Genomic DNA, 85774 nt, shown 5'->3' with positions numbered 1-85774 from the left:
TATAGAGTTTTCCATTGCTATGCAAGTATTATTATAAAAAAATAAGAGGAGGAAAAATCCCCCTCTTATTCTTCAGAAGAAACCTCTTCATTAGATTCCTCTTCTTCATCTTTCTGTGCTTTTGCTACCGTCGCTACCTCTTGCTCATCCTCTAATCGAATTAGACGAACACCTTGTGTATTACGTCCCATTTGAGAGATTTGATCAACTGGCATACGAATAATAACACCTGCTGCCGTAATTAACATGATATCTTCTTCACCTGTTACAGATTTAACAGCTACTAATTTACCGTTTTTATCTGTAATATTACAAGTCTTCAGACCTTTACCACCACGGCTTTGTAGACGGTATTCATCAATAGGTGTACGTTTTCCATAACCATTTTTCGTTACGATTAGAACATTTACATCCTCTTCGACAATTTCCATACCTACAACTTGATCTTCATCACCTAATGTAATTGCTTTTACACCAGCCGCATTACGTCCCATAGAACGCACATCTTGCTCGTTAAAGCGAATTAACATACCATTGCTTGTTCCTACAATAATATCCTTATCACCAGATGTTAAACGTACAGATATTACTTCATCCTCTTCACGAAGAGAGATGGCGATTAAACCATTCGTACGTATATTTGCAAATGATGAAAGTGGCGTCCTCTTAGAAATACCTTGTTTTGTTGTGAAGAATAAGAATTCATCATCACCAAATTCACGAATTGGAATAATGGCGTTAATCCATTCACCCTTATCTACACCTAATAAGTTAATAATAGGTATACCTTTTGCTGTACGACTATACTCTGGGATTTCATATCCTTTCGTACGGTATACTTTCCCTTTATTAGTAAAGAATAAAATGTGATCATGCGTAGAAGTAGTTAATAAATGCTCTACGAAATCATCATCATTTGTTCCCATTCCTTGCACACCACGTCCACCACGGTTCTGTGTTTTGTACGTAGAAGCCGGTAACCTCTTAATATAACCATTATGAGTTAACGTAATAGCGATGTTTTGCTCTGGAATCAAATCTTCATCTTCAATAAATTCCATGCCACCAATTGTAATTTCCGTTCGTCTCTTATCATTGAAGCGTTCTTTTACTTCCGTTAATTCTTCACGAATAATCTCAAGAACTTTCTCTTCATCTGCTAAGATTGCTTTTAATTCAGCGATTAATTTCATTAAGTCTTGATATTCTTGCTCAATTTTTTCACGTTCTAATCCTGTTAAACGTTGCAGACGCATATCTAAAATTGCTTGTGCTTGTTTCTCACTTAAACCGAAACGTTCCATTAAGCCTTGTTTTGCAATATCTGCTGTTTTCGAACTACGAATTAATGTAATAACTTCATCTAGATGATCTAGAGCAATTCGTAATCCTTCTAAAATATGAGCACGTGCCTCTGCTTTTTCTAATTCATAAGCAGTACGTCGACGAATTACTACCTTCTGATGCTCCAAGTAATGATATAAATTTTGTTTTAAATTTAGTACTTGTGGCTCTCCATTTACAAGAGACAACATATTAATACCGAAACTTGTTTGAAGTGCTGTATGTTTATATAGATTATTTAATAGTACATTGGCATTGGCATCACGGCGTACTTCCATAACAATACGCATACCGTTTCGATCTGACTCATCACGTAAATCCGTAATACCTTCAATTTTCTTATCACGAACTAATTCTGCAATTTTTTCAATTAATCGCGCCTTATTAACTTGATAAGGTAGTTCAGTTACGAGAATAGATTGTTTACCATTTGACTTCTCTTCAATTTCAACTTTAGCTCGAAGCATAATAGAGCCTCTACCTGTTTCATACGCTCTTCGAATCCCACTTCGTCCCAAAATTAAACCTGCTGTTGGAAAATCTGGTCCTGGAATAAACTCCATTAATTCCGCAATCGTAATGTCGGGATTATGGCTTAGTGCCAATACACCATCAATTACTTCACCGAGTTGATGCGGTGGAATATTCGTTGCCATACCTACCGCAATACCCGTCGTACCATTCACTAATAAATTAGGGAAACGCGCTGGCAATACAATTGGCTCTCTTTCAGAACCATCATAGTTATCTTGATAATCAATCGTATTTTTTGAAATATCACGTATTAATTCCATAGAAATCTTAGACATTCTTGCTTCTGTATAACGCATCGCTGCTGCTGAATCACCATCAACAGAACCAAAGTTACCATGCCCATCAACAAGCATATAACGTTGACTAAAATCTTGCGCCATACGTACCATCGTCTCGTAAACAGCTGAATCACCGTGAGGGTGATACTTACCGATTACTTCACCGACAATACGCGCTGATTTTTTATACGCTTTATCAGCTGTAATTCCTAAATCATTCATCGCATATAAAACCCTACGATGCACAGGTTTTAATCCATCACGAACATCTGGTAATGCACGAGATACGATAACACTCATTGCGTAATCTAAAAACGAGGTACGCATTTCATGACTAATATTAATTTCTCGAATTCGTGCTTGTTGTTGATTGTCTGACATCAACCAGCACCTCCTCTTACATTTCCGTTACACATACATTGATTTATATGTAGAAGACAGGAATACTTAGATTCCTGTCATTACCCATTTAAATATCAAGGTTTTTCACGTATTTTGCATTTTCTTGGATAAAGTTACGACGTGGCTCTACTTTATCTCCCATCAAAATTTCAAATGTTTCATCCGCTTCAATTGCATCTTGAAGTGAAACTTGAAGTAATGAACGTACTTCTGGGTCCATTGTCGTCTCCCATAACTGAGTTGGATTCATTTCCCCTAGACCTTTATAACGCTGAATCCCCGGCTTAGGTTGGGCTGGTAATTCAGCTAAGATTTTTTCAAGTTCCTTATCATTGTAAGCATATTGAATTTTCTTACCTTGTTGTACTTTAAACAAAGGTGGCTGTGCAATATATATATAACCGCACTCAATTATTTGACGCATATAGCGATAGAAGAACGTTAATAATAGGGTACGAATATGCGCACCATCAACATCGGCATCCGTCATAATAATAACCTTATGATAGCGTGCTTTTTCAATAGCGAAGTCTCCGCCGATATTTGTACCAATCGCCGTAATAATTGTACGAACTTCATCATTTGATAAAATCTTATCTAAGCGTGCCTTTTCAACATTAATAATTTTACCCTTCAGCGGTAAAATTGCTTGGAAATGACGATCGCGCCCTTGTTTTGCAGACCCACCCGCAGAGTCACCCTCTACGATATAGATTTCACTAATTGCTGGATCTTTAGAAGAACAGTCTGCCAATTTCCCTGGTAAACTTGAAACTTCTAAAGCACTCTTTCGGCGAGTTAACTCACGAGCCTTTTTAGCTGCTACACGCGCACGCGCTGCCATCGTCCCTTTATCTATAATCTTACGTGCAACATTCGGATTTTCCAGTAAGAACTTTTCAAATGCCTCTGAGAATACTGACTCTGTAATTGTTCTTGCTTCACTATTTCCAAGTTTCGTCTTCGTTTGTCCTTCGAATTGTGGATTTGGATGTTTAATTGACACAATCGCTGTTAAACCTTCACGAACATCTTCACCAGTTAAATTACTATCCGCATCTTTTAAAATATTATTTTTACGACCATAATCGTTGATCACACGAGTTAAGGCTGTTTTAAATCCTACCTCATGTGTACCACCTTCATACGTATGAATATTATTTGTAAATGAGTAAATATGATTTGTGTATCCTTCGTTATATTGAAGCGCAACTTCAACCTGAATACCATCTTTTGAACCCTCTACATATACAGGTTCTTCATGAATTGGCTGTTTTGAACGATTTAAATGTTCAACATATGATTTAATTCCACCTTCATAATGGAATTCTTTCTTCTGTTTATGTTCACGTTTATCTTCAATTGTTAATTTAATATTACGATTTAAAAATGCTAATTCGCGCATACGAGTTGCTAACGTATCAAATTCGTATACTATTGTTTCCTGAAAAATTTCTGGATCTGGTTTAAATCGAGTTATCGTCCCTGTTTGATCTGTGTCACCAATGACTTTTAAATCCGCAACCGGGATACCTCTTTCGTATTTTTGATAATGGATTTTGCCTTCACGATGTACAAATACCTCTAGTTCTGTTGATAGAGCATTTACTACAGATGCCCCAACACCATGCAAACCACCGGAAACTTTATAACCGCCACCGCCAAACTTACCACCAGCATGAAGAACGGTCATTATAACTTCTACAGCAGGACGTCCCATTTTTTCTTGTATACCAACTGGAATACCACGTCCATTATCCGTTACAAGAATACTATTATCTTCTTCGATACTAACGTTAATTTCATCACAATACCCTGCAAGTGCTTCATCAATACTATTATCGACGATTTCCCACACAAGATGGTGAAGTCCTTTTCCACTTGTAGATCCAATATACATCCCAGGGCGTTTTCGAACCGCTTCTAATCCTTCAAGTACCTGTATCTGACTTTCATCATATGAGTTTTCTTCCATTTGCTTTTGTTCCATTGACACAAAGATCACCTACTTTTCCATTTAAATAGGGATTACGCCCTATCTATTTCACAATCTACCGTGCCGTTCGTTACATGAATTGTTTTCGCTTCTTTTAATGTTTCGTGTTCAATTCCGTCGACACTCGTCGTTGTCACAAATGTTTGCACTTTTCCTTGAATTGTATTTAACAGATGCGATTGACGATAATCATCTAATTCTGATAATACATCATCCAATAAAAGAATCGGATATTCCTTAACTTCTGAGTAAATCAATTCAATTTCAGCTAATTTTAGGGACAGTGCGGTCGTTCGTTGTTGTCCTTGCGAACCAAAGACTTGAACATTTTTACTATTAACGAAGAATTGTAAATCATCACGATGAGGACCAATTAAAGTCGTACCACGGAAAATCTCACGTTGTTTCACAGATTGAAAATTTTCATAGTATACTTCTTTTATTTTCGACAAATCCATTGATTCTGATACATCTACACTTGGTTTATAGACAATTTCTAATTCTTCTAATCCACGGCTTATACCGCGATGAATTGGAGCTGCCCATTCTTGTAGTAAATGCAAAAACTCAAACCGTTTTTGCAATATTTTTGCACCATGCTCAATAAGTTGAAGTGTAAATACATCCAACATCGTTTCCTCATTCTTACTATTCCCTTGCATCTTTTTCAGCAAGTGATTTCGTTGCGTGAGCACCTTTTGATATTGACTCAATTCATACAAATAGATTGGAGCTATTTGGCCTAATTCCATATCTAAAAAGCGTCTTCTTACTTGAGGGCTTCCTTTTACAAGATTTAAATCTTCTGGGGCAAACATGACAACATTCATCATACCAATATATTGACTCAATTTTTGTTGTTCAAGTTGATTTAATTTTGCCTTTTTACCTTTTTTCGAAATATTTAATTCCAAAGACAAAGAACTATTTCTCTTTTGTAATTTCCCTTTAATTTGACCGAAGTCTTCATCCCAACGGATAAGCTCGCGATCATTAGAGGTTCTATGAGATTTCGCCATCGCTAAAACATAAATAGCTTCCATCAAATTCGTTTTCCCTTGTGCGTTTTCACCGATAATCACATTCACTTTATCTTCAAAGGAAAGCTCTAACTTTTCATAATTGCGATAGTTTTTTAATTGTATTTCTGAAATAAACAAAGGGCTCCCCCTTTATGCCTGAACTTGGAAACTTCCGCTTCCTGGAATTTCAATAATATCGTTCGCATATAATTTGCGACCTCTTCTATTTTCAAGTTCTTGATTCACGTACACTTCATATTCTTGTAAAAACCATTTTACAGCGCCACCTGTATCAATTACATCGGCTAACTTCAAAAATTGTCCTAGTGTAATATACTCTGTTGAAATTTTAATACGTTTCATAAAATCGCTCACTTTCTGAAAGTGTTCATTCTTTCATTGTACTAAATAAACTAACATTAGGAAAGTAATACCCAAAAATCAAATAAGGGCTACTAGTATCTGAAAACTAGCAACCCTTACTTCTTACTTAGTAAGTACGAACCGGTAAAATTAATTGAATAATGGACTCATCATTTACTGTACGAATTAAGAATGGTCTCATCGCACCAGTAAAGCTAATTTTAATTTCAGTACTATCTAAAGCTTTTAGTGCATCCATCATATATTTTGCACTAAAAGATATTTTTAACTCTTCCCCATCCACTTTTTCACATTGAACTTCTTCTACTACTTTCCCAATTTCTGGTGAATTCGAAGAAATTTCTAGCATTTCCTGTTCTAAAGTTGATAATTTTACAACATTATTACGACCATCCCTTGCTAATAAAGATGCACGATCAATTGCTTGTAAAAATTCTTTTGTATTTACAAAAATATCTGTTTTACTTTCGGCTGGAATTAAACGAGTTGTATCCGGATAATTACCTTCTAACAATCTTGAGAAGAATAATAAATGCTTTGTACGGAATAATACTTGATACTCCGTAATAACGATATCTACCATTTCTTCAGACTCATCTAGAATTTTGCTTAATTCATTTAAGCTTTTACCTGGAATGACAACACTCGCTTGAAATTCATCTGCGATTCCTTCGATTTTTGCTTTTCGAAGAGCTAACCTGTGACTATCTGTAGCAATGCAAGTTAATTCGCTGTTATATACTTTCCAGTTTACACCTGTCAAGATCGGTCTTGTTTCAGAAGTGGAAACTGCAAATACAGTTTGTCTGATCATATGTTTCAGTAAATCTGTTGGAATCTTAAAAACATGGTGTTCTTCAATTTGTGGTAACAATGGATATTCAGCAGAATCTAAACCATTTAAATTAAACTCTGATTTTCCAGAAATTATTTTTGTCATAAAATGATTTTCCACAGAAATTTCGACAGTCTCTTTAGGTAATTTTTTTACAATCTCACTAAAATATTTTGCTTGTAAAATAATACTTCCTGATTGTGCTACTTCTACGATCTCTTTTCCATTGTCTTCAACTGGGATAAAAGATTCAATAGAAATATCAGCATCGCTTCCTGTTAACGTAACTCCTTCTTCCGTAGCGACAACTTTAATTCCTGTAAGGATCGGAATTGTTGTACGAGAAGAAACAGCCTTCATTACATCTTGTACACTTCTTACAAGATAGTCTTTTTGTATTGTAAAACGCATAAAGAAAAACCTCCGGTAAGTATAATATTTTATTTAATTAATAAAGATAAAAAATAGTAGTAATAGTAATAGGGGCTGTGGATATGTGGATAACCCTGTTAAATGATGTAAAAACAGTCTATCTACATGTGGATAGACTGTGCGTAAAACAAGGGAAGTTATTCACACTATTCAGCTACTACTTTAAAATATCGTTAATTTCTTCAACTTGTTTTTGTAATTGCGTATCCGTTTTAAGCAGCTTAGAAATTTTTTCATGAGCATGGATAACTGTTGTATGATCACGTCCACCAAATTCTTCACCGATTTTAGGTAAGGAGTAATCTGTAAGTTCGCGTGATAAATACATTGCAATTTGGCGAGGGAAGGCAACTGATTTTGTTCGCTTTTTCGCCTTGAAATCTTCCAGTTTTATTTGATAAACGTCCCCGACAGCCTTTTGAATATCATAAATGGAGATAATTTTTGGTTTAGAATTTGGAATAATATTTTTAAGTGCTTCAGCTGCTAAATCAGCATTAATATCTTTGTTAATTAAAGATGAATAAGCTACAACTCGGATAAGTGCACCTTCTAGTTCACGAATGTTTGAATCAATTTGATTTGCAATATAAAGCATAACCTCATTTGGTATATCGAGTCCTTCAGCCTTTGCTTTTTTACGTAAAATTGCAATTCGTGTTTCTAAATCTGGTGGCGTAATATCCGTAATGAGTCCCCATTCAAAGCGAGAACGAAGACGATCTTCTAAAGTTGGAATTTCTTTTGGTGGCCGATCACTTGAAATTACAATTTGTTTACTTTCTTCGTGTAATGCATTGAATGTATGGAAAAACTCTTCTTGAGTTTGTTCTTTTCCTGCTAGAAATTGAATATCATCTATCAATAAAACATCTACATTACGGTATTTATTACGAAAATCGACCGCTTTATTATCACGAATAGAATTAATGAATTCATTTGTAAATTTTTCTGATGATAAATATACAACCTTTGCGTTTGGGTTATGTTCAATTACATAATGACCAATTGCATGCATTAAATGGGTTTTTCCGAGTCCAACTCCCCCGTAAATAAAGAGTGGATTATATGCTTTAGCTGGCGCTTCGGCTACGGCCAATGAAGCAGCATGAGCAAAACGGTTACCAGAGCCAATAACAAATGTATCAAACGTATATTTTGGATTTAGCATACTCTGTGGTAAATGATTAGAATCATCTTGTGTTGAATTTGGTTTAGAAGGAGGAAGATCAATCTCCTCTTCAGCTTGACTTTGGGGAATAATAAAGCGAATAGCTAATTTTGCCCCCGTTAAATCATAAAGTGTTTCCGAAATTAGCTCTGAATAATGAGATTCTAACCAATCACGAGCGAATTCATTTGGAGCTGTAATTGTTAACACGTCTTTCTTTAAATTATGTGCGGTTGTTGATTTTAACCATGTTTCATAACTTGGTTTACTGACCTTTTTTTCTAGTTCTTTTAAGGCGCTGTTCCATAAATCAGAGATGTTTTCCAAAGGTGTCCCTCCTTTACTAAGATGGTAAAAGAATAAGGTTGCGCAACAAATGTACAACCTAAATAAATATAAAATGTATATTTATACGAAACGTATTTTAAAACCTAAAAACGTCGTTTGTATATGAGATAGGGTTTTCGACAAAAAAAGCAAATGTGGATAAGCATTTACCCACATGTGATTAAAACTGTCCACATGTTATACACAAATTGTGGATAAGATAAAGGTGTGGAAAACTTATTCAAAGTGAAAACACAACTATAATATCAAAAAAAAGTAGCTATAGCAATGAATTTAAGAAAGTTATCCACAAAATCAATACCTTGTGGAATAAACTTGTCCACAACACGATATACTGTGTAAAAGTACGAAAAGGGTTTGTGGATATAAAAACCAAGAAAAAACATTTATCCACAAGGAAATATAGGGTCTGTGAAAAAGTATGTGAATAGGTTCAAAATGAATATTTGATGAAAATTTCGAGAACCATTGACATTTTCCTAGTTGATTAACTATAATTTATAGGACTGTCTTTAACAGATATTCCTCAGGGAGGTGTCATATAATGAAAAGAACTTACCAACCAAATAAACGTAAGCGCAGCAAAGTACATGGTTTCCGCAGCCGTATGAGCACAGCGAACGGACGTAAAGTGCTAGCAGCTCGTCGTCGTAAAGGAAGAAAAGTATTATCTGCGTAGACCACTGATCGTTCAGTGGTCTTTTTTTCTAATAATAGTGAATTTCCACTGATGAACTACAGGAGTGTCAATTGATATGAAGAAAAAATATCGTATAAAAAAGAATGATGAATTCCAGACGGTTTTTCAAAAAGGAAAATCGAATGCTAACCGTCAGCTTGTTGTCTATCAACTAGATAAGGGAGAGCAGCCAAACTTTCGTATTGGCCTTTCTGTCAGCAAGAAAATAGGAAATGCAGTAGTGCGTAACCGAATTAAACGTATGATTCGCCAGTCGATCACAGAATTAAAAGATGAGATAGATTCTGGAAAAGATTTTGTTATAATAGCAAGGAAGCCTTGTGCAGAGATGACATATGAAGAATTAAAGAAAAGCTTAATTCATGTCTTTAAACGCTCTGGTATGAAAAGAATAAAAAAGTAGCGTAAGGAAATGAATTACACTATATACATACCGAAACAAGGAGGAGCAGGCTTTGAAAAAGAAAATAGGTTTACTAGCCATGGTTATTGCATTAATGGCAATTGCTACTGGCTGTAGTGAAGTGAATCAGCCGATTACACCGAAAAGTACTGGAATTTGGAATGAATATTTCGTATATCCGCTTTCTCAGTTAATTACGTATTTTGCCAACTTATTTGGTAGTAATTACGGTTTAGCAATCGTTGTTACAACTCTTATCATTCGTTTTGCATTATTACCATTAATGATTAAACAAACGAAGAGTACGAAAGCAATGCAGGCGTTACAACCAGAAATGGTTAAGTTAAAAGAGAAATATAGTTCTAAAGATCAAGCAACACAGCAAAAACTACAACAAGAAATGATGCAGTTATATCAAAAAAATGGTGTAAACCCATTAGCAGGATGTTTACCAATATTCATTCAGATGCCTATTTTATTCGCGTTTTACCATGCGATTATGAGAACAGCAGAAATTAGTAAGCATACATTTTTATGGTTCGATTTAGGGCAGGCAGATCCGTACTATATCTTACCGGTTGTTGCGGCAATTACGACATTTATTCAGCAAAAGCTTGCAATGGCAGGAACAGCTGGTCAAAATCCGCAAATGGCAATGATGATTTGGCTTATGCCAATTATGATTTTAGTCTTTGCAATTAACTTCCCAGCTGCATTATCACTTTACTGGGTTGTTGGTAATATCTTTGGTATCGCTCAAATGTACTTGATCAAGGGGCCAGAAATTAAGGCTAGTAAGGCAGAAGGATCAAGCAAGTGAGTGTAATTACTGCTAAAGGACAAACAGTCGAGCTGGCAGTACAAGATGCTTTAAGGCAACTAAATGTTCTAAAAGACCGAGTAGATATAAATATTATCGATGAGGGTAAAAGAGGGTTCCTAGGTTTATTTGGGAATCGACCTGCAGTAGTAGAAGTTGTATTGAAGAAAGATCCGATTCAAGAATGTGAAGAATATTTAAAAAATATTATTCATGATATGGGTGTGGAAGCTGAGATTAGTAAAATTGTAAAAGGACGCGAGGTTGAATTTACAATTTCTGGCGAAAACATAGGTGTTTTGATTGGTAAAAGAGGAAACACCTTGAATTCTTTGCAGTATTTAACAAAACTTGTGGCGAATCGTAGTACGAAGCAGTATATTGGCATCACACTAGATGCTGAAAATTATCGTAGTAAAAGAAAAGGTACATTAGAAGCACTTTCTTATCGATTAGCAAAACAAGTAGTAAGTACGAAAAAAAGAGTTGTGTTGGAGCCTATGCCATCTTTTGAACGAAAGATTATCCACCAAGCATTATCTAATCATCAAAATATCATTACAACTTCTGAAGGAAAAGAACCACATCGACATGTTGTAATATCTTCCAAGTGACCGGTTACTCAATTGAGTGCCGGTTTTTTTGAGGGGAAAATAGGTGTGGATAACTAAAAAAACACTAAACTTATCCACTGTGAATAAGTTTAGTGTTTTTCACATGAGGACATAATAAAATGAGTTATTATTCTTTTGTAGATAGGTTCGTTATGGTATTCTAATAATTTAGTGAAGAAAATAATCAAGTTGAAATAGAGATAAATAAGCAAGTGAGGTGAAAGGACATGGAATTTGATACAATTGCCGCGATTTCCACAGCGCTTGGAGAGGGTGCAATTGCCATTGTTCGAGTAAGTGGGGATGATGCGGTTGAAAAAGTTAATCGTATTTTTAAAGGGAAGGATTTAACAGAAGTTCCTTCTCACACAATTCATTATGGTCATATTGTCGATTTAGATACAAATCAGGTTATTGAAGAAGTGATGGTATCTATTCTGCGTGCACCAAGGACTTTTACACGTGAAAATATAGTGGAAATTAACTGTCACGGCGGACTTGTTTCGGTAAATAAAGTATTGCAGCTTATTTTAGCGCAAGGAGTAAGATTAGCAGAGCCTGGTGAATTTACAAAACGTGCTTTTTTAAATGGCCGTATTGATTTATCACAAGCAGAAGCTGTTATGGACTTAATCCGTGCAAAAACAGATCGTGCAATGAACGTAGCGATTAATCAAATGGAAGGACGATTATCTAAATTAATCGGCCGTCTGCGTCAGGACATATTAGAAACGTTGGCTCATGTTGAGGTAAACATAGATTACCCGGAATATGATGATGTGGAAGAAATGACACATAATATTTTAATTGAGAAAGCTACACATGTTCGTACTGAAATTGCAAAAATATTAGAAACATCGAAGCAAGGAAAGATTTTACGTGAAGGTATTGCTACTGCAATCATCGGTAGACCTAACGTTGGGAAGTCATCGCTATTAAATAGTCTTGTTCAGGAGAAAAAGGCAATTGTAACTGATATTGCAGGAACAACTCGTGATGTTATTGAAGAGTACGTTAATGTGCGTGGTGTACCACTTAAACTTATAGATACAGCCGGGATTCGTGAAACAGAAGATGTTGTTGAACGAATTGGTGTAGAGCGTTCAAAAGAAATGATGAGCCAAGCTGATTTAGTGTTAGTTGTCGTTAATTATAGCGAGGCTTTAACGCATGAGGATGAAGATCTATTCCGTGCCGTACAAGGAAAAGATTTCATTGTTATTGTAAATAAGACAGATTTATCGCAAGTAATCGATATGGAACGTGTTACAGAATTGGCAGCGGGAAATCGTATTATTACAACATCGTTAATTGAGGAACAAGGAATAGATGAGCTTGAAAAGGCAATAGCTGATTTATTCTTTGAAGGAACAATTGATTCTGCAGATGTGACATATGTTTCTAACGCGAGACATATTGGATTATTAACACAAGCAGGAAAAACAATTGGAGATGCAATTGAGGCAATAGAAAATGGTGTTCCAATTGATATGGTGCAAATTGATTTAACAAGAACGTGGGAAATACTTGGTGAAATTACTGGTGATACCGTCCATGAAAGCCTAATTGACCAGTTGTTCTCTCAATTTTGTTTAGGAAAATAATATAGCGATGTTTTAGAAAGATAGAGATTTTTAGGAGGAATAAACAATGGGATACAATGCCGGTTCATACGATGTCATAGTAATCGGTGCAGGTCATGCAGGATGTGAAGCTGGTCTTGCGGCAGCACGAATGGGCTCCAAAACATTAATGTTAACAATTAATTTAGATATGGTAGCGTTTATGCCATGTAACCCTTCTGTTGGTGGACCAGCAAAAGGGATTGTTGTTCGGGAAATTGATGCATTAGGCGGAGAAATGGGACGCAACATCGATAAAACATATATTCAAATGCGTATGTTAAATACAGGTAAGGGACCAGCTGTACGCGCGCTTCGCGCACAAGCAGATAAGTTCTCTTACCAGCATGAATTAAAGAAAACAATTGAGGAAACACCAAATTTAACGTTGTTCCAAGGAATGGTTGAGCGTTTAATCGTTGAAGATGGCGAATGTAAAGGCGTAGTTACGCAAGCTGGTGCTGAATATACAGCCAAAACAGTTGTAATTACGACTGGAACATTTTTACGCGGTGAGATTATTATGGGGGATTTAAAATATTCGAGCGGTCCGAATAATCAACAACCATCTATTACTTTATCCGAACATTTAGAGGAGCTTGGATTTGATCTTGTTAGATTTAAAACAGGTACACCTCCGCGTGTAAATAGTAATACGATTGATTACAGTAAAACAGAAATTCAGCCAGGTGATGATAAACCACGAGCTTTCTCTTTTGAAACGACAAAATTTATTATGGATCAAATTCCATGTTGGTTGACGTATACAAGTACGGAAACACATCGTTTAATAGATGAAAACCTACATCGCTCAGCTATGTATTCTGGTATGATTAAGGGAACAGGACCTAGATATTGTCCTTCAATTGAAGACAAAGTAGTAAGATTTAATGATAAACCACGTCATCAAATTTTCTTAGAGCCAGAAGGACGTAATACACAAGAAGTGTATGTACAAGGTTTATCCACAAGCTTACCAGAAGATGTACAACGTGATATGCTTAGAACAATACCTGGCCTAGAAAACGTTGAAATGATGCGTACAGGTTATGCAATTGAATATGATGCAATTGTGCCAACACAACTATGGCCAACACTTGAAACGAAAAAAATTAAGAATTTATATACAGCAGGACAAATTAACGGAACTTCTGGTTACGAAGAGGCGGCAGGACAAGGGCTTATGGCCGGGATTAATGCAGCATGTCGTTCTTTAGGTAAAAAAGAAGTTATTTTAGGTCGCGCGGATGCTTATATTGGTGTCTTAATTGATGATCTTGTAACGAAAGGTACAAATGAACCATATCGCTTATTAACATCTCGTGCAGAATATCGCCTATTATTACGCCACGATAATGCTGATCTTCGTTTAACTGAAGTTGGTCGTGAAATTGGATTAATTAAAGAAGAGCGCTATGAGCGATTTACAAATAAAAAATTAAAAATTGAACAGGAAAAGGAACGTTTAAGCAGCATTATTATTAAACCACGTCCTGAAGTTCAAGAATTAATTCGTAGTATTGGCGGAAGTGAATTGAAAGATGGAATACGTGCAAGTGACTTATTACGTCGTCCAGAGATGACATATGAACATATTCATCTTTTAGTACCAAGTGAAGTAGAATTAAGTGATGAAATTACAGAACAAGTTGAAATTCAGATTAAGTACGAAGGATATATCGAAAAATCCTTACAGCAAGTAGAGCGTATGAAGAAAATGGAAAATAAAAAAATCCCAGTGGATATTGATTATGATGCGATTTCTAGCCTTGCCTCAGAAGCGAGACAGAAATTGAAAGATGTTCGTCCACTTTCAATGGGGCAGGCTTCACGTATTTCTGGCGTGAATCCAGCGGATGTTTCTATTTTACTTGTGTATATTGAACAAGGAAAAATTGCGCGAGTATCGAACCAATAAATAGTAAGGAGATATTGTTAGATGAACATAGAACAATTTCAATCTATGCTAGAAGAGAAGGGTATCACCCTCTCTTCTAGACAGTTAGAGCAGTTCGAAATCTACTTTGAAACATTAGTAGAGTGGAATGAAAAAATGAACTTAACGGCTATTACGGAGAAAGAGGAAGTATATTTAAAACACTTTTTTGATTCCATTACAGCTGCTTTTTATTATGATTTTTCAGAACCATTCTCAATTTGTGATGTTGGCGCAGGGGCTGGATTCCCAAGTATTCCTTTGAAAATCTGTTTCCCGCACTTAAAAGTAACAATTGTAGACTCATTGCAAAAACGTATTAACTTCTTAAATCATTTAGCACAAAAGTTGGAATTAGGTGACGTTGCGTTTTGTCACGATCGTGCGGAAACATTTGGGAAAAAAGAAGGTGTACGTGAATCGTACGATATTGTAATGGCACGTGCAGTTGCGCGTCTTTCGGTATTGAGTGAGCTATGTTTACCACTTGTAAAAGTTGGGGGAACATTCATTGCAATGAAAGGTGCCGCAGCAAACGAAGAAATTGAAAATGGCAAGTATGCTTTAGAGGTGCTAGGCGGGAATTTAAAAGAAATGTCTACGTTCCAATTACCGTTTGAAGAAAGTGAACGTAATATTTTATTAATCGAGAAAAAGCGCAAGACACCAAAGAAATATCCACGCAAACCGGGAACACCCAATAAATTACCTATTGAAAAATAAATCTTATTAGACGTAAGATTAAATTATATAAATGAAAACGTAAATGTTTCATAGGAAACATTTTATGGAGAATAGTCAATAGGCCTAAAAGGTGGTGGAATATGTATGAAAAATACGTTTTCTCGTTTATTTGGCTTTGGAGATAAAGAGAGCGAATTCGAATTACAAGACGAAAGCCATGAAGAAATAGATAAAAAGGTATATGAAGAAATACAAGAAATTCCGATAGTAAATATTACCCCTAACCGTTATCAACCACGAACAGTTTTTGATGATGCACGAATTGAAGAGCTAGCACTAACGATTCGTACACATGGGCTGATTCAGCCGATTGTTGTGAGGCAATATGAGGATGACAAGTACGAGATTATCGCTGGAGAAAGGCGTTTCCGTGCGGCAACAAAGTTAGGGTGGGAAAAGGTTCCTGCAATTATAAAGAACTTAAATGATACAGAAACAGCTTCTGTAGCTTTAATTGAAAACTTGCAACGTGAGGAACTAACAGCAATCGAGGAAGCTGTGGCATATCAAAAGCTAATTGAGTTACATAATTTAACACAAGAAGCATTGGCACAACGACTTGGAAAAGGACAATCCACAATCGCAAATAAGTTGCGATTGTTAAAGTTGCCTGAAGAAATAAAACGTGCGTTATTAGAAAAAAGTATTACAGAACGTCATGCCCGCGCTCTCATTCCTTTAAAGAATGAGGAATTACAACTGAAGGTTTTACAGGAAATTGTGGAGAAACAACTGAATGTAAAGCAAACAGAGGAACGAATTGCGAAATTACTAGAGGAAGCCAAACCGAAGCGTAAGGCAAAGCAAAAAGCAGTAAGTCGAGATACGAGAATTGCCATGAATACAATTAGGCAGTCATTACAAATGGTTGCTGACAGTGGTTTAAATGTTAATTCTGCGGAAGAAGAATTTGATGAGTACTATCAAATTACAATTAAAATTCCGAAGAAAAAATAATAACGGCGTGTTAGAGACCTTATCCTATTGGATAGGTCTCTTTTACTATATTTTCTTGTTAGATGAAGAAGGAGTTTAGAAATAAATTTTGAAGTTTAATAAGGACGTAAAAGAAAAACTTTTATTTCATGTTACAATAAACGTAATTGTTACTAGAATAAGATAGAAAGGTTGAAAGTAGGTGACATCATGGGAAAAATCATTGCTATTGCCAATCAAAAAGGTGGCGTTGGAAAAACAACAACATCTGTTAATTTAGGGGCTGGATTGGCACAAGTAGGTAAAAAAGTCCTTCTTGTAGATATTGATGCTCAAGGAAATGCAACGACTGGTGTGGGAATTGAAAAATCCGAATTAGATCAATGTATTTACAATGTTCTTGTGGAAGATGCAGATGTTCAAGGGGTTATACGTAAAACCGCAACTGAAAACTTAGATGTTCTACCCGCTACAATTCAATTGGCAGGAGCTGAAATTGAATTGGTACCGACTATTTCCCGGGAAGTACGTTTACAAAGGGCATTACAGCCAGTTCGTGATGAATATGACTATATTATTATCGACTGTCCCCCGTCCTTAGGGTTATTAACGATTAATGCATTAACCGCAGCAGATTCTGTTATTATTCCTGTTCAATGCGAATATTACGCACTAGAAGGATTAAGTCAGCTATTAAATACAGTTCGACTTGTGCAAAAGCACTTAAATAAAAATCTAGCAATTCAAGGTGTATTGTTAACGATGTTGGATGCCCGTACGAATTTAGGGATTCAGGTTATAGATGAAGTGAAAAAATACTTTAGGGATAAAGTATACCGTTCGATTATTCCTCGTAATGTTCGTTTAAGTGAGGCACCAAGTCATGGGAAACCAATTATGCAGTATGACGCTAAATCAAGAGGGGCAGAAGTATATATAGATTTAGCAGAGGAAGTGATTGCAGGTGGCTAAAGGATTAGGAAGAGGAATTAATGTGTTTTTTCCTGATTTAGATGTGAAAGAAGAAGAGGCAATTCAGGAGATTGTGATAACTGAATTAAGACCGAATCCATATCAACCACGTAAACACTTTAATAAAGAGGCAATTCAAGAATTATCGGCCTCTATTAAAGAGCACGGCATATTGCAACCGTTAATTGCTAGGAAGAGTATTAAAGGATATGAAATTGTTGCAGGTGAAAGAAGATATCGTGCTGCCAAAGAGGCAGGGCTCGAAAAGGTACCTGCTGTTGTAAGACAATTAAATGAGCAGCAAATGATGGAGTTTGCATTGCTTGAAAACTTACAACGAGAAGATTTAAACCCAATGGAAGAAGCAATGGCATATCAAATGTTAATGAATGAGCTAAATGTAACGCAAGAACAATTAGCAAAACGTCTTGGTAAGAGCAGACCTTACATTGCAAATTATACGCGTTTATTAAGCCTCCCTTCTTTTGTGCAAGATATGATTGCAAATGGTCAACTTTCAATGGCTCATGGGAGAACTTTGCTTACTATAAAAGATGAAGAACAATTGAAATCGTTATTAAAACGAATCGAAAAAGAAGGATTAAACGTTCGTCAATTAGAGAAAATTGTTCAGGAGATTAATCAACGCGTTTCACGTGAAACAAAACAAGTGAAAAAAGAGAGAAACATATTTTTCGTAGAACGCGAAACGTTCTTAAGAGAAAAGTTTGGCACAGATGTGAAAATTAAAGAAACGAAAAAAGAAAAAGGTAAAATCGAAATTGAATTTTTTAATAAAGAAGATTTAAATCGTATTTTAGAATTATTAGCGCAGAAAAACTAAAAAGCAAACCATCTTATTATTTATAGATGGTTTGCTTTTTTTAATACAGATAATTTTTGGTCTGTTTCTTTTATACTTTGTGCAATTACATCAGCCATTTTCATGACTAAACTTAATCTTGTATTTTGCAGGACGAAAAACTCCATAAAACCATTTAGATTTACGATGCCATGAATATGTAAATCACCAACTGCAGGTAATTTTTTGTTCATCGCAGCTCCAGGTTTACTAGGCCCCATTCCGGTAGTGATGGAACCGATGCTTTGAGACTTTCCTAAACAGGCATCAACCGCAATTATAAATGAAGTAGGATTATCTTTCTGTATATTCTGAATTCTTTCTTCTAAATTTAGCGCATGCACTGGCTCATCTAGTGTGCCGAACACTTGGAAGTTTTTAATTCCTAATTGTTCTAGTTTCGTACCGACTAACGGACCGAGTGCATCGCCTGTAGAACGATCTGTTCCGATACAAACGAGAATAATCGGTATATTCGTTTTAATAGGGATATGGGAAAGTAAGAAGTTACTAATTGTCTCGGAGGCTTCTACGTCTTGGTGCATAACATTTTGAGTTTCTTTTTCGAAAAAGGGTAAGCGAAAACTTCCAATATTCATGAAGCATCCATCCTTTTAATAAATTTTCAAAATATGTTGTATGATGAGTAAAATGGAAAACAATAAGTGCGTACTTCTTGTAAAACTTGAGTGAAAACGGAAATAATAGTACTAGTATATATATATTCGTTCCATTTTATACCTGCATGGAAGTTAACAAATGCAATTAAAGTCATAAAAATTTTTCAGAAATCAGGGTGACTTCTGATACAATGAGAAGGATGATTAAAAAGAAATTTTAGCTGGAGAGGTAGAGGTACATGGATTTAGCGTTGAAATGGTTTGAGTCCATTGATTGGACGAATATAGGTGTGAAATCACTAAAAATAGTCGTTATTTTAATACTTGGTGCAATTATTGTGCGAGTTGCGCGTGCAATTGTACGAAATGCGTTTCGTATGGGAAGCCGTTCGCCAATTCAAATTTCAGAACGTCGTACAGTTACAGTAGCGAAGTTACTTGAAAATATTGTGGCATACGTTGTTATGTTCATTATGTTAATTGCGATTTTGGGTGTGTTTAATATTAATGCATCTGGTTTATTAGCGGGTGCCGGGGTAATTGGTTTAGCAGTCGGATTTGGTGCTCAAAGTTTAGTAAAAGATGTTATTACGGGGTTATTTATTTTGCTAGAAGATCAATTTTCAGTAGGTGACTATGTAAAAATTGGTCAGTTTGAAGGTGTCGTTCTAGAAATTGGACTTCGTACAACAAAAGTAAAGAGTTGGACAGGCGAAATTCATACTTTACCAAATGGAAGTATTATTCAAGTTACGAACTATTCAGTTAGTAATAGTGTAGCATTTGTTGATGTATCCATTTCGTATGAGGCTGACATAGCGAAAGCGGAGCAAGTCATTGAAGAGTTATTAGAAGAATTACCTGCACAGTATACGCAAATGGTGGCAAAGCCTCAGTTATTAGGTGTGCAAACATTGGCTGCATCAGAAGTTATATTACGTGTTATTGCGGAAGTAGAGCCGATGCAACATGCGGTTGTTGCGAGAGCCCTTCGTAAAGAAATTAAAAATCGTCTAGATTTACATGGGATTGAAATTCCATATCCACGTATGGTTTTATATAATCGTGAAGAATTGGTGAGTGGAAAAGCAATTTAGTATGGAGAGGGGTTTGGAGAATGGAGCAAAAGCAGTATAACTTGTACGATGTTGTGGAAATGAAGAAAGCCCACCCATGTGGTGAGAATCGCTGGAAGATTATTCGTATGGGAATGGATATCCGCATTAAGTGCGAGGGATGTGACCATTCAGTAATGATTCCTCGAAGAGAATTTGATCGTAAGGTGAAAAAAATACTTGTGAAGCACGAAGAATAGAGAGAAAGTAACAGTTGCAATGGGTAGCTGTTACTTTTTTTCGTTTGGAGGAAACTTGTCATTTTTTTCGTTACTATCTATAATGATGAAAGATTGAGACATAGGAGTGAAAAATATGGGATTAACGGCTGGGATTGTTGGATTACCTAACGTAGGGAAGTCAACTTTATTTAATGCAATTACACAAGCAGGAGCAGAATCTGCAAACTATCCATTCTGTACAATTGATCCAAACGTAGGGATTGTAGAAGTACCAGATGAGCGTTTAAATAAATTAACGGAATTAGTAGAACCGAAAAAAACTGTTCCGACTGTATTTGAGTTTACTGATATTGCAGGTATCGTAAAAGGTGCTAGTAAAGGTGAAGGTTTAGGAAATAAATTCTTATCTCACATTCGCCAAGTAGATGCAATTTGCCAAGTTGTTCGTTGTTTTGAAGACGAAAATATTACACACGTTTCAGGGAAAGTAGATCCAATCGATGATATTGAAACAATCAACTTAGAGCTAATCTTAGCGGATTTAGAATCTGTTGATAAACGTATCGAGCGTGTTGCGAAGTTAGCGAGACAAAAAGATAAAGAAGCAGTATATGAGCATGAAATTTTAGTTCGTTTAAAAGAAGCTTTTGAAGAGGGAAAACCAGCTCGTACTGTTGAATTTACAGAAGAACAAATGAAGATTGTTAAAGGCCTTCATTTACTTACAACGAAAGAAATGTTATACGTAGCAAACGTAAGTGAAGATGATATTATGGATCCTTCTGAAAATAAATATGTACAAATGGTAAAAGAATTTGCTGCAAATGAAAATTCTCAAGTAATCGTTGTATGTGCAAAAATCGAAGAAGAAATCGCTGAGCTAGACGAGGAAGAGAAAAAAGTATTCCTTGAAGAACTAGGCATTGAAGAATCTGGTTTAGATCAATTAATTCGTGCTGCATATGATTTATTAGGACTTGCTACTTACTTCACAGCTGGTGTGCAAGAAGTACGTGCATGGACGTTTAAACAAGGTATGAAAGCACCACAATGTGCTGGCGTAATTCATACAGACTTTGAGCGTGGATTTATTCGTGCGGAAACAGTTTCTTACGAAGACTTAATGACAAACGGTTCTATGACAGCTGCAAAAGAAGCTGGTAAAGTTCGTTTAGAAGGAAAAGAGTATATCGTAAAAGACGGAGACGTTATGCACTTCCGCTTCAACGTTTAATTTAATATTTCCTAGGAAAAATAAAGATATGAGCTTGGCAAATATATTATGTGTTTGCCAAGTTTTTTATGCATGGGTGAGTTGATTCATCTAACTTACTATGATATAATCTAAACTCGTGAGTAATTACTATAAATTAATTGCTCCTTGCCCATTATGGGCCGTTTAGACCAAAAGGAGGTGAAAGTGTAATGAGAAAGTACGAAATTATGTACATCATTCGTCCTGGCGTTGAAGAAGAAGCTCAAAAAGCTTTAGTTGAACGTTTCGCAGGTGTTTTAACAAACAATGGTGCAGAAATCATTAACACGAAAGAGTGGGGTAAGCGTCGTTTAGCTTACGAAATCAACGACTTACGTGAAGGTTTCTACATGATCTTAAACGTGAACTCTAACGCAGAAGCGATTAACGAATTCGACCGTTTAGCTAAGATCAACGAAGACATCCTTCGTCATATCGTTGTTAAAGAAGAAGAAAAATAATTGATATATAAGGGAGAGTGGTTCGATTGATGAATCGTGTTATCCTCGTTGGTCGTTTAACTAAGGACCCTGACTTACGTTACACGCCCAATGGTGTTGCAGTAGCTACTTTTACGTTAGCTGTGAATCGCGCATTTGCGAATCAACAAGGTGAGCGTGAAGCTGACTTTATTAATTGTGTAATATGGCGTAAACAAGCAGAAAACGTAGCGAATTATTTGAAAAAAGGTAGCTTAGCAGGCGTAGATGGACGTCTTCAAACTCGTAATTACGATGGACAAGATGGTAAACGTGTATATGTAACAGAAGTTCTTGCGGAAAGCGTACAATTTTTAGAGCCGCGTAATGGCGGTGGGGAGCAACGTGGTTCATTTAATCAGCAACCATCAGGAGCTGGTTTCGGTAACCAAAGCTCTAACCCATTTGGTCAATCTAGTAATTCAGGTAACCAAGGCAACCAAGGTAACCAAGGTAACCAAGGCAACTCTGGATTTACGAAGAATGACGATCCATTTTCAAATGTAGGTCAACCGATCGACATTTCCGACGACGATTTACCGTTCTAATACAGTAAATTAGTTAGTTTTAACAAAGAATGGAGGGAATAGACATGGCAGGACGCAAAGGTGGACGTGCGAAACGTCGTAAGGTGTGTTTCTTCACATCTAACGGCATCACTCGCATTGACTATAAAGATGTTGATTTATTAAAACGTTTCGTTTCTGAGCGTGGTAAAATTTTACCTCGTCGTGTAACAGGAACAAGCGCAAAATACCAACGCAAACTTACAGTTGCAATTAAACGTGCTCGTCAAATGGCACTTTTACCATATGTTGGTGAATAATAGCGTATGAAATGCACAGTAGAGTCGGACTCTACTGTGCATTTTGCTATGCTTTTCTTTTTTGAAAGAGAGGTTAGATAATGAAGAATACGAAATTTATTACTGAGGGTGCAGCGTTGCTAGCGATATATGCAATGTTATTGCTTATATCTATGTATGTTCCAATTTTAGGTAGAGTTGTAACGTTTGCGTTGCCATTGCCGTTTATATTGCTAACGATAAGATATAGATTATCTAACGCCTTTGTAATTTTTACGGCGGCATTTTTAATTGCTGTTATTTTAGGTCAACCGATAGGTCTAATAAAGACGGTCGTGTTTGGGGTTATGGGTATTGTTTTAGGATACATGTATAAACAGCAAAGAAAGCCGTTGGAAATTTTGATAACAGGTTCACTTGCATACTTAGTTGGTATTATGCTCATTTATGTTGCGAGTATAAAGTTTTTTAACATAGATTTCATAAAGCAAATGCAAAATATGTTTAATGAAAGTGTAGTGCAAAGTGAAAAGATAGCAAGTGCTGCCGGTATGCCGGTTAGTAAAGAACAAAAAGAGTTACTTGCACAAATGAATAATATATTACAAACGATATTCCCGAGTATATTTGTAATGGCTTCTGTATGTCTTTCTTGGATTACAGTTATGATATCAGGTAGTGTTTTGAGAAAACTAAAGCATGACGTTAAACCTTGGCCTAAATTTAAAGATATACAATTACCAAAGAGTATTGTTTGGTATTACGTTATATTTATTTTGCTATCAACGTTTATAAAAGTAGAACCGACATCATATTTACATATGTTATTTTCTAACCTATATGTCACATTTGCTTTACTACTAGTACTACAAGGTCTGACATTTATCGCTTTTCTAGCGCATAGCAAAGGTTTTACGAAAGGGATTCCTATTATTAGTTTTATTGTCTGCATGTTTATACCGATGTTGTTTCCTCTTGTGACAATCTTAGGTATAATTGATTTAGGGATTTCATTGCGTTCTAAAATAGGAGGATAAGGTAATATTCCTTATACTATTTTAATCTGTTTAACTAACTGGAAGGTGAGTTAGTTTTACTTTATAGGAGTTGTATACATGCCTGAATTTTATAAGAAACAGTGGTTTTTATATCCTGTTTATGTATTGGCATTTTTCGTGTTTGTGCTCATTGCCATCCTCTGTTATTTTCATTTAATTATGGGGATATCCACCTTTTTTATTTTTTGCATTGTACTTTTTGTTGTTATACGCTTTGAACTGACCTTTCAAAGGAATTTCGAAAAGTATACGACAGATATGATTACAAGAGTAAAGAAAGTGAGTAATGAAGCATTTAACCAAATGCCGATTGGTATTTTGTTATACAATAAGGATTATGGGATTGATTGGGCGAATCCTTATTTATCTTCATGTCTAGGACAGCATGCGTTAGCTGGATGGCACCTTTATGATGTATCAGAAACGTTGCTTCTTTTTATTAAGGGAGAAACTTCCGACGATATAGTCTCTTTAAATAACCGAAAGTTTCGCGTTTTTGTAAGGAAAGAAGAAAAGTTAATTTACTTCTTTGATGTAACGGAACAAACAGAGATTGAAAAGATGTACGAGGATCAACGGACTGTTTTGGCTGTCATTTATTTAGATAATTATGATGAAGTTACACAGGGGTTAGATGATCAATTACGTACGAATATCACAAGTCTTGTAACATCACGACTAAATGAATGGGCCGTTAAGTATGGAGCATATTTAAAACGTGCATCTTCAGAAAGATTCTTCGTTGTACTAAATGAGAGTATTTTAGCGCAGATGGAGAAAGGGAAATTTAGCATTTTAGATCAGGTGCGTGAAGAAACATCCAAAAGGAATATACCACTCACCTTAAGTGTAGGTGTTGGATCAGGTGATTTACCTTTATCAGAGCTTGGGGCAATGGCTCAGTCCGGTTTAGACCTTGCGCTTGGCCGTGGTGGAGATCAAGTAGCTATTAAACAAGCGACAGGTAAAGTTAAGTTTTATGGTGGTAAGACGAATCCAGTTGAAAAACGTACTCGTGTACGTGCCAGAGTTATTTCGCATGCATTAAAGGATTTAGTATTAGAAAGTAGTAATGTCATTATAATGGGGCATAGGGCTCCTGATATGGACGCAATTGGTGCTGCGATTGGTATTTTAAAGGTAGCGCAATTAAATGAGCGCAAGGGATATATTGTGTTAGATGAAAATGATTCTGATAAGGGAATTAAGCGTTTAATGGATAAAGTGAAACAAAACGAAGAGTTATGGTCTCACTTTATTACCCCAGGACAAGCGATAGAATTTGCAAATGATGATTCATTACTTGTTGTTGTTGATACACATAAACCTTCAATGGTGATGGAAGAAAAGCTGTTACATAAAATTGAAAATGTAGTTGTTATTGACCATCATCGCCGGGGAGAAGATTTTATTGAAGATCCATTGCTTGTTTACATGGAGCCATACGCTTCTTCCACGGCAGAACTTGTTACAGAATTACTTGAGTACCAACCGAAAAATTTAAAAATGACAATGTTAGAAGCAACGGCATTGTTAGCAGGTATTATTGTTGATACGAAAAGCTTTACATTCCGGACGGGTGCTCGTACGTTTGATGCCGCTTCTTATTTACGCTCACATGGTGCAGATACTGTACTTGTACAAGAACTTTTAAAAGAAGATATGGATCAGTATTTACGGGTTGCAAAAGCTATTAAAAATGCGTACATTTATACAAATGGAATTGCGATTGCAAAAGTTGATAGTGATGATTACTACGATCAAGTGCTTATTGCGCAATCAGCGGACACATTATTAACAATGACAGGAATTATTGCGTCATTTGTTATTGCAAAACGTGGTGAGAATTTCATTGGAATTAGCGGCAGGTCTTTAGGTGAAGTGAACGTGCAGCTAATTATGGAAAATTTAGGCGGTGGTGGGCATTTAACGAATGCAGCCACACAAATGAAAAATGTTACAGTAGATGAAGCTGAGGAGAAGCTTCAATTTGTTATTGATGACTATTTACAGGGAGGCACACAATCATGAAAGTAATTTTTCTAAAAGACGTAAAAGGTAAAGGGAAAAAAGGAGAAATAAAAAACGTACCAGATGGCTATGCAAATAACTTCTTACTAAAACAAGGATTAGCTGCTGAAGCGACAAATAGTAGTATGAAAACTTTAGAAGCTCAAAAGCGAAAAGAAGAAAAAGATGCAGCAGCAGAGGTTGAAAATGCAAAAGAGTTGAAAGAAACGTTAGAGAAACTAACTGTAGAAGTAAAGGCGAAATCTGGAGAAGGTGGCCGTCTATTCGGTTCAATCACAAGTAAACAAATCGTAGATGCGATGCAAAAATCACATAAAATTAAACTTGATAAACGTAAATTTGAAATGGATGATGCAATTCGTGCATTAGGCTATACAAACGTTACTGTGAAGTTGCATCCGCAAGTAACAGCAACAGTAAAAGTTCATGTTAGTGAACAATAAAAATAAGTTAAGCAAGGAGGATTGCGTATGAGTGATGTAATGGCTGATCGTACCCCTCCGCATAATATAGAGGCTGAGCAGGCGGTTTTAGGGGCCATATTAATTGATCAAGATGCGTTAACGTCAGCATCGGAATTGTTGGTACCTGACTCATTTTATCGAACGAAACATCAAAAGATTTTTGAAGTCATGCTTGGGTTATCTGATAAAGGAGAGCCGATTGACTTAGTAATAATGACGTCAGCAATGGCTGATCAAGGATTATTAGAAGAAGTTGGTGGGGTTTCTTACTTAGCAGAATTAGCAGAAGTTGTTCCAACCGCTGCTAACGTAGAATATTATGCACGAATCATCGCTGAAAAGGCGCTATTACGTCGTTTGATTCGAACAGCGACTCATATCGTGTCTGATGGGTATGAGAGAGAAGATGACGTGGATGGTCTTTTAAATGAGGCTGAGAAAAAAATATTAGAAGTATCTCACCAAACGAATGCAAAAGCATTCCAAAACATTAAAGATGTTCTTGTAGATGCTTACGATAAAATTGAACTTTTGCATAATCAAAAAGGTGAAGTTACTGGGATACCAACTGGATTTACAGAATTAGATAAGATGACCGCAGGTTTCCAGCGAAATGATTTAATCATCGTAGCGGCACGTCCATCAGTAGGGAAAACCGCATTTTCATTAAATATCGCACAAAACGTAGCGACGAAAACTGATGAAAACGTAGCGATTTTTAGTCTAGAGATGGGCTCTGATCAGCTTGTTATGCGTATGCTTTGTGCAGAAGGAAATATTGATGCGCAAAGACTGCGTACCGGTTCATTAACTTCTGATGATTGGGCAAAATTAACAATGGCGATGGGGAGCCTTTCTAATGCTGGTATCTATATTGATGATACACCAGGGATTAAAGTAAATGAGATTCGAGCGAAATGCCGTAGATTAAAGCAAGAACAAGGTCTAGGGATGGTTTTAATTGACTATTTACAGCTTATTCAAGGAAGCGGGAAATCAGGAGAAAACCGTCAGCAGGAAGTATCTGAGATTTCTCGTACATTAAAAGGGATTGCGCGTGAATTGCAAGTGCCTGTTATTGCCTTGTCGCAGTTATCTCGTGGTGTAGAATCTCGTCAAGATAAACGTCCGATGATGTCTGATATTCGTGAGTCGGGAAGTATCGAGCAGGATGCTGATATTGTAGCCTTCTTATATCGTGAAGATTACTATGACCGAGAAACGGAAAATAAAAATACGATTGAAATTATTATTGCAAAGCAGCGTAACGGTCCCGTAGGCTCAGTAGAGCTCGCATTCGTTAAAGAGTTCAATAAGTTCGTTAACTTAGAACGTCGCTTTGAGGATGGGCATGCTCCGCCTGCATAAAGATAGTATAAAAAAGAAATGCATTTCTTATAATAAGATGTGTTTCTTTTTTTTTATAGGAAAGATAAGGCTTTCATAGTGTGAAAATATAATTCTTACGAACGAAAATGTTTTTTAATAAAAAAATGTTCGCTTTTTGGTTGACTTCTTTTTCGGTTTTGGTACAATTATATTGTTTGAATAGATCGTTTGAAAATCGCGGAGGTGCTTTAATAATGTCTTCAGTAGTAGTTGTAGGAACACAATGGGGCGACGAAGGAAAAGGTAAAATCACTGATTTTCTTTCTGAGCATGCGGAAGTAGTTGCAAGATATCAAGGTGGAAATAACGCGGGACATACAATTGTTTTCGGCGGAGTTAAATATAAATTACACTTAATTCCATCTGGTATTTTCTATAAAGAGAAAATTTGTGTAATCGGAAATGGCTTAGTAGTAGATCCGAAAGCATTACTTGAAGAGTTAAAATACTTACACGATCGTGGTGTAAGTACTGATAATTTACGTGTAAGTAACCGTGCGCACGTTATTTTACCTTATCACTTAAAACAAGATGAATTAGAAGAAGCAAGTAAAGGTGATAACAAAATCGGTACAACGAAAAAAGGTATCGGTCCTGCATATATGGATAAAGCTGCTCGTATTGGTATTCGTATGGCTGATCTTTTAGACCGTGAAGCATTTAAAGAAAAGCTTGAGCGCAATTTAGTAGAAAAAAATCGTTTATTTGAAAAAATGTACGATACAGAAGGTTTCAGTGTAGAAGAAATCTTCGAAGAGTACTTCGAGTACGGACAACAAATCGCGCAATATGTATGTGATACGTCTGTTGTATTAAATGATGCACTAGATAACAATCACCGTGTATTATTTGAAGGTGCACAAGGTGTTATGCTTGATATCGACCACGGTACGTACCCGTTCGTTACATCTTCTAACCCGATTGCTGGTGGTGTAACAGTTGGAACTGGAGTTGGTCCTGCAAAAGTTACTCGCGTTGTAGGTGTGTGTAAAGCATATACAAGCCGCGTAGGTGATGGTCCTTTCCCTACTGAGCTTCATGATGAAATTGGTCATCAAATTCGTGAAGTTGGTCGTGAGTATGGAACGACAACTGGTCGTCCGCGCCGCGTAGGTTGGTTTGATAGCGTTGTTGTAAGACATGCACGTCGTGTTAGTGGTTTAACAGATTTATCATTAAATTCTATCGACGTTCTAACAGGTATTCCGACTCTTAAAATTTGCGTTGCTTACAAATACAATGGCGAAGTGATCGATGAAGTTCCAGCAAACTTAAACATTTTAGCGAAATGTGAGCCTGTATACGAAGAGCTTCCAGGTTGGACAGAAGATATTACTGGTGTAAAATCATTAGACGAGCTTCCTGAAAATGCACGAAAATACGTAGAACGTGTTTCTGAGTTAACAGGAATTCAATTATCTATGTTCTCAGTTGGACCAGATCGTAACCAAACAAATATCGTTCGTAACGTATACGAAGCTTAATTGATATTTTTGAGAAAAAACTCATGTCCGCATGAGTTTTTTCTTATCTTTTATAAAAAAAAAAAAAAAGGTATTGCACAAAACAAAGAAAACATGTTATGATACATCTTGTCGTCACGAAAATATGACGTTGGTGAGTATGAGCCATTAGCTCAGTTGGTAGAGCATCTGACTTTTAATCAGAGGGTCGAAGGTTCGAATCCTTCATGGCTCACCATTTTATTTTTCGTGGCCCGTTGGTCAAGTGGTTAAGACACCGCCCTTTCACGGCGGTAACACGGGTTCGAATCCCGTACGGGTCATGTTTTTTTTATGTTCATTTTTGGTCCCGTGGTGTAGTGGTTAACATGCCTGCCTGTCACGCAGGAGATCGCCGGTTCGACCCCGGTCGGGACCGCCACTTTTGTTTATACCACCATTAGTGGTTTTATATATAGTTTTGGCTCGGTAGCTCAGTCGGTAGAGCAGAGGACTGAAAATCCTCGTGTCGGCGGTTCGATTCCGTCCCGAGCCACTCTCAGGATATTAAGTGGGGCCCACTTAATATCCTTTTTATTTGTGTAATTTTACAAAAGTGAGTAGTTATTTTAAAATAGAATGAGAAGCCTCTAGCAGTTGAAGCTAGAGGTTTTTCTATAGATCGTATAGGATTCCGTGTAAAAGTGGATCATACATGAGTCTGTGAGAATAGAGGAGAAAGTACTTAAGCAAAAGATGCGGTCATATAGGGACATACTATGTAGACATCAATGTGTTTAGGGATATTGACCATATTTTTACCCGCTATTTGTCGGACGGTAAGACCCCACCCAAAAATTCAGCGAAGGTAAAGAAGTTAGGTGTGGGATTAACGGCCCGTAAATGCCCGATTGGTGAGGGCTAATAATCGATGTGGGATGAAGAAAATCCCACACCGATTAAAGTTTCACTTTATAAGGAGGAAATAGACGATGATGGGAAAGAAAATTTTAGTAGTTGATGATGAAAAGCCGATTGCGGATATTTTGAAGTTCAACCTAGAAAAAGAAGGTTTTGAAATTGTAATGGCGCATGATGGTGATGAAGCGATTGCAAAAGCGAATGAAGAGCAGCCAGATATGGTTTTATTAGATATTATGCTACCAGGTAAGGATGGCTTAGAGGTTTGCCGTGAAATACGTAAAAGCTCAGAAATGCCGATTATTATGCTTACAGCAAAGGACTCTGAAATTGATAAAGTATTAGGGCTTGAGCTTGGAGCAGATGATTATGTAACGAAGCCATTTAGTACGAGGGAATTACTTGCTCGTGTGAAGGCGAATTTACGTCGCCATCAACAAGGTGGTGCTGCAGAAAAAGAAGAAAATACGGAAATGGTTATTGGACCAATCGTTATCAATTCAAATGCGTATAGTGTAACGAAACGTGAGGAAAATATTGAACTTACACATCGTGAATTTGAGCTACTACATTATTTAGCCAAACATTTAGGACAAGTTATGACTCGTGAACATTTATTGCAAACAGTTTGGGGTTATGACTATTTTGGAGATGTACGTACAGTGGATGTAACAGTGCGTCGTTTACGTGAAAAAATTGAAGATAATCCAAGTCATCCTACTTTAATTGTAACTAGACGTGGAGTAGGGTATTACTTGCGTGACCCAGAGCAGGAATAGTATATGAAGAAAGTCGGTTTTTTTCAATCTATTCATTTAAAATTTGTACTCATATATATGCTATTAATATTAATAGCTATGCAGGTTATTGGGGTATATTTTGTAAGAGAGTTAGAAAAGAGTCTTGTACAAGGCTTTAGAGATTCTTTAACGCAGCAAACGAACTTATTATCATATAACCTGAAACAAGAGTTTAAAAAAAGTTATACAAAAGCAGAAACAGAATCAACAGATGAAACGATTAAAACTTCAATTCGAAAATTTGCCTCTGATCGAAAGAAAGATATCCAAGAGGTAAGTGTATTTGATTCGCATAGAAAGTTACTCGCTATTTCAGATGAGTCAAAGCAAAATAAGGTAAATAGAACATCAACTGATATAGCTGTTCAGCGGGTATTGGTACAAAAAAAGCCAGAAGTGAAAATTGAGAAAGATGGTCGTACAGGCCATCGTGTACAAGTTATGCTTACTCCTATTCTAGATGATAACGGCAAGGATGCACTTGGTGTTATTTACATTGTTGCATCTATGGAAGATGTTTATAAACAGATGAAGGATATTAATCAAATTTTTGCGACTGGAACCGTTATTGCATTACTCGTAACAGCTGTACTTGGAATTTTGTTAGCTCAAACGATTACGAGACCAATCTCAGATATGCGAAGACAAGCGATTGAAATGGCAAAAGGAAACTATTCAAGAAAAGTAAAAGTGCATAGCCATGATGAAATAGGACAATTAGCATTATCTTTCAATAATTTATCAAAAAAATTACAACAAGCTCGTTCTTCAACGGAAAGTGAAAGACGTAAATTATCATCTGTTTTATCACATATGACAGATGGAGTAATTGCTACTGATCGAAAAGGGGACATTATTTTATTAAATGATCCTGCGGAAAAGATGCTAAATGTTTCGCGTGAAACGGCGCTCGATCAATCTGTTTTAGAAGTATTAGGGATACAAGAAGAATTTACGCTCGATCATTTATACGAAGAGCCTGATTCCGTTTTATTAGATTTTAGTACGAGAAATGAGCCATATATTTTACGTGCTAGTTTCTCTGTTATTCAAAAAGAGACAGGGAAAGCAAATGGTTTAATTGCCGTATTATATGATGTAACTGAGCAGGAGCGTATAGAAAGGGAACGCCGTGAGTTTGTGGCAAACGTTTCCCATGAATTAAGAACGCCATTAACAACGATGCGCAGTTACTTAGAGGCGCTTACGGACGGCGCGTGGCAAGATCCGAATATTGCACCGCAATTTTTAACAGTTACACAAGAAGAAACAGAAAGAATGATTAGACTTGTAAATGCGTTATTGCAACTTTCTAAACTTGATAGTACAGAACATCGTTTAATGAAAGAATGGGTCGACTTTACTGACTTCTTTAATAACATTATTGATCGTTTTGAAATGTCTAAAGAGCAAAACGTAAGCTTCAAACGATCTTTCTCTAAGAAATCCCGATTTATTGATATGGATACGGATAAAATTACGCAAGTTTTGTATAACATTATTTCGAATGCATTAAAGTATTCACCAGAAGGTGGAACAGTAACATATCGCTTACGTGATCGCGGGGAATTATTAGAGATTAGTGTAAGTGACCAAGGAATGGGTATTCCAAAAGAAAACGTCGATAAAATCTTTGAACGTTTTTATCGCGTAGATAAAGCACGTTCAAGACAAATGGGTGGTACAGGACTTGGATTAGCAATTGCGAAAGAAATGATTGAGGCGCATGGTGGCTCGATTTGGGCGAAGAGTGAGGAAGGAAAAGGGACAACTATTTACTTCACATTGCCAATGGCAGCGGATGAAGAGGACGATTGGGAATGAGTATGGAAAATGTTAAAACGATAGTTTTAATTAATTTAGTTGTAATTAGCCTATTTCTTACTTTTAACTTATGGACGTATGTGCCAGATTCCACGTCTATGCAAAACGCAAAATTTGTGCAGGGGAATGAAGGAACTACTCAAACTAAAATTGCTGATGTTGTCCGTCCTACTTCTATCATCGTGCATAAAGATAAAAACCATTACGGGAGCAAAAGAGAAGGCGATATAGAATCAATCTATAAACCTTTGGAAGCAGGAGAATTACATGATTTCAAAGAGATATCGATTGCTAAGGCTGATTTCCTTTCTTATGTGCATGGTGAAGGGAAAATGGAACTTGTTTTTCCTACCAATATCCCATTTGATGCAGTTAAATCTATGTTTAATATGAAAGAAAAAAGTATAGATAAGCCTAAACATTTTAATCGAATTATTCTTGACCCTTCTAGAAGTAGGGATCAAGAAATTAAAATTAATTTTGTTTCTGATGGCGATAACTCTAGAATATATGAAGCAAAACTAAGTGGTGTGTATTTAAAAGATATTGTAAATGCACAAAATCAATTTATAGTATCGGCAAAACCTTATTTTGACTATCAAATTAATGATATGAAAAAGCTATTTTTACCAGATGGAACGACAGAATTAAGTAATATAACATATATTTCATCTAATTTAGCGGTCGACACATTTAAGAATGCTCTTTTTAGTGACCCACGTTATTTAAGCCCTATTACCGAGAAATCGAAAGAAACATTTACAGATGGTATTAGGTCCATGGAGATTGAAAATGATCGTCATATGCTAAAGTATAAAAATTCTTCTGTTTCAAGTGAGAAAACCACAGATAATTTAATGCTTTTACAAAAAAGCTTTGATTTTGTAAATGGTCACAGTGGGAGTTTGGATTCATATCGTTTGGACTATATGAATAAAGGACAGACGGTATTCCGTTTACATGAAGATGGATATTCCGTATTCAATACAGATGGATTAGCTGAATTGAGACAAGTATGGGGATCAGAAGAAGTAATGGAATATGAAAGACCGTTGTTGTCTTTAAATACGAAAGGTATAGAACAGAAGGTTACTCTTCCATCAGGTCACGTTGTAATAGCATCCTTAGAAAATAATGCCGCGGTAGATAAACGATTCATTAAAGACATTGGTATTGGATACAAATTATCACTAGATGGGCAAGTAGCTCGACTACAGCCAATTTGGTATGTAAAGTTTGTTGAAGATGAAGCGGGTAAACAAAAAATATATGAGTGGAGTGAGGGAGGACTAAATGGATTGGGATCGGATTAAAACCATATTTATTGTGACCTTTTTTGTTTTGGACCTCTTTCTCATTTTTCAATTCATTCAAAAGCAAGATAGTAATCAATTGGAGCTTATTGCAGAAACAAAGATAGATCAAGAATTAAAAGCAAACAAAATTACTATGGGTAATTTCCCTAAAGAACCGAAAAAAGAGTCATTTATTAGGGCGGAAAACAAGGCATTTAAAGAAGAAGATGTACAGTCTTTAAAGAGTCAAACGGTGCATATACAAAATATGTACAAGATAGAAAGTAAGCTAAAAGAGCCCTTTTTAAATACAAAATCATTATCCAAAGATAAGTATAGTGATTTTTTGAAGAACTATGTATTGGATGGACAAAAGTATGAGTTTGGGGCGATGAAAGAATCTAAAATTTACTTCTTCCAAAAATATAAAGATAAGCCTATTTTCTATAACGATCAGGCAATGATTGTTGTGGAATTAAATGAAAAAAATGAACTTGTGTCGTACACGCAGACGATGCTAACTGATTTAAAAGAAATGGGCGAAAGTGAAAAAACGAAACAGCAAGAAATTATTACTGCTCAAACAGCTTTAGAAAATCTGTATTTAAAAAATAAAGTTCATGGGAATACACATGTAAAAGAAGCACAAATTGGTTATGCCACCCTTACCGCATCTACTTCTAATAACCAAGTACTCGCTCCAACATGGAATTTAAAAACGGAGCAGAAGCAGGACTTCTTTGTAAATGCAATTGAAGGACAAGTTATGGAATTAGGGGAAAGGGAAAATCAAGTGGTTGATGAACATACTGGAGTGAGAAAGAATGGGGTTGCATTTTAGCGTACTTGCAAGTGGAAGTACAGGGAATATGCTATATGTAGGAACAGATGAAAAAAAATTACTCGTCGATGCAGGTTTAAGTGGTAAAGCAACAGAGGCTTTATTTAAACAGGCAGAACTAAATATAAATGATGTATCAGGTATTCTTGTAACACATGAACATAGTGACCATATTAAAGGGTTAGGTGTATTGGCACGTAAATATGATTTACCTGTTTATGCAAATGAGAAAACATGGAATGCAATGGAACATTTAATAGGAAATATCCCAACTGAGCAAAAGTTTATTTTCTCAGTTGGAGATGTGAAAACATTCGGTGATATCGAGGTCGAGTCATTTGGGGTTTCTCATGATGCGGCAGAGCCGATGTTCTACGCTTTTCATAACAATAATAGAAAGTTAGCCCTTATTACAGATACGGGATACGTGAGTGATCGTATGAAAGGTGTTATTAAGGGTGCTAATGCTTTCGTGTTTGAAAGTAATCATGACGTGGAAATGCTTCGTATGGGGCGTTATCCATGGAGTATTAAACGACGTATTTTAAGTGATGTGGGTCACGTTTGTAATGAGGACGCTGCATTAGCGATGGCGGATGTAATTACAGATGAGACAAAACATATTTATTTAGCCCATTTAAGTTTAGATAATAACATGAAAGAACTCGCACGTATGTCAGTATCACAAGTATTAGAGGAAAAAGGATTTGGAGTGGGAGAAGCCTTCGAAATTCATGATACAGATCCGAAAATGCCTACAAAAATTCAATACGTATAATTCTTCATTTTAGTAAACAATAAAGGTGAATATAGTTGTTTTCAGGAAGATGGGTGAACAAATATGTCCTTTATTGATGAAGAGAATTATCGTATGAAACGTGCAAGAAAAAAGAAGCATAAAGGTATTGTTATTTCTAGTATAGCAGGAACAATTGTAGGAGCTTCGTTATTTGCATTTGGAGCTCCTTTATTTGCAAATGATGCGGGGGCGCTTCCGCAAGCTGAAGCAAGCGGAAGTAATATGGCTGAAGCTCAAGGAATTAAACAGATTAGCTTCGTTGATGCTGTTGATCGTGCGTCTGAAGCTGTTGTTGGCGTTATTAATATTCAAAGAGATAATTTTTCAGAGGCAGATTCAGAAGCTGGTACAGGATCGGGTGTAATTTATAAAAAGACAGATGGCCAAGCTTATATTGTAACGAATAATCATGTTGTTGCTGGAGCAAATCGTATTGAAGTAAGTTTAAGTGACGGTAAGAAGGTTCCTGGGAAAGTATTAGGAACCGATGTAGTCACAGATTTAGCTGTACTAGAAATAGATGCAAAGCATGTGAAAAAAATAATGGAAATTGGCGATTCTAATACTGTTCGTAGAGGGGAGCCGGTCATTGCGATTGGAAACCCACTGGGGCTGCAATTTTCTGGAACTGTCACACAAGGCATTATTTCGGCTAATGAACGTATTGTCCCTGTAGATTTAGATCAAGATGGACATTATGATTGGCAAGTAGAAGTTTTGCAAACAGACGCAGCGATTAATCCAGGTAATAGTGGTGGTGCGCTTGTAAACGCGGCAGGTCAATTAATAGGCATTAACTCAATGAAAATTGCAGCAAAAGAAGTAGAAGGAATTGGACTAGCTATTCCAGTTACTAGAGCTGTTCCAATTATGAATGAATTAGAGAAGTACGGAAAAGTAAGGAGACCGTATGTTGGAATTGAACTTAGATCGTTAAATGAGATTCCAAATTACCATTGGTCAAAAACATTGCATTTACCAGGCAATGTAACAGAGGGAGTTTGCATTTTAGATGTGAAGAGTCCTTCGCCAGGTGTAGATGCTGGTTTACGAGAACACGATGTGATTGTAGCAGTAGATGGAAAACCGGTTCGCGATATTATCGGATTCCGTACGGCCTTATATGATAAAAAAATTAATGATAAAATGACTCTTACGTTTTATCGTGGTACAAAACGAGCAACAACAACGGTTAAACTAGGCATTCAAAAGTATTAAAAACAGGAGGGCCTACCTCCTGTTTTCTATTGTAGAAAAGTGAGGTGAAGAATATGAATTTACCTTGTTGTTTAGAACATGTTGAATTAGCTTTAGATATTATTGTGGATGAGTGTGAAGTTGCACCAGTTATCAACAATGTGGATAACTCAGAAAAAGAGAAAAAAACATGTGAATTTTGTCAAAACGAGGCGACATATGTTGTATCGAACACAGATTCTCACACAATATGTGGGTAACAATTGTGGATATGTGGATAAGTCATGTGGATAACATGTTTGTAAGGTGGGGAATGAGTGTGAATATCTCGATTATTTCAATTGGGAAATTAAAAGAAAAATATTTAAAACAAGGTATAGCAGAATACTTAAAACGATTATCTGCATACGCAAAAGTAGAAGTAATTGAATTGCCAGATGAAAAGGCGCCAGAAAATTTAAGTGAAGCAGAAATGTTAATTGTAAAAGAAAAAGAAGGTATACGTATACTGGATAAAATTTCTGACGATACGCATGTCATTGCGTTAGCGATAGAAGGAAAACAAAAGTCATCAGAAGAATTTGCAGTAAGCTTAGATCGTCTTGCTACATATGGAAAGAGTAAAGTTGCATTTGTAATAGGTGGATCACTTGGACTAAGTTCAGAAGTAATGAAGCGTTCAAACGAATCTCTTTCTTTTTCAAAGATGACATTACCACACCAATTAATGCGATTAGTATTGCTTGAGCAAGTGTATAGAGCGTTTCGTATTAATCGTGGGGAACCGTATCATAAGTAAAATTACTTTTTGTATATAAAAAGAGTAAAAAAGACCATTGGACAAAAAACACCGATGGTCTTTTAAACATTAATAGGTAGTACGAAGGTTTCCTAAAATAAGTATGTTTCTATTTATAAAAAAGTGTGTTGTAATATGAAGAGGAAAAAGTATAAGTAGTCATAGAAGTGAGGAATTAAAGGTGAAGAAGTTTAAAAAGTTTTACTTGGAGATTACGAGTGTATGTAATCTTGCGTGCAGCTTTTGTCCGCCGACGGAAAGGCAGAAGCAATTCATTTCTGTGGAGGATTTTGCTAAAAGATTAGACCAAATTAAACCTCACACAGACTACATTTATTTGCACGTGAAGGGTGAGCCATTGCTCCATCCAAAAATAGATCAACTGTTAGATTTGAGCCATGAAAAAGGGTTTAAAGTTAATATTACAACGAACGGAACGTTAATTAATAAGAGAAGGCATAGACTGTTAAATAAGCCTGCTTTAAGACAAATGAATTTTTCACTGCACAGTTTTGATGGGCATCCAGGTTCGCAAGATAAAGAAGGTTATGTAAGGAGTATACTTTCCTTCATTAGAGAGGCGACAAGTCAATGGGATTTAATTGTTTCACTACGTTTATGGAATTTAACTCAGGATAATAAAACAAATGCTGAAATCCAGAAAAATAGAGATTTATTATCCATCATTGAAAATGAGTTTGGCCTATCTTATCAAATCGAAGAGAAGCTTACACCAGGAAAAGGTATAAAAATTGCGGAACGTGTCTTTATTAATCAAGACTATGAATTTCAGTGGCCGGCATTACATGAAGAGGAGGATGACGGAAAAGGATTCTGTCATGGTCTTCGAAATCAAGCTGGTATTTTAGCGAACGGAACGGTTATTCCTTGTTGTTTAGATGGTGAAGGGATTATTAACCTTGGGAATATTAATAATGACTCATTTTCTAACATTATAGAAGGTGAAAGAGCAACAAACATTGTCGATGGATTTTCGAAAAGAGTTGCAGTAGAAGAGCTATGTAGGAAATGTGGATACCGTAAAAGATTTGGTAAATAAATATGAAACAAGCCCTCATAAAGCGAGGGCTTATTTTTTATTCTTGATAAGAGCGTTCTAATTCATCAATTAAGGAACCGACGTAAGAAACAGCCCTGCGGATTGCATCTGGTTTTGACATATCGACTCCGGCATGTTTCATTAATTCAAGTGGTTTCATCGTACCACCAGCGCGAAGTACATCTAACCAGCGATCAACGGCAGGTTGTCCTTCCTCTTTAATCATTTGAGCTACCGCAGTAGATGCAGTGAGGCCTGCGGAATAGGTGTAAGAATATAAGCCCATATAATAATGAGGTTGACGCATCCAAGTTAAGCCAGCACCTTCGTCAATTTCTACAGAATCTCCCCAGAATGTCGAAAGTACATTTGTTTTTATTTCAGTTAAAGTTGTAGCTGCAAGTGCTTCTCCTTCTTCTGCTAGCGTATATACTCTTCTTTGATATTCTCCCTCAAGTAAGTGAGTAACAAAGTTATGATAATATGTGCCGAGTAGTTGCAGAATCACCCATCTGCGCATTCGCTTGTCGTCAGTAGTTGCTAATAAATGCTGGGCTAATAGTAATTCATTCATTGTAGATGGTGCTTCAACAAAGTACATAGATGGACGTACATTCATAATACGCTGGTTTTTATTTGCTAAATAAAAATGACCAGCATGCCCAAATTCATGGGCTAATGTGAAGCATCCACGCATCGTATTTTGCCATGTAATTAAAATGTATGGATGAGAGCCATATGGGCTTGAACAAAATGCTCCGGTTGATTTGCCTACGTTATCTGCAAGATCAACCCATCTTTCTTTGAATCCTTTTTGGATAATGGAACTATATTCATCGCCTAACACCTTTAAAGAATCTTGAATTAATTTACCAGCCTCCTTGTATGTGATAGTTGGATTAAATTCGGGATCTAAAGGTGCATGTAAGTCGCAGAACAGCATTTGATCGAGTCCTAATACTTTCTTTTTTAAATCTGCAAAACGGCGCATATGAGGCGCTAATTCTTTATAAATAATATTAAGTTGATTGTTATACATTTCAAGTGGAACTTTTTGAGGTTCTAAAAGCATATGAGTAACAGATTCAAATTTGCGTAAACGAGAGAGTGTTACTTGTTTTTTTACTTCAGTAGCATATGTTGTTGCCACTGTATTCTTATATCGTTTCAAGGTGGAGACGAATGATGAGTATGCTTTTCTACGTATGTCTGCGCTTGGAGAGAACTCATATTTGCTTTCAAATAATGCAAATGATACAGGGAGTTCGTTTCCTTGTTCGTCTTGTATGGAGGTAAAATCCATATCGGCTAATTTAGTCATACCGTAAATTTTGTATGGAGAATTATGTACTTCGCCAAGTGCAGCAAGGGCTTCTTCTGTTTCAGGAGAGAGCGTGTGCTGCCTTTTTTGTAGGATGTCTAGTAATGATTTACGGAAAGGTTCGAGTTTTGTTTCTTCGTTTAAATACTTTTCAATTGTTCCTTCATCGAATGAGAGGATTTCATTATGGATAAAGGATAGTGCAGTATGTACTTTCGTCCATAAAGCAGCAATTTTGGAAGAGTTCGCTTGAATAACTGGATTTGTACGATCAGTTGATTCTTTTAAATTTGCATAGGAGTATAGTTTTGTTAACTTCATTAAAAGCTCTTCTTCTAAAAGTAGGCAATGTAATAAGGTAGTGGGGCTAGTATGTAATTGTCCTTTAAACGCATCAAGTTTTTTTATATCGTCTGTTAATACACGTAATGCAGTTTCCCAATCTTTATCAGATTCGAATAAATCAGAGAGGTCCCATGTTAGTTCAGTAGGGACTTCTGCGCGAATATAGCGTTTCTCAATTACATTTTTCATTTCTTATATCCCCCTTATTATAAGTATCTAAAAACATGATACTAGAAAATTCAGTAAAATAAAAATATTTTACATTTCTATATACGAAAAAGAAGGACAAGCATAAAAATGCTTGTCCTTCGAGTTAAATTTAAAAATTAATATACTTTATCACCGTTGAAAATAGAGTTTTTCACGACTACATAATCTACAGTACGAATTGAATCTAATTTTGTTCCACCAGCGTAAGAGATAGAAGATTGAAGATCTTGTTCCATTTCGATTAAAGTATCTTCTAAAGAACCTTTATGCTCAACGAACATTTTCTTACCTTCAACGTTTTTCTTCTCACCTTTTTGGAATTCAGAAGCTGAACCGAAGTACTCTTTATAAAGTTTGCCGTCTTTTTCGATTGTTTCCCCTGGAGACTCTTCATGACCAGCGAATAGAGAACCGATCATAACCATAGTCGCCCCAAATCGAATAGATTTAGCTACGTCGCCGTGTGTACGAATACCACCGTCAGCGATAATTGGCTTACTTGCAGCTTTTGCACACCAGCGAAGTGCAGCTAGTTGCCAACCACCAGTTCCAAAGCCTGTTTTAATTTTAGTAATACAAACTTTACCAGGTCCAATACCGACTTTTGTTGCATCAGCACCAGCGTTTTCTAATTCTCTTACCGCTTCTGGAGTTCCAACGTTTCCAGCGATAACGAAGCTTTCTGGTAAATGCTTTTTAATATGTTGAATCATGTTGATTACAGCATTAGAATGTCCGTGTGCAATATCAATCGTGATGTATTCAGGTGTAAGTTGCTCAGCAGCTAATTGTTGTACGAATTCATATTCGTCCTCTTTTACACCAACGCTAATAGAAGCGATTAATCCACGTGATTGCATATCTCTAATAAATGAGATACGTTTCTCTGGCTGGAAACGATGCATGATGTAGAAGTAATTGTTTTCAGCTAAATAAGTTGCAATTCTTTCATCAATAATCGTTTGCATATTTGCAGGTACGACAGGTAATTTAAATTTATGTTTACCTAAAGTGACAGTTGTATCACATTCAGAGCGGCTGTTCACAATACATTTTGCAGGAATTAATTGAATATCTTCATAGTCGAATACGTTTTCCATCATTTACACCCCTAAAATACGAATATTTTATTTCTATTAATTAAAAATGTTCGTCCATAGGATAATTTACATCATTTTTATGAAGAAGTCAAAGTATTTCTTAACATTTTTTTAAAAAACAGAGTATATATATGATGGAATAGTGTTAAAAGCGAATTTAAAACGTTTTTCTATCCTTATTGTTCGTTTATTAGAATCTAGATAGGAGTGTTGTCAGTGATAACAACTATTTTATTGAAGGCAAACATTAAAAAGAAAAGGCATTATCATTTAGTTGAACATTAGATGGAATGACGGAGGTTATTTTTATTCTGAAATAATATTTCTAAAATTTTTTTCGGAATAAAGAAACCTTTTGTTTATTCCTATATAAAAAGATGAATCTTGCACGATTTGCCTTTTTATGTGAGCTTTCAAGTATAATGAATAAGGTGATAGTATCTACATGATAATTCAGTGATAGGAAACGATAAAGAAGAAAATAATACAGAATAAAATGAGGTTAATATATGAATAAAAAAAGCTTTACCAATTATGCATTAAGTAAAGAAATTGTAAGAGCACTTACTGGTTTAGGCTACGAAAATCCAACAGAAGTGCAAGGAGAGGTTATTCCAGTTGCATTGAAAAAGAAGGATCTTGTTGTAAAATCGCAAACTGGAAGTGGAAAAACAGCTTCATTCGGTATTCCACTTTGTGAAATGGTGGAATGGGAAGAGAATAAGCCACAAGCATTAGTTTTGACGCCGACGAGAGAACTTGCTGTTCAAGTGAAAGAAGATATTACGAATATAGGCCGCTTCAAAAGAATTAAGGCTGCGGCCGTTTATGGTAAGTCTCCATTTGCACGTCAAAAATTAGAGTTAAAACAAAAGACACATATCGTAGTGGGGACTCCTGGCCGTGTGTTAGATCATATTGAAAAAGGTACCCTTTCTTTAGAATGTCTGAAGTATTTAGTCATTGATGAAGCAGATGAAATGCTAAATATGGGCTTTATTGATCAAGTAGAGGCAATTATTGATGAATTACCTACAAAGCGAATGACAATGCTATTTTCGGCAACACTTCCAGAAGATGTTGAAAAGTTATCCCGTACGTATATGGATTCGCCAACGCATATTGAAATTAAGGCCGCCGGGATTACCACAGACAAAATTGAACATACACTTTTTGAGACGAGAGAAGAGGAGAAGCTTTCACTTCTTAAAGATGTAACAACAATTGAGAATCCAGATAGTTGTATTATTTTTTGCCGTACACAAGAAAATGTAGATCACGTATTTAGACAGTTAAACCGTGTTAACTATCCTTGTGACAAAATACATGGTGGTATGGTGCAAGAAGATCGTTTTGAAGTTATGGACGATTTTAGAAAAGGAAAGTTCCGTTATTTAGTAGCGACAGACGTAGCTGCTAGAGGAATTGATATTGATAATATTACACATGTTATTAACTATGATATTCCGTTAGAAAAAGAAAGTTATGTACATCGTACGGGAAGAACGGGACGAGCTGGCAATAAAGGAAAAGCTATTACATTCATAACTCCGTATGAAGATAGATTTTTAGAAGAAATTGAGGCGTACATCGGCTTTGAAATTCCAAAGGCATATGCACCTTCAAAAGAAGAGGTTATGAAAGGGAAGGCAGTATTTGAGGAAAAAATACATGCTAAACCAATTATAAAGAAAGATAAAAGTGCAGACTTAAACAAAGGGATTATGAAGCTGTACTTTAATGGTGGGAAGAAAAAGAAAATTAGAGCGGTAGATTTTGTCGGCACAATTGCTAAAATTAAAGGTGTTACAGCAGAAGATATAGGAATTATTACGATACAGGACAATGTTTCTTACGTTGAAATATTAAATGGAAAAGGACCAATTGTTTTAAAGACCATGAAAACTACAACGATTAAAGGGAAACAATTAAAAGTCCATGAAGCAATTAAGTAAATAAAAAAACTATCCACCTGTTACAGGTGGATAGTTTTTTTATTTACGATTCTTTTAAATCGTCCACTAACTTCTCTGCCAATCGTCTGTACATATTACTCATCGTCACGAAGGATGTTAGTAATAAAAACTTTTCTAGCTTTTGATCTTCTAAGGAGGAAATCTCATTTACTTCCCTAATACGGTTATTTACGTCCTGTTTAAAGGTTTCCACATTGGTTTCAGTAAGAGCAAGATAATCTTTATAGAGAGTATTTAATTCGAATGTATCATCGTTTAGTAAAGGTACATTTATATTTTCTAAGGAGCTTTTTATGTCATTAATGGAAAGGGCTCCTTTTAATTGGTAAATCAAGCTAATTAGAATCATATGCTCTTTTGAATACTTTTTATTTTTAATAGGGATGAATAGTTTCCCTTTTGCGTAATTGTTAATCATTGTTTTTGTTAATACTTTTTCATCATCAGTTCTTGTTGAATCCGCATAAGTATTCTCAAATAGTTGAACAACTTGGTCTACATATAAGTCGACATTTGGGATATCCTCAAGTTTAATATTTTTTTCTAAATGTAATGATTCAAGTAATTTATTTATATTTTCCACGTAAAACCCCTCACTTTTATAACTTAGTGGAACTGAATGTTTAGTATATCTTTAAATATGGTATTACGAAACAAGTGAATTGTAAATGTTGACTAGTTATAAATAATATGTATATAATTACACGTAGTTATAAAAACTACGTGTAATTATATGAGGGGTGTTTATATGAATGCTTATGTAAGAGAACCGGTTAATGCATTTACTCACTTAGGAGGAGCTGTATTAGCATTTATTGCATTATTAGCTATGCTTGTGAAAGTTTCTGTTAAGATGCCATCTTTTGCTGCAATTACAGCTGTTATTTTATTCGGTATTGGGATGATGGTCCTTTATATGGCATCAGCTGTGTATCATAGTGTTGTAGCCAGTGAACGTGTTATTTATTTCTTTAGGAAGTTAGATCATTCTATGATTTTTATATTAATTGCAGGTACATATGCACCCTTTTGCTTAATTACATTAAGTTCGGCAAATGGTTTACTACTATTTTGTTTAGTTTATGCAACTGCGATTTGTGGTATTGTTTTTAAAATGTTTTGGTTTAATTGCCCAAGGTGGTTATCGACAGGAATTTATCTTCTAATGGGTTGGTTAATTGTTCTATTCTTTGCACCGCTAGCTGAGAATTTAAGTACAGGAGGTATCCTTTTCTTAGTACTTGGAGGTATTTTTTATACAATTGGTGGGTTTATTTACGGTGCTAAGCCAAAATGGTTGGAGTTTAAATATATGGGGCACCATGAAATTTTTCATGTTTTCGTATTATTAGGAAGCCTGGCACACTTTTTAAGTGTATATTGTTACGTAATTTAACAAATCAGAACGTTTGGATAGCTTTTACTAAAATTTTTGGGTAATAAAAAATGATATAGAAAAATATAGATGTTGAAGAGCTACATAACTTAAAGGTTATGTAGCTTTTTTGTATAAAAGAAAATTTAAAATATTTAGAATTTTTATCTTGGAATATGATAGGATAGATGTGTATTGAGATTATAAAATTTTATAATTGATGATAAGTGGGGGACTATATATATGGCGATACTTATAACGGGTGGAGCAGGATATATTGGTAGTCATACGTGTATAGAATTATTAAATAATAATTATAAAATTATAGTCGTAGATAATCTTTCAAATAGTTCAATAGAGTCTTTAAACCGAGTAAAAGAAATAACAGGGAAACAATTTAAATTTTATAATGAAAGTGTTTTAAATCGTGAAAAAATGAATGAGATTTTTTTGGAAAATAACATTGAAGCAGTTATTCATTTTGCTGGCTTCAAAGCAGTTGGGGAATCTACTACAATTCCGCTTACATATTATTATAATAATATTATAAGTACGATTATATTATGTGATGTAATGCAAAAACATAATGTGAAAAAATTTATTTTTAGTTCGTCTGCAACTGTATATGGAATTCCAAAAACATCACCAATTACGGAAGAATTTCCATTAAGCGTGACAAATCCATATGGGCAAACAAAGTTAATGATAGAGCAAATTATGCGTGATGTTGCAAAAGCTGATGGTGAATGGAGTATCGCGTTACTTCGTTATTTCAACCCATTTGGTGCGCATCAAAGTGGTCGTATTGGAGAAGATCCAAATGGGATTCCGAATAATTTAATGCCATATGTAACACAAGTAGCGGTAGGGAAGTTAAAGGAATTAAATATATTTGGAAATGACTATCCAACAAAAGACGGGACAGGTGTTCGTGATTATATTCACGTTGTTGACCTTGCAAAAGGACATGTAAAGGCACTTGAGAAAGTACTTGAGACGAAAGGAATCGAAGCATATAATCTTGGCACAGGTAAAGGGTATAGTGTGTTCGAGATGGTAAGGGCTTTTGAGAAGGTTTCGGGTAAAAAAATTCCTTATAAAGTGATAGGGCGTCGTCCTGGTGATGTAGCGATATGTTTTGCTGATGTATCTAAAGCAAAACGAGAATTAGGATGGGAAGCAGAATATGGGTTAGAAGAGATGTGTGTAGATTCTTGGAGATGGCAGGTAAATAATAAAAATGGCTATCAAATGATTTAAGGTAGTTAGTAAAGTATTCTTTTATAGGGTACTTTATTTTTATTGTATGTATATAATGAATTCTGTTTTTTATGATGTTACCTGAGGTCAGTAATATGCTCATTTTAGGAAAGAGAAATGAATGAAATATTACTGACCATAGTATTTCAATAGAATCGCTTCTATTGAATGTATTTATAAATTGTTGATAGGAAAAAGAGACCTTTAATGAATACGAACAAGTTGTTTATGATACACTGTATTACCTTCTTGACTTGTATAGGGCGGGAGGCTTCGGCCGAAGCAATTTGCAATAATATTAGAATGAGTAGGATAAGAAATACGAATCTCATATAAATCAATAGCTGCATCTAAATTAGCATAAAATACTGCTAGGTTGTTGCCTTGTAAAAGGTATGGGAATTCTACTACTGTATCTTCACCAATTAGTACAGGTAATTTTACAGGATTAGAATAGTTAGACCAATCCCACACTTCTATATTTACATAATGTGCGTAATATGCATCTAAATTTACAATATTTATTACTGCTGAAACTGTTGCAGGCTCTCTTGTTAATACACCTGTTGAATGAATAACAGATTGATTTGGATAATGAAGAGGCATAAATATCAAACCTTCCTAACTTAATGTGATTGTACAATATTCTATGCAGATCATTAATAGAAGGAGATAGGGAAAATGCATCATTCTATCAATTTTTTATAGAAATAAAAAATGTAATATTGAAAAGTATTCCAGTACTTGTAACATTATTAAAGTACGTTTATAATCAAATAATCCTATTAGCTTTTAATTAAGTTGCGTATTATTGAAAGCGTTTTTACTACATGATACATTTCGATTGATATCATTAGTGTATGACATGTATGAAAGGGATTTTTTATTGTTCTTTAAGGTATGAAGTCTGACTTGTTTCTGTAAAAACTTTGTATGTAGTTGTAAGTAAGAAGGAGAATAAGGAATAATATAATTTTTACAAGACGGGGAGGGTACAGTGTGAAAATATAAGGTTTTCACATGAGGATATATGGGGTATGTAGGATTATTACTTTCGGGTGCAGCTTTATTTTTAAATAGTCTTGTTATATTAGGGAAAGCAGAGATGAAAAGTGCGGGTGTTTTTAATTTATTTGTGGGTGCACTACAAATTATTATTCCGTTCTATTTGATCATGATTTCTGACCAAAGCAATTGGACAGTGTATTCATATGCAGCTACTTTCTTATTTGGATTAACCTATTTATATGTAGGTGTTACCTTTATAAAAGGAATGGATAGTAGCGGTTTAGGTTGGTTTTGTATTTGGGTAGCAATTATTGCTTTATTCTATATGGTTGTTTCATTTGTTCAATTTCACGATGTTGTTAATGCACTAACGTGGTTTATGTGGGCATTACTTTGGTATTTATTCTTTGTATTAAATACACAAAAGAAGAATATCAATCAATACCTTGGAAGAATTGCCTTCGTACAATCATGGGTAACATTGACGTTGCCTTCACTCTTTTATTTTATGGGAGTATGGGGAGAGGGATTCGTATATGAACTATGGGTTTATGTATCCGTAATTTCTATTTTATACTTCTGTTATTGTATTTATAAATATCGAGTACGTTAATATATTTTCTGTAGAAAAGCATGGAATCGTTAAACGAATTCCATGCTTTTTCTATATTAGCATTTATAATAGGGAGGTAGTATTTTACAATTTATCAAAATGGGGATGATGAATTTGAAAAAAGTATTGGTGCTAGGGGGAACAAGATTTTTTGGTAAACATTTAGTAGAAGCACTTTTGCAAGCTGGACACGATGTAACAATTGCGACGAGAGGCATTACTGAAGATTCTTTTGGAAGTGTAGTAAACAGATTGATTGTAGATAGAGAAGACGAAAAACAACTAGCTGAGCGTCTAGAAGATAAAAGTTATGATATCGTATACGATAATTTATGCTATAGCTCGAATGCGGCAAAGATAATATGTGAAGTGTTACAAGGAAAAACGAAGAAATACATTATGACATCTTCAATGGCTGTTTACGAGCCAGCGATAGGCTTGTTAGAAGAGAACTTTAATCCGTACGAGTATGCTATTACGTATGGTGGTAGGAAGGATTTTAATTATAGTGAAGGAAAGAGAGTAGCCGAAGCGGTTTCATTTCAACAAGCAACATTCCCAGTTGTTGCAGTACGTTTTCCAGTTGTTATTGGAGAAAACGATTATACGAAAAGGTTACAATTTTACGTTGAACATATTGTGAGGCAAGAACCTGTCGCCGTGAATGATCTAGATGGAGAGTTGTCATTTATACATGAAAAAGAAGCAGGAGAATTTTTAGCTTGGTGCGGGATGAAGGACATAGAAGGGCCAATTAATGCTTGTAGCAACGGGGTAGTTTCTACTCGAGAAGTTATTCATTTCATAGAAGAAAATACGGGAATAAAAGCACGCGTTCAAGAAGTAGGAGATAACGTAGCGCCTTATAATGAAGTGATTAATTGTACATTACATAATGGAAAAGCTAATGAATTAGGATTCACGTTCCGAGAGTTGAGAATAGAAATAGAAAAAGTATTACGGTATTACATACATGAAATGAAATAATCATAAATCCCCCGGTGGCAATCCGGGGGATTCTGGAGGATTTCGACAATACTAATTTTACATTACCAAACTTACCTTATACGCACGACTAATGTTTTTGTGATTGAATTGCTTGTAAATACTTTTCATTTACCCGGTCCCAGTTCACTGTATGCCACCAGTTGGTAACAAATTCTGGACGTCGATTTTGATACTTTAAATAATAGGCATGCTCCCATACATCGATGACGAGTAATGGAATCTTCCCTTCTTGCAAAGGTGTATCTTGATTAGGTGTACTCATAACAGTAAGTTCTTCACCATCAAGAACAAGCCATCCATAGCCACTTCCAAAACGGCTAATTGCTGCTTTGGACAGTTGATCTTTTAAGTTGTCAAAGGTATTGAAATAATAATCAATTACTTTCGCAACGTCTCCATTAGGATCGCCGCCACCTCGTGGGCTCATTACTTCCCAAAAAAGACTATGACAATAATGTCCACCACCGTTATTCCTGACAGCTGTAACAACTTCCTTCGGTAAAGTTTCTAAATTACATAGTAATTCTTCTAAAGATTTATTATGTAATTCCGTATAGTTTTCTAAAGCGGCATTCAAATTATTTACGTATGTCGCATGGTGCTTCCCATGATGAATAGAAAGTGTGTTGCTATCGATATATGGCTCTAGTTCATCATAGTCATATGAAAGCTTTGGCAATTGAAATGAAGACATAACATTCCCTCCTTCCCTCTAAATGTTGGTCTAGGTAAAAACAGTTTACCTGAGTCAAAAATACACCTATTTTTCATACAAGTCAATAGTAATCTCTTTAATTTTCTGAAAAATATTACAATAAAAGTAACACTTCGACTTTCATTTGTGACTCTTATTCTTTTTGCTTATACTGTAAAGTAGTAACGTTTTGTTGAAATAGAAGGAGATCGTTTATGAGTAAAACGAAACAATTAATAGAGGAAGCGAGTCATTTTATTACGATTTGCTATAAAGAACTTAATAAAGAACAATTCAAAGAAGAGAGAATAAAAGAAATTCAAGTTGAGATAGAGAAGACGGGGACGTATGAGCATACATTTGAAGAACTTGTTCATGGATCACGAATGGCATGGCGCAATAGTAATCGATGTATCGGAAGACTATTTTGGAGTAAGATGCACATATTAGATGCACGTGAAGTAAATGATGAGGAAGGTGTATGTAATGCATTAATTCATCATATTAAATATGCAACGAACGACGGAAAAGTTAAACCGACAATTACGATCTTTAAGCAATATCAAGGTGGCGAAAATAATATACGAATTTATAATCACCAATTGATTCGGTATGCAGGATATAAAACAGAAATGGGAGTGATTGGTGACTCTCATTCCACTGTGTTTACGGATTTTTGTCAGGAACTTGGCTGGCAAGGAGAAGGTACGAATTTCGATGTATTGCCGCTTGTTTTTTCTGTCGATGGAAAAGAACCTGTATATAAAGAAATTCCTAAAAAAGAAGTGAAAGAGGTACCGATTGAACATCCAGAGTACCCAATTTCATCACTTGGAGCAAAATGGTATGGGGTTCCAATGATTTCAGATATGCGCTTAGAAATTGGCGGTATTTCTTATACGGCAGCTCCGTTCAATGGATGGTATATGGGAACGGAGATTGGGGCTCGTAACTTAGCGGATCATGATCGTTATAATTTACTGCCGGCTGTTGCGGAGATGATGGAGTTAGATACATCGAGAAACAGTACGTTATGGAAAGACAAGGCACTAATTGAGTTGAATATTGCTGTATTACATTCCTTCAAAAAACAAGGAGTTAGTATTGTGGATCACCATACAGCTGCACAACAATTTCAACAATTTGAGAAGCAAGAAGCATCATGTGGACGGGTTGTAACAGGCAATTGGGTGTGGCTCATTCCACCGTTATCTCCAGCTACTACTCATATTTATCATAAACCGTATCCGAATGAAATTTTGAAGCCAAATTTCTTTCATAAATAATATTTAGTATAGTTTTTTTGTGCAAATTATAATTTTTTTAATTACTGTTACGTAGCAAATGGAAGCCTTTACTCTCGGTTATTTTTGGAAGGAGCTTTTTGAACCGAGGAGTTCCTTATGTTATAATCAAATTTCTGTTTCGAAGACCTTATAGAAATATAAGGTCTTTTGTTTTGCTTTTTTATGTAATAGGAATAGAAATTTTCTTTTAAATAAGAGATTTAGCATATTTTTAGGGACAACATAAGTGTGTAGAAAATCGATGAATTATTATGCTTATATAATCATTATGTTTTGGATTTAAACAATAAAACATAATAAAGTTGTTTTTTTAGATTGCTGAGGAAGGAGGAAGTGTAAAGGAGAATGAAGAGTCGAAAAACAGATTGGCCTGTATTTCTTATTAGTGGTGGCTCACTTTTATTATTTGTAATTGCAGTTATTTTAAATAAAGGTTACGTAGAGGGAGTCATTAATAGAAGTTTTGCAGCTTCGATTAAATATTTTGGTGCCTTTTGGCAAGTTTTATTAATTGGTACATTTATTGTGGCAATGTGTATGGCGTTTTCAAAATATGGGAGAGTTAAACTTGGGGGGCTAGAAAAACCTGAGATTAGTACGACAAAATGGCTCGCTATTATTATGTCTACATTACTTGCCGGAGGTGGCGTTTTTTGGGCAGCCGCAGAGCCGATGTACCATTTGATGACGGTGCCACCAATACATGAAGGTATAACTGCTGGAACGAAAGAAGCAGTAATGCCTGCTTTAGCACAAAGTTATATGCATTGGGGTTTCCTCGCTTGGACGATTTTAGGAACAATTAGTGCGGTAGTTATGATGTACGGACATTATCATAAAGGTATGCCGTTAAAACCTCGAACGCTTTTATATCCTATTTTTGGAGAGAAATTGCGAAAGAGTTGGCTTGGAACAACGATCGATGTGTTTGCCATTATTGCGGTAGCAGCAGGGACAATTGGTCCAATTGGATTTTTAGGACTACAAGCAAGTTATGGATTACAAGCATTGTTTAACATTCCTGATGTGTTTACTACTCAATTAGCCATTATTGTTTGTGTAGTAGCTGTTTCTACTATATCTGCGGTAACAGGAATTGATAAAGGGATTCAAATTATAAGTGATTTAAATGTTAGGTTAGCAGTTTTATTAATGGTATTCGTATTACTGTTTGGACCAGGTGGATTTATTATCGATTCATTTGTTTCTTCGTTTGGATTTTATATAAATGAATTTATTCCAATGAGCACATATCGTGGGGATACAGGTTGGTTAGGATCATGGACAATCTTTTTCTGGGGATGGTTTATTGGATACGGACCGATGATGGCAATTTTAGTGAGCCGTATTTCAAGAGGAAGAACAATCCGAGAAATCATCGTTGCAATTGGAATTATTGCACCTATTATTACAACGTTTTGGTTTACTATACTAGGGGGATCAGGTGTGTTTTATGAGTTAATGAATCCTGGTTCTATTTCGACCGCATTAAGTGAATCTGGTATGCCAGCGGCTATGATTGCAATTACAGAGCAACTGCCACTATCTAATATTATTGGACCTGCATTTCTTTTATTAACAATTTTATTTGTAGTAACAACAGGAGATTCAATGGCTTATTCGATTTCAATGGCAGTGACTGGAGATGGAGATCCTAGAATTAGCTTGCGAGTTTTTTGGTCGCTTATTATGGGTGCAGTTGCAGCGATTCTTTTATACATGGGTGAGGGAAGTATTAACGCCTTACAATCCTTCATTGTAGTGACGGCTGTTCCAGTATCCATTCTGTTATTCCCAATGCTATGGCTAGCGCCTAAAGTTGCAGGGGAATTAGCCTTAAAACAAGGTATTGTAAAAGAAGAAGAGAAAACTTCCTTCTTGTTCCAAAAAGCTAGTAAATCAAAATAAATAATTGTATTTATATAAAAAGAGGAAGCATCTCAAATGAAATGCTTCCTCTTTACTATTTATTTAACTACTTTTCTCGAAGGAGATAGTACCCTGTACAGTTTCAATCTATTCTAATACTTTATCTTTCGTCTCTGGGACACATAATAGCATTGTAACTAAACCAATTGGATAAATAATGAAGATGAGAGATAGTGCTCCCATTAAATTACCACCTGCAGCAAGTAAGCCGATAATAACAGGTCCAAATCCAGCTAACCCACGTCCTGTACCGAAAATAAAGTTCTCTGCTGTCGAGCGAGCTTCAGCAGGGTAGTTTTCAGCTAAAACTGCTCCGAATCCCCCCATCATGCCATTGGCAAAGAATCCAAGCAGTGCACTTCCCCATAACAATGATGTTGAGTCTGTGAATAAGAAGAAGTAAATAAGACAATATATAGTACCACCGACATAATAGATTGTAAAAGTTTTACGGCGGCCAATTTTATCGGCTAGAATACCAAAAGTTGCAATTCCAATTAGCATGCCGATTGTAGAGATGAACATCCAACCGCTCGCTTTTGCTAATGTGTAGTTATATTTATTCGCTAAAATAGTTGGCATCCATGTGAAAATTCCATAATATCCGAAGTTCTGGATGAATGACATAATAATAAGACCGATTGTTGTTATCGTTACTTTTTTATTGGCAAATAACTTTCGAAGTGGGAACTTTTTCATTTGCTTTAGTTGTTCTGCCTCAGCGGTTGTTAAATGACCTTCAGCTTCTTTTTGTAACAATTCTTTTTTGTATCGTTGTTTTTGTTCCCATATTTTCGGTTCACTTAAACTTTTGCGGACGTAAACAGCTAGTAGAGCGGGAATGAGTCCAAATAAGAAAACAGCTCTCCATCCGAAATGCGGGACGATAAATGCTGGAAGGAGTGAAGCGACTAGTACGCCAAATTGCCATCCAAGTGCAACAACGGATGTCGCCTTAGCGCGCATTTCTTTAGACCATGTTTCAGTTACGATGGCCATTCCAATCCCGAATTCACCACCAACTCCCATTCCAACTAAAAAGCGAAGAATTAATAATTGCCAATAATCTGTTGCGAAATAAATAAGTGCTGTTGCGAGTGAAAATAGTAAGATTGTGAAGGCCATCGTACGGATACGCCCAAATAAATCAGCAATAAATCCGAATAAATAAGACCCGATTAGCATTCCTATTGTGGTAGCTAATGTTAAGTTTCCACCTTCAACAGGGCTCAAATGAAATTCTTTTAAAATGTAGACGAGTACGAAAGATAAGAGCAACATATCTAAACCTTCTGCTGCATATCCTAGCGCAGAACCAAACAATGTTTTATATCTTTTCTCCTTCGTTTCCTCTGTTGTTGATTGTACATCAGTAGTAACGTTCATCATTACTCCTCCTTATTTTCTTCTACAGTCGCTATGGAAGAATAACAAAAGGCCTTCTCACCTGATATGATGAGAAGGCCAAAAAAGCATACGTATCCCTAAAAAAGACCATACGTATAGTATATTCCGACTTCCTTCTCAACCTCACGGGGTTGGGTTAAAGGACTGTATTATATTACTTTATTTTTAGCACTCTTCTATTAGATTGTCAAATAAAGAGGGGATAGTTATGTGTAAAATATTTCAAAAGATCCTTCATTCTCCTTGACGCCCACTTCATTATTTTCCCATAATAAAACTAACTCATATAAAAAGGAATGAATCACAGATGCTAAATTTAGTACTTATGATGATTGAACGTGTCGGACTTATTGTTATTTTAGGATTTTTACTTTCTCATATTAAAACGTTCAGGCGCCTTCTTCATAGACAAGATGGATATGTAGATAAGCTTAAGCTTATTTGTATTTTTTCAGTGTTTACAATTGTAAGCAATTACACAGGAATTGAAATTGCCGGGAATACAATTATGAAAGAAAATTGGCTACAAGGTGTTTCGTCATCTAGTACAATTGCGAATACACGTATTATGGGTGTTGGAATTAGTGGATTGCTTGGTGGTCCTATCGTCGGCATTGGAGTGGGATCGATTGCTGGCATTCACCGTTATATGCTTGGCGGGACGACAGCGCTAAGCTGTGCAATTTCATCAATTTTAGCAGGTGTTATAACGGGGTATATTGGATACATTTTTAAAAAATATAATCGTGCAATTACGCCTAAATTTTCAGCGATTTTAAGTGTGTTTATCGTTTCTTTAGAGATGATTATGATCCTATTAATTGTAGAGGATGGAATTAGTATCGTGAAAACAATTGCGATACCAATGATACTTGTAAATAGTTTCGGAAGTTTTATTTTACTTTCTATGATACAAGCTATTTTGCGCCAGGAAGAAAATGCGAAAGCTTTACAAACGCATAAAGTATTACGAATTGCTGACAAAACATTACCATATTTTCGCCGCGGATTAACAGAGGATTCTTGTAAACATGTGGCACAAATTATTCACCGCTTTACGGGAACAGATGCGGTATCCTTAACAGATACAGAGAAAATATTAGCTCACGTTGGATTAGCATCAGATCACCATATTCCTTCACATAGTCTAATAACTGGTTTATCGAAAGAAGTGTTGAACACAGGAAAAATAATGAAAGCGAAATCGCGTGAGGTTATTAATTGTCAACATGAAGGCTGCCCTTTGCAGGCGGCAATCGTTATTCCACTAACTTCACATGGAAATACAATTGGGACATTAAAATTATATTTTAAAAATTCTAGCCAGTTAAGTCGTGTGGAAGAGGAATTAGCAGAAGGGTTAGCAAAAATATTCTCTACACAACTTGAGTTAGGTGAAGCAGAGTTACAAAGTAAGTTATTGCAAGATGCCGAAATAAAAGCGTTACAAGCACAAATCAATCCGCATTTTTTATTTAATGCAATTAATACTGTATCGGCTTTATGCCGAACAGATGTAGAAAAGGCGAGAAAATTATTATTGCAGCTTAGCGTTTATTTTCGTTGTAATTTGCAAGGGGCACGCCAATTGCTTATTCCATTAGAACAAGAGTTAAATCATGTACATGCATATTTATCGTTAGAACAAGCGAGGTTTCCGAATAAGTATGAAGTGAAGATGTACATTGAGGAAGAGTTAAAGACGACCTTAGTTCCACCATTTGTACTGCAGCTATTAGTTGAAAATGCATTGCGCCATGCTTTTCCGAAAAAGCAGCCGGTGTGCGAAGTTGAAGTACATGTGTTTGAAAAAGAGGGGATGGTGCATTTTGAAGTCCAAGATAATGGACAAGGAATTGAGAGTGAACGTCTAGGACAATTAGGAAAAATGGTAGTTCCATCAAAGAAAGGGACTGGAACAGCTTTATATAATATTAATGAACGACTTATCGGGTTATTTGGGAAAGAGACAATGCTTCAAATTGAAAGTGAATTAGAGCAAGGGACAAAGTTCCTCTTTGTAATTCCGAAAAAAGTAGGGGAGGAAAAACGGAGTGTTAAAAGTATTAGTAGTTGATGATGAAATGTTAGCGCGTGATGAATTGAAATATTTATTAGAGCAAACGAAAGAAGTAGAGATAATTGGTGAGGCGGATTGTGTAGAGGATGCATTAGAGGAATTAATGAAAAACAAACCAGATATTGTTTTCCTAGACATTCAGCTATCTGATGATAACGGATTTGAAATTACAAATATATTAAAGAAGATGAAAAATCCCCCTGCAATTGTGTTTGCTACTGCCTATGATCAATATGCATTGCAAGCATTTGAAGTAGATGCGTTAGACTACATTTTAAAGCCATTTGATGAAGAGCGTATCGTACAGACATTAAAGAAATATAAAAAGCAAAAACAAATAAAATTAGAAACAAAACAAGAAGTAAAGAGTGTAGACGTAACGACCGAGATGCATAAATTAGCATTACCAATTGAAGAATCGATTGTACTCGTGAATATTGAAGATATTATATATGTAGGACTTGTGGACGGGAAAGTGACAGTAAAAACGATGAGAGAAACGTATGTAACACATGATACACTTGTCATTTTGGAAAAGAAGTTGCCGCAAGCAAGTTTTATGCGTGTCCATCGCAGTTTTATTGCAAATATTAATCATATTACGGAAATACAACCATGGTTCAATTCTACATATAATTTAATTATGAAAGAAGGATCAAAAGTACCTGTTAGCCGTACATATGCAAAAGAACTCAAAAAGCTACTTCGTATTTAAGAAGTAGCTTTTTGTATTTCGTCTGCCTATTTTTGTAACTAATTTTGTATATTTGACGTTCCGCTATGTAAACGCTTACAGTTTTGTTTTTATCTTATACAATAAAGGTACCAAATCGAAAGAGGTGGCCAAAATGAGTACGAAAAAAGTATATAGTTTCTTATCACAAGCATTCATATTTTCAGCTATTATGTTAGTTTCTAATATTATTGCAACGCATTTAACAATTCCGATGCCTTCATCGGTGATCGGATTAGTTATTTTATTTAGCCTATTATGTTTAAAAGTTATTAAATTGGAACAAGTTGAATCACTCGGAACGGCTTTAACAGGTATTATCGGATTCCTTTTCGTTCCATCAGGTATTTCGGTTATTAATTCTCTCGGTGTAATGGGACAATATTTTGTACAAATTTTAACTGTAATTGTTGTCGCAACAATTATTTTACTCGCTGTAACAGGATTATTTGCACAATTTATTTTAGGAAAAGACGATAAAGAAATAGAAGATACGAAAGAATTGAAAGTAGTAAATAAAGGACGCAAGCACGGAAAAGTTGCGTAACCAATTTAGTATATATTGTTAGGAGGGAATGAACATGGCAAGCACAATGACTCCATATTTCGGAATCGTCGTTTCATTAATCGCATACGGAATCGGAACATTATTATTTAAGCATTCAAAAGGATTCTTCTTATTCACACCATTATTCGTAGCGATGGTATTAGGGATTGTCTTTCTAAAAGTAGGTAACTTTACTTTTGAAGAATATAATACTGGCGGAAAAATGATTAGCTTCTTCTTAGAACCAGCAACAATCGCGTTTGCAATTCCATTATATAAACAAGTGGATAAGTTGAAAAAATATTGGTGGCAAATTTTATCGGCTATCGTGGTTGGATCTATTTGCTCAGTAATTGTCGTGTTCATTGTTGCAAAAGCAATTGGTCTAGATACAGCAGTAATGAATTCAATGTTACCACAAGCAGCAACAACAGCAATTGCATTACCGATTTCTGAAAGTATTGGTGGTATAACAGCAATTACATCGTTTGCAGTTATTTTTAACGCGGTTATTGTATACGCATTAGGAGCATTATTCTTAAAAACATTTAGAGTAAAACATCCAATTGCAAAAGGTTTAGCACTTGGAACAGCAGGTCACGCATTAGGAGTGGCAGTAGGAATTGAAATGGGTGAAGTAGAGGCAGCTATGGCAAGTATTGCTGTAACAGTAGTAGGGGTTGTAACTGTAGTTGTCATACCGATGTTTATGCCATTCATTGGCTAATAAAACTTACTTAAAAAAATGAGAAAAGCAAGCTATTTGTAGGACAGATTTCTACTGATAGCTTGCTTTTTATGTTACAGTAGTGGTAAGACCTATTTTAAAAAAATGTAAGTTTCCTTAAATCTTCATTAATACTGTGTAGAATACGTTTTGAATTAGGTCATTGTATTGTAAAATAAGAAGTAAGCTACTATAGGATCTGCTAAGAGAGATCTATAATAAGTTTATAAAAATCTTTATATGAATAAATAATTAAAGGTAGAGAAGAGAGAAAAAATCTACTTATTAACGTTTTACTTTATAGGACAGGAGAGAGTACTCGTCGATTATGCAAATAAAAAACCTGTTTCAAAGCAAAGGATTTCAGAGGTTTCTCGTATTAGTAATACTTGCTCTCGTGTTATACGGGCTGCAAAGTATGTTGAATTTAATTTTAATTACGTTTATTCTCACGTATTTAATGGATCGATTCCAAAAGTTTATTTCCCGCAAATTAGATCACTTCATGCCCATTAATCGAAAGCTCATTATAGCATTTCTATATGTAATGTTAATCGGTGGAATTGTTATTACTTTATTCAAATACTTGCCAGTATTAACGATACAAATTTCACAATTGATTTATCAATTTAACGTGTTTTTAAGAAACCCACCAGATAGTGAATTAATTAAGTATGCAGTTAACGCTGTCAATCATATGGAACTTTCGAAATATGTAGGACAAGGCGTTGACATTTTGTATAAATCGATTACGAATGTTGGAAAATTTGGCCTTCAAGTATTACTTTCTTTAATTTTAAGTTTATTTTTCTTATTGGAGAAAGCTCGTATCGTTGCTTTTACTGCAAAATTTAAAGAAAGCCGACTTGCAATTTTCTATACTGAAATTGAGTACTTCGGTAAGAAATTTGCACGTTCATTCGGAAAAGTAATTGAAGCACAATTTTTAATTGCAGTTGTTAACTGTGTTTTATCCGTTATTGCACTATGGATATTAGGATTCCCGCAATTATTAGGTTTAGCGTTAATGATCTTCTTACTTGGTTTAATTCCAGTAGCTGGGGTTATCATTTCGTTATTCCCGCTTTGTATGATTGCTTACAATATTGGCGGTATTATGTACGTTGTTTATATTTTAATTATCGTAACAGTAATTCATGCGCTTGAAAGTTACGTGTTAAATCCGAAGTTCATGTCGCAAAAAACAAACTTACCGATTTTCTATACATTTATGGTATTAATCTTCTCAGAACACTTCTTAGGTGTATGGGGATTAATTATCGGTATTCCAATCTTCATTTTCTTATTAGATGTCTTAGATGTGACAAGTGATGAAATGGAGAATGAAGCCAGAAAAAATAAGGTGAAGTAAAGAAAAAGCATCGATGTTCGATGCTTTTTCTTTTATAACATGATGTTTTTTATGCCATACTGTAAGCAGAAGATAGAATAGGGGTGAAATAATGGCTGTAAATGAAAAGGTAGAGTTAGCTACATTTGCTGGAGGGTGCTTCTGGTGTATGGTTTCGCCATTTGAAGAGATGGAAGGAATTATAAAGGTTGTTTCTGGTTATACAGGTGGTCATAAAGAGAGTCCAACATATAAAGAAGTATGTTCAGAAACGACTGGACATTATGAGGCAGTACAAATTACATTTGATGCAAATAAAATGCCGTATGAGGAGTTATTAAATATATATTGGAGACAAATTGATCCGACTGATATAGGTGGGCAATTCCACGACCGCGGACAGTCTTACGAAACAGTGATTTTTTATCATAATGAAGAACAACATAAAAAAGCAAATGCTTCAAAAGAGGAGCTTGCAAAGAGTGGACGCTTTTCAAAACCAATTGCGACAAAAATATTACCAGCAGCTACGTTTTATCCAGCTGAAGACTATCACCAAGGATATCATAAGAAAAATACATTCCGCTATGAGTTATACCGTAAAGGGTCAGGGCGGGATGCGTTTATTAAACAACATTGGCAAAAAGATAATGCTCATTTAAAAGAAAAACTAAATGAGATGCAATTTTATGTAACACAGGAAAATGGAACTGAGCCACCCTTTCAAAATGAATATTGGAATCATAAAGAAGAAGGACTTTATGTAGATATCGTCTCAGGTGAACCGTTATTTACTTCTTTAGATAAATTTGATAGCGGGTGTGGATGGCCTAGCTTTACGAAGCCAGTTATGTCAGCAAGTGTGAAAGAAAAAATGGATGTCAGTCATAATATGACGCGTACGGAAGTGAGAAGCAAAGAGGGAGATTCACATCTAGGCCATGTATTCCCGGATGGCCCAGGACCAAATGGTCTTCGTTACTGTATTAATTCCGCAGCCCTTCGATTTATCCGAAAAGAGGAATTAGAGAAAGAAGGATATGGTGATTTTCTAGTCGTATTTGGGAATAAAAAATAACCTCGCAATTAGCGAGGTTATTTTTTTATTTTACTTTTTTCTTTTTGAACTTGCTTAATACTTCATAAACGATTGGAACAATAAGAAGTGTTAATAGCGTTGAACTTGTTAATCCACCAATTACTGTTACACCAAGTCCTTTAGAAATTAAGCCGCTACCTTCAAATCCTAATGCAAGCGGGATAAGAGCCCCGATTGTTGCAATTGCAGTCATTAAAATAGGACGAAGGCGTGTTGCACCGGCTTCCAATAAGGCTTCACGTGTTGATAGCCCTTCATTTTCCTTATGAATAACGCGGTCGATAAGTACGATAGCGTTTGTTACAACGATACCGATTAACATAAGTGCACCAATCATTGCAGAGACACTTAACGTTTCACCAGAGATTAATAAGGCAACAAGAGCTCCGATAATTGTGAATGGTAGCGAGAATAAAATTGCGAATGGTGCAAGGGCACCGCCAAATGTAACGACAAGAACGAAGTATACAATGGCAATCGCAGCTAACATCGCTAAGCCAAGTTGCTTGAATGATTCTTCAATATCTTTTGTAACACCGCCCATAGAAACATCTATGCCAGAAGGAAGATCCATTTTATCTACTTCTTTTTGAACAGCGGCAGATGCTTTTGAAACGTCATCAGATGTTAGTTTTGCACTTACTTCCGCATAAACACGGCCATCGCGGTGTTTCACTGTATTCGAAGTTTCCCCTTCTTTTACAGTCATAACATCTTTCACAGCGACTTCAGTACCAAGTGGCGTTGTAATTTTACGATTTGTTAAGTCATCGATTGTTGCATAATTTTGTTTTTCAGCTTCGACATATACGTTGACATCTTTACCGTCTTTTTTAATTGTTGTCAGAACAGGTCGATCATGTTGATTAGAAAGTCCCATTCCGATTTGTGCAGCTGTTAGACCCATTTTACTTAGTTTTTCCTGATCTGCGACTAAAGTGTACTCTGCATACGTTTTTGCAATACTAGAGTCAATATCCTTTAAGTCTTTATTTTTCTTCATGATATTTTGAATATCTTTGACAATAGGTTTAATGTCTTCCGAGCTATCTCCGTAAACGTATAGTTTAATTTCATTACTACCGCCACTCGCTCCGAAGTCTTGGTTTTTCCATTCGCCTTTTCCAGACATCTTCTGTAAATCTTTAACGACTTGCTCTTTTTCTTTTTCGAAGTTTTTCGTGTCGTTATCATATTGCACGAAGAACATTGCTTGATTTGATTGACCAGGACTCATTGGGTTTTCGCCACCTAATGAGAATTGAATTGTTTTGACGTCTTTATTATCTTGGAAGTGCTTCTCAGCTTTCGTTGCAATTTTTTCAACGTCTTCTAACGTTTGACCTGGTTCAGGGTTGTACGTTGTAATGATCATTTTTTCTTCTTCAGATGGTAAGAAACTTACACCGATAATTGGCACAAGTGCAAGACTACCAACTAATAGAAGGACAGCAATGCTTGATGTGATGATTTTATGATTTAAAGCCCATGCAAGTATGTGTTTATACCCGTTTGCTAATTTACTTGGTTTTTCTTCATGATGTACTTCTTTTTCCCTCATGCTCTCTTTTTTAAATAAAGAGTGAGCTAACATCGGCACGATTGTAACTGCTACTATTAACGATGCTAATAAAGCGAAGACGATAGTTAAGGCAAACGGTAAGAACATTTCACCAATCATACCTTTTACTAGTCCAAGCGGTAAGAATACAGCAATTGTTACAATGGTAGAAGACATAATTGGGATGAACATTTCCTTCGTAGCTTCACGAATTAAATCTTTTCCGCGCAGTTTCTCTTCTGATAACGACATTCGTCGGTAAATATTTTCAATAACAACAATGGAGTCATCAACAACGCGTCCAATAGCGACTGTCATTGCTCCAAGTGTCATAATGTTAAGCGTAATATCCATTTGTTTTATGACTAATACAGCAATTAATAAAGAAAGTGGTATGGAAACGACAGAGATTAATGTTGTTCGGATATTTCGTAGGAACAGCATAATAATAACAATCGCAAAGATAGCACCAAAAATAGCTTTACTCAGCATTGTTTCTACTGATTTTTCAATCGGTGCACCTTGGTCGAATGTTGAAATAATCTCTAAGTCTTTATATTTTTTCTCAAGTTCTTTTACTTTATCTTTCACTGCATTTACAACATCGACTGTATTCGCGTCAGCAGCCTTCACAATTTGAATTCCAATTGCTTCTTTTCCATTTGTTCGAGAAATAGATTCTGCTTTTCCGACTTCTTTAATGTCAGCAATTTCGTCTAATGTAACTGTCGGAATCCCGTTCATAGCCGCTGGATTCATTTGCGGCATTTGTGTACCAGCTCCAGCACTTTGATTACCTTGACCGCCCGGTGATGAAGGAACAGCTGGGATTTTTAATTCTTTTAATGCTTTCATTGTTGTAATATTTCCATCTACAACAACTGATTTTTCTGTGTCTTTAAATGTATATAAGCCAAGTGGTAAAGATACGTCCGATCCTTTAATTACATTTTTTACAGTATCTTCACTTAAACCTAATTCTTTCATCTTATCTTTCTTGAAGACAAGTTGTACTTCATCTACTTGTTGACCTGAAATTTGAACAGATGCGACCCCATCAAGTCCTTTTAATCCGGGAACAACATTTTTTTCTACATTTTCAGTTAAGGTAGCTAAAGATTCATTTTTACTTGCTACGCTTAACGAAATAACTGGAAAGGCATTGAAGTTTACACGTGAAACTTTCGGGTCTTTTACACCTTCTGGGAGTTTCACATTTGTGAGAGCTTCTTTAATTTCTGTTTCAGCCTTTTCCATATTTTTATCAAAATCATATTCTACCTGAATAGAAGATGCGTTTTGAAAAGATGATGAACTAACAACGTTTACACCACTTAAATTTTGTAGTTGCTCTTCCATCGGTTTTGAAACTTTGTCAGCTACTTCTTCTGGTGTAGCACCAGGATAAACCGTAGTTACTGTTACAACAGGTGTTGTAATATCAGGAATTGTTTCCAGCTTCATATTCAGCCCAGAATAAATACCTGCAATGGTAACAATAATGGTTAGTAGCCAAACTGCGAACTTATTTTTTAACGAGAAATTAATAATTTTGTTCATGTTTGCGCTCCCTTTGTATTATATTGACCAACTGGTCAGTCTAATACATAATATAACTGACTGATTGGTCAGTCGTCAATGAAAAGGGATGGTATAATAAAGTGAAACTTTAATCAGTGGGGATTTTTTCATCACCACTGATTATTAGTTGAACCAATCGGGCTTTTACGGGCAGTTGAGCCCCCCACCTAACTTCTTTGCTTTCGCTGAATTTTGAGGCGGGGGGCTTACTGCCCGTTAATGCGGGATAAATTCATAATAAGATGCGAGATTAAATTTAGGAGAGACATGATATGAAAGAAAAAGAGCGCTTAATTATAGAGATGGCTATGAAGTTATTTGCGACTAAGGGTGTAAATGCGACATCAGTACAGGAAATTGTGACAGCTTGCGGCATATCTAAGGGAGCTTTCTATTTATACTTTAAATCGAAAGATGAGCTTTTATTAGCAACACTTCGATATTACTATGACAAGATTCAGAATAAAATGCTGGATATTGAAAATGAATCGTTATTGCCGCGTGAAAAATTTGCAAAGCAATTGCATTGTCAGTTTAACGATATACAAAAGCATAAAGAATTTATTATTATGCATGCGAGGGAAAATGCTATACCTTTTAATAAAGAAGTAGAAGAGTTTATGATGAGGATGAAGTTAGAGTCTCACGCATTTTATCGGAATAGTTTATTGTCTATTTATGGTGAAAAGGTTATGCCTTATTTATTAGATTTAGTCATTATGGTAGAAGGGATATGCCGTGGATATTTAGAACTAATCATTTTACAAGCACCAGAAATTGACTTATCTTATGTTTCTTCTTTTATTTTGAAAAGAGTAGATGATTTAGTAGATGGATTGGAAGAATCTTCGGAAGAACCTGTGTTACATGAAGAAAAGCTTGGAGAATTCCTTTGCAAATCAGAGCTTATTAAGGAGCAGGTTAAGGAACACTTTTTAAAAGAAATTATTGTTTTTAAACGCACATTAGCTGATCAACTAGAAGATGAGGAATTGCTTGTTACATTAGATGTTTTGGAGGCAGAAATGAGATTGCAAAATCCAAGGATCCCGGTCATTCAAGGGATGTTATCTAATTTAGAGGAACATCCAAATTTAAAAGAATTTCGCTTACGACTTATGGGGTATTACAATATAAAAAGGTAACAATGATAGTTTTCATTGTTACCTTTTTTATTAATGAACGAATACTGCTTCCTTATATTGTTGTAAATCATGTAAGGGTGTTATTACGTGAATATTTCAAAGGGCTGATATGGCATTGTGCATGTTTGGTGTACTTTTATATTATTCGATAAGATAATCTGTATTGTGTATATAATAAAGTTCAATAACCTTTTTATTTTAAACCTTGTATTGAGTTTCTTTTTGTTATTAGGATATGACATATATACAATCCATAGCTTTGAATAATCGTAAAGCTAGGAACGATGAAATAACGATATCTTGTTTGATATTCGATTAAGAAATGAATAGCTACATAACCAATTATTAGTAGTAAAAATAATGTATAAGGAGTTTCATTTTGTTTGGTTATTATAAGATAAAGAAGTGACAATATACCAAATAGCAAGGTGGTAACATAAATATATCTTTCGTATTTTATAAGGTTGTCTTTTAATGTGATTATATCATTGTCTTTATTTTCTAATCCAAATAAACTCCACATCGGAGCTGAATCGTAATCGGCCCACATAAGTATGAACTTGTCTTTAAATAAAGATAAAACTTTTTTCGGATCAGCTATGCGTTCTTGAATAAGTTTTTTTTCAGCGACTGTCCGTTCCTCACCAATTTCAATGGATGTAATATATTCTGCATCTTCCTCAGAATAACCGCCTTTTGTGTCATGATTAAACCCTACTGTGAATTTCCAGAGCGGATCACGATTAGAGAGCGGATATTGTGTAACACCGGTGGATATAAGTATGTAGCTAATAATATAATGTACAAGGTAAAAAATGATGAAAATACCAACAAGTTTTTTTATAGAATGGAAAACACTCTGTTTTGATTTTCCTAATATTCCTTGTAAAAAGGTATAAATAGTTACGGCAATCAAAATTAAGGCACCGAGTGGACGGATGATATCTCCTAGAGATAGGAAGATTCCTATAAAAATCCACATATATTTATGGCTTAATCCCTTTGTAATTAATATATAAAAACCAAGGTAAAAGAAGAAGGTAGCAAGATGTTGATTTGTTAATACAGAGCTCATTATAATGCTTGGGATATATAGCGAGTATATTACACCTGCAATACGTCCAGACCATTCATTAAATACCTTTGAAGTAATCATGTAACCCAGTAATGTTGTTCCTGTACAATATGCAACATTTAAAATCTTTAGCAGTGTAGGGGATTCTCCGAATAATTTTATAATAAAAGCTTGATACATTGTAAAACCAAGTTGATACACCCATGAAGTATAGTATGTATTTTGAGCAAAACTAAAGTCGCCTTTAGCGGCTTGGACTGCGCTATAGTACATCATTGCAAAGTCAGATTCGATAGGGGTTGGAATATTGAGAATCCAGATCAATCGAATCGAAAAAGCTAAAGTAACAAGTGAAATAGTAAATACTATTTTTGACATATATTTATTCGCAATGTAACCAATAAGTAAAAGGAGTAAACCTATAATAAGGGGCGGGACTATAACAAGGAAACGAGAATCGGAAGTACTTCCGATTATGGATATGGAATACCATGTTATGGCTGCATAAATAAATAGGCATAGTAGTAATAAACACTTTACAAAAAATGCATTGGCTTTTAGAGAAAATGTATTTTGCATTATATGTTTAAACTCCTTAATGAATTTTATAAGTTATTTCAATGAAAATGGCCCTATGCAAACTTAACTTGGTCTGCATAGGGCTTGTTTTAAGAAATTAAGAGTTTTGTTGAGACCATTCTTCTACGTCCCAAACTTTTGTTATCCAATCTTCATAAAAGTCTGGTTCGTGACATACAAGTAGAATCGTTCCTTTATATGCTTTCATAGCTTTCTTAAGCTCTTCTTTTGCTGTAACATCAAGGTGGTTTGTTGGCTCATCAAATAGTAGCCAGTTACTTTCTTCTCCCATTAGTTTACATAAACGAACTTTTGCCTGTTCACCACCACTTAATTGATTTAGAGGGCGAGAGATATGTTCATTTTTCAAACCACATTTTGCTAACATTGCACGGATTTGATGTTGGTCCATGCTAGGAAATGTATTCCACACGTCATCAATCGGTGTTATATTATCAGCTTTTACTTCTTGTTCGAAGTATGATGGCGTTAGGAAATCACCAAGGCTTGTTTTACCACTTAATGGTTTAATCTTGCCTAAAATTGTTTTTAGTAATGTTGATTTACCAACACCATTACATCCAACAATTGCAATTTTTTCACCGCGTTCAATTGTCATCGTTAATTTTGGTAATAATGGATGTGTATATCCGATTTCTACATCTTCACCTTCAAAGACGAAACGACTACTTGCGCGACACTCTTTGAAAGAGAATTCTGGCTTAATTGCTGTTTCAGGACGATCAATACGCTCCATGCGATCAAGTTGTTTTTGACGACTCTTTGCACGACCCGTCGTTGAATAACGAGCTTTGTTCTTCGCAATAAAGTCTTCTTGCTTTTTAATAAATTCGCGTTGTTTTTCATAAGCGTTTATATGCTGATTTTTATTGATTTCCGCTAGCTCTAGGAATTTTTCATATGTCGCTGTATAACGCGTCATTTTTGTGAATTCTAGATGGAAAATAACATCAACACATTTATTCATAAATTCCGTATCATGGGAAATTAATAGGAAGGCATGTGGATATTCTTTTAAATAACTTGTTAACCAATGAATATGTTCAACGTCTAGATAGTTGGTAGGTTCGTCTAATAGTAATACTTCTGGTTGTTCAAGTAGTAACTTTGCAAGTAATACTTTTGTACGTTGTCCACCACTTAATGCAGCAACATCACGATCTAAACCGATCGCATCAATTCCAAGACCACGAGCTGCTTCCTCAATTTTCATATCTAATAAATAGAAACCACCTGCTTCAAGAGCATCTTGTATTTCTGCCATTTGCTCAAGAAGTTCCTCTAATTCCTCTGGTGTAGCAGTGCCCATTTTTTCTGTAACTTCATTTAAAGCTTTTTCTTTTTGAAATAGAGGTAGAAATGCATCGGCTAATACATCACGAATTGTGCGACCGGGTGTTAAAATTGTATGTTGATCTAAGTAACCGTAATTTGTACCAGGTGTCCATTCTACACGGCCCTCATCATGGATAAGTTGACCAGTAATAATATTCATAAATGTTGATTTACCAACACCATTTGCACCAACTAATCCAACGTGCTCACCCGCTAGTAATCGCATAGATACATCTTTAAATAATGTACGATCGCCAAATGTATGTCCTAGTTTTTCGACTGTTAATAAGCTCATAATATCCTCCGTCCAACTTGAAATAGTATCTTGAATCATGATACTAAATTCTTTCGTATAATGCTATCATTTCAAAATGTATATTTTTTCAAAAATTATGTTTCATTATTTTGAAAAAAATATATATGATGGTGATAAGTATGAGAGATTTATTGGAGAAGTACCAAAAACGTCGTAGCGTGAAGGGTTAGAAAAGACTATTTTGTCTATAATAGAAAGATAGATAAATAGAAGGTACAATCAGTTTATTAAAAATGATTGCACCTTTTTTAGGGGAAATAAAAATTATTTAAAGTATCCACGGATAATGCCTCTTACCCGATTTGCATGGAATTTACGTTTATTGTTAAATATATTTTGCATCATGCGGAATGTAGCGGCAACGACTGCACGTACAAGGTAAGGAAATCCATAATGTAAACGAATAACTTTACCAAAACCACCAGCGTAAGAAATAGCTCTGTTTAATGATTGTTCATCTATAGTATCCTCTTTTACAGGATGGTACACGAAAAGATTTTTTCTAAATAAACCTATATAATTTTTTTTCATACCTCGTAGTACGAAATCAGTCTCTTCACCGGCGCCATAAATTGTTCCAGATCCAACACCTAAATCTTCATTAAATGTGCCAACGTCTTGTACAAATTGTTTTGTAAAAAACAGAGCGAAAGAGGGGCCCATGAATCCATACTTATTATTTAGAATGATATCTTTATCAGGCGCATGTATTAAAGATCCTGTTTTTTCAACGTTTGTAGTGTTTGTCGATATAAATTGAATATGTGCATTTGAGTTAAACGTTGCTACTATGCTCTCTAAGACATTCGTTTCGTAAATACAATCATCATCTGGAAAAGCAATAACATCGCCATCAGCTACTTGTAAGCCGATATTTCTTGCGCGAGATAGGCCTTTAATAGGTGTATAAATATAGTTAATAGAAAAATTATTGGTATATTCCTCAAAGAGCTCAGAGATTGGAATGTCATTTTGATCTACTACAATAAGTTCGAAGTTTTTATAAGTTTGTTGTTTAAGTGACTTTAGTAGATCTAGAATATCATCACGTCTACCACAAGTGGCCATAATCAAAGAAAATTTCAATTTTAACAGCTCCTTTAAGAGGTTGCGTTTACACCTTTTTGAATCGTGCTTGTAGCTTTCCTAGTAGAGCTAATAGAATCTCATCTTTTGTTACAAATAAGATAAGAATGTATGTTGATCCGCATATCAATATTACTAGGGCGAATTGTATGATTTGTCCAGAGACTAACTTTTTTATAATAAACGCTATTGGTAAAAATGTTAGAGAATAAAATAGGTATTTAAGTTTTTGAATATCAAACAATGTATAATTCACTTTTAATTTCTTTTTTATATATATATATTCGAGAGTAATTAATCCAATGTTTGCAATGGTTGTTGTGAAAATTGCTGTTGTGGGAGTGAGTATATCGAAAAATATTAATGCGATATTGGATGCTAAGTTGACGAATCCACAAATAAATAAAAAGCGCACCAAAATATTTTCTTTCTTTTTCACATAAATAATTTGATTCGATAAGATAGACTCAATACCTACTGTAATCATATAAAAAGCAAAAATAATTAAAGTATTACCAGCGGGAGCGAATTCCTTTCCACCATAAATAATGACGGCCTTATGGGCAATGAGCATTAGACCGATTGCCGCAGGAAATAAGGTAATGAAATATACCTTTGAAATTCTATTTAATAAATATTCATATTCATTTTCAGCTGCGTTTCCAGATAAATACGAAAGCCTTGGAATCGTGACTTGTACAACACTTAACATAAGTGTATTGATGATAGTCATAATTTGGAAAGCCATAACATAGAAAGCGACTTCTATTTTTCCTGCGTATGCGCCTAAGACAAGTCGATCTAATTGTGTATATAAAATATTGGCATTTGAAAAAATAACGACTAATACTAAAGGTTTTAAATGTGGAATAATCGTTAAGTTAGAAAAATCAAATTTAACTTGGCGTTTCACATATATAAAACTAATAAAATGATTTAAGAATGTTGATAGCACTAATAAGCAGGCAAATGTTTTATAATCATTCACTCCATGAACTAGAGAGAAAAGAAGTCCAACATAGATAAGTCGAACAACAATTGTTTTTTTAGTAATGAAATCATAATTTTCATATGCTTCATTGAACCACTCCACATAAAATATATTTGAAATGAAATTGAAGCCGAAGATTAGAAGGACAGGGAATAAGTTTTCGTTACCGTATCCAATGTAACTAAAGAGTAAAAAGGATAGTAAGGCCAAAATACTAGTCGTAAAGTTAATTACATAAAGACTTGTAAATAACTTAGAAACTTTACTTTTATCATTTTTTATTAAACTCATTTCACGTAGTCCGTATTGATATACACCAAATACTGCGAATATGAAAAAATAATTAAAAATAGTTTCAGCATAGTTAACAGTTCCTATTGAATTGGCTCCTAGCATTCGATACGCGTAAGGACCAACTAAGATTGGGAGTATAATATTAAATGTATTGAGCAGTATTTTATAAAAAATATTAGAAATAATTGATTTTTGCATGATTTCACCTTTTCATTAAAGTAATACGATTTAATCAAAATATCATTTATATCGTATTAAGAGCCCTTATTAGAGATAATTATTTGGCTCCATATAAAAATACATTTGAAGTGTGAATAATTTTAGTATAATGAAATACATTTTATATACAGTTTTGAAGGTATAGTTTTTTATATGAGCAATAAATCATCACCTTCATTTGTTAATTACGAGTATAAGTGTACCTTACATAAACTTTGTAAATCAACTATTGCTTGTATAGAAATAAATATAAAATAAATTGTATAAAAAAGAAAATAAGAATGGATATGCGTAGTTAAGATAGATATATATATGTTAAGGGGTGACTATAAAAATCGTAGTGGATGTTTGAATTGTTTACAAAGCAATGAGCGAATATATATACTACATATTCGCTCAGAAGGAAATTGTTTTTTATACGCTCCAAGGTTTATTTAAAGTTAGTACTTCAGCCATCTCTTTACTTTTTAGACGTCCTTTTTTTCGGTCTTCTGCACGTTCTAGACCAGTTTTGTGCAACCAATGTTCTTCTTCAGTTTCTGGCAGTACTTGCGGAACCGAAGAAGGTTTCCCATCTTTTAGAGCTACGAATGTAATAAAGCAAGTAGCAGCGATGCGACGTTCTCCTAATAATAAGCTTTCTGCGATAACCTTCACAAATACTTCCATAGATGATTTACCAGTATAACAAACAAACGCTTCGTAACAAACAGAATCAGCTTGTTGAATTGGTGTTAAAAAATTAACAGAATCAATAGATGCTGTAACGCAATGCTTTCTGCTATGTCTGGCAGCTGCAATAGAAGCAATACTATCAATTTCCGCTAATAATTTTCCACCGAATAAAGTTTGATGATTGTTCAAATCGTTTGGGAAAACACGTGTTGTTTTAATTGCTTTTGATTCTCTCATAAATTTCTTTTCCATATAATCAGCCCCTAGGTTACGTTTTCAATCAGAGTGACATGTTCTTTATGACATAAAAGGAGTATTAGTTCCTATTGGATTTTACCAGATATTCAAATGAGTAAAAGGTATGGATAGAGGGGGAGGAATACTTCTGCAAGTATATTCATGCAACTGAAAGAAAATTTATTTTGTCTAAAATGTAGTGTAAAAGAGGATTCGCTTACATTGCAAGTGAAAAGTGAAGAATACATATTTGTTATATAAATTCCCTATCAGCTGTGTGCCCATTCATGATAGAATCGTTGTGTTATGAATGGAAATAGAGGTGCAATGGACATATGAATCATATACAAACGAATTTTTCATCTTTCTTCAGTAAAATAATGGTTGGTACGATGCTCGCATTTTTTATTTATAGTTGCTGGTCAGCATTTGAAACGAGTAAGCAATTTTTTGAAGGAAGTACAATGAGTTTAACAATTATATTAGTAATTTTTATTATCCTTATTTTGTTAGTAACATCGATTTTACAATATCGTTTTACAGATAAACAATTTCTTATTTTTCTTATAGGCACATCTATAGTTGTGAGACTTAGTATGGTTATATTTATAGATGTTCCAATGATTGGTGATATGAAAGCAATGTATGAATCTGCAAAGCAGGTTGCAATTGGTAATAACATAGGGAATGTAGCTCAGTTACCTTTTATCATTTATGAATCGATTATTATTCGTATATTTGGTGATACGGTATTTGCTTTACAGCTATTTAATGTTTTATTTTGTACAGGGACCGCATTCTTCATTTATCGCATTACGTCAATGATTTTTGGGGAAGAGTGTGGTCGTATTGCATCTGTATTTTATGCTTTATATATCCCAAATATATTTATGAGTTCCTTATTAACACAAGAATCGCTCGCAATATTTCTATTTTATTTTGCTTGTTACATACTTTTATATAAAGGATTAGATCATCCTTATATGTGGGTGTTTTCAGCAATCTTCTTTGCATTTAGCAATATGATTTTCCCAATGGGATTATTTCTTCCTATTTTTATCACTGTATATGTGTTGTTAATTGAATTTTTTCAATCAGCAACGAAACAAAAAGTGCTATTAAAGATGATAGGCATACTAATTCTATTTTATAGTGCTCATTTTTGTGTGAATTACGGAATTAAGGCAATGGGAATGTCCCAATACACGATTTCGAATGAGGTGTATGTTCAATCTGTTTTAATTGGGAAAAATCAAAGTGAGGAAAAAATAACGAAAAATCAAAGTGTATCAGAGCACATTAATCAAAAGTTAAAAGAGATTGAAGATGAAAGATTTAATCTTTTAAAACCAGTGATTAATCAGTTTTCAGATGAGGGAGTAAATTCTATTCTATTTAAATGTGAAAAACTTATATATATAACGGTAACATTATTTATGGCTATAGCATTATTACATTTCCTTATTAAGAAACAACAAAACGAAGGATATATGTTGTTCTTATTGTTAATTAGTGGATACGTATTGTTAAGACTCTTCCAAGTAGATATGATATATTACAACCTTATAGTGCCAGCTTTGTTTATTTTGCAAAGCTTTGGTGTTTATATGAGTTATGTGTATTGTCAAAAAATATTCTTCAGAAAATAAAAAGAATCCAGTTTGGATTCTTTTTTTATGGATGGGAGATGAAGACTAAGAGTCAGCGGAGATGAAAAAATTCTACTGACATAAGCTTTATCCTATCGATTAAGTTCTAGCTGTAAACTATCAGCTGTTAGAGCCATTTTTGAGGAATCGTCTTGAATTCCTTTCATTACTTGTGAAATGGTTTCTAACTCATTTTCAATTTTTTTATTTTGTTCTTTCGAGTTAGACATGTCTTTTACGATTTCTTGGAAATATTGATCTGTCGCATGCATACTATCTGTCCCTTCAGATACGAGAGAGCTAATTTGTTCTACGGAGGAAGAGACGTGGATAATTTGTTTATTAGTTTTTTCAACGAGCTTTGTAACGTTGTAGATAGATTCTTTCGTTTGCTCTGATAACTTTCGAATTTCTCCCGCTACGACTGAAAAACCTTTACCGAATTCACCAGCACGTGCAGATTCAATAGCAGCATTTAATGCTAGTAAATTTGTTTGCTCAGCGATTGATTTTACGATATCAATGATTTCGTTAATTTTATTAGAAATATCGAGAAGTTCACGAGTATCAGTAATGATAGTTTCCATATTTGTTTGAATGCTTTCCATACGTTTGTTTTGCAGATTTAATTGTTCTTTTCCTTTATTAGCCTTTTCTTCTGATGTTGTGGCTAATGATGTACCTGTTTTTGCAATTCCTACAATATTTTCTGATTTAGATGTTAACTGTTGAATAGAAGAACTTGTTTTTTCAGATACTGCTGCTAGTTCTGTTGCAATATGTGTAATCGTCATAGCTGTCAGTTCTTTTTCTTTTTCATGTTCTTTTTGAATTCTTTCATATTCGGATTCATAAGCCGCAATAACAAGTTCTTGTTCTAATGTAAATAATTTATTTATTACATTTATAGAATAAGAAAAATCCTCTATTGTTGAAATTTTAGTTTGCAAAATCTTCATGACGGAACGGAATAATTCTTGATAGGCTGCAGTATACCATTTTCTATGTAAACCAATTTGTACATGTCTTCTTGCAATTTTAGCACGTTGTTCAATAAAATCTTCATACATATTACCGCTAAACAATTCTTTAATATGTGTCTTTAACGTTTGTTTTAATTTGGGAATAGAGCTGTAGCGTTCAATAACGGCAATTAAATTAGGTTGTTTTGTGATGTTGGTGTAGAATTTTTCAGTGATCCAATCTATTTCCTCATAAATAAACGGCTGTAATACTTTTACAATTTGTAAATCTTCCTTCGAAATATGTAGCATATCCATTTGAGTTTTTAGTTCAGAATTAGCAGGCACATTAAATATTATTTGTTGGCCTTTACTTAACTCAATTATACTGGTGTTTGTTTTATTTTTTTTAAAAACCCCAAGCATCATTCTTCCCCCTGTTTGTAAAGCGTTTTCAATTTTGTATTCTAATGTAATTATATATTGTTATACAAAATTACTCTACAGTATATGGAATTGTATATAAATTAAGAGAATTCTATGTAGAATCCTCTTAATGGCCTTTATTAATCTTAGCGTGTGTTTTAAAGAAAACTGGGAAATGTACATTATATATTACAGTCACGACACGAATAACGAATGTTACTAATAAACAAACATAGAAGGCTAATACGTGCGCGCCCATTGCATGTGTGATTAGGAAGCTAATTGCTCCTAAGATAGAAGCGATTGCGTAAATTTCTTTTCGGAATACGTAAGGGATATCTTGAGCGCAAATGTCACGCAAAATACCGCCTCCAATACCTGTAATGACGCCCATTGAAACTACTAAAAACGAGGCGTCAACGTGATGTGACATTGCTGCATTTGCACCAATAGCCGTAAATACACCTAAACCAACAGCATCAGAAAGCATAATAACGACTTGAAGTTTATTGATGCGCTCAAAAAACATACAAGTAAATAATGCTGATAATACGCTTACGAAAAAGTAAATAGGTTTTACAAATGCGACAGGAGGCAGGTTACCAATCATAATATCACGAATAATACCGCCGCCGAGCGCAGTAGCTACAGCTAAACAAAGGACACCGAATAAATCTAAATCTTTTTTCAAACCAACTAATGTACCAGAAATGGCAGCGGCGATAATGCCAAGAAACGTAAATATATCGATTAATAACATGGCTCTAATTCCTTCCTTATAAAGATGTTCCAGAGAAAAAATATACACTAAAGTTTTGGAAATAACAATGTATTTTCTTTACGTGTAAAAAAAAAGAATAAATTAGGAAAGAAAGCGTTTGAAAATACAAATTTATTACCTTTTCTATTATAAAAATTGGTATATAAATCGGATAGTTTAACAATAAGGTTATGTTATAATAAACATTTGAGATGAATAAAAAATGTTTATTTTATAGGTTGAAATTATGTAATAGTTATGGAGGCTTTAAATGTTAAAGGAAAACAGTATAAGTAGTAAATTTGAAAATTTCTTACTGATTTTTATAATGTTACAGCCAATTCTAGATTTACTCACGGCATTTTGTATAATGGTTTTAAAAATTGATACAACCATTGGAGTTCTTGCGCGTCTATTTGTCATGGGCCTAGGGGGAATATACATTGTATTCCAAGCTAGGAAAAGAGGGAACCTTAAGTACTTGCTGTATATAATTGGAATGGGTGCTTTTTTCACTATAGGACTAATTAATAATAAATTGGTTAAGGATCCTATCGTATTAGGGGAAGAGATTAAGTTTATAGCGAAATCTTTATATCCGCTTATCATGTTTACTTGCTATATTTTGGTCTTTAAATCACTTAAAGAAAATAGGCATTTTAAAATGCGAAACAATATTGCCTATGCAGCATTAATTATAAATATAGTAATGGTAGCTTCGGTTGTAACAGGAACAGATTATAACAGTTATGATTGGTTAAAGGTTGGTTCACGTGGATGGTTTTATGCAGGGAATGAATTAGGTTCAATTCTGGCGATTATTTGTCCAATAGTTGTTTTATATTCTATTGAAAAAACAACTAGTATGTCTAAAATATATTGCTGGATTCCTTCTATTTTGATTATTTTTTCATTATTTGCCGTTGGTACAAAGGTTGGATTTGGAGCGATTTTTGCTACAATGATTATTGCGTTCATCATGTGTTTTATTCAGGCATTTATGCAACGTAAAGATGCAAAGAAAAATGCATATGTATTAAATGGTATGATTGCAATGACTGTTTTTCTAGGGGTAATGGCATACACTCCTTTCTCACCATTTATGAAAAATATGGGGCTACATTTTCAAGTAATTGAGAAGCTGCAAAATGAGAAGAAGGAAGAAAATGCGAAACAAGTAGAAGAATTGAAAGAACATAAACCTCACGTTATTGAGACGGAAAAAGAGAAAGAAATTGAAAAAGAAAAAGAACAGAAAGAGGAAACACAGGCTATTATTTTTAGTGGCAGGGAATTATTTGAACAGCAGTATAAAGAGTACTATGAAAAAGCTCCTCTTTCTCAAAAAGTATTAGGTATGGGTTATTCAGGTAATTATAAAGGTGAGCCGAAATTAATTGAACGAGATTTCCATGATTGGTTCTATTCATTTGGAATTGGTGGACTTGTGTTACTTTTACTACCTTTTGTATACTTTGGATTTAAAATTATTAGACTTGTATTGACTAAATTCAAACAATTATTCACTGTGAAATATGTATTAATAATGACTGGAATAGGTTTGGCTTTAGGTATTTCATTTATAGCTGGTCATGTTTTAATGGCACCGGGTGTAAGTTTTTATTTAGTCCTTATTAGCGCATACCTACTTGTTGATTTGGAAATTGAATGATTAAAAAATAAAAGCTAGCGCATGTTAGCTTTTATTTTTGTTATAGTAAGTAAAAATAAAAAGTGTGGAGGAAATAGGAAATGAAAGTGTTACATCTAAATGCTGGTGCAGAAGAAGGTGGGGGGAAAACGCATATTATTTCACTTTTATCTCAATTTTCAAAGGAAGAAGTGGAATTAATGGTATTTGAAGAAGGTGCGATTGCTAGAGAGGCGAGAAACCTTGGTATTCAAGTGCATGTTTTTACCCAATCATCTCGGTACGACCTATCAATTCTTTCAAAAATAAAGGCATTTATTAATGAAAATCAATTTGACATTGTGCATACACATGGCGCACGAGCAAATTTCTATCTCTCCCTCTTGAAAAAAGGTATAAAAGCGAAATGGATAATGACTGTCCACAGTGATCCAACTTTGGATTTTATGAAGAGGGGATTAAAAGGATGGGTATTTACGAAGTTAAATTTACGTTCTTTCAGGAAGGTAGATTTATTCTTTGCAATTACGGAAAACTTTAAGAGAAACATAATAAAACTAGGTGTACCAGAAGAGAAGATTTGTACGGTTTATAATGGAATCGAGTATGATAATACTCCAGCAAAACCTTATGATAAAAGTGAATTTGGCATTGATGAAGGAGTATTTACAGCTGTTCAAGTAGCGCGTCTTCATCCTGTTAAAGGTCATGATATTTTATTTGAAGCGTTACAAAAAATTGAAATTCCAAATATAAAGGTGCTCTTGCTTGGTGATGGACCTATAGAAGCAGAATTAAAAGAGATGGTGAAACAAAAGGGCTTAGAGGATAAGGTGGTTTTTCTAGGTTTTCGTACAGATTCAAAAGAATTATATGCATCTGCACACATTAATTTGTTAACCTCTTATAGCGAAAGCTTCCCTCTTGTTTTATTAGAAGCGGCTAATCAACGCTTAACATCTATTGCAACAAATGTAGGTGATATGAAGAAGTTAATAGTTGATGATACGTATGGATGGATTGTAACGATTGGTGATGCGGATTCGTTAGCAAACGCGTTAGAAAATGCTTATGAAAAATGGGTGAATGGTGAATTAGAAGCGATGGGAAATCGTTTATATACTCATGCATCTACTCATTTCTCGCTAAAGAATTTGTATGAAGATACTTATAATGCATATAAAAAACTTTTACTGAAATAGAGAGGATAGTTAATCATGGAAGTAAAAACGGTTGATATTCTAGGTGTTCCTTTTTCTACAATGACAATGGATGAAACGATCCAATATTTGAAGGGACAACTAGAATTGGAGCGAACTCATACTTTTCAGGTAGTAACAGCAAATCCTGAAATTGTTATGTGTGCAAAAAAGGATGAAACATTCCATAAAACATTATTAAATACAGATTTAATTACACCTGACGGTATTGGAGTTGTAAAAGCAAGTGGTATGTTAGGCACACCTGTAAAGGAACGTGTAGCAGGTTTTGATTTAATGTGTAATCTATTTGCAAAGTTATCAGAGGAGAATAAACCAGTATCTGTTTTCTTACTTGGTGCAAAACCCCATGTTGTACAAGCTGCAGCAGATCATTTAACGAAGACATATTCAGCAGTATCTATTGTGGGTACACAAGATGGGTACTTTAAACAAGAAGAAGAAGAGAGTATCGTTTCTCGTATTCAAGAAGCAAAACCAGATTTATTACTTGTCGCGCTTGGTTTCCCAAGACAAGAGAACTTTATCCAAACTAATAAGCATCGTTTAGAAACGAAGATGGCTGTTGGAGTGGGCGGAAGTTTAGATGTATGGGCTGGAGAGGTAAAACGTGCACCAAAATGGATTCAAGCAATTAACTTAGAGTGGTTTTATAGATTGTGTAGTAATCCAACGCGCTGGCGTCGTCAGTTAGTATTAGCGGAATTTTTAAAAGAAGTCATGCGTTCGAAAAAGTAGCGGAATATCGCTACTTTTTTATTTGGTCATTTTTAATAAAGTGAGGTTTTGCTCATCCACCACTGATGGTTAACCCTCACCAATTGGACGTTTAATGGCAGTTGGTCTTCAATTTAACCTTTTTGTTTCAGCTGAATTTTGAGGTGGGAGTCTTACTGCCCTCAAATAGTGTGATAAGTATTTTATTTTTGGGGAATGATGAAGGAGAATTTTTTGAACGAAAGTATTTTACTTATACAATTCACACATGTAAAATGATGTGTAAAGACAGCTGTGTAAGGAGGACTTCTTGTGGGCAAGGTGAAAGAAATTTCGAAGCGAAAGCTACTTGGTATAGCAGGGCTTGGATGGTTATTTGATGCAATGGATGTTGGAATGCTTTCATTTGTAATGGTAGCACTGCAAAAAGATTGGGGATTAAGTACGCAAGAAATGGGCTGGATAGGCAGCATTAATTCGATTGGTATGGCAGTCGGAGCACTCGTTTTTGGAATACTATCAGATAAAATAGGGCGGAAATCAGTCTTTATTATTACATTATTACTATTTTCTATCGGTAGTGGTTTAACTGCTTTAACGACGACACTTGCGATGTTCCTTGTTTTACGATTTTTAATTGGTATGGGGCTTGGTGGAGAGCTTCCAGTTGCGTCTACATTAGTATCAGAGAGCGTTGAAGCGCATGAACGTGGCAAAATAGTTGTGCTATTAGAAAGCTTTTGGGCAGGTGGATGGCTAATTGCAGCCCTTATCTCGTATTTTGTTATTCCGAAATATGGTTGGGAAGTTGCAATGGTATTGAGCGCGGTTCCGGCATTATATGCTTTATATTTAAGATGGAATTTACCGGATTCTCCGAGATTTCAAAAGGCTGAAAAAAGACCATCTGTTATCGAAAATGTAAAGTCAGTTTGGTCTGGGGAATATCGTAAGGCAACAATTATGTTATGGATTCTATGGTTTTCTGTTGTCTTTTCGTACTATGGGATGTTCCTTTGGTTACCTAGTGTGATGGTATTAAAAGGATTTAGTTTAATAAAAAGTTTCCAGTACGTACTTATTATGACGTTAGCTCAATTGCCAGGATATTTCACGGCTGCTTGGTTTATTGAACGACTTGGTCGTAAGTTCGTTTTAGTTACGTATTTAATCGGTACAGCATGTAGTGCTTATTTGTTTGGAGTGGCGGAGTCATTAACGGTATTAATCGTAGCAGGCATGTTACTATCCTTCTTTAATTTAGGTGCTTGGGGTGCATTATACGCTTATACACCGGAACAGTATCCAACGGTTATTCGTGGTACAGGTGCAGGGATGGCAGCAGCATTCGGTCGTATTGGTGGTATTCTTGGGCCGCTATTAGTAGGATATTTAGTTGCTTCACAGGCTTCACTATCACTAATATTTACGATTTTCTGTGGATCAATTTTAATTGGCGTAGTTGCTGTAATTGTACTTGGGCAAGAAACGAAGCAACGAGAATTAGTATAAGGTAAAAGTTTAATCGGTGAGGGATTTATCCCTCGCTGATTATTAGCCAGCACCAATTGTGTTTTTGGGGAAGTAACACTCATTTCTTCGCATTCAGTGAGTGTTACTTCCTATAAATAATGGAATAAAAGGGCAGGGGGAATCGTCGTGGTTTCCTTTTTTCTGTTTTTTTAGATAAATAATGGTATAGTAAGAAAAAGGGAATGTTTCTTATAAAAGCGAATGTATACAACAAGACATATGGACAAAAGAATTAGGTGGTTGAAGAAATGAAAATTTTACTGATCATGGAAGAAGCAGAAGAGCGAAGAAGTTTAGCTGAAAAATTTACTGAAAATATAAGGAATGTAGAATGTTTTGAAGCGAATACGGGAACAGAATCATTATTTATCATGAAAAAGCATACACCAGATTTTGTTTTCTTGAATTCAAAATTACTAGATGGAACTGGTTTTGAATATGCGAGTTTATTACGGGAAGTAAATTGTTATACGAAATTGATTTTTATGGGTGAAGATATAGAAGAGTCGATTACGGCATTTCGTTTTCAAGCATTTTATTATTTACTACGCCCATTTCGTGAGGAAGATTTGCAATTCCTTTTATATAGAATGTGTAAAGAGCAAGACGAGAAAGCAAAGAGTTATTTGCGAAAACTACCGATAGAAGGTCAAGAGGGAATTCGGTATATTTTCCCTGAAGATATTGTATATGTAAGCAAAAATAAGGAAAACAAAACGGTTTCAATTTATACAACAAATAATCAGTATATTTCAACATATACACTTCAGGAGCTGGAAAATAAGCTAAATGTATATGATTTTTTACGTGTGCATAAAAGTTATTTAATTAATATGTCCTATGTACAAGAACTAAAACCTTATTATAATGGCACATATAATCTGTATTTAGATAAATATGATGAGCAACCGATTCCAGTTAGTCGTAATTATGTGAAACGACTTCGAAATAAGATTGAATTATAGTAGGTAATGCGAATTTTTTAACATGATAAACTAAAAATCCTTCATGATAAGGAGGATTCAAATTAAATATTCAGAAAATTTAGTACAATCCCACTAAGCGATAGTATTGGGGGGATTGTATGTGAAAACATTGAAGTCGATTTTACTATGGGGAGTTATTGCAGCAGTAGGCGCAGGTGCTTTTGGTGTAATAGCTTTATCACAAGGTGAAACTATTAATGCCGTGTGGCTCTTAGTAGCTGCGGTATGTGTGTATGCAGTTGCTTACCGCTTTTATAGTAGATTTATAGCGAGAAAGGTATTTGGTTTAGATAATAATAGGCAAACGCCAGCCCATACATTAAACGATGGAAAAGATTATGTTCCGACAAATAAGTGGGTATTATTTGGGCACCATTTTGCAGCAATTGCTGGGGCAGGCCCTTTAGTAGGACCGATTTTGGCAGCGCAAATGGGATATTTACCAGGGACAATATGGATTATTGTTGGGGTAGTTGTCGCTGGAGCTGTACAAGATTTTGTAATTTTATTTGCTTCGATGAGACGGAATGGTAAATCTTTAGGAGAAATGATTAAAGATGAGATCGGTCCTGTTACAGGGCTTATTGCAATGATAGGCATTTTAGGCATTATGATTATTTTATTAGCGGTATTAGCATTAGTGGTAGTAAAGGCGCTTGTCGGAAGTCCTTGGGGAATGTTTACAATAGCAGCAACGATTCCTATTGCTATTTTAATGGGAGTGTACATGCGCTACATTAGGCCTGGCCGGGTTGGAGAAGGGTCAGTAATCGGAATTATTCTACTTATACTTTCTCTTATTGGAGGACAGTATGTAGCAGAGCATCCAACGCTTGCAAGCATGTTCACGTTTAGCGGTGAAACGATTGCTATTATGCTTATTGTATATGGATTTATCGCATCGGCCTTACCAGTTTGGATGCTTTTAGCACCACGTGATTATTTAAGCACATTTTTAAAAGTCGGAACAATTGTTGGATTAGCAATTGGTATTTTAATTGTAGCACCAGATTTACAAATGCCAGCAGTTTCGAAATTTATCGATGGAACAGGTCCTGTTTTCTCTGGAAATTTATTCCCATTCTTATTTATTACAATTGCTTGTGGTGCGGTGTCTGGATTCCATGCTCTCGTTTCATCAGGTACGACACCAAAGATGATTGAACAAGAGGCACACGCACAGCCAATCGGTTATGGGGCAATGTTAATGGAATCATTTGTAGCCGCGATGGCGATGATTGCAGCTTGTGTATTAACACCAGGAACTTATTTTGCGATTAATAGTCCCGCAGCACTTATCGGTACGGATGTCTCGCAGGCAGCTCAAGTTATTTCCTCATGGGGATTTGCTATTACACCAAATGAACTAAAAGATCTCGCTGTAAACGTTGGAGAGCAAACAATTTTATCACGCACAGGTGGTGCACCAACGTTAGCGATAGGTATGGCGTATATTTTCTCACAAGTAATAGGTGGAACAGCGATGATGGCATTTTGGTATCATTTTGCAATCCTCTTTGAAGCTCTATTCATTTTAACGACAATTGATGCGGGAACGCGTGTAGGCCGATTTATGATTCAAGATATTTTAGGACATGTGTATAAGCCATTTGGGAAAACGGATTCTACATTAGCGAATGTGATAGCTACAACGTTATGCGTATTAGGATGGGGTTATTTCTTATACCAAGGGGTAGTTGATCCGCTTGGTGGAATTAATACATTATGGCCACTTTTCGGTATTGCAAATCAAATGCTAGCAGGTATTGCATTATTACTTGGAACGACAATTTTGTTTAAAATGGGGAAAAAGGCATATGTTTGGGTGACACTTATTCCAACTGTCGGATTGCTTATTGTAACGATGACGGCGGGTTATCAAAAGCTATTTCATGAAAACCCTAAAATAGGATTTCTATCTCATGCAAAGGTATTTCAGGGAGCATTAGATGAGGGAAAAGTGTTAGCACCAGCTAAAAATGTCGCTCAAATGAAACAAATTATTTTCAATGATTATATTGATGCAGCGCTTTGTGGGATTTTTATGATAGTTGTAATCGCTGTATTAATTTCTGCAATTCGAATTTGGATTCAAGTATTAAGAAATAAGCCGATGCCGTTAAAAGAGGCGCCATATATTTCTAGAGATGAAAGTGAGTCGAGGAACTATTATGCTTAAAAGACTGCGGCAAGTATGGGGAAAAAGGAAACACTTTATTAGTTTACTCGTTGGGGTACCAAGCTATGAAACATATGTAGAGCATATGAAAAAGCATCATCCAGAAGAAGAGGTTGTATGTCAAAAGCAATTTTTTGCTGAGGCGCAAGAAGCTAGGTTTAATGCAAAAGGCGGAAAGATATCACGTTGCTGTTAACAAAAAAGGACGAACTTTCGTCCTTTTTTGTTTTTTGCTGTTTCACGTGGAACAGCAAAAAATAAATAAAAGCTTTGGGAATTATAGGGATTTCGTATACAATAAAATAAGGAAAGGGATAGATGGAAAAGTAGGGAGATTATTTTATGTTAAGGGATCTATTTGTAAACACAACAATTATTCTTTCCTTTATTTTTATTGGAGGTCAGCTTTTAAGAGACAAGCCATTAAAAGAAGGGTTCTCTTTTTGGCAGAAATGTGTAGTAGGTGTTTTTACTGGAATATTAGGTATATTACTAATGTATTTCGGTGTTCATGTTGGTACTATCCTATTGGATTTACGCTACTTAGCCGTCATTCTAGCCGTTATAATTGGAGGACCAATAGCGAGTACTATAGCTGTTAGTATGATTTTAGTAACTAGATTATTATTTATGGATTATTCAGTAGCTTCTCAAGTAGCTTTTTATACAATCATTGCGATAGGGATAGGTAGTATCTTTATTTCGCGTATGAAGCTTTCTTTAGCAGAAAAATGGGCATGGTTACATACATATATTTTATCTATTCTAATCCCAGCGCTATATATATGGTTAATTAAAGACATCCACATAGTGGGATTATATTTATTTTCTAGTATTGTTACAGGATATATCACGTTTTTTAGTGCAAATTACGTATTGCAATCTAATGAGTTATTTCAAACGATGAAGCAATACGCAACGGTAGATGCATTAACAGGTCTAGGAAACGTAAGGCAATTTGATTTAGAGATGAATCGTCATATTAGTAATAAACGTATGAAAAATGATTCACTTTGTTTACTACTTATCGATATTGATCACTTTAAGCATGTAAATGATACGTATGGACATCCTGCAGGAGACGAAGTATTAAAACAAGTAGGGCGTATTTTAAGAGAAATTTCAACATTTCCGGATTTGACTTTTCGAAAGGGTGGAGAGGAATTTGCACTTTTGATACCGAAGAGGGAAATAGCTTATGGAATTTGTATGGGGGAGCAAATTCGTACAGCTGTTGAAAAACATTCATTTCAATTGTTAGATGGAACAAAAATAAAAATTACGGTTTCAGTAGGGATTTCAGAGTTTGAGTCATCACCAAATCAATTTATTCAAGCAGCTGATGATGCATTATATTACTCTAAAAGAAATGGAAGAAATCAGGTCAGTTCTGCATCTTAAAGGTAAGATGACCAGAAGATGTAAAGCCCCATAAAAATACCCACAGAGGCAATGTAAGAACTCTGTGGGTATTTTTATTCATATGTTAGACAAGTTCTTTTGATACAACGAATTTACGATATGCACCGTGATGTGTTGGGCCCACGTATTCGTTAATTTTGAATGAATAGCGGATAGCCGCTGTGATAAATTCTTTAGCAGTTTTTACTGCTTCTTTTACGGATTTTCCTTTTGCAAGTTCTGCTGTGATAGCAGCAGAATATGTACAACCTGCGCCGTGTGTATTTGTCGTATCAATTTTTTCTGATTCTAGAAGATCGAATGTTTCTCCATCATATAGGACGTCGATTGCAG

Annotated in this window: 75 protein-coding genes, 4 tRNA genes and 1 pseudogene (1 of these 80 cut by a window edge); 57 read left to right on the top strand and 23 right to left on the bottom strand. The window is 35.1% G+C overall.

The window, feature by feature from the left end; all coding sequences use genetic code 11:
- Positions 1 to 65 precede the first annotated feature (65 nt).
- From gyrA to dnaA, 6 genes are all read right to left on the bottom strand, one after another.
- Entirely contained in the window at positions 66 to 2537 is a 2472-nt protein-coding gene (gene gyrA / locus QCI41_RS17965) for a DNA gyrase subunit A (RefSeq protein ID WP_001282859.1), read from the bottom strand.
- 88 nt (positions 2538 to 2625) lie between these two features.
- Positions 2626 to 4548 (bottom strand): DNA topoisomerase (ATP-hydrolyzing) subunit B, encoded by a 1923-nt coding sequence (gyrB, locus tag QCI41_RS17960; RefSeq protein WP_000435974.1) that lies wholly within the window; start codon positions 4546 to 4548, stop codon positions 2626 to 2628.
- A gap of 38 nt (positions 4549 to 4586) precedes the next feature.
- A complete protein-coding gene (gene recF / locus QCI41_RS17955) occupies positions 4587 to 5714 on the bottom strand; it encodes a DNA replication/repair protein RecF (RefSeq protein WP_000470742.1) in 1128 nt (375 codons plus the stop codon).
- Between the two features lie 12 nt (positions 5715 to 5726).
- Entirely contained in the window at positions 5727 to 5939 is a 213-nt protein-coding gene (gene yaaA / locus QCI41_RS17950; RefSeq protein ID WP_000821366.1) for a S4 domain-containing protein YaaA, read from the bottom strand.
- Between the two features lie 127 nt (positions 5940 to 6066).
- Positions 6067 to 7206, bottom strand: a complete 1140-nt coding sequence (gene dnaN, locus QCI41_RS17945; protein WP_001212890.1) for a DNA polymerase III subunit beta — start codon at positions 7204 to 7206, stop codon at positions 6067 to 6069.
- A 178-nt stretch (positions 7207 to 7384) separates the two neighbouring features.
- The gene (gene dnaA / locus QCI41_RS17940; protein WP_060487893.1) at positions 7385 to 8725 is read right to left on the bottom strand and encodes a chromosomal replication initiator protein DnaA; all 1341 of its coding nucleotides are present in this window, start codon (positions 8723 to 8725) and stop codon (positions 7385 to 7387) included.
- A gap of 565 nt (positions 8726 to 9290) precedes the next feature.
- Between dnaA and rpmH the strand changes: the two genes are divergently transcribed.
- The 10 genes from rpmH (at position 9291) to spo0J (ending at position 18337) form a co-directional block, all read left to right on the top strand.
- Positions 9291 to 9425, top strand: coding sequence for a 50S ribosomal protein L34 (gene rpmH / locus QCI41_RS17935; protein WP_000831901.1), 135 nt, complete (start codon positions 9291 to 9293; stop codon positions 9423 to 9425).
- A gap of 76 nt (positions 9426 to 9501) precedes the next feature.
- On the top strand, positions 9502 to 9849 hold the full coding sequence (gene rnpA, locus QCI41_RS17930) for a ribonuclease P protein component (protein ID WP_000731505.1): 348 nt from the start codon (positions 9502 to 9504) through the stop codon (positions 9847 to 9849).
- 52 nt (positions 9850 to 9901) lie between these two features.
- Positions 9902 to 10669 (top strand): YidC family membrane integrase SpoIIIJ, encoded by a 768-nt coding sequence (spoIIIJ, locus tag QCI41_RS17925; protein ID WP_000726758.1) that lies wholly within the window; start codon positions 9902 to 9904, stop codon positions 10667 to 10669.
- The gene (jag, locus tag QCI41_RS17920; protein WP_075311742.1) at positions 10666 to 11283 is read left to right on the top strand and encodes an RNA-binding cell elongation regulator Jag/EloR; all 618 of its coding nucleotides are present in this window, start codon (positions 10666 to 10668) and stop codon (positions 11281 to 11283) included. Before spoIIIJ ends, jag begins: the two co-directional genes overlap by 4 nt.
- 227 nt (positions 11284 to 11510) lie before the next feature.
- Positions 11511 to 12887, top strand: a complete 1377-nt coding sequence (gene mnmE, locus QCI41_RS17915; RefSeq protein ID WP_000393767.1) for a tRNA uridine-5-carboxymethylaminomethyl(34) synthesis GTPase MnmE — start codon at positions 11511 to 11513, stop codon at positions 12885 to 12887.
- A 46-nt stretch (positions 12888 to 12933) separates the two neighbouring features.
- The gene (mnmG, locus tag QCI41_RS17910; protein WP_000541059.1) at positions 12934 to 14823 is read left to right on the top strand and encodes a tRNA uridine-5-carboxymethylaminomethyl(34) synthesis enzyme MnmG; all 1890 of its coding nucleotides are present in this window, start codon (positions 12934 to 12936) and stop codon (positions 14821 to 14823) included.
- Between the two features lie 21 nt (positions 14824 to 14844).
- On the top strand, positions 14845 to 15564 hold the full coding sequence (gene rsmG, locus QCI41_RS17905; RefSeq protein ID WP_001019619.1) for a 16S rRNA (guanine(527)-N(7))-methyltransferase RsmG: 720 nt from the start codon (positions 14845 to 14847) through the stop codon (positions 15562 to 15564).
- Between the two features lie 105 nt (positions 15565 to 15669).
- Complete coding sequence (noc, locus tag QCI41_RS17900; RefSeq protein WP_000799025.1) at positions 15670 to 16542, top strand: nucleoid occlusion protein; 873 nt, start codon at positions 15670 to 15672, stop codon at positions 16540 to 16542.
- Between the two features lie 189 nt (positions 16543 to 16731).
- Positions 16732 to 17493 (top strand): sporulation initiation inhibitor protein Soj, encoded by a 762-nt coding sequence (soj, locus tag QCI41_RS17895; RefSeq protein WP_000516117.1) that lies wholly within the window; start codon positions 16732 to 16734, stop codon positions 17491 to 17493.
- A complete protein-coding gene (gene spo0J, locus QCI41_RS17890) occupies positions 17486 to 18337 on the top strand; it encodes a stage 0 sporulation protein Spo0J (protein WP_001051814.1) in 852 nt (283 codons plus the stop codon). Before soj ends, spo0J begins: the two co-directional genes overlap by 8 nt.
- Positions 18338 to 18357: 20 nt before the next feature.
- Here the strand turns inward: spo0J and yyaC are convergent, their stop codons facing one another.
- Positions 18358 to 18954, bottom strand: a complete 597-nt coding sequence (gene yyaC, locus QCI41_RS17885; protein ID WP_060487897.1) for a spore protease YyaC — start codon at positions 18952 to 18954, stop codon at positions 18358 to 18360.
- A 260-nt stretch (positions 18955 to 19214) separates the two neighbouring features.
- On the opposite strand from yyaC, the gene QCI41_RS17880 reads away from it, so the two are divergent.
- The 24 genes from QCI41_RS17880 to QCI41_RS17765 all read left to right on the top strand — a co-directional run bounded on the left by QCI41_RS17880 (position 19215) and on the right by QCI41_RS17765 (position 38731).
- A complete protein-coding gene (locus QCI41_RS17880; RefSeq protein WP_000362298.1) occupies positions 19215 to 20072 on the top strand; it encodes a mechanosensitive ion channel family protein in 858 nt (285 codons plus the stop codon).
- 20 nt (positions 20073 to 20092) lie between these two features.
- A complete protein-coding gene (locus QCI41_RS17875; protein ID WP_000436051.1) occupies positions 20093 to 20290 on the top strand; it encodes a DUF951 domain-containing protein in 198 nt (65 codons plus the stop codon).
- Between the two features lie 115 nt (positions 20291 to 20405).
- Positions 20406 to 21506 carry a redox-regulated ATPase YchF gene (ychF, locus tag QCI41_RS17870; RefSeq protein ID WP_000524662.1) on the top strand — a complete coding sequence of 367 codons (1101 nt, stop codon included), beginning with the start codon at positions 20406 to 20408 and terminating at the stop codon, positions 21504 to 21506.
- 191 nt (positions 21507 to 21697) lie between these two features.
- On the top strand, positions 21698 to 21988 hold the full coding sequence (rpsF, locus tag QCI41_RS17865; protein WP_001233781.1) for a 30S ribosomal protein S6: 291 nt from the start codon (positions 21698 to 21700) through the stop codon (positions 21986 to 21988).
- Positions 21989 to 22014: 26 nt separating this feature from the next.
- On the top strand, positions 22015 to 22554 hold the full coding sequence (gene ssb, locus QCI41_RS17860; protein ID WP_016121164.1) for a single-stranded DNA-binding protein: 540 nt from the start codon (positions 22015 to 22017) through the stop codon (positions 22552 to 22554).
- Positions 22555 to 22598: 44 nt separating this feature from the next.
- Positions 22599 to 22832, top strand: a complete 234-nt coding sequence (rpsR, locus tag QCI41_RS17855) for a 30S ribosomal protein S18 (protein WP_000918874.1) — start codon at positions 22599 to 22601, stop codon at positions 22830 to 22832.
- Positions 22833 to 22912: 80 nt separating this feature from the next.
- Entirely contained in the window at positions 22913 to 23848 is a 936-nt protein-coding gene (locus QCI41_RS17850) for a YybS family protein (RefSeq protein ID WP_353836967.1), read from the top strand.
- Positions 23849 to 23926: 78 nt separating this feature from the next.
- Complete coding sequence (locus QCI41_RS17845; RefSeq protein ID WP_353836968.1) at positions 23927 to 25900, top strand: DHH family phosphoesterase; 1974 nt, start codon at positions 23927 to 23929, stop codon at positions 25898 to 25900.
- Positions 25897 to 26343, top strand: coding sequence for a 50S ribosomal protein L9 (gene rplI / locus QCI41_RS17840; protein WP_000864225.1), 447 nt, complete (start codon positions 25897 to 25899; stop codon positions 26341 to 26343). The genes QCI41_RS17845 and rplI overlap by 4 nt, the downstream gene beginning before the upstream one ends.
- A gap of 27 nt (positions 26344 to 26370) precedes the next feature.
- Positions 26371 to 27732 carry a replicative DNA helicase gene (dnaB, locus tag QCI41_RS17835; RefSeq protein ID WP_001286242.1) on the top strand — a complete coding sequence of 454 codons (1362 nt, stop codon included), beginning with the start codon at positions 26371 to 26373 and terminating at the stop codon, positions 27730 to 27732.
- A gap of 215 nt (positions 27733 to 27947) precedes the next feature.
- Positions 27948 to 29237, top strand: coding sequence for an adenylosuccinate synthase (locus QCI41_RS17830; RefSeq protein WP_000100228.1), 1290 nt, complete (start codon positions 27948 to 27950; stop codon positions 29235 to 29237).
- Positions 29238 to 29378: 141 nt separating this feature from the next.
- Positions 29379 to 29454: transfer RNA gene (locus QCI41_RS17825), tRNA-Lys, on the top strand.
- A 13-nt stretch (positions 29455 to 29467) separates the two neighbouring features.
- Positions 29468 to 29539, top strand: a tRNA-Glu gene (locus QCI41_RS17820).
- Between the two features lie 22 nt (positions 29540 to 29561).
- Positions 29562 to 29637, top strand: a tRNA-Asp gene (locus tag QCI41_RS17815).
- A gap of 41 nt (positions 29638 to 29678) precedes the next feature.
- Positions 29679 to 29751: transfer RNA gene (locus tag QCI41_RS17810), tRNA-Phe, on the top strand.
- A 436-nt stretch (positions 29752 to 30187) separates the two neighbouring features.
- Positions 30188 to 30895 (top strand): cell wall metabolism DNA-binding response regulator WalR, encoded by a 708-nt coding sequence (walR, locus tag QCI41_RS17805; protein WP_080377644.1) that lies wholly within the window; start codon positions 30188 to 30190, stop codon positions 30893 to 30895.
- Between the two features lie 3 nt (positions 30896 to 30898).
- Complete coding sequence (gene walK, locus QCI41_RS17800; protein WP_000755378.1) at positions 30899 to 32740, top strand: cell wall metabolism sensor histidine kinase WalK; 1842 nt, start codon at positions 30899 to 30901, stop codon at positions 32738 to 32740.
- Positions 32737 to 34053, top strand: a complete 1317-nt coding sequence (locus QCI41_RS17795; protein ID WP_000061591.1) for a YycH family regulatory protein — start codon at positions 32737 to 32739, stop codon at positions 34051 to 34053. Before walK ends, QCI41_RS17795 begins: the two co-directional genes overlap by 4 nt.
- Positions 34034 to 34876 carry a two-component system regulatory protein YycI gene (locus QCI41_RS17790; protein WP_060487898.1) on the top strand — a complete coding sequence of 281 codons (843 nt, stop codon included), beginning with the start codon at positions 34034 to 34036 and terminating at the stop codon, positions 34874 to 34876. Before QCI41_RS17795 ends, QCI41_RS17790 begins: the two co-directional genes overlap by 20 nt.
- Positions 34860 to 35654, top strand: coding sequence for an MBL fold metallo-hydrolase (locus tag QCI41_RS17785; RefSeq protein ID WP_000522836.1), 795 nt, complete (start codon positions 34860 to 34862; stop codon positions 35652 to 35654). The genes QCI41_RS17790 and QCI41_RS17785 overlap by 17 nt, the downstream gene beginning before the upstream one ends.
- Positions 35655 to 35717: 63 nt before the next feature.
- Positions 35718 to 36893: a S1C family serine protease gene (locus tag QCI41_RS17780; protein WP_353836969.1), complete on the top strand. Its 1176-nt coding sequence runs from the start codon at positions 35718 to 35720 to the stop codon at positions 36891 to 36893.
- A 53-nt stretch (positions 36894 to 36946) separates the two neighbouring features.
- Positions 36947 to 37132, top strand: a complete 186-nt coding sequence (locus QCI41_RS17775; RefSeq protein ID WP_001052827.1) for a CxxH/CxxC protein — start codon at positions 36947 to 36949, stop codon at positions 37130 to 37132.
- Positions 37133 to 37191: 59 nt separating this feature from the next.
- On the top strand, positions 37192 to 37671 hold the full coding sequence (gene rlmH / locus QCI41_RS17770; protein ID WP_001027003.1) for a 23S rRNA (pseudouridine(1915)-N(3))-methyltransferase RlmH: 480 nt from the start codon (positions 37192 to 37194) through the stop codon (positions 37669 to 37671).
- Between the two features lie 181 nt (positions 37672 to 37852).
- On the top strand, positions 37853 to 38731 hold the full coding sequence (locus QCI41_RS17765; protein ID WP_353836970.1) for a radical SAM/SPASM domain-containing protein: 879 nt from the start codon (positions 37853 to 37855) through the stop codon (positions 38729 to 38731).
- A 37-nt stretch (positions 38732 to 38768) separates the two neighbouring features.
- Here the strand turns inward: QCI41_RS17765 and pepF are convergent, their stop codons facing one another.
- Positions 38769 to 40586, bottom strand: a complete 1818-nt coding sequence (gene pepF, locus QCI41_RS17760) for an oligoendopeptidase F (RefSeq protein ID WP_353836971.1) — start codon at positions 40584 to 40586, stop codon at positions 38769 to 38771.
- Positions 40587 to 40723: 137 nt separating this feature from the next.
- Positions 40724 to 41707 (bottom strand): GMP reductase, encoded by a 984-nt coding sequence (gene guaC / locus QCI41_RS17755; protein WP_000432444.1) that lies wholly within the window; start codon positions 41705 to 41707, stop codon positions 40724 to 40726.
- Between the two features lie 509 nt (positions 41708 to 42216).
- Here guaC and QCI41_RS17750 point away from each other — a divergent pair.
- Positions 42217 to 43662: a DEAD/DEAH box helicase gene (locus QCI41_RS17750; protein WP_046958612.1), complete on the top strand. Its 1446-nt coding sequence runs from the start codon at positions 42217 to 42219 to the stop codon at positions 43660 to 43662.
- 43 nt (positions 43663 to 43705) lie between these two features.
- On the opposite strand, the gene QCI41_RS17745 is transcribed toward QCI41_RS17750, so the two are convergent.
- A complete protein-coding gene (locus QCI41_RS17745; RefSeq protein ID WP_000427891.1) occupies positions 43706 to 44266 on the bottom strand; it encodes a DUF1836 domain-containing protein in 561 nt (186 codons plus the stop codon).
- A gap of 165 nt (positions 44267 to 44431) precedes the next feature.
- On the opposite strand from QCI41_RS17745, the gene trhA reads away from it, so the two are divergent.
- Complete coding sequence (gene trhA / locus QCI41_RS17740; protein WP_000995371.1) at positions 44432 to 45079, top strand: PAQR family membrane homeostasis protein TrhA; 648 nt, start codon at positions 44432 to 44434, stop codon at positions 45077 to 45079.
- Positions 45080 to 45301: 222 nt separating this feature from the next.
- Complete coding sequence (galE, locus tag QCI41_RS17735) at positions 45302 to 46318, top strand: UDP-glucose 4-epimerase GalE (protein ID WP_353836972.1); 1017 nt, start codon at positions 45302 to 45304, stop codon at positions 46316 to 46318.
- A gap of 204 nt (positions 46319 to 46522) precedes the next feature.
- Here the strand turns inward: galE and QCI41_RS17730 are convergent, their stop codons facing one another.
- Entirely contained in the window at positions 46523 to 46924 is a 402-nt protein-coding gene (locus QCI41_RS17730) for a hypothetical protein (protein ID WP_353836973.1), read from the bottom strand.
- A gap of 424 nt (positions 46925 to 47348) precedes the next feature.
- Between QCI41_RS17730 and QCI41_RS17725 the strand changes: the two genes are divergently transcribed.
- Both QCI41_RS17725 and QCI41_RS17720 read left to right on the top strand, forming a co-directional pair.
- On the top strand, positions 47349 to 47939 hold the full coding sequence (locus tag QCI41_RS17725) for an AmiS/UreI family transporter (protein WP_000542569.1): 591 nt from the start codon (positions 47349 to 47351) through the stop codon (positions 47937 to 47939).
- Between the two features lie 99 nt (positions 47940 to 48038).
- Positions 48039 to 48926 carry an NAD-dependent epimerase/dehydratase family protein gene (locus tag QCI41_RS17720; protein WP_353836974.1) on the top strand — a complete coding sequence of 296 codons (888 nt, stop codon included), beginning with the start codon at positions 48039 to 48041 and terminating at the stop codon, positions 48924 to 48926.
- A gap of 88 nt (positions 48927 to 49014) precedes the next feature.
- Here the strand turns inward: QCI41_RS17720 and sodA are convergent, their stop codons facing one another.
- Positions 49015 to 49641, bottom strand: coding sequence for a superoxide dismutase [Mn] (gene sodA, locus QCI41_RS17715; RefSeq protein WP_353836975.1), 627 nt, complete (start codon positions 49639 to 49641; stop codon positions 49015 to 49017).
- A gap of 215 nt (positions 49642 to 49856) precedes the next feature.
- Here sodA and QCI41_RS17710 point away from each other — a divergent pair, with 215 nt between their 5' ends.
- The gene (locus QCI41_RS17710; protein WP_353836976.1) at positions 49857 to 50927 is read left to right on the top strand and encodes a nitric oxide synthase oxygenase; all 1071 of its coding nucleotides are present in this window, start codon (positions 49857 to 49859) and stop codon (positions 50925 to 50927) included.
- 366 nt (positions 50928 to 51293) lie between these two features.
- Positions 51294 to 52856 (top strand): BCCT family transporter, encoded by a 1563-nt coding sequence (locus tag QCI41_RS17705; protein WP_353836977.1) that lies wholly within the window; start codon positions 51294 to 51296, stop codon positions 52854 to 52856.
- Positions 52857 to 52964: 108 nt separating this feature from the next.
- On the opposite strand, the gene QCI41_RS17700 is transcribed toward QCI41_RS17705, so the two are convergent.
- A complete protein-coding gene (locus tag QCI41_RS17700; protein WP_046958605.1) occupies positions 52965 to 54263 on the bottom strand; it encodes an MFS transporter in 1299 nt (432 codons plus the stop codon).
- A gap of 328 nt (positions 54264 to 54591) precedes the next feature.
- On the opposite strand from QCI41_RS17700, the gene lytS reads away from it, so the two are divergent.
- The 6 genes from lytS to msrB all read left to right on the top strand — a co-directional run bounded on the left by lytS (position 54592) and on the right by msrB (position 60800).
- Positions 54592 to 56361 (top strand): two-component system sensor histidine kinase LytS, encoded by a 1770-nt coding sequence (gene lytS / locus QCI41_RS17695; protein ID WP_000933595.1) that lies wholly within the window; start codon positions 54592 to 54594, stop codon positions 56359 to 56361.
- On the top strand, positions 56339 to 57079 hold the full coding sequence (locus QCI41_RS17690) for a LytR/AlgR family response regulator transcription factor (protein WP_353836978.1): 741 nt from the start codon (positions 56339 to 56341) through the stop codon (positions 57077 to 57079). The genes lytS and QCI41_RS17690 overlap by 23 nt, the downstream gene beginning before the upstream one ends.
- A gap of 133 nt (positions 57080 to 57212) precedes the next feature.
- Positions 57213 to 57644: an antiholin-like murein hydrolase modulator LrgA gene (gene lrgA, locus QCI41_RS17685; RefSeq protein ID WP_353836979.1), complete on the top strand. Its 432-nt coding sequence runs from the start codon at positions 57213 to 57215 to the stop codon at positions 57642 to 57644.
- A gap of 34 nt (positions 57645 to 57678) precedes the next feature.
- On the top strand, positions 57679 to 58371 hold the full coding sequence (gene lrgB / locus QCI41_RS17680) for an antiholin-like protein LrgB (RefSeq protein ID WP_063223966.1): 693 nt from the start codon (positions 57679 to 57681) through the stop codon (positions 58369 to 58371).
- 328 nt (positions 58372 to 58699) lie between these two features.
- The gene (locus QCI41_RS17675) at positions 58700 to 59743 is read left to right on the top strand and encodes an AI-2E family transporter (protein WP_001165999.1); all 1044 of its coding nucleotides are present in this window, start codon (positions 58700 to 58702) and stop codon (positions 59741 to 59743) included.
- 91 nt (positions 59744 to 59834) lie between these two features.
- On the top strand, positions 59835 to 60800 hold the full coding sequence (gene msrB, locus QCI41_RS17670) for a peptide-methionine (R)-S-oxide reductase MsrB (RefSeq protein ID WP_046958602.1): 966 nt from the start codon (positions 59835 to 59837) through the stop codon (positions 60798 to 60800).
- Positions 60801 to 60825: 25 nt separating this feature from the next.
- Here msrB and QCI41_RS17665 read toward each other — a convergent pair whose 3' ends face one another.
- Entirely contained in the window at positions 60826 to 63942 is a 3117-nt protein-coding gene (locus tag QCI41_RS17665; RefSeq protein ID WP_060487923.1) for an efflux RND transporter permease subunit, read from the bottom strand.
- 293 nt (positions 63943 to 64235) lie between these two features.
- Between QCI41_RS17665 and QCI41_RS17660 the strand changes: the two genes are divergently transcribed.
- Positions 64236 to 65108 (top strand): TetR/AcrR family transcriptional regulator, encoded by an 873-nt coding sequence (locus tag QCI41_RS17660; protein WP_353836980.1) that lies wholly within the window; start codon positions 64236 to 64238, stop codon positions 65106 to 65108.
- A gap of 193 nt (positions 65109 to 65301) precedes the next feature.
- Here the strand turns inward: QCI41_RS17660 and QCI41_RS17655 are convergent, their stop codons facing one another.
- The 5 genes from QCI41_RS17655 to QCI41_RS17635 all read right to left on the bottom strand — a co-directional run bounded on the left by QCI41_RS17655 (position 65302) and on the right by QCI41_RS17635 (position 71951).
- Entirely contained in the window at positions 65302 to 66762 is a 1461-nt protein-coding gene (locus QCI41_RS17655; RefSeq protein WP_353836981.1) for a hypothetical protein, read from the bottom strand.
- A gap of 97 nt (positions 66763 to 66859) precedes the next feature.
- Positions 66860 to 68452 carry an ABC-F family ATP-binding cassette domain-containing protein gene (locus QCI41_RS17650; protein ID WP_097914814.1) on the bottom strand — a complete coding sequence of 531 codons (1593 nt, stop codon included), beginning with the start codon at positions 68450 to 68452 and terminating at the stop codon, positions 66860 to 66862.
- 246 nt (positions 68453 to 68698) lie between these two features.
- Positions 68699 to 69520 (bottom strand): glycosyltransferase family 2 protein, encoded by an 822-nt coding sequence (locus tag QCI41_RS17645; RefSeq protein ID WP_046958597.1) that lies wholly within the window; start codon positions 69518 to 69520, stop codon positions 68699 to 68701.
- Positions 69521 to 69548: 28 nt separating this feature from the next.
- A complete protein-coding gene (locus QCI41_RS17640; RefSeq protein WP_060487927.1) occupies positions 69549 to 71003 on the bottom strand; it encodes an oligosaccharide flippase family protein in 1455 nt (484 codons plus the stop codon).
- A 435-nt stretch (positions 71004 to 71438) separates the two neighbouring features.
- Entirely contained in the window at positions 71439 to 71951 is a 513-nt protein-coding gene (locus QCI41_RS17635) for an acyl-CoA thioesterase (RefSeq protein ID WP_000412137.1), read from the bottom strand.
- A gap of 320 nt (positions 71952 to 72271) precedes the next feature.
- Here QCI41_RS17635 and QCI41_RS17630 point away from each other — a divergent pair, with 320 nt between their 5' ends.
- Positions 72272 to 73585, top strand: coding sequence for an ArnT family glycosyltransferase (locus QCI41_RS17630; RefSeq protein ID WP_353836982.1), 1314 nt, complete (start codon positions 72272 to 72274; stop codon positions 73583 to 73585).
- A gap of 92 nt (positions 73586 to 73677) precedes the next feature.
- Here the strand turns inward: QCI41_RS17630 and QCI41_RS30710 are convergent, their stop codons facing one another.
- The 3 genes and pseudogenes from QCI41_RS30710 to QCI41_RS17620 all read right to left on the bottom strand — a co-directional run bounded on the left by QCI41_RS30710 (position 73678) and on the right by QCI41_RS17620 (position 75733).
- Entirely contained in the window at positions 73678 to 74484 is an 807-nt protein-coding gene (locus QCI41_RS30710) for a methyl-accepting chemotaxis protein (protein ID WP_392388178.1), read from the bottom strand.
- Positions 74482 to 74859, bottom strand: a pseudogene (locus tag QCI41_RS30705) (protoglobin family protein); the annotation flags it as partial. The gene QCI41_RS30710 and the pseudogene QCI41_RS30705, both read right to left, overlap by 3 nt.
- A gap of 241 nt (positions 74860 to 75100) precedes the next feature.
- Positions 75101 to 75733, bottom strand: a complete 633-nt coding sequence (locus tag QCI41_RS17620) for a trimeric intracellular cation channel family protein (protein ID WP_000924371.1) — start codon at positions 75731 to 75733, stop codon at positions 75101 to 75103.
- Between the two features lie 271 nt (positions 75734 to 76004).
- Here QCI41_RS17620 and QCI41_RS17615 point away from each other — a divergent pair, with 271 nt between their 5' ends.
- The 8 genes from QCI41_RS17615 to QCI41_RS17580 all read left to right on the top strand — a co-directional run bounded on the left by QCI41_RS17615 (position 76005) and on the right by QCI41_RS17580 (position 85420).
- Positions 76005 to 77405: an O-antigen ligase family protein gene (locus tag QCI41_RS17615; RefSeq protein WP_353836983.1), complete on the top strand. Its 1401-nt coding sequence runs from the start codon at positions 76005 to 76007 to the stop codon at positions 77403 to 77405.
- Between the two features lie 80 nt (positions 77406 to 77485).
- On the top strand, positions 77486 to 78586 hold the full coding sequence (locus QCI41_RS17610; RefSeq protein WP_353836984.1) for a glycosyltransferase family 4 protein: 1101 nt from the start codon (positions 77486 to 77488) through the stop codon (positions 78584 to 78586).
- A gap of 15 nt (positions 78587 to 78601) precedes the next feature.
- A complete protein-coding gene (locus QCI41_RS17605; protein WP_046955475.1) occupies positions 78602 to 79342 on the top strand; it encodes a WecB/TagA/CpsF family glycosyltransferase in 741 nt (246 codons plus the stop codon).
- Between the two features lie 291 nt (positions 79343 to 79633).
- Complete coding sequence (locus QCI41_RS17600) at positions 79634 to 80833, top strand: MFS transporter (protein ID WP_000521099.1); 1200 nt, start codon at positions 79634 to 79636, stop codon at positions 80831 to 80833.
- A 269-nt stretch (positions 80834 to 81102) separates the two neighbouring features.
- Positions 81103 to 81819: a LytR/AlgR family response regulator transcription factor gene (locus QCI41_RS17595; RefSeq protein WP_353836985.1), complete on the top strand. Its 717-nt coding sequence runs from the start codon at positions 81103 to 81105 to the stop codon at positions 81817 to 81819.
- A gap of 121 nt (positions 81820 to 81940) precedes the next feature.
- A complete protein-coding gene (cstA, locus tag QCI41_RS17590) occupies positions 81941 to 84019 on the top strand; it encodes a carbon starvation protein CstA (protein WP_264461398.1) in 2079 nt (692 codons plus the stop codon).
- Positions 84012 to 84215 carry a YbdD/YjiX family protein gene (locus QCI41_RS17585; protein WP_000919822.1) on the top strand — a complete coding sequence of 68 codons (204 nt, stop codon included), beginning with the start codon at positions 84012 to 84014 and terminating at the stop codon, positions 84213 to 84215. Before cstA ends, QCI41_RS17585 begins: the two co-directional genes overlap by 8 nt.
- Before the next feature lie 146 nt (positions 84216 to 84361).
- Entirely contained in the window at positions 84362 to 85420 is a 1059-nt protein-coding gene (locus QCI41_RS17580) for a GGDEF domain-containing protein (protein ID WP_353836986.1), read from the top strand.
- An 85-nt stretch (positions 85421 to 85505) separates the two neighbouring features.
- Here QCI41_RS17580 and pdxK read toward each other — a convergent pair whose 3' ends face one another.
- A protein-coding gene (gene pdxK / locus QCI41_RS17575) for a pyridoxine/pyridoxal/pyridoxamine kinase (protein ID WP_000174240.1) crosses the window boundary here: on the bottom strand, positions 85506 to 85774 show its 3' portion. 556 nt of this gene lie beyond the right edge of the window; 269 of the gene's 825 nt are visible here — the last part of the coding sequence; its start codon lies beyond the right edge, outside the window — the gene reads right to left on this strand; the stop codon is at positions 85506 to 85508.

Origin of the sequence: Bacillus cereus group sp. MG4 (assembly GCF_040460055.1) — a bacterium.
In the GTDB taxonomy this organism is placed as follows: Bacteria; Bacillota; Bacilli; order Bacillales; family Bacillaceae_G; genus Bacillus_A; species Bacillus_A wiedmannii.
The sequence above is the reverse complement of the archived record's forward strand: the minus strand, read 5'-3'. Positions and strand labels throughout refer to the sequence as shown.

Bases quoted from the DNA above. Each gene is read 5' to 3' on its own strand.
- QCI41_RS17775 (WP_001052827.1), top strand. From the start codon at position 36,947: ATGAATTTACCTTGTTGTTTAGAACATGTTGAATTAGCTTTAGATATT.
- noc (WP_000799025.1), top strand. From the start codon at position 15,670: ATGAAAAATACGTTTTCTCGTTTATTTGGCTTTGGAGATAAAGAGAGC.
- dnaB (WP_001286242.1), top strand. From the start codon at position 26,371: ATGAGTGATGTAATGGCTGATCGTACCCCTCCGCATAATATAGAGGCT.
- QCI41_RS17655 (WP_353836981.1), bottom strand. From the start codon at position 66,762: ATGCAAAATACATTTTCTCTAAAAGCCAATGCATTTTTTGTAAAGTGT.
- yaaA (WP_000821366.1), bottom strand. From the start codon at position 5,939: ATGAAACGTATTAAAATTTCAACAGAGTATATTACACTAGGACAATTT.
- guaC (WP_000432444.1), bottom strand. From the start codon at position 41,707: ATGGAAAACGTATTCGACTATGAAGATATTCAATTAATTCCTGCAAAA.
- walR (WP_080377644.1), top strand. From the start codon at position 30,188: ATGATGGGAAAGAAAATTTTAGTAGTTGATGATGAAAAGCCGATTGCG.
- QCI41_RS17850 (WP_353836967.1), top strand. From the start codon at position 22,913: ATGAAGAATACGAAATTTATTACTGAGGGTGCAGCGTTGCTAGCGATA.
- rsmG (WP_001019619.1), top strand. From the start codon at position 14,845: ATGAACATAGAACAATTTCAATCTATGCTAGAAGAGAAGGGTATCACC.
- lytS (WP_000933595.1), top strand. From the start codon at position 54,592: ATGCTAAATTTAGTACTTATGATGATTGAACGTGTCGGACTTATTGTT.
- QCI41_RS17875 (WP_000436051.1), top strand. From the start codon at position 20,093: ATGGAGCAAAAGCAGTATAACTTGTACGATGTTGTGGAAATGAAGAAA.
- rplI (WP_000864225.1), top strand. From the start codon at position 25,897: ATGAAAGTAATTTTTCTAAAAGACGTAAAAGGTAAAGGGAAAAAAGGA.
- walK (WP_000755378.1), top strand. From the start codon at position 30,899: ATGAAGAAAGTCGGTTTTTTTCAATCTATTCATTTAAAATTTGTACTC.
- galE (WP_353836972.1), top strand. From the start codon at position 45,302: ATGGCGATACTTATAACGGGTGGAGCAGGATATATTGGTAGTCATACG.
- QCI41_RS17650 (WP_097914814.1), bottom strand. From the start codon at position 68,452: ATGATTCAAGATACTATTTCAAGTTGGACGGAGGATATTATGAGCTTA.
- QCI41_RS17630 (WP_353836982.1), top strand. From the start codon at position 72,272: ATGAATCATATACAAACGAATTTTTCATCTTTCTTCAGTAAAATAATG.
- QCI41_RS17640 (WP_060487927.1), bottom strand. From the start codon at position 71,003: ATGCAAAAATCAATTATTTCTAATATTTTTTATAAAATACTGCTCAAT.
- QCI41_RS17790 (WP_060487898.1), top strand. From the start codon at position 34,034: ATGGATTGGGATCGGATTAAAACCATATTTATTGTGACCTTTTTTGTT.
- lrgB (WP_063223966.1), top strand. From the start codon at position 57,679: ATGGCAAGCACAATGACTCCATATTTCGGAATCGTCGTTTCATTAATC.
- QCI41_RS17635 (WP_000412137.1), bottom strand. From the start codon at position 71,951: ATGGAAAAGAAATTTATGAGAGAATCAAAAGCAATTAAAACAACACGT.
- QCI41_RS17605 (WP_046955475.1), top strand. From the start codon at position 78,602: ATGGAAGTAAAAACGGTTGATATTCTAGGTGTTCCTTTTTCTACAATG.
- QCI41_RS17725 (WP_000542569.1), top strand. From the start codon at position 47,349: ATGGGGTATGTAGGATTATTACTTTCGGGTGCAGCTTTATTTTTAAAT.
- QCI41_RS17700 (WP_046958605.1), bottom strand. From the start codon at position 54,263: ATGAACGTTACTACTGATGTACAATCAACAACAGAGGAAACGAAGGAG.
- QCI41_RS17615 (WP_353836983.1), top strand. From the start codon at position 76,005: ATGTTAAAGGAAAACAGTATAAGTAGTAAATTTGAAAATTTCTTACTG.
- QCI41_RS17675 (WP_001165999.1), top strand. From the start codon at position 58,700: ATGCAAATAAAAAACCTGTTTCAAAGCAAAGGATTTCAGAGGTTTCTC.
- QCI41_RS17665 (WP_060487923.1), bottom strand. From the start codon at position 63,942: ATGAACAAAATTATTAATTTCTCGTTAAAAAATAAGTTCGCAGTTTGG.
- rnpA (WP_000731505.1), top strand. From the start codon at position 9,502: ATGAAGAAAAAATATCGTATAAAAAAGAATGATGAATTCCAGACGGTT.
- soj (WP_000516117.1), top strand. From the start codon at position 16,732: ATGGGAAAAATCATTGCTATTGCCAATCAAAAAGGTGGCGTTGGAAAA.
- QCI41_RS17580 (WP_353836986.1), top strand. From the start codon at position 84,362: ATGTTAAGGGATCTATTTGTAAACACAACAATTATTCTTTCCTTTATT.
- ychF (WP_000524662.1), top strand. From the start codon at position 20,406: ATGGGATTAACGGCTGGGATTGTTGGATTACCTAACGTAGGGAAGTCA.
- rpsF (WP_001233781.1), top strand. From the start codon at position 21,698: ATGAGAAAGTACGAAATTATGTACATCATTCGTCCTGGCGTTGAAGAA.
- mnmE (WP_000393767.1), top strand. From the start codon at position 11,511: ATGGAATTTGATACAATTGCCGCGATTTCCACAGCGCTTGGAGAGGGT.
- QCI41_RS17720 (WP_353836974.1), top strand. From the start codon at position 48,039: ATGGGGATGATGAATTTGAAAAAAGTATTGGTGCTAGGGGGAACAAGA.
- rpmH (WP_000831901.1), top strand. From the start codon at position 9,291: ATGAAAAGAACTTACCAACCAAATAAACGTAAGCGCAGCAAAGTACAT.
- mnmG (WP_000541059.1), top strand. From the start codon at position 12,934: ATGGGATACAATGCCGGTTCATACGATGTCATAGTAATCGGTGCAGGT.
- trhA (WP_000995371.1), top strand. From the start codon at position 44,432: ATGAATGCTTATGTAAGAGAACCGGTTAATGCATTTACTCACTTAGGA.
- lrgA (WP_353836979.1), top strand. From the start codon at position 57,213: ATGAGTACGAAAAAAGTATATAGTTTCTTATCACAAGCATTCATATTT.
- QCI41_RS17795 (WP_000061591.1), top strand. From the start codon at position 32,737: ATGAGTATGGAAAATGTTAAAACGATAGTTTTAATTAATTTAGTTGTA.
- sodA (WP_353836975.1), bottom strand. From the start codon at position 49,641: ATGTCTTCATTTCAATTGCCAAAGCTTTCATATGACTATGATGAACTA.
- gyrB (WP_000435974.1), bottom strand. From the start codon at position 4,548: ATGGAACAAAAGCAAATGGAAGAAAACTCATATGATGAAAGTCAGATA.
- msrB (WP_046958602.1), top strand. From the start codon at position 59,835: ATGGCTGTAAATGAAAAGGTAGAGTTAGCTACATTTGCTGGAGGGTGC.
- yyaC (WP_060487897.1), bottom strand. From the start codon at position 18,954: ATGAATATTGGAAGTTTTCGCTTACCCTTTTTCGAAAAAGAAACTCAA.
- QCI41_RS17595 (WP_353836985.1), top strand. From the start codon at position 81,103: ATGAAAATTTTACTGATCATGGAAGAAGCAGAAGAGCGAAGAAGTTTA.
- QCI41_RS17845 (WP_353836968.1), top strand. From the start codon at position 23,927: ATGCCTGAATTTTATAAGAAACAGTGGTTTTTATATCCTGTTTATGTA.
- QCI41_RS17585 (WP_000919822.1), top strand. From the start codon at position 84,012: ATGCTTAAAAGACTGCGGCAAGTATGGGGAAAAAGGAAACACTTTATT.
- rpsR (WP_000918874.1), top strand. From the start codon at position 22,599: ATGGCAGGACGCAAAGGTGGACGTGCGAAACGTCGTAAGGTGTGTTTC.
- QCI41_RS17710 (WP_353836976.1), top strand. From the start codon at position 49,857: ATGAGTAAAACGAAACAATTAATAGAGGAAGCGAGTCATTTTATTACG.
- QCI41_RS17750 (WP_046958612.1), top strand. From the start codon at position 42,217: ATGAATAAAAAAAGCTTTACCAATTATGCATTAAGTAAAGAAATTGTA.
- QCI41_RS17620 (WP_000924371.1), bottom strand. From the start codon at position 75,733: ATGTTATTAATCGATATATTTACGTTTCTTGGCATTATCGCCGCTGCC.
- QCI41_RS17730 (WP_353836973.1), bottom strand. From the start codon at position 46,924: ATGCCTCTTCATTATCCAAATCAATCTGTTATTCATTCAACAGGTGTA.
- QCI41_RS17880 (WP_000362298.1), top strand. From the start codon at position 19,215: ATGGATTTAGCGTTGAAATGGTTTGAGTCCATTGATTGGACGAATATA.
- gyrA (WP_001282859.1), bottom strand. From the start codon at position 2,537: ATGTCAGACAATCAACAACAAGCACGAATTCGAGAAATTAATATTAGT.
- pepF (WP_353836971.1), bottom strand. From the start codon at position 40,586: ATGAAAAATGTAATTGAGAAACGCTATATTCGCGCAGAAGTCCCTACT.
- QCI41_RS17780 (WP_353836969.1), top strand. From the start codon at position 35,718: ATGTCCTTTATTGATGAAGAGAATTATCGTATGAAACGTGCAAGAAAA.
- QCI41_RS17660 (WP_353836980.1), top strand. From the start codon at position 64,236: ATGAAAGAAAAAGAGCGCTTAATTATAGAGATGGCTATGAAGTTATTT.
- QCI41_RS17785 (WP_000522836.1), top strand. From the start codon at position 34,860: ATGGGGTTGCATTTTAGCGTACTTGCAAGTGGAAGTACAGGGAATATG.
- QCI41_RS17830 (WP_000100228.1), top strand. From the start codon at position 27,948: ATGTCTTCAGTAGTAGTTGTAGGAACACAATGGGGCGACGAAGGAAAA.
- QCI41_RS17610 (WP_353836984.1), top strand. From the start codon at position 77,486: ATGAAAGTGTTACATCTAAATGCTGGTGCAGAAGAAGGTGGGGGGAAA.
- QCI41_RS17705 (WP_353836977.1), top strand. From the start codon at position 51,294: ATGAAGAGTCGAAAAACAGATTGGCCTGTATTTCTTATTAGTGGTGGC.
- dnaN (WP_001212890.1), bottom strand. From the start codon at position 7,206: ATGCGTTTTACAATACAAAAAGACTATCTTGTAAGAAGTGTACAAGAT.